Source organism: Zhongshania sp., assembly GCF_029212375.1.
Lineage (GTDB): Bacteria > Pseudomonadota > Gammaproteobacteria > Pseudomonadales > Spongiibacteraceae > Spongiibacter.
The window spans coordinates 18,535-133,877 of sequence record NZ_JARGNU010000006.1 but is presented as its reverse complement, the minus strand read 5'-3'; the positions used below and the strand labels follow the sequence as shown (position 1 = coordinate 133,877).

The 115,343-nt window shown below is 51.5% G+C and carries 107 protein-coding genes, 1 other RNA gene, 2 pseudogenes and 1 riboswitch (1 of these 111 running past the window's edge); of the genes and pseudogenes, 32 read left to right on the top strand and 78 right to left on the bottom strand.

Going from position 1 to position 115,343, the window contains the following annotated elements:
* On the top strand, window positions 1-526 hold the 3' end of the coding sequence (locus P1U47_RS08455; RefSeq protein ID WP_301028315.1) for a class I SAM-dependent rRNA methyltransferase. 665 nt of this gene lie to the left of the window's left edge; 526 of the gene's 1,191 nt are visible here — the last part of the coding sequence; the start codon falls outside the window, past its left edge; its stop codon occupies window positions 524-526.
* 21 nt (window positions 527-547) lie between these two features.
* Here P1U47_RS08455 and P1U47_RS08450 read toward each other — a convergent pair whose 3' ends face one another.
* Window positions 548-1,093 (bottom strand): transposase, encoded by a 546-nt coding sequence (locus tag P1U47_RS08450; protein ID WP_301028313.1) that lies wholly within the window; start codon window positions 1,091-1,093, stop codon window positions 548-550.
* Between the two features lie 70 nt (window positions 1,094-1,163).
* Complete coding sequence (locus tag P1U47_RS08445; protein ID WP_301028310.1) at window positions 1,164-2,195, bottom strand: NADP(H)-dependent aldo-keto reductase; 1,032 nt, start codon at window positions 2,193-2,195, stop codon at window positions 1,164-1,166.
* A 211-nt stretch (window positions 2,196-2,406) separates the two neighbouring features.
* Between P1U47_RS08445 and P1U47_RS08440 the strand changes: the two genes are divergently transcribed.
* Both P1U47_RS08440 and P1U47_RS08435 read left to right on the top strand, forming a co-directional pair.
* Window positions 2,407-2,844, top strand: a complete 438-nt coding sequence (locus tag P1U47_RS08440) for a MarR family transcriptional regulator (protein ID WP_301028307.1) — start codon at window positions 2,407-2,409, stop codon at window positions 2,842-2,844.
* A 13-nt stretch (window positions 2,845-2,857) separates the two neighbouring features.
* The gene (locus P1U47_RS08435) at window positions 2,858-3,697 is read left to right on the top strand and encodes a siderophore-interacting protein (RefSeq protein ID WP_301028305.1); all 840 of its coding nucleotides are present in this window, start codon (window positions 2,858-2,860) and stop codon (window positions 3,695-3,697) included.
* On the opposite strand, the gene P1U47_RS08430 is transcribed toward P1U47_RS08435, so the two are convergent.
* Together P1U47_RS08430 and arsS are read right to left on the bottom strand one after the other, a co-directional pair.
* Window positions 3,619-4,656, bottom strand: a complete 1,038-nt coding sequence (locus P1U47_RS08430; RefSeq protein ID WP_301028304.1) for a methyltransferase domain-containing protein — start codon at window positions 4,654-4,656, stop codon at window positions 3,619-3,621. The genes P1U47_RS08435 and P1U47_RS08430 overlap by 79 nt on opposite strands.
* Before the next feature lie 28 nt (window positions 4,657-4,684).
* The gene (gene arsS / locus P1U47_RS08425) at window positions 4,685-5,638 is read right to left on the bottom strand and encodes an arsenosugar biosynthesis radical SAM (seleno)protein ArsS (RefSeq protein ID WP_301028302.1); all 954 of its coding nucleotides are present in this window, start codon (window positions 5,636-5,638) and stop codon (window positions 4,685-4,687) included.
* Between the two features lie 345 nt (window positions 5,639-5,983).
* Here arsS and purE point away from each other — a divergent pair, with 345 nt between their 5' ends.
* Window positions 5,984-6,475, top strand: coding sequence for a 5-(carboxyamino)imidazole ribonucleotide mutase (purE, locus tag P1U47_RS08420; RefSeq protein WP_301028300.1), 492 nt, complete (start codon window positions 5,984-5,986; stop codon window positions 6,473-6,475).
* The gene (purK, locus tag P1U47_RS08415; RefSeq protein WP_301028298.1) at window positions 6,475-7,548 is read left to right on the top strand and encodes a 5-(carboxyamino)imidazole ribonucleotide synthase; all 1,074 of its coding nucleotides are present in this window, start codon (window positions 6,475-6,477) and stop codon (window positions 7,546-7,548) included. The genes purE and purK overlap by 1 nt, the downstream gene beginning before the upstream one ends.
* A gap of 75 nt (window positions 7,549-7,623) precedes the next feature.
* On the opposite strand, the gene P1U47_RS08410 is transcribed toward purK, so the two are convergent.
* The 16 genes and pseudogenes from P1U47_RS08410 to urtA form a co-directional block, all read right to left on the bottom strand.
* Entirely contained in the window at window positions 7,624-8,391 is a 768-nt protein-coding gene (locus P1U47_RS08410; protein ID WP_301028296.1) for a complement resistance protein TraT, read from the bottom strand.
* 61 nt (window positions 8,392-8,452) lie between these two features.
* Window positions 8,453-8,689, bottom strand: coding sequence for a hypothetical protein (locus P1U47_RS08405; RefSeq protein WP_301028294.1), 237 nt, complete (start codon window positions 8,687-8,689; stop codon window positions 8,453-8,455).
* Between the two features lie 961 nt (window positions 8,690-9,650).
* Window positions 9,651-10,175 (bottom strand): annotated as a pseudogene (locus P1U47_RS08400) (hemerythrin domain-containing protein); the annotation flags it as partial.
* A gap of 246 nt (window positions 10,176-10,421) precedes the next feature.
* Window positions 10,422-11,372, bottom strand: coding sequence for an AEC family transporter (locus P1U47_RS08395; RefSeq protein ID WP_301028292.1), 951 nt, complete (start codon window positions 11,370-11,372; stop codon window positions 10,422-10,424).
* A gap of 198 nt (window positions 11,373-11,570) precedes the next feature.
* Window positions 11,571-11,960 carry a zinc ribbon domain-containing protein gene (locus tag P1U47_RS08390; RefSeq protein ID WP_301028290.1) on the bottom strand — a complete coding sequence of 130 codons (390 nt, stop codon included), beginning with the start codon at window positions 11,958-11,960 and terminating at the stop codon, window positions 11,571-11,573.
* 110 nt (window positions 11,961-12,070) lie between these two features.
* Window positions 12,071-13,303: a formamidase gene (gene fmdA / locus P1U47_RS08385; protein WP_301028289.1), complete on the bottom strand. Its 1,233-nt coding sequence runs from the start codon at window positions 13,301-13,303 to the stop codon at window positions 12,071-12,073.
* Between the two features lie 319 nt (window positions 13,304-13,622).
* Window positions 13,623-14,651, bottom strand: a complete 1,029-nt coding sequence (locus tag P1U47_RS08380; protein ID WP_301028288.1) for a zinc-binding alcohol dehydrogenase family protein — start codon at window positions 14,649-14,651, stop codon at window positions 13,623-13,625.
* Window positions 14,652-14,792: 141 nt separating this feature from the next.
* Complete coding sequence (locus P1U47_RS08375) at window positions 14,793-15,236, bottom strand: adenylyltransferase/cytidyltransferase family protein (protein ID WP_301028286.1); 444 nt, start codon at window positions 15,234-15,236, stop codon at window positions 14,793-14,795.
* Window positions 15,237-15,308: 72 nt separating this feature from the next.
* Window positions 15,309-15,962, bottom strand: coding sequence for a CDP-alcohol phosphatidyltransferase family protein (locus tag P1U47_RS08370; protein WP_301028284.1), 654 nt, complete (start codon window positions 15,960-15,962; stop codon window positions 15,309-15,311).
* Between the two features lie 378 nt (window positions 15,963-16,340).
* Window positions 16,341-17,399 (bottom strand): AAA family ATPase, encoded by a 1,059-nt coding sequence (locus P1U47_RS08365; protein WP_301028282.1) that lies wholly within the window; start codon window positions 17,397-17,399, stop codon window positions 16,341-16,343.
* A 62-nt stretch (window positions 17,400-17,461) separates the two neighbouring features.
* A complete protein-coding gene (locus P1U47_RS08360) occupies window positions 17,462-18,508 on the bottom strand; it encodes an aliphatic amidase (protein ID WP_301028281.1) in 1,047 nt (348 codons plus the stop codon).
* Between the two features lie 59 nt (window positions 18,509-18,567).
* Window positions 18,568-19,257, bottom strand: coding sequence for an urea ABC transporter ATP-binding subunit UrtE (gene urtE, locus P1U47_RS08355; protein WP_301028280.1), 690 nt, complete (start codon window positions 19,255-19,257; stop codon window positions 18,568-18,570).
* Between the two features lie 63 nt (window positions 19,258-19,320).
* The gene (gene urtD, locus P1U47_RS08350) at window positions 19,321-20,067 is read right to left on the bottom strand and encodes an urea ABC transporter ATP-binding protein UrtD (RefSeq protein WP_301028398.1); all 747 of its coding nucleotides are present in this window, start codon (window positions 20,065-20,067) and stop codon (window positions 19,321-19,323) included.
* 2 nt (window positions 20,068-20,069) lie between these two features.
* Window positions 20,070-21,224, bottom strand: coding sequence for an urea ABC transporter permease subunit UrtC (gene urtC, locus P1U47_RS08345; RefSeq protein ID WP_301028279.1), 1,155 nt, complete (start codon window positions 21,222-21,224; stop codon window positions 20,070-20,072).
* A gap of 49 nt (window positions 21,225-21,273) precedes the next feature.
* The gene (urtB, locus tag P1U47_RS08340) at window positions 21,274-22,197 is read right to left on the bottom strand and encodes an urea ABC transporter permease subunit UrtB (protein ID WP_301028277.1); all 924 of its coding nucleotides are present in this window, start codon (window positions 22,195-22,197) and stop codon (window positions 21,274-21,276) included.
* Between the two features lie 132 nt (window positions 22,198-22,329).
* Window positions 22,330-23,577, bottom strand: coding sequence for an urea ABC transporter substrate-binding protein (urtA, locus tag P1U47_RS08335; RefSeq protein ID WP_301028275.1), 1,248 nt, complete (start codon window positions 23,575-23,577; stop codon window positions 22,330-22,332).
* 308 nt (window positions 23,578-23,885) lie between these two features.
* On the opposite strand from urtA, the gene P1U47_RS08330 reads away from it, so the two are divergent.
* Window positions 23,886-27,257: an ATP-binding protein gene (locus P1U47_RS08330; protein WP_301028273.1), complete on the top strand. Its 3,372-nt coding sequence runs from the start codon at window positions 23,886-23,888 to the stop codon at window positions 27,255-27,257.
* Window positions 27,254-28,162 (top strand): response regulator transcription factor, encoded by a 909-nt coding sequence (locus tag P1U47_RS08325; protein WP_301028271.1) that lies wholly within the window; start codon window positions 27,254-27,256, stop codon window positions 28,160-28,162. The genes P1U47_RS08330 and P1U47_RS08325 overlap by 4 nt, the downstream gene beginning before the upstream one ends.
* 31 nt (window positions 28,163-28,193) lie before the next feature.
* Here P1U47_RS08325 and P1U47_RS08320 read toward each other — a convergent pair whose 3' ends face one another.
* Window positions 28,194-29,282 carry an NADH:flavin oxidoreductase gene (locus P1U47_RS08320; RefSeq protein ID WP_301028270.1) on the bottom strand — a complete coding sequence of 363 codons (1,089 nt, stop codon included), beginning with the start codon at window positions 29,280-29,282 and terminating at the stop codon, window positions 28,194-28,196.
* Between the two features lie 99 nt (window positions 29,283-29,381).
* Window positions 29,382-30,227: a LysR family transcriptional regulator gene (locus tag P1U47_RS08315; protein ID WP_301028269.1), complete on the bottom strand. Its 846-nt coding sequence runs from the start codon at window positions 30,225-30,227 to the stop codon at window positions 29,382-29,384.
* A 180-nt stretch (window positions 30,228-30,407) separates the two neighbouring features.
* On the opposite strand from P1U47_RS08315, the gene P1U47_RS08310 reads away from it, so the two are divergent.
* Window positions 30,408-31,166: an HPP family protein gene (locus tag P1U47_RS08310; protein ID WP_301028268.1), complete on the top strand. Its 759-nt coding sequence runs from the start codon at window positions 30,408-30,410 to the stop codon at window positions 31,164-31,166.
* A gap of 62 nt (window positions 31,167-31,228) precedes the next feature.
* Here P1U47_RS08310 and P1U47_RS08305 read toward each other — a convergent pair whose 3' ends face one another.
* From P1U47_RS08305 to ftsY, 9 genes are all read right to left on the bottom strand, one after another.
* Window positions 31,229-33,949 carry a TonB-dependent receptor gene (locus P1U47_RS08305; RefSeq protein WP_301028267.1) on the bottom strand — a complete coding sequence of 907 codons (2,721 nt, stop codon included), beginning with the start codon at window positions 33,947-33,949 and terminating at the stop codon, window positions 31,229-31,231.
* Window positions 33,950-34,057: 108 nt separating this feature from the next.
* Window positions 34,058-35,119, bottom strand: a complete 1,062-nt coding sequence (locus P1U47_RS08300) for a FecR family protein (protein WP_301028266.1) — start codon at window positions 35,117-35,119, stop codon at window positions 34,058-34,060.
* Window positions 35,116-35,679 carry a sigma-70 family RNA polymerase sigma factor gene (locus P1U47_RS08295; protein WP_301028265.1) on the bottom strand — a complete coding sequence of 188 codons (564 nt, stop codon included), beginning with the start codon at window positions 35,677-35,679 and terminating at the stop codon, window positions 35,116-35,118. The genes P1U47_RS08300 and P1U47_RS08295 overlap by 4 nt, the downstream gene beginning before the upstream one ends.
* A gap of 121 nt (window positions 35,680-35,800) precedes the next feature.
* Window positions 35,801-36,496, bottom strand: coding sequence for a tRNA (guanosine(46)-N7)-methyltransferase TrmB (gene trmB / locus P1U47_RS08290; RefSeq protein WP_301028264.1), 696 nt, complete (start codon window positions 36,494-36,496; stop codon window positions 35,801-35,803).
* Complete coding sequence (locus P1U47_RS08285) at window positions 36,496-36,870, bottom strand: DUF423 domain-containing protein (protein WP_301028263.1); 375 nt, start codon at window positions 36,868-36,870, stop codon at window positions 36,496-36,498. Before P1U47_RS08285 ends, trmB begins: the two co-directional genes overlap by 1 nt.
* A gap of 159 nt (window positions 36,871-37,029) precedes the next feature.
* Window positions 37,030-37,878: an RNA polymerase sigma factor RpoH gene (gene rpoH, locus P1U47_RS08280; protein ID WP_301028261.1), complete on the bottom strand. Its 849-nt coding sequence runs from the start codon at window positions 37,876-37,878 to the stop codon at window positions 37,030-37,032.
* Window positions 37,879-38,002: 124 nt separating this feature from the next.
* Window positions 38,003-39,025, bottom strand: coding sequence for a permease-like cell division protein FtsX (gene ftsX, locus P1U47_RS08275; RefSeq protein WP_301028258.1), 1,023 nt, complete (start codon window positions 39,023-39,025; stop codon window positions 38,003-38,005).
* On the bottom strand, window positions 39,012-39,692 hold the full coding sequence (ftsE, locus tag P1U47_RS08270) for a cell division ATP-binding protein FtsE (protein WP_301028257.1): 681 nt from the start codon (window positions 39,690-39,692) through the stop codon (window positions 39,012-39,014). The genes ftsX and ftsE overlap by 14 nt, the downstream gene beginning before the upstream one ends.
* Window positions 39,689-40,807, bottom strand: a complete 1,119-nt coding sequence (gene ftsY, locus P1U47_RS08265) for a signal recognition particle-docking protein FtsY (RefSeq protein ID WP_301028255.1) — start codon at window positions 40,805-40,807, stop codon at window positions 39,689-39,691. The genes ftsE and ftsY overlap by 4 nt, the downstream gene beginning before the upstream one ends.
* An 86-nt stretch (window positions 40,808-40,893) precedes the next feature.
* Here ftsY and rsmD point away from each other — a divergent pair, with 86 nt between their 5' ends.
* From rsmD to P1U47_RS08250, 3 genes are all read left to right on the top strand, one after another.
* Window positions 40,894-41,523 (top strand): 16S rRNA (guanine(966)-N(2))-methyltransferase RsmD, encoded by a 630-nt coding sequence (gene rsmD, locus P1U47_RS08260; RefSeq protein WP_301028254.1) that lies wholly within the window; start codon window positions 40,894-40,896, stop codon window positions 41,521-41,523.
* A 77-nt stretch (window positions 41,524-41,600) separates the two neighbouring features.
* A complete protein-coding gene (locus P1U47_RS08255) occupies window positions 41,601-41,981 on the top strand; it encodes a hypothetical protein (protein WP_301028252.1) in 381 nt (126 codons plus the stop codon).
* Window positions 41,982-42,098: 117 nt separating this feature from the next.
* Window positions 42,099-42,602: a DUF411 domain-containing protein gene (locus P1U47_RS08250; protein ID WP_301028250.1), complete on the top strand. Its 504-nt coding sequence runs from the start codon at window positions 42,099-42,101 to the stop codon at window positions 42,600-42,602.
* On the opposite strand, the gene P1U47_RS08245 is transcribed toward P1U47_RS08250, so the two are convergent.
* The 13 genes from P1U47_RS08245 to P1U47_RS08185 all read right to left on the bottom strand — a co-directional run bounded on the left by P1U47_RS08245 (window position 42,580) and on the right by P1U47_RS08185 (window position 57,779).
* Window positions 42,580-44,181 (bottom strand): cellulase family glycosylhydrolase, encoded by a 1,602-nt coding sequence (locus P1U47_RS08245; protein ID WP_301028248.1) that lies wholly within the window; start codon window positions 44,179-44,181, stop codon window positions 42,580-42,582. The genes P1U47_RS08250 and P1U47_RS08245 overlap by 23 nt on opposite strands.
* A gap of 208 nt (window positions 44,182-44,389) precedes the next feature.
* A complete protein-coding gene (locus P1U47_RS08240) occupies window positions 44,390-47,752 on the bottom strand; it encodes a DUF2126 domain-containing protein (RefSeq protein ID WP_301028247.1) in 3,363 nt (1,120 codons plus the stop codon).
* 368 nt (window positions 47,753-48,120) lie between these two features.
* Window positions 48,121-49,176 (bottom strand): hypothetical protein, encoded by a 1,056-nt coding sequence (locus P1U47_RS08235; protein ID WP_301028246.1) that lies wholly within the window; start codon window positions 49,174-49,176, stop codon window positions 48,121-48,123.
* A 164-nt stretch (window positions 49,177-49,340) separates the two neighbouring features.
* Window positions 49,341-50,720 carry a tetratricopeptide repeat protein gene (locus P1U47_RS08230; protein ID WP_301028245.1) on the bottom strand — a complete coding sequence of 460 codons (1,380 nt, stop codon included), beginning with the start codon at window positions 50,718-50,720 and terminating at the stop codon, window positions 49,341-49,343.
* Window positions 50,720-51,319 (bottom strand): energy transducer TonB, encoded by a 600-nt coding sequence (locus tag P1U47_RS08225; RefSeq protein WP_301028244.1) that lies wholly within the window; start codon window positions 51,317-51,319, stop codon window positions 50,720-50,722. Before P1U47_RS08225 ends, P1U47_RS08230 begins: the two co-directional genes overlap by 1 nt.
* A gap of 5 nt (window positions 51,320-51,324) precedes the next feature.
* A complete protein-coding gene (locus P1U47_RS08220; RefSeq protein WP_301028243.1) occupies window positions 51,325-51,732 on the bottom strand; it encodes a biopolymer transporter ExbD in 408 nt (135 codons plus the stop codon).
* A 10-nt stretch (window positions 51,733-51,742) separates the two neighbouring features.
* Window positions 51,743-52,270, bottom strand: a complete 528-nt coding sequence (locus P1U47_RS08215) for a MotA/TolQ/ExbB proton channel family protein (protein ID WP_301028242.1) — start codon at window positions 52,268-52,270, stop codon at window positions 51,743-51,745.
* A gap of 3 nt (window positions 52,271-52,273) precedes the next feature.
* On the bottom strand, window positions 52,274-53,662 hold the full coding sequence (locus P1U47_RS08210) for a MotA/TolQ/ExbB proton channel family protein (RefSeq protein ID WP_301028241.1): 1,389 nt from the start codon (window positions 53,660-53,662) through the stop codon (window positions 52,274-52,276).
* A complete protein-coding gene (locus P1U47_RS08205; RefSeq protein ID WP_301028239.1) occupies window positions 53,662-54,501 on the bottom strand; it encodes a DUF3450 domain-containing protein in 840 nt (279 codons plus the stop codon). Before P1U47_RS08205 ends, P1U47_RS08210 begins: the two co-directional genes overlap by 1 nt.
* Before the next feature lie 303 nt (window positions 54,502-54,804).
* Window positions 54,805-55,323 carry a dihydrofolate reductase gene (locus tag P1U47_RS08200; RefSeq protein ID WP_301028237.1) on the bottom strand — a complete coding sequence of 173 codons (519 nt, stop codon included), beginning with the start codon at window positions 55,321-55,323 and terminating at the stop codon, window positions 54,805-54,807.
* Window positions 55,324-55,336: 13 nt separating this feature from the next.
* Complete coding sequence (locus tag P1U47_RS08195) at window positions 55,337-56,176, bottom strand: thymidylate synthase (RefSeq protein ID WP_301028236.1); 840 nt, start codon at window positions 56,174-56,176, stop codon at window positions 55,337-55,339.
* A 1-nt stretch (window position 56,177) separates the two neighbouring features.
* Complete coding sequence (lgt, locus tag P1U47_RS08190; RefSeq protein ID WP_301028234.1) at window positions 56,178-56,984, bottom strand: prolipoprotein diacylglyceryl transferase; 807 nt, start codon at window positions 56,982-56,984, stop codon at window positions 56,178-56,180.
* Window positions 56,985-56,987: 3 nt separating this feature from the next.
* The gene (locus P1U47_RS08185; RefSeq protein WP_301028232.1) at window positions 56,988-57,779 is read right to left on the bottom strand and encodes a sulfite exporter TauE/SafE family protein; all 792 of its coding nucleotides are present in this window, start codon (window positions 57,777-57,779) and stop codon (window positions 56,988-56,990) included.
* Window positions 57,780-57,848: 69 nt separating this feature from the next.
* On the opposite strand from P1U47_RS08185, the gene P1U47_RS08180 reads away from it, so the two are divergent.
* Window positions 57,849-58,610 (top strand): NRDE family protein, encoded by a 762-nt coding sequence (locus P1U47_RS08180; protein WP_301028231.1) that lies wholly within the window; start codon window positions 57,849-57,851, stop codon window positions 58,608-58,610.
* An 11-nt stretch (window positions 58,611-58,621) separates the two neighbouring features.
* Here P1U47_RS08180 and ptsP read toward each other — a convergent pair whose 3' ends face one another.
* Both ptsP and rppH read right to left on the bottom strand, forming a co-directional pair.
* Window positions 58,622-60,892, bottom strand: coding sequence for a phosphoenolpyruvate--protein phosphotransferase (ptsP, locus tag P1U47_RS08175; protein ID WP_301028397.1), 2,271 nt, complete (start codon window positions 60,890-60,892; stop codon window positions 58,622-58,624).
* Window positions 60,892-61,404: an RNA pyrophosphohydrolase gene (rppH, locus tag P1U47_RS08170; protein WP_301028230.1), complete on the bottom strand. Its 513-nt coding sequence runs from the start codon at window positions 61,402-61,404 to the stop codon at window positions 60,892-60,894. Before rppH ends, ptsP begins: the two co-directional genes overlap by 1 nt.
* Window positions 61,405-61,570: 166 nt before the next feature.
* Here rppH and P1U47_RS08165 point away from each other — a divergent pair, with 166 nt between their 5' ends.
* A complete protein-coding gene (locus tag P1U47_RS08165; RefSeq protein WP_301028228.1) occupies window positions 61,571-62,224 on the top strand; it encodes an HAD family phosphatase in 654 nt (217 codons plus the stop codon).
* Window positions 62,225-62,309: 85 nt separating this feature from the next.
* On the opposite strand, the gene gcvH is transcribed toward P1U47_RS08165, so the two are convergent.
* From gcvH to P1U47_RS08130, 7 genes are all read right to left on the bottom strand, one after another.
* Window positions 62,310-62,696 carry a glycine cleavage system protein GcvH gene (gene gcvH / locus P1U47_RS08160; protein ID WP_301028227.1) on the bottom strand — a complete coding sequence of 129 codons (387 nt, stop codon included), beginning with the start codon at window positions 62,694-62,696 and terminating at the stop codon, window positions 62,310-62,312.
* 72 nt (window positions 62,697-62,768) lie between these two features.
* Window positions 62,769-64,394 carry an iron ABC transporter permease gene (locus tag P1U47_RS08155; protein WP_301028225.1) on the bottom strand — a complete coding sequence of 542 codons (1,626 nt, stop codon included), beginning with the start codon at window positions 64,392-64,394 and terminating at the stop codon, window positions 62,769-62,771.
* Between the two features lie 21 nt (window positions 64,395-64,415).
* Window positions 64,416-65,435 (bottom strand): extracellular solute-binding protein, encoded by a 1,020-nt coding sequence (locus tag P1U47_RS08150; RefSeq protein ID WP_301028224.1) that lies wholly within the window; start codon window positions 65,433-65,435, stop codon window positions 64,416-64,418.
* Window positions 65,436-65,640: 205 nt separating this feature from the next.
* The gene (locus P1U47_RS08145) at window positions 65,641-66,870 is read right to left on the bottom strand and encodes a UbiH/UbiF/VisC/COQ6 family ubiquinone biosynthesis hydroxylase (protein ID WP_301028223.1); all 1,230 of its coding nucleotides are present in this window, start codon (window positions 66,868-66,870) and stop codon (window positions 65,641-65,643) included.
* Entirely contained in the window at window positions 66,870-68,126 is a 1,257-nt protein-coding gene (gene ubiH, locus P1U47_RS08140) for a 2-octaprenyl-6-methoxyphenyl hydroxylase (RefSeq protein ID WP_301028222.1), read from the bottom strand. The genes P1U47_RS08145 and ubiH overlap by 1 nt, the downstream gene beginning before the upstream one ends.
* Window positions 68,113-69,444 (bottom strand): Xaa-Pro aminopeptidase, encoded by a 1,332-nt coding sequence (gene pepP / locus P1U47_RS08135; RefSeq protein WP_301028220.1) that lies wholly within the window; start codon window positions 69,442-69,444, stop codon window positions 68,113-68,115. Before pepP ends, ubiH begins: the two co-directional genes overlap by 14 nt.
* Before the next feature lie 92 nt (window positions 69,445-69,536).
* Window positions 69,537-70,118, bottom strand: a complete 582-nt coding sequence (locus tag P1U47_RS08130; protein WP_301028219.1) for a UPF0149 family protein — start codon at window positions 70,116-70,118, stop codon at window positions 69,537-69,539.
* 233 nt (window positions 70,119-70,351) lie between these two features.
* Between P1U47_RS08130 and P1U47_RS08125 the strand changes: the two genes are divergently transcribed.
* From P1U47_RS08125 to P1U47_RS08110, 4 genes are all read left to right on the top strand, one after another.
* On the top strand, window positions 70,352-70,525 hold the full coding sequence (locus P1U47_RS08125; RefSeq protein WP_231856169.1) for a TIGR02449 family protein: 174 nt from the start codon (window positions 70,352-70,354) through the stop codon (window positions 70,523-70,525).
* Entirely contained in the window at window positions 70,522-70,830 is a 309-nt protein-coding gene (locus P1U47_RS08120; RefSeq protein ID WP_301028218.1) for a cell division protein ZapA, read from the top strand. Before P1U47_RS08125 ends, P1U47_RS08120 begins: the two co-directional genes overlap by 4 nt.
* A 52-nt stretch (window positions 70,831-70,882) precedes the next feature.
* Window positions 70,883-71,063: non-coding RNA, 6S RNA (ssrS, locus tag P1U47_RS08115), on the top strand.
* A 73-nt stretch (window positions 71,064-71,136) separates the two neighbouring features.
* Window positions 71,137-71,754: a 5-formyltetrahydrofolate cyclo-ligase gene (locus P1U47_RS08110; protein ID WP_301028217.1), complete on the top strand. Its 618-nt coding sequence runs from the start codon at window positions 71,137-71,139 to the stop codon at window positions 71,752-71,754.
* A 9-nt stretch (window positions 71,755-71,763) separates the two neighbouring features.
* Here the strand turns inward: P1U47_RS08110 and ilvA are convergent, their stop codons facing one another.
* The gene (gene ilvA / locus P1U47_RS08105) at window positions 71,764-73,281 is read right to left on the bottom strand and encodes a threonine ammonia-lyase, biosynthetic (RefSeq protein WP_301028215.1); all 1,518 of its coding nucleotides are present in this window, start codon (window positions 73,279-73,281) and stop codon (window positions 71,764-71,766) included.
* A gap of 93 nt (window positions 73,282-73,374) precedes the next feature.
* Entirely contained in the window at window positions 73,375-73,581 is a 207-nt protein-coding gene (locus P1U47_RS08100; protein ID WP_301028214.1) for a hypothetical protein, read from the bottom strand.
* Window positions 73,582-73,704: 123 nt separating this feature from the next.
* On the opposite strand from P1U47_RS08100, the gene rpiA reads away from it, so the two are divergent.
* Entirely contained in the window at window positions 73,705-74,376 is a 672-nt protein-coding gene (gene rpiA, locus P1U47_RS08095; protein WP_301028213.1) for a ribose-5-phosphate isomerase RpiA, read from the top strand.
* Between the two features lie 81 nt (window positions 74,377-74,457).
* Here the strand turns inward: rpiA and P1U47_RS08090 are convergent, their stop codons facing one another.
* Both P1U47_RS08090 and P1U47_RS08085 read right to left on the bottom strand, forming a co-directional pair.
* A complete protein-coding gene (locus tag P1U47_RS08090; RefSeq protein WP_301028212.1) occupies window positions 74,458-75,123 on the bottom strand; it encodes a fumarylacetoacetate hydrolase family protein in 666 nt (221 codons plus the stop codon).
* A 15-nt stretch (window positions 75,124-75,138) separates the two neighbouring features.
* Complete coding sequence (locus P1U47_RS08085) at window positions 75,139-76,548, bottom strand: FAD-binding oxidoreductase (RefSeq protein ID WP_301028211.1); 1,410 nt, start codon at window positions 76,546-76,548, stop codon at window positions 75,139-75,141.
* Window positions 76,549-76,640: 92 nt separating this feature from the next.
* Between P1U47_RS08085 and serA the strand changes: the two genes are divergently transcribed.
* Together serA and P1U47_RS08075 are read left to right on the top strand one after the other, a co-directional pair.
* Window positions 76,641-77,867 (top strand): phosphoglycerate dehydrogenase, encoded by a 1,227-nt coding sequence (gene serA / locus P1U47_RS08080; RefSeq protein WP_301028209.1) that lies wholly within the window; start codon window positions 76,641-76,643, stop codon window positions 77,865-77,867.
* Between the two features lie 47 nt (window positions 77,868-77,914).
* Window positions 77,915-78,286, top strand: a complete 372-nt coding sequence (locus tag P1U47_RS08075; protein WP_301028208.1) for a hypothetical protein — start codon at window positions 77,915-77,917, stop codon at window positions 78,284-78,286.
* Between the two features lie 148 nt (window positions 78,287-78,434).
* On the opposite strand, the gene P1U47_RS08070 is transcribed toward P1U47_RS08075, so the two are convergent.
* From P1U47_RS08070 to P1U47_RS08060, 3 genes are all read right to left on the bottom strand, one after another.
* On the bottom strand, window positions 78,435-79,379 hold the full coding sequence (locus P1U47_RS08070; protein ID WP_301028207.1) for an alpha/beta hydrolase: 945 nt from the start codon (window positions 79,377-79,379) through the stop codon (window positions 78,435-78,437).
* 130 nt (window positions 79,380-79,509) lie between these two features.
* Entirely contained in the window at window positions 79,510-80,238 is a 729-nt protein-coding gene (locus tag P1U47_RS08065) for a hypothetical protein (protein WP_301028206.1), read from the bottom strand.
* Window positions 80,239-80,374: 136 nt separating this feature from the next.
* Window positions 80,375-81,145 carry an SDR family NAD(P)-dependent oxidoreductase gene (locus P1U47_RS08060; protein WP_301028205.1) on the bottom strand — a complete coding sequence of 257 codons (771 nt, stop codon included), beginning with the start codon at window positions 81,143-81,145 and terminating at the stop codon, window positions 80,375-80,377.
* Between the two features lie 240 nt (window positions 81,146-81,385).
* On the opposite strand from P1U47_RS08060, the gene P1U47_RS08055 reads away from it, so the two are divergent.
* The gene (locus tag P1U47_RS08055; RefSeq protein ID WP_301028204.1) at window positions 81,386-81,775 is read left to right on the top strand and encodes a hypothetical protein; all 390 of its coding nucleotides are present in this window, start codon (window positions 81,386-81,388) and stop codon (window positions 81,773-81,775) included.
* 50 nt (window positions 81,776-81,825) lie between these two features.
* On the opposite strand, the gene P1U47_RS08050 is transcribed toward P1U47_RS08055, so the two are convergent.
* Window positions 81,826-82,635, bottom strand: a complete 810-nt coding sequence (locus P1U47_RS08050) for a hypothetical protein (protein WP_301028203.1) — start codon at window positions 82,633-82,635, stop codon at window positions 81,826-81,828.
* Window positions 82,636-82,972: 337 nt separating this feature from the next.
* Here P1U47_RS08050 and mscL point away from each other — a divergent pair, with 337 nt between their 5' ends.
* On the top strand, window positions 82,973-83,428 hold the full coding sequence (gene mscL / locus P1U47_RS08045) for a large-conductance mechanosensitive channel protein MscL (RefSeq protein WP_301028202.1): 456 nt from the start codon (window positions 82,973-82,975) through the stop codon (window positions 83,426-83,428).
* 288 nt (window positions 83,429-83,716) lie between these two features.
* Window positions 83,717-84,724 carry a hypothetical protein gene (locus tag P1U47_RS08040; RefSeq protein ID WP_301028201.1) on the top strand — a complete coding sequence of 336 codons (1,008 nt, stop codon included), beginning with the start codon at window positions 83,717-83,719 and terminating at the stop codon, window positions 84,722-84,724.
* A 14-nt stretch (window positions 84,725-84,738) separates the two neighbouring features.
* Here the strand turns inward: P1U47_RS08040 and dcm are convergent, their stop codons facing one another.
* A complete protein-coding gene (gene dcm / locus P1U47_RS08035) occupies window positions 84,739-86,034 on the bottom strand; it encodes a DNA (cytosine-5-)-methyltransferase (RefSeq protein ID WP_301028200.1) in 1,296 nt (431 codons plus the stop codon).
* 136 nt (window positions 86,035-86,170) lie between these two features.
* On the opposite strand from dcm, the gene P1U47_RS08030 reads away from it, so the two are divergent.
* Window positions 86,171-87,184 (top strand): hypothetical protein, encoded by a 1,014-nt coding sequence (locus P1U47_RS08030; RefSeq protein ID WP_301028199.1) that lies wholly within the window; start codon window positions 86,171-86,173, stop codon window positions 87,182-87,184.
* 226 nt (window positions 87,185-87,410) lie between these two features.
* On the opposite strand, the gene P1U47_RS08025 is transcribed toward P1U47_RS08030, so the two are convergent.
* The 3 genes and pseudogenes from P1U47_RS08025 to P1U47_RS08020 all read right to left on the bottom strand — a co-directional run.
* Complete coding sequence (locus P1U47_RS08025; protein ID WP_301028198.1) at window positions 87,411-87,956, bottom strand: hypothetical protein; 546 nt, start codon at window positions 87,954-87,956, stop codon at window positions 87,411-87,413.
* A 42-nt stretch (window positions 87,957-87,998) separates the two neighbouring features.
* Window positions 87,999-88,061, bottom strand: coding sequence for a hypothetical protein (locus P1U47_RS17580; protein WP_366943144.1), 63 nt, complete (start codon window positions 88,059-88,061; stop codon window positions 87,999-88,001).
* A gap of 80 nt (window positions 88,062-88,141) precedes the next feature.
* Window positions 88,142-88,540, bottom strand: a pseudogene (locus P1U47_RS08020) (DUF924 family protein); the annotation flags it as partial.
* Window positions 88,541-88,689: 149 nt separating this feature from the next.
* Between P1U47_RS08020 and P1U47_RS08015 the strand changes: the two are divergent.
* The 3 genes from P1U47_RS08015 to dxs all read left to right on the top strand — a co-directional run bounded on the left by P1U47_RS08015 (window position 88,690) and on the right by dxs (window position 91,852).
* Window positions 88,690-88,923, top strand: coding sequence for an exodeoxyribonuclease VII small subunit (locus P1U47_RS08015; RefSeq protein WP_301028197.1), 234 nt, complete (start codon window positions 88,690-88,692; stop codon window positions 88,921-88,923).
* Window positions 88,924-88,926: 3 nt separating this feature from the next.
* Window positions 88,927-89,844, top strand: a complete 918-nt coding sequence (locus P1U47_RS08010; protein WP_301028195.1) for a polyprenyl synthetase family protein — start codon at window positions 88,927-88,929, stop codon at window positions 89,842-89,844.
* 82 nt (window positions 89,845-89,926) lie between these two features.
* Window positions 89,927-91,852 (top strand): 1-deoxy-D-xylulose-5-phosphate synthase, encoded by a 1,926-nt coding sequence (gene dxs, locus P1U47_RS08005; protein ID WP_301028194.1) that lies wholly within the window; start codon window positions 89,927-89,929, stop codon window positions 91,850-91,852.
* 27 nt (window positions 91,853-91,879) lie between these two features.
* Here the strand turns inward: dxs and P1U47_RS08000 are convergent, their stop codons facing one another.
* The 4 genes from P1U47_RS08000 to thiD all read right to left on the bottom strand — a co-directional run bounded on the left by P1U47_RS08000 (window position 91,880) and on the right by thiD (window position 95,899).
* Complete coding sequence (locus P1U47_RS08000; protein ID WP_301028193.1) at window positions 91,880-92,965, bottom strand: ELM1/GtrOC1 family putative glycosyltransferase; 1,086 nt, start codon at window positions 92,963-92,965, stop codon at window positions 91,880-91,882.
* 147 nt (window positions 92,966-93,112) lie between these two features.
* The gene (ribA, locus tag P1U47_RS07995) at window positions 93,113-93,697 is read right to left on the bottom strand and encodes a GTP cyclohydrolase II (RefSeq protein WP_301028192.1); all 585 of its coding nucleotides are present in this window, start codon (window positions 93,695-93,697) and stop codon (window positions 93,113-93,115) included.
* Between the two features lie 73 nt (window positions 93,698-93,770).
* On the bottom strand, window positions 93,771-94,415 hold the full coding sequence (locus tag P1U47_RS07990; protein ID WP_301028190.1) for a TIGR02281 family clan AA aspartic protease: 645 nt from the start codon (window positions 94,413-94,415) through the stop codon (window positions 93,771-93,773).
* Window positions 94,415-95,899, bottom strand: a complete 1,485-nt coding sequence (thiD, locus tag P1U47_RS07985) for a bifunctional hydroxymethylpyrimidine kinase/phosphomethylpyrimidine kinase (protein WP_301028189.1) — start codon at window positions 95,897-95,899, stop codon at window positions 94,415-94,417. The genes P1U47_RS07990 and thiD overlap by 1 nt, the downstream gene beginning before the upstream one ends.
* A gap of 199 nt (window positions 95,900-96,098) precedes the next feature.
* Here thiD and P1U47_RS07980 point away from each other — a divergent pair, with 199 nt between their 5' ends.
* Window positions 96,099-96,509 (top strand): PaaI family thioesterase, encoded by a 411-nt coding sequence (locus P1U47_RS07980; RefSeq protein WP_301028188.1) that lies wholly within the window; start codon window positions 96,099-96,101, stop codon window positions 96,507-96,509.
* A gap of 11 nt (window positions 96,510-96,520) precedes the next feature.
* On the opposite strand, the gene P1U47_RS07975 is transcribed toward P1U47_RS07980, so the two are convergent.
* From P1U47_RS07975 to P1U47_RS07965, 3 genes are all read right to left on the bottom strand, one after another.
* Window positions 96,521-97,276 (bottom strand): sulfite exporter TauE/SafE family protein, encoded by a 756-nt coding sequence (locus P1U47_RS07975; protein ID WP_301028186.1) that lies wholly within the window; start codon window positions 97,274-97,276, stop codon window positions 96,521-96,523.
* Window positions 97,273-99,072, bottom strand: a complete 1,800-nt coding sequence (locus P1U47_RS07970; protein ID WP_301028185.1) for a monovalent cation:proton antiporter-2 (CPA2) family protein — start codon at window positions 99,070-99,072, stop codon at window positions 97,273-97,275. Before P1U47_RS07970 ends, P1U47_RS07975 begins: the two co-directional genes overlap by 4 nt.
* Before the next feature lie 91 nt (window positions 99,073-99,163).
* Window positions 99,164-100,099 carry a pirin family protein gene (locus tag P1U47_RS07965; RefSeq protein ID WP_301028184.1) on the bottom strand — a complete coding sequence of 312 codons (936 nt, stop codon included), beginning with the start codon at window positions 100,097-100,099 and terminating at the stop codon, window positions 99,164-99,166.
* 300 nt (window positions 100,100-100,399) lie between these two features.
* On the opposite strand from P1U47_RS07965, the gene P1U47_RS07960 reads away from it, so the two are divergent.
* From P1U47_RS07960 to P1U47_RS07945, 4 genes are all read left to right on the top strand, one after another.
* Window positions 100,400-101,266 (top strand): hypothetical protein, encoded by an 867-nt coding sequence (locus P1U47_RS07960; protein WP_301028183.1) that lies wholly within the window; start codon window positions 100,400-100,402, stop codon window positions 101,264-101,266.
* The gene (locus tag P1U47_RS07955; RefSeq protein ID WP_301028182.1) at window positions 101,263-102,492 is read left to right on the top strand and encodes a hypothetical protein; all 1,230 of its coding nucleotides are present in this window, start codon (window positions 101,263-101,265) and stop codon (window positions 102,490-102,492) included. The genes P1U47_RS07960 and P1U47_RS07955 overlap by 4 nt, the downstream gene beginning before the upstream one ends.
* Before the next feature lie 197 nt (window positions 102,493-102,689).
* Window positions 102,690-105,155, top strand: a complete 2,466-nt coding sequence (locus tag P1U47_RS07950) for a TonB-dependent receptor (protein ID WP_301028181.1) — start codon at window positions 102,690-102,692, stop codon at window positions 105,153-105,155.
* 81 nt (window positions 105,156-105,236) lie between these two features.
* Window positions 105,237-106,133, top strand: a complete 897-nt coding sequence (locus P1U47_RS07945) for a tyrosine-protein phosphatase (RefSeq protein WP_301028180.1) — start codon at window positions 105,237-105,239, stop codon at window positions 106,131-106,133.
* Window positions 106,134-106,155: 22 nt separating this feature from the next.
* On the opposite strand, the gene P1U47_RS07940 is transcribed toward P1U47_RS07945, so the two are convergent.
* From P1U47_RS07940 to P1U47_RS07915, 6 genes are all read right to left on the bottom strand, one after another.
* Entirely contained in the window at window positions 106,156-106,956 is an 801-nt protein-coding gene (locus P1U47_RS07940; protein ID WP_301028179.1) for a thiazole synthase, read from the bottom strand.
* 96 nt (window positions 106,957-107,052) lie between these two features.
* Complete coding sequence (thiS, locus tag P1U47_RS07935; RefSeq protein WP_301028178.1) at window positions 107,053-107,256, bottom strand: sulfur carrier protein ThiS; 204 nt, start codon at window positions 107,254-107,256, stop codon at window positions 107,053-107,055.
* A gap of 29 nt (window positions 107,257-107,285) precedes the next feature.
* Window positions 107,286-108,392 (bottom strand): glycine oxidase ThiO, encoded by a 1,107-nt coding sequence (gene thiO, locus P1U47_RS07930; protein WP_301028176.1) that lies wholly within the window; start codon window positions 108,390-108,392, stop codon window positions 107,286-107,288.
* 36 nt (window positions 108,393-108,428) lie between these two features.
* Window positions 108,429-110,324 carry a phosphomethylpyrimidine synthase ThiC gene (gene thiC, locus P1U47_RS07925; RefSeq protein ID WP_301028175.1) on the bottom strand — a complete coding sequence of 632 codons (1,896 nt, stop codon included), beginning with the start codon at window positions 110,322-110,324 and terminating at the stop codon, window positions 108,429-108,431.
* A gap of 112 nt (window positions 110,325-110,436) precedes the next feature.
* A riboswitch (TPP riboswitch) is annotated at window positions 110,437-110,547 on the bottom strand.
* A 128-nt stretch (window positions 110,548-110,675) separates the two neighbouring features.
* Window positions 110,676-110,879, bottom strand: a complete 204-nt coding sequence (locus tag P1U47_RS07920) for a DUF6447 family protein (protein ID WP_301028174.1) — start codon at window positions 110,877-110,879, stop codon at window positions 110,676-110,678.
* 106 nt (window positions 110,880-110,985) lie between these two features.
* Window positions 110,986-115,338: an S-layer family protein gene (locus tag P1U47_RS07915; RefSeq protein WP_301028173.1), complete on the bottom strand. Its 4,353-nt coding sequence runs from the start codon at window positions 115,336-115,338 to the stop codon at window positions 110,986-110,988.
* Window positions 115,339-115,343: the final 5 nt, after the last annotated feature.

The following is a 115,343-nucleotide window of genomic DNA, read 5'->3' as shown; positions in this document are numbered from 1 at the left end:
GGTGCTCGACGTCTTTAGTTATGTGGGTAGCTTTGGGGTGCAGGCCGCAGTGTTTGGCGCCGACGACGTGTGGTGCGCCGATATTTCTGAAAGCGCGCTAGACATGGTTCACAAAAATGCCGAGCTCAATGGTGTGGCCGACAAGCTCAGCACCGTACAGGGCGATGCCTTCACCACCTTAAAATCACTCAAAGAAGCCGACGAGCGCTTTGACGTGATCATTGTTGACCCACCGGCGTTTATCAAACGCAAAAAAGATCAAAAAGAGGGAATGCTCGCCTATCGGCGCATTAACGAGATGGCCATGCGCCTGCTCAATGATGGCGGCTTTCTCATCTCTGGCTCTTGCTCTATGCACATGCCCCGCGAAGAGCTGCTGGATTTAGTGCGCGCCTCGGCAAGACATATTGACCGTCACGCCCAAATTCTTGCCGAAGGCATGCAGGGTATGGATCACCCCGTTCATTCAGCTATTCCAGAAACCCGCTATCTTAAAGCCGTATTAAGCCGTATCTCTCGAGCGTAAACTCGCCCGTGGGGTAGCCAGCTAAGGCCGCCCCACTGGCTCAGCTCCCTCCAACACCAGTTCGTCCTCTGGACTTGCGCACCAGTCTTCGGCTAACAAGTGATTGCGCACATAGCGATGAAAGCTCGAATAGGGCCAATCCGCTACACGTTCAACCAGCCCGTGTTTGAGCGGGGCGTAGTGAATAAAATCAATATACCGAAGTAATTCCCGCTGACTTTGAATTTGAAATTCATGGTATTTTCGCGACCAAACGCTCTGCTTACGACGGTGCAATCTATTGCGACTGCGAACTTCGTCGGGAGATAGATTATTTAAAAACAAAGCCTTAAATTGCGTCCAGCGCTGAGAGCTACCCTCATCGCCCGGCGGCAAACTCCAAATGCAGTGCACTTGTTCGGGTAAAACCACCATCGCAATAATATCGAAAGGCTGCCTGTCACAAACGCCTTTAATGGCGGACCGTAGTGAATCGATATTACGGGTTAAGGTTTCGCGATGCTGGCCATGTAAACTTTGTGAAAAAAAATAAATTTGACCTTCAATTTGCGAGATCGATATAGGCATGGTTTGTCCTCCTTGACAGCACACGCTTTATTTTTCTTATCGTTTATTCCGCTAGGCCGGCACCATACTATTATGGCGCCGGATTCGCTATGCGCCGATGAATACCTGCTATACCCTTCAACACCTCTTCACTCAAACACAAATCAACACTGGCAATATTTTCTTTAAGCTGCGCCATGGTGGTCGCGCCAATAATAGTGCTGGTCACGAAGCGCTGCTGATTAACAAAAGCCAAGCTCATTTGCGCGGTTGATAAACCGTGTTGCTCGGCCAGTGCAATATACTCTTCAGTTGCTGCGTCAGTCAGGGCATTACTATAGCGCTGGAAGCGCTCAAATAAGGTAATACGGGCATCTGCCGGACGGGCGCCATGGCGATATTTGCCACTCAGCATACCAAACGCCAGTGGCGAATAAGCCAGCAGACCAACGTGTTCACGAATGGCCATTTCTGCCAAACCAATCTCAAAGGTGCGGTTCAGTAAGCTATAGGGGTTTTGAATACTGGCCACACGGGGCAGGCCGTACTGTTCAGCCAAGCGCAAATAACTCATTAGCCCCCATGGGGTTTCATTGCTGATACCCACCGCCCTCACCTGCCCACCATCAACCAGCTCGGCGAGGGTTTCTAAAATCTCGTGGATCGCCGGCTCAGCATCGCCATCAGTGTGCTGATACCCTAGCTTGCCAAAATAATTGGCCGAGCGATTAGGCCAGTGTATTTGATATAAATCGACATAATCGGTTTGCAGTCGCGCTAAATTGCCTTCAAACGCCGCCAAAATTCCCGCGCGATTTAACGGCTTGGCATCGCGAATATGAGCGTGGCCAGGACCAGCCGCCTTGGTCGCCAGCACTATATCGCTGCGCTTGCCGCCCTGTTTAAACCATTCGCCAATATATTGTTCTGTGCGTCCCTGAGTTTCGGCAATGGGCGGCACTGGGTACATTTCTGCGGTGTCAAAAAAGTTAATGCCTTGCGACACAGCATAGTCCATTTGCTCAAAGGCCTCGTCTTGGGTGTTTTGCTGCCCCCAAGTCATGGTGCCCAAGCAAATTTCGCTAACACTGATACCCGTTCGTCCCAATTCACGCATTTTCATATTCACCTCCAATTCGGCCCGCTATCTAATCATAGCTATTTATATTATTCCCCATAGTGTACGGCAATTACGATGGCGATAAACAAGCAAGATATTCTCTTGACCACCGACGCCCAGCAATAATAACTGCGCCTGCCACAACAGCAAACTAGTTGACACCGTCAACAAAACTAAATATAGTTGATTTTATCAACCAGATCGAGATTGCAGCATGCCCGTACAAGCACTCAACGAAATTTTGCACAGCCTTACCCATGCCTACAAGTTGGGGCTACGCTCAGGCATTAAAACCCAGCAAATTCCGCTGCCAGTCACGCATATTCGTGCACTAAAAGGCATTCGCCACAACCCACACTGCACTGCGCAATCGATTGCGCAACGCATGCAGCGCGACAAGGCGCAAATTACTCGGGTGCTAAACGAGCTACACCAAGAGGACTTCATTAGCAAAATAGACAATCCCGCCGACCGCAGAAGCCAGCTACTCCGACTGACCACAAAGGGCGAGAAGATCGTCTCACAGCTCGACACCGTAGAGCAGCAAACCCGTAAAACCATGACCGCCAATATTAGCGACGAAGAGATAGCCGTATTTATTCGTATCGCAAACACCATGATTAGCAATCTCAGCGAAAACACCGCGCAATGAGGGGAGCATAGCAATGAGCAAACCAGCACCGAGAACACTTGAAGTAATCCGCAGCTGCCAACTTAGCCCGCACATGCGCCGAGTGACCCTTGGTGGCGAGGGCATCGCGAGCTTTCCCGCCGACCAAGAGAGCGCGTATATAAAGCTGATTTTTCCGCGGCCTAATGCCGCGCGCCCCTTAATGCGAACCTACACGGTGCGCCATCAACGGGAACGGGAAATTGATGTGGATTTCGTTATTCACGAAGCCGCAGGCCCTGCCTCGGCATGGGCGCGCACTGCTCAAAAAGGAGATCAAATTTTAGTTGGCGGGCCTGGGCCAAAAAATATCATCGACACTGGGGCCGATTGGTTTCTGATGGTTGGCGATATGACCGCGCTGCCAGCGATAAGCGTCAATATGGCACTGCTGCCGCAAGATGCCCGTGGCTATGTTGTTATTGAAGTGCTCGACGAGCGCGACATTCCAACTCTAGCGCCAAGAGAGAACTTAGAAGTGCACTGGCTCATCAAGCCCCACGCAGATTCCAGCAGTGACGCGCTGCTAAATTACGTGGCAAGTTTAACGTGGTTACCTGGCAAGGTTTCAGCGTGGGTCGCCTGTGAATTCAGCTCTATGCGCCAGCTGCGCAAGTACCTGAAACAAACACGGCAACTAGGCAAATCTCAGCTGTATATTTCTAGCTATTGGAAAATCGGCAATGACGAAGATCAGCACAAAGTAGAAAAACGGCAGGATTCAGAACAGCTGGAAATGGCGAACGAATACTTGCCTCAACAGCAGGCAACACCGCCATCAAGCCCAGCCACATCAAAGGGTAATCCCACGCCGCAGCCCTCAAAAATACCGTAGTGGCGGCTAAAGTCGCCCACAAAATCAAAGTGCGATGAAAAACGAGTGTCGTGCAGCATTCGCCAAGTATTACCACAAACGGGGAAGACTTTGCCGATCTGAATATTGTGGTGTTTATCAAGTACAAAACGATGAGGACTTCCCGCAATGCTGCCTCGATATACAACCGCCTGCCCGTAATCCTCGCAATCACTTTCTAAGGCATCCAGATTAAAAAGACGATACGTTGCCGAAAAGAATTGAATATTTCCGCAGCGCGCGGCAAGCACAGGATCAGTAATATCTAAGGGACGGTCTTCTACCAAGCGCGAATCACTAAATCCCTGGCGTTTGGCTAATTGAATAAAATCATTCCAATACAAGGCGCCGCCCAAACATTCGCCGTACAGTACCGGATCATTTTTTACCGTTTCGGGTATACGCCGATCAGCATAAACATCAGAAAAATAAAATTCGCCACCGGGCTTTAATAGGCGTTTAACGCTTCGCAACACCGCATCTTTGTCTGGCGATAAATTTATAACGCAATTCGAAACCACCACATCGAAGCTGCCCGCGGCCAAATCCAGCTCGTCGAGTTTTTCAATAAAACCTTTTATAAAACGTACATTATCAAAACCGAATTTGTCGGCGTGGTAGCCTTGATATTGCGTGGCGATGGCGAGTTGTTCATCGGTCATATCCACCCCCACCACTTCGCCACTAGCGCCCACCATTTGCGCCAGCGCGTATACATCGCGGCCACTGCCGCAGCCTAAATCCAATACTCGGCAACCTTCCAAGAGTGGCGGACAAACCAAGCCACAGCCGTAATAGCGCGAGAGCACGTCGTCGTGAATATTACTTAATAAGGGCTTTAGCCAATCTGGCATCGCAGTAAAGTCGCAGCAGGCGGTGGTTTTTAAATCGGCAGAACTCTGTAATTGTTTGCCGTAATAATCTTGAACGAGATCGTGCATACGCCACCTATTATAATGTTAAGACTATTTACAGCGCGCCACCGCAGCTGCTGCCCTGACCCGCCGTGCAGCCAAAGCAGTGGTCTGCTATCGCAATTTCATCGCCATCTAAATTAGACACTAGCAAATCACGCAGATGCCGCACGGCCTGGTTCGGCAGCGGCAATTCCAGTTGCTGATTAAAATCGCAGTCGTATAAATTTCCCAGCCAATCCACACTCACTAAATTACGGCACATCACCGAGTCTAAATTAGCAGCGCTGTAATTGGTTTTTAATAAATCCATATACGGCGCGAATTGCCCCTTTGAAACAAGGGTAGAGCCAAAGCGCTTTATAGGCATATTGGCCAGCGCAAAGAGGTGATTAAATTCAATGCCAAAATGCGCCATTAGCTCGCGGCGGTAATCCGCTTCCAGCGCTTGTTGATTGGGCGGCAACGATGGCCCCTGGGGGTTGTATACCAAATTCAGCGTTAGGCCAGAGCCCGCTTTGCCATAACCCAGTGAATTGAGCAGTTGCAAGCCGGCAATACTCTTATCGAATACCCCTTCGCCGCGCTGGGCATCGACATTTTCTAGGGAGTAACACGGCAGCGAGGCCACAATTTCCACTTTGTGGGCCGCCAAAAATTCCGCCAAGCCATCTTGGCCGGGCTCAAATAAGATGGTGAGGTTGCAGCGATCAATCACCTTTACCCCCAATGCCGATGCCGCGCTTACCAGCTCGCGAAATTGCTCATGCAGCTCTGGGGCGCCGCCGGTTAGATCGAGGGTTTTGATTTGCCGCGCCGTTAACACCTTAGGGATTAACGCCAAGGTATCGGCCGCCATCATTTCGGTGCGCGTTGGCCCCGCATTTACATGGCAGTGCAGGCAGCGCTGATTGCACTTATAGCCTAAATTAACCTGCAAAATATCTAAGTGCCGGCGCGCTATCGCCGGAAAGTCGCTATGCGCCAATAAAGGCAAAGTGTCGTGCATATCTATCCTGTATTTTGCTAGTGGTATTATTAGGCGCTGCGAGCCGGTGTTTGTTACAAAAGTACTTCACTAATCACTCTACGCAGCAATAAGCACAGCAGACCATAAGACATATCGCTATGCCGGTGCAAAAATCCGCTTGCCGCGCAATTTCTTTGATTTGCCACCGCCACCCGCCGCATATTTATTTTTCTAATTAATACAATATGTTGGAAGCAACTCTTAATTTTACAGACAACTTTGAATCCCCCCAAAATTCCGCTTTTGCCAAGATTTGCGTCCAGATTCGGCCTCTGGCGATAATTCCCGTATAATACGCGGCTTTCACGCGAAGAGAGCCAAGCAATGACCGCAAAAGTTGCCCTGATCATGGGTTCAAAAAGTGACTGGGAGACCATGCGCCCAGCCACCGAGATCATGAGCGAACTCGGCGTTGAGCACCACGTCGAAGTGGTATCTGCCCACCGCACCCCCGATAAACTGATGGAATTTGCCGATCAGGCGATTGCACGTGGCTTCGAGGTCATTATTGCTGGCGCAGGCGGCGCAGCACACCTACCAGGTATGGTTGCCGCCAAAACGCGATTACCCGTATTAGGTGTGCCGGTACAAAGCCGCGCCCTTAGCGGTGTAGACAGCTTGCTCTCTATCGCCCAAATGCCAAAAGGTATTGCGGTTGGCACCTTGGCCATTGGCAGTGCAGGCGCTTTTAATGCCGGCCTACTGGCCTGCCAAATTTTGGCGCTGCATGACACCGCACTTGCGAGCAAATTAGAAGCCTTTCGCGCCAAGCAAACCCAGGATGTGCTCGACAATCCGGACCCGAGGGACGCGTAATGCCAACGGTATGGGTTCTCGGCGCAGGCCAATTAGGCGCCATGCTAAAACAGGCCGCTTATCCGCTAGCGCTCAACGTTGAGCCTATTGAGCCTGATAGTGAGTACTTACCTGAAATAGCCGCTCACGACGTTGTTACCGTTGAGCGCGAACAGTGGCCCGACACCCCTGTGACTCGCCACCTGAGCAGCCAAGCCGGCTTTATTAATGCCGACATCTTCGGCCGCATCGCCGACCGCTTTCATCAAAAAACCATGCTCGACGATTTGGCGATCAGCACCGCGCCATGGCGAGTGGTGAATACCGACTGCAGCGCCCAAGACCTGCACGCAGACCTTGGCCCCCACGTGTTGCTCAAGCGCCGCGAAGGCGGCTACGACGGCAAGGGCCAGCACTGGCTGCATCAAGATGACGGCGGCGCCATTCCCGCCGATTGGCTAGGCACCGGTATTGCCGAACAGAAAATCCCCTTTGACGAAGAATTGTCGCTGGTGGGCGCAAGGGATGCCGAGGGCAATAAAGTCTTTTACCCGCTGACCCTCAATTTGCACGTCAACGGTATTTTAATGGCATCGATCGCCCCGCTAAGCCGCGTGAGTCACCTTCAGCCACAGGCCGAAGCGATGCTAGGCAAAATTATGGACAGCAGCGGCTATGTCGGCGTGATGGCCATGGAATGCTTTAGAGTTGGCGATGCATTGATGGTAAATGAACTGGCACCACGAGTTCATAATAGCGGCCACTGGACTCAGGCCGGCGCCTGCGTTAGCCAGTTTGAAATGCATTTGCGGGCAGTGAGTGGCCTACCGCTAAAGGCGCCCGATGTGCGCGGGCAGAGCGTGATGATTAACGTCATTGGCGTAGAGCGCGACACCCGCTGGTTAAAAATCCCCGCCACTCAATGCTACTGGTATGGCAAAGACGTGCGCCCTGGCCGCAAGCTCGGCCACATCAACCTCAATCACCCGCAAAAGCGTGTTGTGCAAACCGCTTTAAACGAATTGCACACCTTGCTGCCCGCCAATTACGACGACGTGTTTGCTTGGGTTGAACGGGAATTGAGCCGCGCCTGAGTCGCTAGCGAAATTGAAGCACCCTTAGGTTTTAGGTTCTAAAACTAAAGGGCGCTTCCTCTTTATGACGAACAGTTAAAAGAATCCTGCCATAGCATAAGCTGTTTTCTGGAACATCGATTCCTGAGCTTCCACCAATTCAAGATTGGCCTTGTTGGCAGTCGTAACTATGCGTGTGCGGTAATCCTTTCGGTCCGTGACCTCTGACACCCGCGACATACTCGAGCCGCTGTCGGAAGCTTGGTTATTTAGTTGAGTATCTCTACGCACATAAACGCCGTCAGCTACCCGCTCGCGAATTGAAATATCGCAAACCAACATAAAGGTCACGTCTTTAACAAGGGCGTTGGCAACCATAGACAAACCTGATGCGGCAACTGCCCCCAGCGCGGCGCCACCCCAACCATGCCCCCGATTTGCACCAATCACCGCACCTACCGCACCGCCCGCAAGAGCCTCGCCGCCACCAACATAGCCTTCTTGTAATGCTGATTGGGCTGCGCTGAGGTTCCCTTCCTCGAGGTTCAATACATAAACCAGCATTTGGAAATGCGCCTGATCAGGGTCATCAACAATACGATAGCCCTTGTCACTTGCAGCAAACTGCTCGCGAATAACACGGGTAAAAGCGTTGCGATCAAACTCCATTACGCCACTGCGCACGTCGAGATATACCGTTCGCTTATCACGGCTAACGGGGTCGACAAATACCGAGGTACTGGTCTTAGTTTGAACCTCAAGGTCTTTTTTACCTAGGGCCACGCTGGTAGCAGCACAGCCGCTCAACAAGGACAGCGACAGCAAACCGGCAAGAATATAGGCATAGGACAAGATGTGTTTCACGATGATGAGCTCCCTGTGAATATGATGCAAAGTAGTTGCGCGTCCATGCGCAACTTAACTGTTACCAATAGCGGCCGTAATAGCGGTGGTGATAAATGCAGTTTCGGTAATGGTTGTACTGATAGCCGTGGTACCGCGTTAGCCGAGCACAGTTCCACCCAGGCTGCCAGTACGACGGCGGCGTCACTACCGGTTTAACTTTTTTCTTTAATGCCTCTTCAGCGTAGGCCTTAGCTTTATTAACATCACCAGGGTCGAAGGGGGCGGCAAACACTTCTGCATTCAAGGACTGTTGCATCGCGGCTCGCGCAGCATCGTCCGCCCATACTAAAGTAGGTAATAATATTACAGTAGAGAGACAGACAAGCCTAAGCCACCGTGGCGGTCGAAATTTGAAAACAACATTCCATGTCATTATCATTGCTCCGTGCATTTGATTTCCAAATGCTATCAGCCTTATTAAATTGAGTACACCTTTATAGCGCAATATTGCTTCGCCAAAATACCCCAACGAATTTCAGGAAACACCCAAAAACAACAATTTTTATAAGGTAAAAGCGTTTTTACGATTGTAAAAAATAACGCCAAAGTCCTTTCAGCACGAACAGAATTAATATGCGAGGACGCCGATCGTCACCAAAATATAAATGACATAAATAATGAACTGTGTGTAATAGCTATTTTTGTCCTAATATTGTGCAGCTCCGCACATACAGTAAAACCTGCAGAAAATGGCCACTTAGCATTAAGAGCCAACAAGGCCTACTCCTTGTATCTGCACAGCAGCGCCCACAAAAAATCACAGTTTTAAGCGTAAATGAGCGCAGTTTCATTGACTCACTTGGCCACGCACTCTGTAGACAATAGCCGGGAAATGAATGAGGAAAGGTTCAGCGGTTTCAAGCTACAGGACTAATCCTAGCCAGCTTTATAATATTGGCTAACCTTTTACTGAAGAGACATTAAATAAAAAATTTGATGAGCGAAGGCGCTTGAGCGGCAGGTAAATGGCTAGGCTCTAAATTGCGCAAGCCGTACATAGCAATAAAATTGTCATTTAGCAATTTACTTAAAGTCTGCGGTTCATTCAAACCGAACGCGGTTTGCTATGAAGCACTTATGAAATTAGGCAAGCCCGCAACAGATTCCAAATTAGCGCAAATAAACTAGCGGTAAGCAGCGAACTGATCGCCGTCAAAACAATATTATTGGCGCTCGCACACCACCTATTCAGATATCAGCTCGCCGCGGCGGGGCGCCTAACGTAACCCCAAGTGCTGACTTAACTCGCGATAACTTTCGACATAGTGGGGATGGAATAGCGGATCGTCGATGTATTTCACTTTACTCGCCACGCGCTGCCAGTCTTCGTCGCTCAGATATTGGTCAAAGAGAGGCATTATGTGCTTGTCTTCAGTCTCTAGATGGACAAACTGAAGGTCGTAATAGCGGGCGAGCTGTTCCTTAACGCGGGAAATCGGCACCGCATGATCGTTGTAAATCATGTCAAACAGTTTGACGAGCTCGCGGGTTTCTTTTTCAATTTCAATGTGTTGGTGGCGAATACGCTGAATCATATTGTTGTCGCCTAAATTTCGCTCTTCCAGAATATCCATCGCCGCTTCTTCGGTTGGATGATGGAAGACTTGTGGATATTCGCTAATATAATCCAGCGCCTCAAGAATATTGGTAAGATCAGTTTGCCGCAATGTATCATCGTAGAGAGTGACTTCGTCGCGCAAAAAACGCAGTAGAATTCTGAGGTGTCGGTGATCGCTAACGAGCTGTTTATAAGGCTGCTTCTAGGGAGTGGTACCAGAGTTCGTCCTAGTGTGTTTTTCTAACAGCAGTTGACGCAAGTGCTAATTAAGCACTTCATGATTCAGATCAAAATTACCTCAAAAAAAGCGCCCTACGCTAAACCTGTAGTGGCGCCCTTTATTGCCAGCAATTTACGATGACGTGCTTACCTAAAATGCCAAGAATTGAAGCGCGCCTAACTGCGCTCTACTCCCCTCGACTGTCACCATTCACACCAAACCTAAGCCACGCAGCAAAAACATAATTACACTGGTTGTTAGCAGCGAGCCGACTGTAGTCAATACAATAATATTAGCCGCGAGCGCCGAGTTTCCACCCATAGCCCGCACCATAATATAGCTCGCTGCTGCCGACGGTGCCGACGACATCAGCGCCAATACGCCCAGCTCCACACCTCGAAACCCGACCGTAACACCCACAGAAATTATCAAGAGAGGAACCAGCAGTAACTTACACACCGTACTGATAAGCGCGCTGCTAAAGTCGGCCCGCAATGCCTTAAAATTTAAACTCGCGCCCGTGCACAATAGCGCCAGTGGCAAGGTCAGCTGGGCAAAATACTCGCCGCTATGTCGTACCAAGGCGGGTAAACGCCATCCTAATCCCGCAAAGATCAGGGCGCCAACAATGCTGATAATAAGAGGATTACGGGCAATGCCTTTTAAGGTAGCCGACCAGCCGCCCGCGCGATTAAGCGAACGACTGAGGGTAATCACCGCCAAAATATTATATAAAATAGTTACCAAGCCCAAATACAGCGAGGCGGTAATCAAACCGGTGTCGCCATAGGCATTCACGCAGTAGGCTAGGCCAATAATCGCCAAATTTGAGCGAAAGCCGCCCTGCACCACCACCCCGCGATCTTCTCGCTTAGGCACGAGGTAATGCGCCATTAACTCCAGCAATAAATACACTATCACTGTGGCGATTAAACCGAAGGCCACCAAAGACACATTGGCAGTATCACTAATACTGGTCTGGCTAATACTTAGAAACAACAGCGCCGGTAAGGTGATATTAAATACCAGCTTAGTACCGACCTCGACGAAGTTGTCATTAATCAGGCGAATTTGATTGAGGTAGGCGCCCAGCGCCAACACCACAAAAATAGGGCCGGTAATTGAAAACGAAAACAACAGGGATTGGATAAAAGCGTGCATGAAAAAACTCGTTGGTATTCAAGGCAAGCAATAACGGCTCAGCGCCTAGTATCACACTGAACCACTACACACACGCCAAGAATACCACGAGCAAAACTATACACGGCACTACACTAGGAATTCAGCCAAAAAAAGAAGGAGCTACGCCACAGCGCGGCTCCTTCAATGTCCCTTCCCAAGGAGAATTTCAAAATCACCTCAGTGACTAATCATCCAGGGTCGCTGGGAGGGAAACACCTTGCTGCCGTCTGGCAGAAATATCGCTTGCTGACGCAAACTACTGCGGTCGGGGTTAATATCTTTGCTCCCGCAGCCACAGCCTTTTTTGGCGGCGGCGTGAGCGCGACGCTGACTCGCGTCTTCGCGGGAATCGGGTGTCGAAATAATCGGCTGATGCAGCGCTTTTTCATTGCGCGCCATCGCCTGACGCTTGGCCGGTGCCATCGCTAACACCTGCGGCGGTATCATAATCACCCGCGCACTGAGCTTGCCGCATTGCGGGCAGGCGCAGGGCAGGGCCGACTCGGCCATGCTGGCCAAGTCATGAAATAGGCCGTGGTCCTGACATTTATAATCATATACAGGCATTGCTTAGTCTCCTCTCGCCCGTTGTTACACGCACTGACCTATTCCCCAATAAGCCAGCGCGCAGTGCCTCATCAATTAACTGTTACGCATTGGGCGTCACAGCTCCGGTGTCACACATCGGGAGACAAGGGCACATCTGCACTACTGCCATCGACCTCGATTGTGGGTCCATTGGCATTGGGCTGCAGATCAAAATCAAAGATGTCGGTGGGTAGCCATAATGTGGCGCAGGCGTTTGGAATATCCACCACCCCACTGATATGCCCCTGCACTGGCGCCACCCCAAGAATGGTGTAAGCCTGCGCGCGGGTGTAACCGAACTTAGTCAGGTACTCAATGGCATTCAAACACGCCTGCCGATACGCAATATGCACATCGAGGTAGTGCTGCTTGCCACCCTCATCCACCGAGATACCTTCAAAAATTAGATAATCATCATACTTAGGCGTGATCGGGCTGGGTTTGAATATAGGGTTTTTAATACCGTATTTTTCAATACCGCCCTTGATTAAATTCACCCGCAAATGAATCCAACCGGCCATTTCTATTGCGCCGCAAAAAGTAATTTCGCCATCGCCCTGACTAAAGTGCAAATCGCCCACACTCAGACCAGCGTCTTTTACATACACGGGAAAATATACCTTCGCGCCCCGCGACAAATCCTTAATATCGCAGTTGCCGCCGTGCTCGCGCGGTGGCACCGTGCGCGCCCCTTCAGCGGCAGCTGCCTTGGCCGCCTCGCCAGTCATACGCCCCATATGGGCGGTTTCGGCATAGGGCAGGGTCGCTAATTCCGGAACCCGATGGGGATCGGTGTCGACCAGGGCTTTTTCACGGGTATTCCACTCGTTTAACATTTCCCTCGATGGCAGGCAGCCAATCAAACCTGGATGAATCAAACCCGCAAACTCCACCCGCGGCACATGGCGCGATTTGGTGAACATGCCGTTAAAATCCCAAATCGATTTCTGCGCTTCGGGAAAATGCTCGGTTAAAAAGCCACCGCCGTTCTGCTTAGAAAAGAAGCCGTTAAAACCCCACTGACTTTCTTCGAAGGTGCCAATATCTAAAATATCGACCACCAATAAATCGCCTGGCTCTGCACCCTCTACACCAACGGGGCCAGAGAGAAAATGCACCTTACTCAAATCAACATCGCGAACATCATCTGCGGAATCATTATTGCTAATCTGCCCGCCGGTCCAGTCTACGCACTCAATTTTAAAATCGTCGCCGGGCTTGACCATCGACACCATCGGAATATCAGGGTGCCAGCGGTTGTGGATCATATCGTTCTCATAAGCCGACTTGCTAAGGTCAACCTTGATGATTGTTTCAGCCATCGTTTCTCTCCGGATCAGTCTTAGAAAATTCTGGACGACACCACCACCGACTTATCGACACCAATCACCCGAGGCAAAATAGTAATAAGCGGCCTTCGCCATGCAGCTACTATCCGCAATCGCGGTTTGATCCGGTATTAGTCAATATGCCCTGAGGGCTACGTTAAATGACGTAGGGGTGATAAAAAGTGCCAACTGAAGCTGAGAAATGAGCTGAGAAAAAGCGCTTGGAAAGTGCCCAAATACGAAAAAGCCGCCGAGAGACTTGACCTAACTCGGCGGCAATACTGCAAGCAAAGACTAAATTGTTGCTGCTATATCAGAAACCTTCTAAAACGATTTTGCCAATCGCCGTACCCGACTCCAATTCGGCGTGGGCCGCTTTGAGATTGTTGGCATTGATAGTGCCAAGGTTTTTGCCACTAGTGGTTTTAATATACGCTTGGTCAACTAGGTCGGCCACGCGGCTTAGCAGCTTGCCCTGCTCGTCCATATCGGCCGCTTGGTACATTGAGCGGGCAAACATAAACTCGATATGCAGCGACTGACTCTTTGTTTTTAATTTCATTACATCTAGCGGCGTAGCCGGATCGTCAATCATCGCGATTTTGCCAAAGGTCGCCAGCATTTCTGGATAGCTGTCAAAGTAGCTGCCGGTGCCGTTCAGGCTGGCAATATGAGTGACCTGTTTAATTCCTAATGCCTCGAGTTGCGGCAGGAGTGGCTTGCTGTGATCTATAACATGATCTGCGCCCTGCGACTTCACCCACGTTTGAGTTCCTGCCCGTGACGCGGTGGCGATCACCGTGGCACCCGTAATGGCCTTAGCAAGCTGAATCAAAATAGAACCGACGCCACCTGCTGCGCCCACCACCAAAATTACCTCGTCGGATTTGTCCGTTGAATTCGCGCCTTGCTGCTTTATTGCAAGATGCTCAAACAACAACTCCCAAGCGGTGATGGTTGTCAGCGGTAGCGCAGCGGCTTCAGCAAATGACAAACTCTTGGGTTTACCACCCACAATACGCTCGTCGACCAGCTGATACTCGGCATTGCTACCTTGACGCGTAAGGTCGCCGGCATAATAAACCACATCACCAGGCTTAAATTTTGTTACTGCTTCACCTACCGCAATCACTTCGCCGGCGGCGTCCCAGCCAATCACCTTGTAGCTACCGTCTTCATTTACCGCCTTCTGGCGAATTTTGGAATCTACGGGGTTAACGGCAATTGCCTTGATCTTCACGAGTAAATCGCGCCCGTTGGCAATGGGCTGCGGGAGTTCGATGTCGATTAATGACTCTGGTTCATTAATCGCCAGTGATTTTTTATAAGCAATAGCTTTCATGGAATATGTCCCAGTGTTGAGTAAAGACCAGCAGTGTAGAGCGAGCGATGCCAAATATAAACAGCGAAGGGGCTACAGCTTTATCGCTGCCAAGCGCACAAGCAATATTAATAGCTTTGCGGCGCCAGCACAGTGATGTATCTAGGCTACGCTTTTCTCAAGATAATTATTTTTATCCGTTTGCGCGATGGTGTGCTTTTTAATTCTGCTAGATGAGGTGCGCGGATTATAAAGCACCTGAATAATTTGTTTGCCCTGGCTTTTTAAGTAGGCTTCCACTTCAAGATTGTGGCGCTTCTTGCCCCAGTCTTCACCCACCACAAAAATATCGGCGTCTACTGCTTTGCAGCCAGAAACATATTCTAACTCGTGGTAGGGCTGAACAATATCAACGCAGCGCAAGGCCTTTAACATTTCCAATCTTTGATCTAAGGGAATAACCGGTGTATTAGGCTTATAGGAGTTCACCACTTTATCAGAGGCAACACCAACCGCCACTACATCGCCCAACGTTTTACAGTACTCTAACAAGGCAAGATGCCCTACGTGCAATAAATCAAATGTACCTACAGTGTATACAACCATTATCCTTTTTTACTCCTCGTTTAAAATAGTGTTTTCTACTGCCGAGTCCAATCTCACTCCACCTTAAGTCAATTACAAAAGCTTCCAGCCATAAATACCGGTAATCGCCAGTGTATAAATTGCCAAGCGATAAACATTAGCCGGATTACCAGAGAGCTTTGGGGTTTTAATCTGCGATACATTCAGCACCGCAAGCCCCACACCGCTGATATAAAGCACAATTGAGAAAACGCCCTGACTTAAAAAACTTTCAAACAAAAATATAAATACCAGAATAATATTGTTGTTATCCAGCGCCAGCCCCGTGTATTTCGCCTCACCAGAAAGACCGAAGGTACTGAAATAACTCAGCCTTATTGCGCTCGCGGCGAGCATAATAAAAGCCCCTATCAGAAAGATTGGCGCAAAGCCGCCAAAACTCAACAGCAGCACCGCGGGTGTAACGCCATAACTTACAATGTCGATTAGCAAATCGAGCTGACCGCCAAAGATGCGGTCGCTGCCGGTGCGCCCTTTCATTCTTCGCGCAACCAAGCCGTCGGCCCAGTCAAAGGCAACAGCCCAGATCATGCCAATCATTGCCGCGTAAAAAACACCTAAAATGCTAAAGTAAATGGCCAGAATGGTGCAGGCTAGTCCCGCCAGTGAACAGATATTCGGCAGGTCTTTTACAAAAGAAAGTATGCTGGGTTGCTGCTCTTTAAATTCAGTATTGCCCGTAGTCATAACACTCCAATAAGTGGCGCTTGATGATCATTTCTGATATCAAGAAAATAGGAAAAATTCGCCAGCATAGCGCTAGAATGTGCGGGCAATATAGGATGTAGCTTTACAGGGTGGAGATGGAAAATCTATATTTTGAGAACCGCAGAGCCCAATATTGAGGTGACGGTGATGGAAATCGCGCGATTGATGCCACGCTAATAAAACGCAGAAAGAACAACAAGAGAGACAACATACCACACATAACATGATTTATCGCGGTATATCAACAAATGACGTGCTCTGGGTATGGGCATGGAGCTGGCGCTGAACCCGATTCCATTGAGAACCGGCTAGCGAAGCACCTCCTATCAAGCTTGAACTAGCACTATTATAAAAGTCCTACACCGCCTCAACCACCAAGCTACTATTCTGAATAAAGCCAATGAAGCGATTGCTCTCTGGCGCTGCCAATATGGCTCTGGCCACTACCGGTTCTAAGCTGGTTCGCAAACGGCGAGCAATATCGCGCGCGCCATAGCGGTCGTCGTAGTGTTTCAAAAGATAATCAAAACAGGGCTGATCCAAATCAAGTTCGACGCCCTGCTTACGCAAACGTCGCCCAAGATTCCCTAGCTCAATATTGAGCAAGGCACTCAGATCGCTGCGCAGCAAATGTTTAAAAACAAGAATAGCATCGATCCTATTAATAAATTCAGGATCAAACTTCTGCCTAAGTGCGCGATCAATCAGTTGTTGTTCGCCAGCCTTCCGTTCAGCAAATACGTATTTTTTATTGCGATGGCGCTCAAGCTCTGACGCGGCAATATTGCTGCTCATAAAGATTAAGCTATTACAAAAATCCAGCGCCTTCACCCCAGACGAAAGACGTAGTTTTCCGCTATCCAATACATTCAATAGCGAGCGGATGACTTCGTCACTGGCTTTTTCTATTTCATCAAACAAGATAACGGACGGCACACTATAGCTCCCCGCTATTTCATCTACAGGAAAGAGCGTATGCCCCTCCTTGCTACCAACATAGCCCGGCGGCGCACCGGTTAATGCAGCGGCATAGTGGTCTTGCGCGAGGGTATTCATATCGATGCGAACCAAGGCCTCGGCGCTACCGCAAATTGCCTCGGCAATAAGCCGAGCAGTCTGGGTTTTGCCAACCCCTGTTGGCCCCAGCAGCAACATCACGCACAGTGGCCGCTGCTTGCTACCAATATCGGCTTTTACCACATGTAACATGTCTTCTATTGCCGCCAGAGCGGCGTCCTGCCCAATAATACGACTGCGCAGCAAGGCCATTACCGCGTCAGGGTCAAAGCGAAAACGGGATTGACGTTTGGCGGTCACGATTTTATCCGGCATGCAGGCCGCTGAAAACAAGCCGGTATTCGCCTGACTGGCTAAACGCGCCTGATTGTCTGCCAATTGGTCGTTTATAAATGGCATGATAAGCCCTCACGTCTACACGTGTGTAACAGTACTGAGGCGCGGCTACGTACTGCATTGCGCTATTGGCCCGCCTGCTCTTCCTTGCCGACAAAGGGAAGCTCGCCCACGGGGCAGTCTGCCACACCAATCGTCGGTCTAGTCATTTTCTCAACATCGGCTTGGGCTTTTTCGGCGTCTAAAACCCAGGTTCGGTAAAAATCGAAGGGACAATCCGCCACACCTTTGTCGCCATCACCAGAGTTATAGACGCCGGTGTAGCCACGGTGGAGTAATTTGAATAGATGATTTTGCGATTGATCATTGGCGCGCGCATCGCGAATTTGACTCACCGACAACTGGGCATATTGCACCCCCATGTCTTCTTCACCACACTCGCCCAAAGTTCGGCCATCAAAGCCAATAATGGCAGAGTGACCAAAATAGGAATACACGCCGTCAAAGCCGCTGGCATTGGCAACCGCCACATAGCAGTTATTTGCCCACGCCATGCTTTTTGCCATCATCACTTGTTGTTCTTTAGCGGGATACATATAGCCTTGGCAGCGCACAATCAGTTCGGCGCCCTTCATGGCGCAGTCTCGCCAAATTTCAGGATAGTTGCCATCGTCACAAATAATCAGGCTGATTTTCATGCCCTTGGGGCCATCGCTAACATAGGTTTTATCGCCAGGATACCAACCCTCTATTGGGCACCAAGGAATACACTTGCGGTATTTTTGAACGATTTCGCCTTGATCATTAATGAGCACAAGCGTGTTGTATGGCGCTTTGTGCGGGTGTTCTTCATGGCGTTCGCCAGTAAGCGAGAATATTCCCCAAGTTTTGGCCTCGCGGCACGCAGCGCTAAAAATAGCGGTTTCATCGCCAGGAATAGTGGCAGCGGTGGCCATCATCTCATCGTTGTCATACATAATACCCATGGTGCTGTATTCGGGAAACACCACTAAGTCCATGCCCGGCAGGCCGATCTTCATACCTTTAATCATCTCGGCAATATTGCGGGCATTGTCCAATACTTGCTCGCGGCTGTGTAAGCGCGGCATTTTGTAGTTAACAACCGCCACGCCAACCGTGTCTGGGCTGCTAGAAATATCACCGTGTCGCATTGTAATCTCCGCCGTAATTCAATCGTTGTTCATTTGTCGCACTGAAATTAATCGCCGTATTACACCGATAGATAGGCTTTGATTTTATCGGTGTCGACATCTTCGCGTAGGTCTTCGTGAATAAAGCTGCCCTTGTCTATCACAATAATTCGGTCGGCTATCGCCATGGTAAAGCTCAGCACTTGTTCAGAAACAATAATGGTGATGTCGCGCAGTTTTTTAATTTCATTAAGCACATTGGCAATGTCTTTGATAATAGAGGGCTGAATACCTTCCGTTGGCTCGTCAAGCAGTAGCACTTTGGGATTCGTCACCAGTGCCCGCGCAATCGCCAATTGCTGCTGCTGACCACCCGAGAGATTGCCGCCTTTACGCTTGCGCATTTCTGCCAGCACTGGGAAGAGCGCGTAGATATCATCGGGAATTTTTTTAAGTTTGGAGACTTCCATTCCCGTTTCAATATTCTCTTGCACGGTTAGCGAGGGAAATATCATTCGCCCCTGGGGAACATAGGCAATGCCATTTTCCACCCGCTGAAAACTTTCTTTACTACTAACATCAATTCCGTCAATTAAAATTTTGCCATCAGCGCTGGGCAAGATACCGATAAGTGATTTAAACAGCGTGGTTTTACCCATGCCATTGCGGCCCATAATCGCAAGGGTCTCATTTTTGGGCACCACAAAATCAAGGCCGTGAATAACTTCACTTTGCCCGTAACACACTTTTAAATTAGAGACTTCTAACATAATTTTCTTTCACCTCGCGTGAGTCACTCATACTTTTCGCCGCTAAAAAATACGCATACGGCGTTAATGACCGAGATAAACCTCAATCACCTTGGGGTCTTTTTGCACATCTTTCATTTCACCAGCGGCCAGAATCTTGCCTTGGTGCAAAACGGTGACCTTGTGGGCTATACGTGCGACAAATTCCATATCGTGTTCTATCACCAGCACCGATCTACCAGCGCTGATTTTGTTAAGTAACTCGGCGGTTTGCTCCCGCTCCTTGACGCTCATACCAGCAACCGGCTCGTCTAGCATGAGCAACTGGGGATCTTGAATCAGCAGCATGCCAATTTCTAACCACTGCTTTTGCCCGTGGCTTAGCAGGCCGGCCTCGGTGTGCAAGGATTTTTCCAGCATGATCTGCTTGGCCACTTCCATAATTTTATCGCGTACCACGGCGTCGTGTTTAAACATCAGCGAGCCAAATACGCCGCGCCCTTTGGGATAGGAAATTTCCAAATTTTCCATCACGCTCAAGTTTTCATAAATCGACGGGGTTTGAAATTTACGGCCCACCCCCGCCCGCACAATTTCGTGCTCAGAAAGATTGGTTAATTCCTTGTTCAAAAATTTTATGCTGCCAGAGGTTGATTTGGTTTTACCGCAAATCAAATCCAACACGGTGGTTTTACCGGCGCCATTTGGGCCAATAACCACATGCAACTCATTTCTGTCTAAGTAGAAGTTCAGGCTATCGACGGCTTTAAAGCCATCAAATGACACCGTGAGATCTTCTATCGCCAAGGTAAAGTCAGTATTGGTGGACATATTCATGAGTTTGACCCCTCCAGCTCAACGCTATCTGCGGTGTTTTCAGATTTATCAAAAAATTTATTGATAAAGCCAAAGCGTTTGGTGATGTGGTGGCCATAGTCTTCCCACAAGCCAGCTAGGCCGTTTGGAAAAAACATAACAACGGCGATGAACAAACCGCCCATGAGGAATAGCCATAGCTCAGGAAAGGATTCAGAGAACGCCGTTTTACCAAAGTTAATCAGCAAGGTGCCGTATACCGCACCGATCAGTGACATGCGGCCGCCAATCGCGGCAAAGATCACCATTTCAATGGAGGGCACAATACCGACGAAGGACGGTGACATAAAGCCGACCTGCAAGGTAAACATGGCGCCGCCTATCGCGGAGATCATCGCTGCAAAGCAGAAGATAAATATTTTAAAATTGGCCACATCGTAGCCCGAGAAACGCACCCGGTCTTCCTTGTCGCGCATGGCCAGCAGTAAGCGTCCAAACTTACTGGTTAAGATAAAGCGCGAGGCAATAATGACCGCGAGGAGCAGAAAACAGTTAATAAAGTAAAACAGATTCTTGGCACTGTCTGAGGTGATGTCCCAGCCATTTAGGGTGCGCAAATCGGTTATGCCATTAATCCCGCCCGTTAGCCCCTGCTGACCTACAATCAGTACCGTTAAGATTACGGAGATAACCTGAGTAATAATGGCGAAGTACACGCCACCGACTCTGCGTTTAAACATGGCGGCGCCAATGATGTACGCAAAGATGGTGGGCACCACTAAGATGGCGATTAAAGTTAAGGTGAAACTGTGAAATGGTATCCAGAAGGTCGGCAGTTCCGTTATTTGGTTCCAGTCCATAAAGTCGGGAATGCCCGGTGTTGACTGGATAGCGGTATTTTCCGGCGACGAGGCCTCTAGTTTTAAAAACATCGCCATGGCGTAGCCGCCAATACCAAAGAAGATGCCCTGCCCCAAACTCAAGGTGCCGCCATAACCCCACAGCAACACCAAGCTAACCGCCGCGAAAGCGTAGGTCAGGTATTTGCCCACCAGATTCAAACGAAAGGAATCGAGCATCACAGGAAACACAACCAGAATCAGCGCCGCTAAGATGCAAAACCCTATTAGCCCCTTTTTATCGCCAAATAATTTTTCGTATACAAAGCTCATCATTAACTCCCAATAATTTATAACCAGATCGCTTAGAGCGAGGCTCGTCTTAGCGACGAACCTTGCTGGCAAATAGGCCTTCTGGTTTGAACATCAAAATTATTACCAAGGTGAGCAAAGTAAAGACTTTGGCCATTGATCCGCTGATAAAGAATTCGAGAATGGATTGGGCTTGTGCGATTGAAAATGCCGAGGCGATTGTGCCAAACAAGCTCGCAGCACCACCAAAGACCACCACCATAAAGGTATCAACAATATAAAGCGTTCCCGTGGTTGGCCCAGTAGACGCAATCGTGGTAAACGCCGCACCGGCCATACCGGCTATGCCGCAACCCAGAGCAAAGGTGTAGCGGTCAATCTTTTTGGTGTTAATACCCACCGCGCCAGCCATAACCCGATTCTGAGTGGTGGCGCGCACCCGCAAACCCCAGCTGGATTTAAACATGAGGTAAAATACTGCCAAGGTGGTGAATATCGTTAAACCGAGCACGAACATGCCGTTAATGGGGATGTCGATCATGTCTGTCGCTGGATAAGCACCCATTAACCAATCAGGTAGCGTGGGGCTAACTTCCCGCGCGCCAAAGATCGAGCGGTAGGATTGCTGCATGATTAAGCTCAAGCCCCAAGTCGCTAACAAGGTGTCTAATGGGCGCTTGTAGAGATGCCTTATCAATATAAATTCTGCGAGATACCCGAGTGTGCCGGCAACGAGAAATGCCGCAGCAATCGAGAACACAAAATAGTACGGCATGAATGCCGGAATATAGGTTTCTGTGAGAGAAGAGATCAGATAGGTGGTATACGCCCCTGCGGCCATAAATTCGCCGTGAGCCATATTAATGACCCCCATCTGCCCAAATATAATTGCGAGCCCCAAGGCCATCAGCAACAGTACGCTGAACAAGCTGATGCCGGCGAAGCCCTGCATTGCGAATATCGCGCCTAACTCGTCGTAGCTATAACCGCCCATTACTTAGCCTCCGCTAAAAAGTACTTCAACATTCTGGTCACTGCTGCTTTCCACTACATCATTTCGCTAAAGAGTTTGGCGAGCATTGCTGCTCGCCGGTCTTGCTAGAATATTTCTGAGACGCCCTAGAGCTTATTGATAACCTTCTGGGAATGGATCTGGCTCAAGCAGTTCAGAGGTATACACCACCTCGGCCTGACCATCTTTCTTCCACATACCTACCCGTGCCTTACTCCAAAGGTGGTGATTGGGGTGAAGTTTCACATAGCCTTCTGGTGCGGTAGTCAGCTCGATATCGCCCTCTTCAGAGGCCTTAACAACGGCGTCTACGTCAAAGGTGCCGGCTTTCTCTACAGCCGCTTTCCACAACCAAGGCCCGAGGTAAGCAGCTTGGGTTACGTCACCAATCACACTGTCGTCGCCCCACATTTCTTTAAAGGCTTTAACAAAGGCCACGTTGTTGGCGTTATCTTGGCTCTGGAAGTACTTCATGATGGAGTAGAAGCCTTCGAGGTTTTCACCACCGATGCCCAATACTTCATCTTCGGTTACCGAGATCGTCAGCAGCGTCTGCTTCTTGGAGTTGATACCCGCCGCTTTAAGCTGCTTAAACCACGCTACGTTACTGCCACCCACTACCGCGGCGTAAATCACATCAGGCTTTTTAAGGCGGATTTTGTTGATGACCGAACCAAACTGGGTATCGCCCAGTGGCTTGTACTCTTCACCCACCACTTTGCCGCCCAGCACGTTTTCTATGTGTTTACGGGCAATTTTCATGGAAGTACGTGGCCAGATGTAATCGGAGCCAATCAGGTAGAAGGTCTTCGCGCCCTTCTCTTTTGCCACCCAGTTCAAACCATCTAGAATCTGCTGGGTCGCTTCCTGACCGGTGTAAATTACGTTCTTAGACTGCTCTAGCCCTTCGTAAAATGTGGGGTAATAAAGCAGGCCATTTTCTTTTTCAAACACCGGCAGCGCTGCTTTACGCGAGGCCGAGGTCCAGCAGCCAAATACGGCGGCTACCTTGTCGTTCACTAATAATTTACGGCTTTTTTCTGCAAAGGTTGGCCAGTCGCTGGCGCCATCTTCTTGAATGATTTTGATTTGCCGGCCGAGAATACCGCCAGATTCGTTAATTTGTTTAATGGCCAGCTTTTCGGCCTCTTGGGCGCCGGTTTCACTAATCGCCATGGTGCCGGTGAGCGAGTGCAAAATGCCCACCGTTACAGTATCTTCGGTAACCGCCTGCCCAGTGGTGGTGGCGGGTGCCGCCCAACTCAACTGCGATGCCAGAATAATACCCAGCGGCAGTGCGCCAAGGGCGCGAACTACCTTGCGGCGCCCCCACGAACGCTGATTATCGGATTTATCACTCATCGTTACTTCTCCTACCCTTGGGTTGCTTGATTCGACAGTGGACAGTCTCCTTAGAAGTTCCCCATCGCACCATGAGGCGAATGCTCCCCCCCAGTAAGTTAAATGACGTATACCGGCCTCGCCGCCAGCGCGGTACCTTCTGCAGGTAAACACCACTCGGGTGCCTTTCTATAAGCAGATATACTAGAGACGGGACAAAACCTTTATGACTGTATGCTGCGGGCTTCAAACAAGCTTAAGGCCTATAATGGCAAGTCCTAGCTAGTTCGTTCAGCCAATGAGCTGTTATCGGAGCGTCATTTGGCCATATGAGTGCGCAACAAAAAGTATTCCGGGTACGCCGGAAGTACAATCGTTGGGTAGCCAACGAAACCTTAGAAGATTACGCACTGCGATTCACCGCCAAGGCTGCGCGTAAGTGGTCAGTTAATCGGGTTTCGAACACCGCGCTGGGCGCTATTTCCTTCCTTGCCCTCGAGGCTATTGGCGGGGCGATTACCCTCAGCTACGGTTTTAACAATACCGTGGCTGCAGTTATGGCCGTGGGCATTATTATTTTTTTAACCGGCCTGCCGATTTGCTATCACGCCGCCCGCCAGGGCATTGATATTGACCTGCTCACCCGTGGTGCCGGTTTTGGTTATATTGGCTCGACCATCACCTCACTGATTTACGCCTCATTCACCTTTATTTTCTTTGCGCTTGAGTCGTCGATCATGGCGCTGGCGCTGGAGCTCAGCCTCGACATTCCACTCAAGTACGGCTATTTAATCAGCGCCGTTGTGGTGATTCCGCTGGTGACCCACGGCATTACCTGGATAAGCCGCTTTCAAGTGTGGACTCAACCGCTGTGGATTGTATTGCAGCTCGCGCCGCTGGCCTGTATTGCTTGGCAGTCGGACGAGGCCTTTAATAACTGGGTGGCCTTCACACCGCCAGACAGCGACCCAAATCTCAACATTTTGGCCTTTGGCGCCGCCTCGGCGGTGATCTTTTCACTGATTGCGCAAATAGGCGAACAGGTCGATTTTCTGCGCTTTTTGCCCCACCAAGATCGGCCTAATAAGCGCTGGTGGCTGGCGTTAATCGCGGCGGGGCCGGGCTGGATTATTAGCGGCTCGATTAAGATCTTGGTGGGTTCCTTTCTGGCGGTATTGGCGCTGAGCCACGGCATTCCGTTTAGTGATGCCGCCGATCCTAATCACATGTACCTCACTGCCTTCAGTTATTTAAGTTCGTCGCCCCAGCTAACATTGATTTTATGCAGCGTTTTTGTGATTTTGTCGCAGCTCAAAATCAATGTTACCAACGCCTACGCTGGCTCCATTGCTTGGTCTAATTTCTTTTCGCGGCTCACTCACAACCACCCTGGGCGGGTAGTGTGGCTGGTGTTTAATGTGGCCATTGCGCTGATGTTGATGGAACTGGGCATTTATCGAATTCTGGAAGAAATCCTCACCGCCTACGCGATTATTGCGCTGGCCTGGGTCGGCTCATTGGTCGCCGATTTGGTCATCAATCGGCCCCTTGGCTTGCGCCCCCAAGCAATAGAGTTTAAACGTGCCCACCTTTACGACATCAACCCCGTTGGGGTTGGCTCGATGATCATTGCGTCAACCGTGGGACTGTTTGCCCATATTGGCCAATTTGGCCCCACCGCCCAAGCATTGGCCTCGTTTATAGCGCTGGGTAGCACCTTTATTCTCGCACCGCTCATTTGCTGGCTAACCAAGGGCCGCTACTACTTAGCCCGCGAACCCGCCATCGCCAGCAGCAAAGTCTCTCTGCGCTGCTGTATTTGCTACCACCATTTTGAAGGCGAGGACATGAGTCACTGCCCCGCCTACGCCGGGCCAATTTGCTCGCTGTGCTGCTCACTCGACAGCCGCTGTCACGATATGTGTAAAACCAATTCGCGCATGGCCGAGCAGCTCACCAATGCCCTCAGCTTTCTGCTGCCGACCAGTTGGATACGCTCACTGAATACCCGCATTGGGCATTTTTTAGGCTTGTTCACGCTTATCAGCTTTATCATTGCCAGTGTGTTAGCGCTGGTCTATGTGCAAATCACCATCGACGAGGGCATGGAGCGCAGCCTCGCCGCCAGCGCTTTAACAAACGTATTTTGTATTTTGCTTATTGTCTGCGGCATATTGGCGTGGATGTTCGCGCTGGTCCACGACAGTCGCCGAGTTGCCCAAGAAGAATCCCAACGGCAGACCGAATTGCTCATGGCTGAAATTGCGGCCCACAAACAAACCGACCTGCAGTTACAGCGCGCCAAAGAGGTTGCCGAAGCCGCCAACCAAGCCAAAACTCGCTATTTAACCGGCATCAGCCACGAACTGCGCTCACCCCTAAATGCCATTCTCGGCTATGCCCAGCTACTGGAAAAAGACACATCCATCCCTGCTAGTCGCCTCGATGCCCTGCGGGTAATACGCCGGAGCAGCGAACACCTAGCCGACCTAATTGAAGGTTTATTGGATATATCCCGTATTGAAGCGGGCCGCTTAGAGCTCTCACCAAGCGACGTAAACTTGGGTAATTTATTAGACCAGATTGTGAGTATGTTTCAGGTTCAAGCCCAGGCCAAGGGCATTGGCTTTAGTTTTGACCGCCTCACACCGCTGCCAGAAACAGTAAAAACCGATGAAAAGCGCCTGCGCCAGATTCTCATTAATTTAATTTCCAACGCCATAAAATACACGCCAGAGGGACGGGTCAATTTCACCATTAGTTATCGCAACCAGGTCGCTGAGTTTATTATTAACGACACCGGCTTTGGCATTGCCGCCGAGGATATCGAACGTATTTTCAGGCCCTTTGAGCGCGTGCGCAAACCTGGCGCTCCGCATATTGCCGGCACCGGATTAGGTCTCACCATCACTCGCCTGCTCACCGATATTATGGGCGGCGACATTAGTATTCACAGCCAAGTTGGGGTTGGCAGTGAAGTGAAGCTAAACCTAATGCTGAGTAGCACCGACAGACTGGCCAGTGTGAGCCCCAGCGAGAAAAAGATCATTAGCTACGAGGGCGCCGAGCAAACCCTGTTTGTGGTCGATGACGAACCCACCCACCGCAGCCTGCTCAGCGACATGCTAAAACCGCTGGGTTTCAATGTGATCTCGGCTCCGGACGGCGGCACCTGTTTAGACATGCTCCGCTACTGCGCCTCAGAACCGCGGGTATTTCTCTTAGATATTGCCATGCCCGGCATGAGCGGCTGGGACTTAGCCAAAGCCATTCGCGCGCGCATCCACAGCGCCACCATTATTATGATTTCGGCCAATGCGACCGAGGTGACGCCAGAAAGCAGTGGCGTACCACCTCACGATGCCTATCTCTTTAAACCCATCCGCGTTGCGCAAGTGCTCGACTACTTAGCAAAATATGCGGGAATCGATTGGGTATATGAGTCAAAACAACAAAGTGAAGATCGGGTAGTGGCGAACGCCGCCAGCGCGGATACCATTTCGCTCACGCTGAGCATTGAGGCGCGTCGCGAGCTAATTCAACTCGCGAAGATTGGCTACGCCAAGGGTATTCGCCACTGCCTAGACAAACTGGCGCAAGACCAAAGCATCGACCCCAAAAGTCTTGCCAGCCTGCAGGAGCAGGCGGCAGGATTTCAATTCGCCGCACTCATCGCCGCCTTAGAAGACAAGCCAATATGAAGCCAACCAGCGCCAAGAAAGACGTCGTGCTAATCGTCGACGACTCACCCGATACCTTGAGCATGTTAAACGACACCTTAGATCAGGCGGGCATTACAGTACTGGTCGCACTGGAAGGCGCCCAAGCCCTAACCATTGCCGCCACAATTACCCCCGACGTTATTTTAATGGACGCCTTAATGCCAAATATGGACGGTTTTGAAGCCTGCCGACGCTTAAAGGAAAACCGCGAGCTAGCCCATATTCCCGTTATATTTATGACCGGTCTTAGCGACACCGAAAGTATTGTAAAAGGCTTTGCCGCCGGCGGTGTCGACTACATTACCAAACCGGTCAAAGGCGATGAGCTTATCGCGCGAATACGCGCCCATTTAAGCAATGCACGCTTAACCCTCAGCGCGCGCGTTGCACTAGACAATACCGGCAAATTTTTATTTTCTGCCACCACCGACGGCAACGTACTTTGGGCAACCCCTCAGGCTTACCACTTACTAGAAGACGCCGGCTTAAACAGTACGTGGCTAGACGAAAACCTACCCAGCCAGCTCAGCCAATTACTGGCGCCGCACTACAACAAGGAAAAAGGCCTGCTGGTAAAAGCCGCCAAGAAACCGCTAGAAATTCGCTATATAAGCCAAACTGGGGACGATGAATATTTACTGCAACTCATCGACATGGAGCGGCCCTCTGATCTAGAGCGCCTACGTGCCGCTCTGCCTATTACCGAGCGTGAGTCTGAGGTATTGCTGTGGATTGCCCACGGCAAAACCAATCGTGAAATTGGTACTATTCTCGACATGAGCCCGCGCACAGCCAACAAACACTTAGAGCAAATATTTCGCAAACTCAATGTTGAAAACCGCACGGCAGCGGCGGTGATCGCCTTAAAGCACTTACCAAGCTAAAGGTGCGCGGTGTTTTAAAGCGTTTCTTTAATTAAAGTTCGGGCTCTTTTATAAAGTCTGGCCACATGCCGTTGATGTAATCCAAGAACTTCTCGCTCAGGCCTTCGGCCAATAAATACTCACGGCTAACCGGTGTTCTGTTGGGCACAAAATTAGCGTTGTCGCGCAGTAATTGCGGGTAGTTGTGATGCAATATTCCTGCGCGGCCCAGCAGCGAAAAATCTAAACCTTGCTCAAAACAGTATTGAATATCTTCCGGCATATACACCTTACCCGCCGCGCCCAAACGCACATCACCGCGATCCAACGTAGTAAAATACGACAGCAAACTGCGACCTTGCAAGGCCGGCGCCACGGGTTCTTTAAACACATCCCAGGCAGAAATATCGAGAAAATCGATTTCTTGGGCCGCAAATAGGGCCTTTGCGGTATCGACCGCCTCCTCTAATAATATGCCATGCCGCTCTGGCGATAGGCGCACCCCCAACAAAAAGCCCACGCCACAGCGTTTGCGGATACCGCTAATAATATCGAATAGTACCTTGCTGCGATTTTTCAGTGAACCGCCGTACTCGTCGGTGCGACGATTAAACTCCGCACTTAAAAACTGACAGATAATATAACTGTGGGCGCCGTGAATTTCGACGCCGTCAAAGCCAGCTTGCTTAGCGCGCTCGGCACCGCGAATAAAATCCTCAATCAAGCTTTGCACTTCACCGTGACTTAAACCGCGGGCACCAAATTTTTCGGAGGGCGATGGTGCTACCGGAATATCGCCCGTTACCTCACGCGGGGCACGAAAGCCAGCGTGATGAAGCTGCACCACGGCAAGGCTGCCTTGCGACTTAATCTTATCTGCCAGTTTGCTCAAGCCCGGAAGATGCTTATCGCTAAAAATGCCCAACTGGCCAGCAAAGCCCTGACCCAGCGGATTCACATGCGCCGCTGCCGTCATAGTCAAACCAAAGCCACCCTTGGCACGCATACTCAGCCAATGGATTTCTTCTCCGCTCAAACGCCCATCAACCTCGCTCTGGGTGTTGGTTAGCGGCGCCAGCATCAGCCGATTGGTCATCGTTTTGCCGCAGGGGAAACTCAGTGCTTCAAAAACCTTTGTCATACCTTACATTCCTATCACAATCTTCATTTCTGGCACTTAACAATTACCAGCGAATACAAATACTTTAAAAAAAATAGCGCCGCTAATTCGAGGCCCACCTTACACTTGCCAATCTCCTCCTCCCGCAACACCGGCTCTTAAACCGGCCAATGCTTGGCTCAAATCATCAGCCAGCATACCGGCGCGAAACACCAAATAAATTGGATAGGTAAACTCTGGTGAGTCTATTACCCGCCGTAATTCGCCACTGCGAATATAGGGCTCAACAACACGCGTTCGGAAATAGCCATTGCCGCCACTACGCAATAAAATGTGCAGCGCCAGCGGGCCCAAGTTAAACGAGAATGCAGCCTGTCTCGGCTGGGGTAAAGCCGCATCGTACTGCGCTTTAAATTCAGCGCCCCAATCAACAAATAAATTGGGGCTAGGCTTAGCCACGGCCTCAACGTGCACCAATTTTTCTTCCAGCAATTGCTCTACGACAAAACCCGAAAAATAATTAGGCCGATGCACAATAATGGCATCCAGCAGGCCCTTCTCAAGTTTGTTCAGCAGGCTCTTGGGGTCAGACACATCTGTATGTAGCGCAACACTGGGCAGGTCTTGCTGTATCCACAACACCCAATTAGTGAGTACCGGATTCCACAAGCTGTTTTCTGCGCCAATCCGCAGCCGCGAAGCGCGCCCTCGGGGCAGCTTCATCTCTGCTCTGGCGCAGGCCCAGGTTTGCACCAAGGTGGTGGCATAGGCAACAAATCGCTCCCCTTCTAAGGTGAGGCGCGCACCCGCCCTGTTGCGCACAAACAATTGGCAGCCTAGGGTTTCTTCCAGTGATTGTACCCGTGCAGTTACTGCGGTCTGACTGACATGTAAACGCTCTGCAGCGCCAATAAAACTGCCCTCACCCATTACCTCGAGAAAGGTACGAGCTAATTCAATGTCCACCACCGCACTCCATTGGTATTTGGCCTTATCGATACTGGTCTTTATATCAATAAAACGGAATTAAAGCTGCACATATATTCATTATACGGAGCTCAACTCTAGCACTATGCTTTGCGCCTCATTTTAGGGCGGAGCGTGACTTCCCCTGATAACACAGTGATTTAAGGACTAGCTAAGCGGATGTTAAGAGTAGTTTTAAAGGAGTGCGGGCTTTTCCTCGGCATCGAACACAATACCACCACCCACCTTGAAAAATGGGTTTCGGCCTTCGGCGGCTTTTGCGGGATTGCTATGTGCTATTTCATCGCTAATGTATATTTTGCTAGCGATCAGCTTATTTTCCTGACCACGTCGATCGGCGCCTCGGCAGTACTCATTTTTGCAGCACCCCACAGCGCCCTGTCGCAGCCTTGGCCAGTAATGGGCGGCCATCTAATTTCTGCTCTTATTGGCGTGAGCTGTCAGCAATGGCTACCCATCCCGTTCTTAACTGCCCCCGCCGCTGTCGGCCTAGCAATTATTGCCATGTACTATTTGCGCTGCCTGCATCCCCCCGGCGGCGCCACCGCCTTGTTTGCCGTTATTGGCGGCCCAAACATCCATGCGATGGGCTTCGCCTATGTTTATGAAGGGGTACTTTTGAATTGCGTCGCGCTGCTAAGCTTGGGCGTACTCTTTAACGCGTGCTTTTGTTGGCGCCGCTACCCAGCCCACGCATTTTACGGTTCAGCAAATCACCAAACCAAACCAAAACCCCAGCAAGCATTACCGGACGAAATTCACCTTAGCCAAGAAGACCTCAACGCAGCACTGAACACAATGAACTCCTTCATCGACGTTAGTCCCGAGGATTTAAGTACCTTGTTTGAACTCGCCACGATTAACGCCAAGGGGCGAATGCTAGTAAGCACTGATACGTTAAGAAGACAAAACAAGTAGAAGCACGAAAGGGATGAGCAAATGCCCATCCCTTTTTTCATTACGCGAAACTTGCTCTCCTATTAAAAGTTTACCCGCCCACGTATGGCCACGGTTCGCGGACGCTGCACTAAGCCAAAGTGGGTTCCACTAAAGAGCGGCATGTCGTTGGCGTAACTAAAGGTCTTTTCATCCGTTAGGTTGCGCCCCACAAGTGCGAGATCCCATTTGCCATTGTTTGGGCCAATACTTACCGATGCGTTTATTTTGACGAATGCGTCTTGGATAATATTTGGATCTAAATCACCGGCCGCATAATACTCGTCTGAGTAGTTCACATCTATTTGGCTATTGAGTTCAAACACACCAAAGTCGTGAAGATGTATTGCTGAAATCGAGCCTGTAAACTCTGGCGTATCTTGGTTGGTTCGGCCACTTAGGTCGTTAGCTCCAGCCGCTGAACATGCGGCGCCATTGGCGAATCCACCATCGGCCACTTGCGCCGCCGTACAGCCTGCGGTGCGGTAGTCTTCAAACTCAAAGTCCACATAGCCCAAAGAGCCCTGCACTCTAAATTCTGGGCTTAGCTGCCAGCGGCCGTCAATTTCAATACCACGGGTGGTCGCCGAGGCGGCGTTGGTAACAATGTAGCTGGTACTGCCGGTAAACTGAGTGGTTTGTAAGTCGTCAAAATTCACCTGAAATAAGGCAACATTGATTTCGGCCGCACCGCTAAGGAAGCGGGTTTTACTGCCTAGTTCAAAGGCGAGCGCCTCTTCGTTCTCGTACTCTGCTTCGTCAGCATCTGCGCTCAAGGCAATGGAATTAAAACCACCGCCCTTAAAGCCCTTAGACACACTGGCGTAGAGCATAGATTGCTCGCTGGCATCCCACTGCACATTTAATGACGGCGACACGTCCTCTTCGGTACGATCCAAGGCAAACTCGTGGGGCACGGCTTCGAGTACGGCAACTGAGTAAAAATTTAAAACGTCTGGGTCTGTTATTGGCGCGCCAGTATCTGGGTCAAATAGGCTGGCAAGTTGGGTCGCGTCTTTTTCTTCTTTACCGTAACGCAGGCCCGCCGTCAGCCGCACCGTGTCACTTAATGTCCAAGTACCCTGAGCAAATATGGCGAATACATCCGACTGCTGATCTAAGTAGTTGCGCCGTGTTGTCCACGGTAAATCAATTGGCGCCCCCAGCGCAGCGCTAGCAAACGGCCCATTCAAGGTTAAATCTAGCCCCGTTTCCAAATCTGCCTGCTGCCAATACAGGCCCGATATATATTCAAAACGACCACCGGCTTCAGAGGCAAAACGCAGCTCGACACTTTTTTGCTCAAACTCCTCAGAATCACGCGCCCGCAAAACATCTAGCGGGTTGTAATCTACGTCTTGGTCGCGCACAAACTGGTAATTAGAATAACCAAACAAGGCCGTCCAAACCCCCGCGTTAACGGCGTAATCGGCGCGGAACATCAGCTCATCGCTGTCGCCATCCATTTTATGGTTGCTGCCAATATTTAACTGAGGCGAGCTATTGCCTATTTTGCTCTTGCCGTCGATATTGTCCTCTACACCTAACGCCCGCAGCGTGTCGGCAGAGGGGCCGCCAATATTAAACACTTCGTAAGGCGCGCCGGTAATATCAAATTCGCTGTGCTCAAATCTAAAATTGGTGCTTAAAACCTCATTAACATCCCAGTCCAGCGCGAGCCGTCCTGCCCATTCATCATTGTTGGGTGTGCTCTCTTTGTAGTAACTATTGTCAACCCAGCCTTCTTCCAGTTCACGCTTGAGCACCGCGATACGGCCGCGAACCGTGTCGCTAATGGGGCCGCTAATATAGGCCTGCAATTCAGTTTCTTTGTGCTCAAATTCCCGCATTAGCGCTACGCTTGCTTCGCGCTCTTCGGTCGGTTTAGCCGAGGTAATATTCAAGGCACCGCCAATGGTGTTTTTGCCAAAGAGTGTTCCCTGCGGCCCGCGCAGCACTTCAATTAAGCCTACGTCTAAAAAGGCAAAGCGCGACTGCACGCCGCGGCCACGATAAATGCCGTCAACGTAAATACCCACCGACTGCTCGCCACCGGCTTGACTGTCTGAGTTAATACCACGGATCGAAATAGTGTCGCCAATGGTGTTTTCCGACACGCTGAAATTGGGAATATAGGATGATAATTCTTCGAAATCGGGAATGCCCGCGTCTTTGATTTTGTCGCCGCTAAACGCCGAAATAGAGATTGGCACGTCTTGTAATCCCTGTGCGCGCTTTTGGGCCGTAACGATGACTTCCTCGAGCACGGTAGGCCTATTAGCCGCTTGCATATCTGCTGATTGCGCACCCGCCGACACTGAAAACGTTGCCATTATAGCGGCTGCCAAGCGTGTTAATAATGGAGTGTTATTTGAATTGTTCGCCATATCGCATTCCTCTTGTGACGAGTTATCGTCATTTTCTACTGGCTTATTAGTGGTTACAGCCAGCACGCCATCCACGCGAAAAACAGGGTATAAGCCGGTACCATCAAGTAAGCTTGTTACCGCTTGGCGGCGGCTAAACTCACCCCTAAGGGCATTAGCCGTTTTGCCTTGAGTGGCTTCAAATGCAAATATGAAGGTAAGCTCTGCCTGCTCCGCAAATTGGATAAGTGCTTGGTCTGCACTTTGGCGAGGAATATTGAAGGGTATTTTTATACACGGCTCTGCTCGTGCATAAACAGCGCTGCTAAACAGGATTAACAACGCTATTATTTGTACTAGCAAGTGCCGCAAATGGCTTGCTTCGCCTTCCTCACCCACACTTAAATCATGTGTGCAGCAAGAAGACGATTGAGGCTTTAGTTTCCACCAGTGCTTATGAAAAATAAATGGCACAATTAAATCGCTATCCCTGTCTTATGTACCATTCTACCTCCTAGTTAAAATGACTTTTTCTGCGCTAACACGCTGCGAGGAAACGTTAAAATTCTCTTTTAAGCTTGCCAGCAAGCCCTCTACATCGCCCGTGCGGAACATACCAGCAACGCGCAGCTGCTTGAGATCGTCATCCTGAATAACAAACTCAACCGGCGTATAGCGCTCAATCTCGGCTATGGCCTCCTCTAGGGATTCACCACGAAACACTAAGCTACCACTCTGCCACGCCAATTGAACACGGATATCTTCGGGCTTAATTGCCTGCACTTGCTCTAGCGCATCACCTAGCAGCATACGCTGTCCGGCCGCGACGGGTGCAGCCTCCGCAGAGTTAAATGCCGGTTCGTCGCGCATTTGTGTAACTGAGTGACTGCCGCCAGCGGTCTTATGGGAACCAACCAGCACCTTGCCTTCGGTAACAATCAACTCTACCCGCTGATCTGCTCTTATTTTTAAATTAAATGCCGTGCCCACTGCCCGCACCATTTTATCTTCGACGTATACAATAAATGGTCGTTGGCGATTATGAGCAACTTCAATACTGACCTCGCCCCGCTCTAGATAAATTTGCCTTTCGGATTGGGTATACACTGCGCGAATTAGGGTATTGGTATTCAACGTCAATTGGGAGCCGTCGAGCAGTGTTACCGTAGACTGCTCACCACGGCTCGTCTCAAAACGGTTTTCTACTTGTTTAATAGCCACGGCCATCGCCGGCACCGAATTGACGTGGCTCGCAAACCAAACGCCCAAGGCAATTGCCACCAAAAATACAAAGCTCAGCGACAATATTGCCGGATGCCGCCGCCAGCGACCTTGTTCACGGCGATACTCCGGCTCAGGAAATATCTCAGCCAAGCGCCCTAATTCATCCATCGCATCCCATTGGTCAGACAGCGCCAAGAGTGCTTGCCGATTTTCTGGCCGCGCGCTTAACCAAATATGTAAGCGCTGCTCTTCGTCTGGGCTAAGACCGCGATCTATTTTTGCCAACCATTCACTGGCGCGGTGCTGCGCGTGCTGATGATCAGACAAATCAACTACATTGCTCATCGACGCTCCCCCGTTGTCCCCTTAGGCGACTCTCTCTGCGTCAATGTGGTGTTTGGCGCTACTGATTCCAAATATCGCGCACACAAGAGGACTCCCCTCGCGATATGCTTTTCGACTGTGCTCTCTTTAAGCCCCAATTTTTGCGCAATCTCACGCTGGGAATGGCCATACACTTTTTTAAGCACAAATACCCGCCGGCACTGCAAAGGCAATTGCCGCACCGCTTCACAAAATCGTGAAAACTCCTGATTGGAAACACTTTGGCGGTAGGGATCACTGTCATCACGGGCGACACACTCCCAGTCTAACTGCGAATCCATAGAACAAGTCAGACGCTGTTCGGCACGCTTAATATGGTCCAGCGCCAAGTTGCGGGCGGTTTTTACCATAAAAGCGCGAGGCTCACGAAGATCGCCCTTGGCCTTGCTCTGGCAGACCCGAACGTAGGTTTCCTGCACAATATCTTCAATTTCGTGGGGTGGGACAATGCGTGACACGACCGCCGCCAGCAAAGACTTGCAGGATAAAAATACGGTATTGATCACTTCTTCTGCGGACAAAGCCCTACTCCTAGGCTAAATAAGTTCACATAAGACGAACCACAAGCGATTTTCCACCTAGGCTCAGCGCAATTATTTTTACGGCGCCCTGCGCTGCTCGTTCACACCGCTAATCGCTGCATTAACTCACCTTAGAAAACAACAAATCCCACACCCCGTGTCCGAGCCGCTCGCCGCGTTTTTCAAACTTGGTATTAGGCCGGTAGTCGGGTTTAGGCGAATACTGCTGAGCGCCAGCATTATTTTGATAGCCTTCAGCGGCGCTCATGACTTCCATCATGTGTTCGGCGTAGTTTTCCCAGTCGGTGGCTAGGTGGAGTACGCCGCCAATTTTTAATTTACTGCGTAGTACTTGCACAAATTCTGGCTGAATTAAGCGCCGCTTTTGATGGCGGGCTTTGTGCCACGGGTCGGGAAAATATACTTGGACACGGCTCAGGCTATTGTCGGGGATACAGTGGGCGAGAACTTCTACCGCGTCGTCGCTGTAGGCGCGCAGATTACTCAGCCCCGCTTGCTCTGTGAGGTACAACAGGCGACCAACGCCTGGGGTGTGCACCTCAATGCCAACAAAATTCAGTTCTGGCGCTTGAGTGGCCATTTCGGCAAGGGAGTCGCCCATGCCAAAGCCAATTTCAAGGACCGTTGGCGCTTGGCGGCCAAAGACCTCAGCAAAATCCACTGGCCCATTGGCGCGCTTTAAGCCCCAATTATTAAAATTAATCTCATATGCACGTTTTTGACCGTCGGTCATCCGGCCAGTACGTATTACAAAGCTTTTAATCCGCCGGCGCAACGGAGCCGCATGTTCAGTCATTACATCGCTTTCCAAGCAGAATAAGCCAAGCAGGCCCAAGCCACTAAAAACATCAGGCCACCAATGGGGGTGATGGCGCCAAGAATTCGAATTTCGGTAAGCGCCAGTGCGTACAAACTACCGCTAAACACGAGTACCCCAAGAAAAAATAGTACCGCAGCAATCCGCAGGGACAGCAGTTGAACACCGCTGTGCATCAGCAGACCTACCACTAAGAGCGCAAAACAGTGGTAAAAGTGATACTGCACGGCGGTTTGATAGACTGCCATCATCTCTGCCGATAAGCTCGCCTTTAGACCATGAGCGCCAAAGGCGCCCAGCGCGACGGCCAAAAACCCGAGTACTGCTGCCAGAAAAAGCGTTAACGAAGCCATTGCCCAGTCCTGCCTGCATTTAAAGGCGCTATTGTACGGATGTCGGCGGGTTTGCAAAAGTACAGGGCCAGCGATACGGGCAAAAACCCCGGCTAGATACAAAAAAACCCCGCGAGGCGGGGCTTTTAACAGTATTTAAGCTAATTGGTCGCTAAGCGCTTAGGCTTCCATCGCCGCGCGCAATTTTTTCATTGCGGCTTGTTCAAGCTGGCGAATACGCTCAGCAGATACCCCGTAGCGATCAGCCAAATCGTGCAGGGTAGCTTTGGTGTCGCTCAACCAGCGACTTTGCAGAATGTCGCGACTGCGATCATCGAGGTCGCCCAGCGCTAAACTCAGGTGCTGGTGGTTACTCTCTTCCAAGTTGTCAGATTCTAATAACTTGGCTGGATCGGTGCTGTGGTCTTCTAAATAGTGTACTGGAGCAACGGGGCCGCGCTCGTCGTCGGCGTCGGCGTCAAAACCGATATCAACCGAACTTAAGCGACCTTCCATGCGGCGCACTTCGGCAACATCAACGCCTAAATCAGCGGCAACATCGTTCACTTCGTCGTTACTCAACCAAGACAGTTCTTTTTTTGCACTGCGCAAATTGAAGAACAGCTTACGCTGGGCCTTGGTGGTGGCGATTTTAACAATACGCCAGTTGCGCAACACGTATTCGTGAATTTCGGCCTTGATCCAATGCACGGCAAAAGACACCAAACGCACACCTTTTTCAGGATCAAAACGCTTAACCGCCTTCATCAGGCCAACATTGCCTTCTTGAATTAGGTCAGCTTGGGGCAAACCATAGCCTTTATAACTTTTGGCGATATGCACCACAAAGCGCAGATGAGACATAACCAACTGGCGGGCAGCCTCTACACTCTCGTGGTAGAAGAGATCTTCGGCTAATTCGCGCTCGCGCTCTGCGCTAAGCACCGGAATACGACCAACCGACTGAATATATGCAGAGAGGTCGCCACCCGGTACAAGCTGCTGTATCGGCTGCAGATGGGTACTCATTGCACTCCTCCTAGATATTGATGAAAAACACTGGCACTTATTAGAGTCTCAAACCATTAAAAGTTCAAGCCCCTTTAAGACCTAATCGCGCACCCCACTGTCTATAACGAGAAAAATAAGGGGATCAACTTGGTTCTATCGCTCGCAATTCTCGCCCGACTACCAGCCAAGCGCCTAGCAGGCCTAGGTTTCCGGCAAATAGCCACAACATCAGGCTGTCGATCACGCCTAAGCCTAGCAGGTGAAAATCACTTTGATAAGACACCGACAATTCGGCAATCGGCTCTCGCAACCACCACAGCCCACACTGCACCAATAGCCATGCCGCCAGCCCACCACACAAGCCATACCAAAAACCGGTATAAAGGAAGGGCCGGCGCACAAAGGCGTTGGTGCCACCCACCAGTTTTACGACCAAAATTTCACTGCGTCGGCTTTCGATGGCCAATTTGATGGTATTGCCAATAATCAGCAATACGCCCACCGCCAGCATCCCACCCAAGGCTAAGGTCAGGCGCCGCCCCAATTCCGTGATTTGATTCAGGCGCTGCAACCACGCCATATCCAATTTGGCCAAGTCGACCTCGGGCAGCTTCGCCAAAAGCTGTTGCAAGGCCGTGACCGCCTCCGCCGAACTATTGGCCTCTCGGGGAGTGACCACAATCAGGCCGGGTAGCGGGTTGCTGTCTAATTGATCGAGTACATCACCAAACCCAGAGCTGGCACGAAACTCCACCAAGGCGGCATCTGGCGAAATATATTCGGCGCTTTGCACACCATCGCGGCCGGCAATACTGCGGCGCAGACTCTCGGCCTGAGCAGTAGAAACATTAGGCTTTAAAAACAAAGAGATACGCGCAGCGCCTTCCCAGCCACTACTCACCGCCTCAATATTATTCAAGCCAATATACAGACTCACCGGCAACGCGAGGGCAATGGCGATAACCAAACTGGTCAGCAATGTGGCCGCTGGCCGCTGCAATAGACGGCGCAGACTGTCGAGGGCAACTTGGCGATGATGGCTGCGATAACTGGCAAGACGATCGCGTAAACCGGTTTTATGGCGGCGCGCGCCTTGCACATCTTTACGCGCAGCAGGTGCCTGAAGCTGACCTAAACGGCGTTTATTGAGTTTATTCTGGGCCATTATCAGCCCCTCCCGCCGTAATAAGGCGGCCTTTGCGCAAAGTAAGCAAACGGTAGGGCATACGGGCGATCAACGCTAAATCGTGACTGGCAATAAGCACGGTGACGCCAACCTGCTTAAACTGCTCAAACAGATGCATGATCTCGGCAGAGAGCTGAGGGTCAAGGTTACCGGTTGGCTCATCGGCCAGTAATAACGCGGGCTTATTTACCACAGCGCGGGCAATGCCCACTCGCTGCTGCTCACCACCAGACAGGGTAATGGGGTTTTTACGCTCTTTGTCGAGTAAGCCGACTTTATCTAGCGCGGCTCGAACTCGGCGACCCACATCCCGATGGCCATAACCGGCAATAATCAGTGGCAGCGCAACATTGTCGTAAACGCTGCGATCAAACAGGAGCTGATGGTTTTGAAACACCACACCCACTTCGCGGCGCACCTCAGGAATATGGCGCACCGCTAATTTAGACAAATTGCGACCACCAACAATCACTTGGCCGCTACTCGCGCGCTCCATCACCATGATCAGTTTCAGCAAGGTACTTTTTCCGGCGCCGCTATGGCCGGTTAAAAAGCGCATTTCGCCGCGTGGGATATGAAAGCTCACATCGCTGAGTGCCTCATAGCCGCCTTCGTAGCGTTTGCTGACCTGATCGAATTGAATCATTTTTGTTTCTGCGTCCAACCAAATAGCGCGCCAACAAACTCAGTAGCGCGGAAGGGGCGCAGATCTAAAATACCCTCACCCACGCCAATAAAGCGAATAGGAATTCCCAGCTGTTTGCTAATGGCAAACACAATGCCGCCCTTGGCCGTGCCGTCGAGCTTGGTCAGGGTTAGGCCGGTCACGCCTACAGCCGCTTGGAAATGCTTGGCCTGCGACAGGGCGTTTTGGCCGGTGCCTGCATCCAGCACCAACATCACTTCGTGGGGCGCCTCAGGGTCGAGTTTTTTGAGCACCCGCACCACTTTTTTCAGCTCTTCCATTAAATTGTCTTTATTGTGCAAGCGACCGGCGGTATCTGCGATAAGAATATCAACCTTGCGCGCCTTGGCGGCTTGCAGCGCGTCGAATAATACCGAGGCGCTGTCGGCTCCGGTGTGCTGGGCAATTACCGGCACCTCATTGCGCTCGCCCCACACTTGTAACTGTTCTACCGCTGCGGCGCGAAAGGTGTCACCCGCCGCTAGCATTACCGAGCGGCCACCGGCCTGAAACTGCTTGGCCAGTTTACCAATGGTGGTGGTTTTACCCACGCCGTTAACTCCAACCATAAGGATTACATAGGGGCCTGGCCCCTCGGGAATTACCAGTTCTTCTTCGGCGGCGGCTAATAACGTACTCAACTCTTCCTGTAGTGCCACGTACAGGGTTTCAGGGTTGTCTAGCTCTTTGCGCGACACCCGACGAGTGAGATTACCGATAATTTCTTGGGTGGCATCCACCCCAACATCGGCCATGAGCAGATGGGTTTCGATCTCTTCGAGGAGCTCGTCGTCAATTTCTTTGCGGCCAAGAAAGAGGTTGGCCATGCCCTCGCCCAATTGGGCGCCGGTCTTACTCAGGCCTTCACGAAAGCGGACCAGTAGGGAGGCCTGTTCTTCTGGGGTTAATTCCAGATGCTGCCAAGGGGCTATTTCTTTGTCGTCGATAAAGCCTTCGGCCGCAGCCAATGCCGCCAAATCTTCTTCCGAACCGACAAAAGACTCTTTAAAACGGGCGAATAAACCCTTTTTTTTGGTTTCAGGCTCGATCTCAGGCGGATTTGAATTCTCTGTCATGCGGGTATTTATATTCCGTTAAGGTTTACAGCATAAATAAAAGCCGTATCCTACCATTTCTCTGAGTAACTGGCACCGGAAACACCATGCCCAAAGCCCCTCGCAATTCAAGCAATTCAGCGCCCAAAGCAAGCACAAGTACCCGCCAACAGGGTAGCCTGCGGATTATTGGCGGCCAGTGGCGCAGCCGCAAGCTGGATTTTGAGGGCGCTGCTGGCCTGCGCCCAACCAGCGACCGCATTCGCGAAACCCTGTTCAACTGGCTAAACCCAACGATTCACGGCGCGCGCTGCCTCGATTTATTTGCTGGCTCTGGAGCCTTGGGGCTAGAGGCGCTGTCGCGCTATGCCGCGCACTGTGATTTTGTCGACACCGATCGCAATAGCTGCCAGCAAATCCGCCAACAACTGGAAAACCTGCGCTGCCCACACGCCACTGTACACAGCAAAGAAGCCTTGGCTTTTTTGGGGAAAAGCGCACAAAGCTACAATATTATTTTTCTCGACCCACCATTTCACTTGGACTTGCTAGCCCCCGTTATCGCCAACTTAGCCAAGCAGGCGCTAAAGCCCCACACCCAAATCTATGTAGAAACCGCCAGCGACGAGGCCCTGCCCGCCCTACCCGCCAATTGGCAGATTGATAAAGAAAAGAAAGCCGGACAGGTGGTATACCGGCTAATCTCAGTAATAGAAGACCTCGAACAGCCAGCTTGACCTATTGACCAAGCCGGTCGAGAATAGCAAACCATCTGCGCACTAAGTGGTACACCACTATTTATGGCACCCGTTTAATGGCAAATAAGCAAACTAGGCATCTCCATATTGTTTTGCTATTACTGAGCTTACTTGCTCAGTCGTTTGCCTATGCCTACGCCCCCTGCCCAGAGCAAATGAATATGGGCGGCTCAGCCATGGGGGCAATGCCTATTGATCACAGCGCCATGAACATGGCCGAGTCGGCGGCAAAGGATTTAATGCAAGACAGCAGCGACAACTGCTGCAACACCCAGCAAAACGAATGCCCTAAAAGCAGTTGCGCGACCGCCGCATTACTGAGCAGCAGCACTATCATCAAGCTACACCCAGCACCGCAAATGCGCGCTATACCTACTATTAAACACCCCAAACCCGCCCCGCTCATCAGCCTTTACCGCCCTCCCATCCATAGCTAGCGCAGGATAATTGCGCCTACATTTTGGGCCAATTGCTGTAAACAAACTCAATACACGGCTACTTGTATGCCGACCTTGTTTTATTGACTTAAAAGCTATGTTTATCGCGGAGCGATCATGTCTATTTCTAAACTAAAGACCAGTCTATTTCTTTTGGTAATGGCTGCAGTAGTAAGTGCCAATAGCTACGGCGAAAATGCCGCTGCACCATTCCAACGTGCAGCAAGCACAGAGTTATCAGTACACAAAAACCCTAACTGCGGATGCTGCGGCGCATGGATTGAACACGCCCAGCAGCAAGGCTTTACGACCACGGTGCAAAACCACGTCAACCTAAATGCGCTAAAAGCTGAGCTGGGCATTCCCGCCAACCTTCAAGCCTGCCACACCTCAGTATCTAGCGACGGCTTTGTATTTGAAGGCCATATACCCGCACGCTATATCACCCAATTTTTAGCGGAGAAACCCAGTGGCGCCCGCGGCTTAATCGTCGCGAACATGCCAATGGGTAGTCCCGGCATGGATATGGGCAGAGGTTTTCAAGCCTACGATATTTTGCTGCTATTAAACGACGGCAGCACCGAGATTTACGCCACTATTAATAGTCCAAAGCAGCAGTAGACCGGCGAACAACAACTTCGACTTCACCTTCGCAGCTACTATTGTGCAGCATCAACAAATTGGCGCCGGTGGCAGAGACCACGCTCGCGCCACTAACCTCCACCTCGTAACCATTGGGGTAGTGTATTTGCGGCAGGTAAATTTGAGTGTCGGCGCCTGCGGGACGAATTTGATAGCGATAGTGGAAGTCGCCGCTAATACTGTCGAAGGACAATTCCAGTGGAATACCCGCTGTGGCTTGGGGGTAGCTACGCTCTAATTCTTTGAGTTTATCCAGTTTCACACTATTCAAGTTGCTGTCGTCGCTGAACAAGCCTTGCGCGCCAGTTTCTTGGGATTGAGTGGTAGGGTCACTCCAATTTTTATAGGCCCAGTACTGCCAGCCTGTTAAATGGCTATCTGCCAAGCTCGCCACCCTATTTAGGAGCACCGGATCGTCGCTTGCACCAAATTCGGTCACAAGCTCCACCGCGCCAATGCGTTCGCTGGTAATTCGCGCCTGCTCAAAGACCTTACCCTCGAATCCTTGGCAGGTGTCTGGCAGTACATCGGGAATCGGCAAGCCGAGTTCTGCTGCTTGCAACAAGGCCGTTAGAGGGCAGTAGTTATGCACCGAATAGCCAAGCTGCAATTCGCCGGCTATGGGGGTAAATCCGGTAGGCGTACCCGTGCCACCGGCCAGTAGCTGCGGTTCGATCCAAACCATATTATTGGCGTCAACGCCGCGGATAGCGGTGATCGCTCGTTCGAAGAATGGCTGTATTTCGCGGTCAGATGCAGGGCAGCCTAAACCTGGTAAAATACATGTTGCCCACTCAAGACCTGCCCAAGGTTCGTTGAGCAAATCGTAGCCCATGCTATAGGGTTGATCCGCCCAACGGCTGGCGAGCGCCTGCCACGCATCGCTATATCCCTGCCAGATTGGACCTCGTTCGGCCCATAGCTTATCGAAACTTTCAGAGACCTGGGGAGTGAAGTAATTGAAGGGGAAACCCAGCGCTGGCGAACCCAATAAACGGGTCATTAAACCTTGCGGAATGCCCCATTCTGGCACCCCCTCGCCCTGATATATCTCACCGAGCATATCTTGATGAAAATCGAAGAGTATCCAGATACCTCGCTCGGCTAATAACTGCACAACACGATCCCACTGCTCGAGGTAATTCTGGTCGATTTCCCCCGGCGCGGTCGGCGAGACACCTATCCATAAGGTGCCAATACGCGCGGTATTAAAACCGTGTTCAAGCAACCAATCGGCATCTGCTGCGGTAAACCCTTCGGGGCTGTTTGGCGGAAAATACGGCGCCAACTTCCACACCAAGTTAACCCCGTGACTGATAACCACACGCTGATGCTGATCCACCAACCAGCGACCATCACGTTGCAAACGCGGTATGGCTGAACCTGAAGGCTCGGCATTGCACATCGCCGCGCTGCCATTATCACTAGCAGTAATCGACGGCTCGGCAAGACTAGCAGCGGGTGTAGACGATTTGCTCTGATTGCAGCCCAGTAACGCCGAGCCAAGCAGTATCATACTCAACAGCCCACGCCAGTGAGCCTTTGGGAAAACAGTCATGGTTTCAATCCGCTTTGTTAAATATCGCCCTAATGCGGCCGACGTCATTGAAAAAAATAATATTACAATACATCCCCCAATCGTAGAGATGCCATTGTGTAAACTGTGAACTAAAGCCTGCACCCTAAATACAAAAATGGCCATGTACTCAATACACGGCCATTTGTTTAACGGGGCAGACCCGCTTTAGAAGTACTAGTTACATTTTTTAACCTATCCAGTTGGGCTGCCGACGGAGGTCGAGAGTATGGGGATACTCACCTGGCGACTCCTCCGGTGGCGGCGCCAACGGCCGCGGCGGCTCGGGAAAGAACTCCCTTACTGCGTCGAGGTCTGGCCGTGGCGTATACGGCCCTGGGGTATGCTCTAGCGTACCAAAACGATTGCCGCGCCTCGCCTCTGCCTCCATTGCATTAACAGGGAAGGTTTCATAGCTACGACCGCCTGGATGCGATACATGATAGCTACAGCCACCCATAGAGCGTCCGGTCCAGGTGTCAATTAGATCGAAGATAAGCGGGGTATGTACCCCAATAGTGGGATGCAGGGCCGATGGTGGCGCCCAAGCGCGGTAGCGCACCCCTGCCACGTACTCGCCATGGGTAGCGGTGTTGCGCAGCGGCACGCGACGGCCATTACAGGCGAGAATATAGCGGCCATCCGTTAAGCCACTTACCTTCACTTGCAAGCGCTCTACCGAGGAGTCCACGTAACGCGCGGTGCCAAAACTGCCGACCTCTTCACCCAATACATTCCACGGTTCTACCGCCCAGCGCAGTTCAATTTCAATCTCGTCGAGCTTCACTCGACCGTAATGAGGGAAACGGAATTCCTCAAATGGTAGCAGCCATTCTGCTTTGAAGGGGTAGCCATGAGCCTGTAAATCGGCGACCACTTCGTTCATATCCTGCCACAGGTAGTGAGGCATCATAAACTTATCGTGCAATGCCGTACCCCAACGCACCAACGGCTTTTTATAGGGTTCAGCCCAAAACCGCGCTACCAAGGTTCTAATCAGCAGTGCTTGGACCAAGGCCATACGGCTGTGGGGGGGCATTTCAAAACCGCGAAACTCCAACAAGCCCAAGCGCCCCGTTGCACTGTTTGGCGCATACAGTTTATCGATACAGAATTCGGCGCGATGGGTATTGCCGGTAATATCTATGAGCAAGTTGCGCATGAGCCGGTCGACCAACCACGGCTGGTCAGCCAAACCTTCGGGCATTTGCTGAAATGCAATTTCCATCTCGTAGAGCATTTCATCCCGCCCCTCATCAGCGCGGGGCGCCTGACTGGTGGGGCCAACAAAGGCGCCAGAGAAGATATAAGACAAGCTGGGGTGGTGCTGCCAAAAAGTCACTAAGCTGCGCAGCAGGTCAGGCCTACGTAGCACTGGGCTGTCGGCCGGTGTCGCCCCACCAAGGGTGATATGGTTACCGCCTCCAGTGCCGGTGTGGCGCCCGTCGAGCATGAATTTCTCGGCGCCCAAGCGACACTCCCGCGCCGCTGCATATAGCTCGGTCGTGTTAGCGACCAGCTCCTGCCAGTTAGACGTGGGGTGCACATTCACTTCGATAACACCAGGGTCTGGCGTTACCAATAGTTTTTGAATACGCGGATCTCGCGGTGGCTCGTAGCCTTCGATGATTACCGGTACTGCCAGCTCATCGGCGGTTTCTTCAATAGCGGCCACCAGCTCAATATAATGCTCGAGACTGTGCAAAGGCGGCATAAAAATATGCACTTTACCGCCGCGAGCCTCAATGCACATCGCCGTGCGTACCAGTGGTAGAGTACCATCAAGGGCATCGGCAATCGCCTTACTCGCACCCTGTAATTTCTGCGGCGTGGGCGGGTTAGACTCCAGCGGGAAATGAATAGCCTCCCGCGCCTGTAAATCGCCGCGGGGGTCAAAGGGGTCACGGTCTGCGGGTATTTCGGGGGTCATAGACTCCGGCAAATCACCCAGTGGCAAACGTAAGCCCATCGGCGAATCGCCCGGCGTGAGAATAAGGCGCTCGCGTTTCACATTCCAAATACTACTGCTCCACTCGCCAGTGGCAGGGTCGCAGGCCAGCGGTACAATATAGCCACTGGGGTCTTTAAAACCACGCTCCAGCAGGCGCGCCAAGCGGCGGCGACCTAAATCGTCGCTGATTTTAGCGGCGAGAATATCAATATTTTGGGGTATTTTTTGCTCTTGCAATAAATAGTGCAAAGCGTCTTCATAGGCCGGCTGCACATAGTCTTTGGCTAGGCTCAGGAGGCCAGCTAGCTTAACTGCAAACTTTTCGGCATTTTTAACTGTGTGGCCGTAGTCTTGATCAATTCGGGCTAGCAGCTCGGGCTTAGTCCACAGCGGTTCACCATCTTTGCGCCAGAACAAACCCAGCGCCCAGCGGGGCACTTCTTCACCGGGATACCACTTGCCCTGTCCGTAATGCAGCAAGCCAGTATTGGCAAAATGGTTGCGCAACTTCAGCAGCAAGGTTTTTGCCAAGCGCAATTTATCGGCGCCTAAGGCCTCAATATTCCACTGCGCAGATTCCATGTCGTCTACCGATACAAAGGTCGGCTCGCCACCCATTGTCAGGCGGACATCTTTAGCCACTAAATCGCGATCAACCGCATCGCCCAGTAACAAAATATCTGCCCATTGGTCATCGCTATAGGGTTTGGTTACGCGCGGGTCTTCGTGAGCTCGCACAACTTCATTGGTGTAGTCAAACTCAACTTCACACTCATCGGTGTAGCCCTCTATGGGCGCCGCCGAAACAGGGTCTGGCGTGCAGGCTAGGGGAATGTGACCTTCGCTCGCAAATAAACCCGAAGTTGGATCTAGGCCTATCCAGCCAGCGCCGGGAATATACACCTCGCACCAAGCGTGTAGGTCGGTAAAATCTTTCTCTGGTCCGCTGGGGCCATCGAGGGATTTCTCGTCTGAACTCAGTTGCACCAGATAGCCAGAGGCAAAGCGTGCAGCCAAGCCCAAGTGACGGAAAAGTTGAACCAATAGCCACGCGGAATCACGGCAGGAGCCTTTGGCAAGAGTAAGCGTTTCTTCCGGCGTTTGAACGCCGGGCTCAAAGCGTATGCAATACTCAATTTTCTTTTCAAGAATCTGGTTCACTTCCACCAAAAAGTCATTCATTGCCCTTGGGGCTTTAGAAATCGACTTTAAGAGCTTATTGAAATTCTTGCCCTGCTTTTCCTTTTCTAAATACGGAGTAAGCTCTTTCTTAAGCTGCTTTTTGTAGTAAAACGGGAATTTTTCAGCGTATTCTTCTAGAAAAAAATCAAAGGGATTTATCACCGTCATATCGGCGATAACTTCTACCTCAATCGAAAACTTATCGGTTTTCTCTGGAAATACTAAACGACCTAGATAGTTGCCAAACGCGTCCTGTTGCCAATTTAGAAAGTGAGCTTCTGGAACTACTTTCATGCTATAGCTATGGATAGGAGTACGACTATGAGGCGCGGGCCGTAAACGAATGATGTGGGGCGACAAATTGACCAGTCGGTCAAACTTGTAATAGGTTTTGTGGTGAATAGCCACGCGAATTGTCATTACATCTCCTGCGGAAGCCGCATTTTAATCAAGCCCGATCATTGATTCATTGGTATTACAAGTCTGCGGCCAATGATTCCCTATTCGAAAATATCCTTTACTTTCAAAACTTACGTTTCGATTTGCCACATACAATGCCTATAAACGGCAGACTAGTGAATTAACTCACCTGCATATATCGCGCCAAATTGAAATATTAGGTCTAACGACTAACTAATTAGCTGGATTCAGCGTGCGCCAAATTACACAGCCTTTAGCGCACTAGCTGAACAGTAATTACTTGAAATAGCCGCTGTTGTCGCAGCCTATTATTATGAGACAACGACGTTACAAGTTACTACTCAAACTTGCGCTATAACTCGCTCGGGCTATCGGGAAAAGTATACATCTAGCTTTATTGTGAAACTGGCCTCTGCATTCCAGTTGTTATTCCGAGGAAAAAACACCTCAGGACTAGCCGTTACAAAGACCCACTCTTCATAGAGCTTGTAGGTGTAACTTGTACCAATAAAATAGGCGGATAACTGTGCTTGAAATTCAGTTGAAAACACCAATCCTGCTCGGTAATCCACTGAACTCCGATCAGACAATCTCTGGCTTAACGAAAAGACATGTACATTTTGGAAATAATCATATTGATCCTCGTACTCGAGCACCGTCCAATAACGCAAGCCCAGCAGGTCTCCCAAGGGGCGTCGCAACTCAAACTCCGACGTCTCACCCCAGCCACGATCACTAAAATACCACACTTCCTGCAGGAACTCGGGCGTCCATGCGCCCCAATTATTGAACGGCCTGCGCAGCCGATAACGCCCGAAGCCCACTAACGGCGCCTTTAATTTAATACCTAATCGCGCCGAGCGCTTCCATTTATGCCACTCGCTATCGGGAGTTATTTCTATACCCGAAACAGACTCCTTTCGACTAAAGCGCTCTCCAGTTGAATTGCTACGCACTCGCTCTTCTAAAGAATTCTCACTCGCTTCATCACTACTAAAAAACAGCTTCATTTTGCGCTGCGTATTGGGTAGGTCAAACTTAGCCTTTACGCGAACGTCGGTTTGGATCTCGCCATGCTCTTCCCATGTCTGCTTAAGTTGAATCTTAACGTAGCTTTCGTTTTTATAATCTGGCGGCGCATCTTCTTTACTAAAATAACGGTCTACACCTTCGGCAAAATCTACCCACGATTCAGACCATTCATCTCGGGTTTCTTCTGCGCTTAAGATTGAACGTTTGAAAAATCCTTCTTGGGGCTGATCTGAATCTATTGAATTGCCCAATGCCGCAGACGAAAAAGCCAAAATAGCAGCGCAACTCAGTGGCCAAATATTGATGCCGGTGATAGCGACTGGCGTTAAAGACCGACACAAACCATATAGAGCCCGAACGCCAACGTCTACTGCGCAATCAGAGGGTAACATTCGCTTACTCATTGTTTTTATACATTACTCTGGTAAAACAACGCCTCAAATAATTGTAGTCGAATATCATATTATCACCACACGTACACGCCACTTTTGATCAAACATTACCGCCCACAAAAAAAGGCACCCGAAGGTGCCTTTAATCAAAAGTTCAAAGCTATTTATTCGGCCAGTGCAGCCTGACGTTCTAGCTCTTTAGCCATAAACGCCATCCACTGTGTGGCGTAGTCTTTAGACTTCTCACTTTTAGCCGCTTCTTTAAAGGCCTTTTTAGCACCTTCATATTCTTGTAGATTAAAGCGTGCCATGCCCAGCACCAAGTAAGCGGTATCTGGACGCTTGAGATCACCCTTCTTAAACGCGTTTTCAATCGCCTTTTCGGCTTTATCAAACTCGTCATTATCTAGGTAAATATTTCCCAAACGCGACCACAGCTCGCCCTTATCAGACTTCGCCGCCGCTTTTTCCATTTCTGGAATCGCGCGCTTTAACTCCTGAGCCTGACGCCAAGCATTACCTAGCAATTCAAGGTTCTTAGAGGTAGCAGGTATATCGCCTTTCTTAATACCTTTATCAAGCACCTTAGCTGCTTTGTACGGCACTTCCTGAGACAGGAAGAGATACGCCATATTAATCAGCTCTTTATCATTATCTAGAACGCCCTCAGTGTAAGCCGTCTCCATCGCTGCAGTCGCTTTACTGTCCATTTTCAGTTCGTTATACATAGATGAAAGCTGGAGCCAGTAGGCTTTCTTCTGGTAATGCTTTAAGGTTTCTTCAAGAATCGCTGTTACGCGCTTGATATCATTCTTTTCATAGTACAAAAAGCGCTGCAAACCCCACCACTGCTCTTTAGGAATCTTGCCACGGCTGGTGTAGTCATCAATAGCAACTTCGATGTACTTCAACGCCCGATCTAGATCCTTGAGCTGGTAGTAACCCTGCGACAGCAGTGCATAAGCACCGGCACCAGGATCTTCTTGCATATCTTTTTTCGCTTTAAACCATTCCTGCAGAGTTTTTACGCCGTTCTTGTAATCCTCTTTCACGAAGTAAAGCTGAGCGATGGTGTACTTGGTGTTTAACTCCATCGCCTCCGGAATATCCGGCTGCTTCACCACGTTGCGGTATGCGTCCAAAGCTAAATCGTACTTTTCCTGCGTAAAGTAAATAAACGCATACATATTGTACAAATTAGCAAGCTCATAGCTATTGAGTGAATTCCGCCCTTCTTTATCGCGAAGTTCATTCAGCAGATTAATCGCTTGGCTATACTTTTTCTCGTCCGCAGCAATCTGCGCTTCATTTAATTTCTCATAAATTTTAGCGCGGATTGCTGGCGTTCTACGTGTGCTCTTTTTGGGCTTCTCTTTTTTATCAGCGGCGTGGGCAATGCCCACGCTTTGCTCACCAATCAGTGGCTGCAATGCGGTACTTACTACCGGCATTGCAAACACTGTGGCGACACCTAAGACCAGAGAACAACCCAGCTTGACCAACACCGGACGCATCGCTTTAGTGCTCGAGTGATAATCAGACATTATTTCTCCAACTCATAAGTGAACCGGTTTTGTATGCCCGGCACCTCAATAGGCTCGCCGTCGGACACACGCGGTTTGTACTTAAACTTCTCTGCTGCCTTTACGGAGGCTCGCTCAAAATAGCCGGACGGCTCGCAATCTACGGCGACGATATCACGGGTGGTACCCGCTTTTGTTACCGTGTACTCAACCGTACAATAACCCGTAACACCCCGACTTTGCGCACGACGCGGATAAATTGGCGCAACTTTGACGATTGGCAAATACTCACCATCGGAAGCTGAAAGCCCCCCAGCAGTATTTGTCAAATCGACACTCTGAGTTGGAGTCATGTTGACAACTTCCATATTTGGATTGATGTCTTCCATCTCAGGTTGATCCATATCCGGTGGTGGCTCGTCTGGCTCCTTCGGCTTATCAGGCTTGCTGTCCTTCATTGTTTCAATTTTGGTGTCCGGCATTTGAATATCGGCCAGCTTCGTACGCGGTTTTTCATCCAGCGTTTTATCAGCCATCTCGATAAGCGAAGGCATTATGATGAACAGCGCTGCTGTCACCAAAAATGCCAATGCGGCACCATATAAAAGTCGAATATTCATATTGATCAGCTGTCTTCAGTGGCCAATGAAACATCGTATACACCAGCCGACCGGCTAGCGTCGATAACCGCAGTAACCGTCTCGGTATTCGAAGCTTTATCAGCCTGAATAACCACGGCACCTTTTGGATTTTCAGCGTGCATCCGCTCTACAATCGAGCGAACTGCGCGCTTGTCTACCCGGCGCTTATCAATCCAGATTTCATTGGTTGCCGTTACAGCAATCAGAATATTAACATTCTCTTTTTTACTTGATGTTGATGCGTCAGGGCGGTTCACCTCGACGCCAGCTTCCTTAATAAAGGACGCTGTTACAATAAAGAAGATCAACATGATAAACACAACGTCGAGCATCGGCGTTAAGTCTATTTCAGAGGGATTATCCTCTTGTCCGCCTCTTTTATTCCTTCTCATGTTAGCTCTCTTAGTGATCTGTTGTCAGATGGTCTTCCAAAAGCTCGCTCTCACGTTCTGCAATACTTTTAACATAAGTATTGATGAAAACGCCTGACAAGGCTGCAACCATACCCGCCATTGTCGGGATTGTTGCTTTTGAAACACCGCCGGCCATCGATTTAGCATCGCCGCCACCTGTTACCGCCATGATGTTAAACACTTCAATCATACCGGTAACAGTACCCAACAATCCCAATAGTGGACACAGTGCCACCATTGTTTGGATCATTGGCAAACTCGCATTAATTTTAAGTGATACTTGCGATATCAACTTTTCGCGAATTCGCTTGGCATTCCAAGATTTACGCTCTGCGCGCTTCTCCCAGCTACCAATGGCACCATTGACGTCTTTCGACAGCTCAAATTTGTAATACCAAAGTCGTTCAAGAGCGAGAGTCCACATCAGAAATGTCAGGCCGGCGATGGCCCAAAGTACGTCGCCGCCTGCATCCATGAATCGTCGAATTATCTCCGCCCATTCATTCAGTAGGTACATCGCTTAATTCCCCGCGTGACCTTCCGTGTGTTCGGCAATGATGCCCGTAGTTTGCTGGTCAAGAACATGGATAATCTTCTTGGCCCGACCGCTCACAAATGTGTGCAGCAGAACTGTTGGGATCGCTACCACCAGACCGAGTACAGTAGTTACCAGTGCACCAGAGATACCGCCAGCCATTGCTTTTGGATCACCAGCACCAAAGATGGTGATGGCCTGGAAGGTGATAATCATACCGGTTACGGTACCCAGCAGACCCAAGAGAGGGGCAACTGCGGCAATAATCTTCAGCAGGTTTAGCGAGTTTTCAAGACGTGGCGTTTCTTTCAGAATTGCTTCTGACAGTTTCAGTTCCAGAGTCTCAGGATCCATGCTTGGATTATCTTCATGGACTTTCAACACGCGACCAAGGCTGTTATTTGGGTTAGCCTTTTTGCTTTTCAGCTGACTGTTAACTTTCATGTCTTCCATAGAAAGTACAATCAAGCGCCAAATTGCAATCAGCATAGCCAGAGCACCGACGGCGCTGATAACGTAACCAACCACACCACCTTGGTGCCAGCGTTCAGTTAACGTTGGGCTGTCAATCAGAGCGGCCAAGTACGAGCCACCAGTAGGACCAGTAGGGTCAATACCGAATGCGCTCATGCCAGAGGTAGAGCTAGCAAGATCTTCTGCCCAGCTCATGTATGGACCACTAGGCTGACGAGACAATACGGCCAGTGTGCCATTCTCTGCAATGTACTGCAGGTATTCGCCATCGCTATTTACAGCGTTGAAGGTACCAACACGGATAACGTCCTGCTCGCTCTTCTCGCCGCCAGCACTGGTTACAGTGGTGCGGAATTTAACAACGCGACCAGACTCAGTCATTTCACGCTGAAGCTCGAACCAAACACGCTCAATCTCTTCGATGCTAGGCAACTCTTCTGCGCCAGACATCTTGCCAATCAAATCATCGATAAACTGTTCGCGCTGAGGGAACTGAATACTGATAAGTGATGACTGGAAGTTAGAACGCAAATCACCAGCGGTAGATGTCAGGTGACCAAACAGCTCGGTCAACGTACCCAGACGCTCTTTCAGCTGACGCTGCTTCTCAACAATAACGGTTTCATTTTCTTCAAAGCTTTTTTCCAGATCGGAAGAACGCTTTTCTTCTGAAGCCAAAGTGCGCTTTGCTTCGTCCAGTGTTTTCTGCTGGTCGTAGCGAGCAGCAGCAAAACGCTGTTCGCGCTCTTTGTGTTCGCGGATTTCTGAAACACGGCCTTGTTCAACCATTTTCAGAAGTTCATCTAGTGACTTGGCGTCTTCGGCCATAGCCGGCATAGCTGCAACGGCAATCAAACCGCTAAACGCAAGCACTGCGGCGTTAAATAGATTACGTTTCATTATTTCGCAGCCTCCGGAGCAGGAATCGGGAGTTTCATAATATCGATAGAAGCCTGCTTATTCGAAATACGCAGACCCTTTTGGATCGCGCCGCGATAGTCGCCAGCATCCAATTCAACCCAGCTACGCTTGTCTTGATCCCAAGCGCCAGACTGCTCGCCATCGGTAGTTTGATACATCAAACCAATGCGACCAATACGCAGGAAGTTAACATCACGCTCAGAACCTTCAACGAGCGCTACGCCTTTGTAGCTATCAATTTTACGACCGTATTCGTTCTCAATTTTGTATGCTTCAAGAACCTGACGGAATTTTTCAGCGATAGAAATATCTGAGCGATCCATATTGTTGCGCAGAAATTCAACACGCTCTTTACGCTCATCGATATGGAAAGGCACGTCTAGAGCAACAAACTGCTCAAGACCGTCAATCATACGAATCAATAAAGGCGTAATTTGACGCTGAATAACCGTTGCATCGTCAACAGACTTTTCTAGACCAGAGATACGACGTAACTGGCCAGTGATTTGCTTTTCAAGACGGCCATTGTAGATGCGCAAACCATCTACTTGCTTCATTACCGTTTTATAGTCTTGTAGCAAATCACCTGTGTCTGCTGCCAGACGGTCGATTTTTACTTGTGACTGTTTCGCTGCTTTAGTTCTTTTTTGACCTACCTCAAGAACTTTGCTAACAGGAATCAGTGGCTTAGGGGGTGGCAGTTGTGCTGCCGCAGGATCTTGCCCAGCAGTTGTAGCTGAGTAGGCCGGCGACACAGCCAGCATACCAACAGCCATACCGACCGCCAGCGCGATTGTTTTCAATCGTTGCGTTTTCATGGGAATTGCTTTTCCTATTTGGGACGTTTAGTGAAAGCAGAGCTTATTATCTAGTTCAGCCGTACGGCCAGTCGTAAGACCGTGCTTTCATACAGCGGAGCTTATTTTAATCATGAGCAAACGTAAGAATCAACGAGAAAACTAAATGTTTCGTAATATAAAAATTATTGCCTTCTCGCTGGGTTGATGCGTTACAAAATCGAGAACTAAGGTAACAACAACTCCTTTCTGAGTAACGTTCAATACGCGCCCTCATCTCGCCGAGATCCCAGAGTGCTGTTTGTTAATTGTACAAATTACTTGCTACTCAACGGAAATCCGCTGCAAAGTGACAAAGCTGTAAGCCAAGCTCTCGGTATTTGTTACGGGGTAACACTCTCTAGCCGTCTCCCGCCACTCATTTTCTGGCAATTCGGGAAACCAAGCGTCGCCATCTAGACTGACATCGACCTCGGTTAAATAGATTTTTTGGGCTTTAGCCAGCGCGCTGCGGTATATCGTCTCGCCGCCAATAACCACAATTTCCAACAAACCCTCCGCCACTGCGTGCGCGGTCGCCAAGGAAATACCGGCATCCACACTGGCGACCACCTCTGCCCCTTCTGCGACATAATCCGCTTGCCGACTCACCACAATATTGCGCCGCCCAGGCAGAGGCCTGCCAATAGACTCCCAAGTCTTGCGCCCCATCACAATGGGCTTAGCCATGGTCGTCGTTTTAAAATGCTTGAGATCTGCCGGCAAGTGCCAAGGCAACTCATTGTTCACACCTATCACGCGGTTATTCGCCATCGCGACAATCATCGAAATACTTACAGACATGAAATCCCCAACATCAAACAGCGATAGGTGCTTTTATACTCGGATAAGGCTCGTAGCCCGCAAACTCAAAATCTTCAAAGTCGTAGTTAAACACCGACTCAGGCCGCCGCTTAATAACGAGCTTCGGCAGCGGCTTTGGTGTGCGCCGGAGCTGCTCTTCAACGATTTCGTCGGTGAGATGGTTTTGATACAAGTGACAATCACCAAAGGTATGCACGAAATCGCCAACATCCAAATCACACTGCTGGGCAATCATGTGCGTTAGCAGAGCATAGCTGGCGATATTGAAAGGCACCCCCAGAAAAAGATCCGCACTGCGCTGATAGAGCTGGCACGACAACCGGCCGTTAGCGACATAAAACTGAAATAAAGTGTGGCAGGGCGGCAGCGCGGCGCGACCACGACGCGCATTCTCCTGCGGGCTTAGCGATTCATCGGGAAGATCTGCTGGGTTCCACGCATTCACCAACAAGCGCCGCGAATCGGGCTTGCGACGAATCATGTCGATAACTTCGCTAATTTGATCGATGGTGCTACCGTCAGGACAGGCCCAACTGCGCCACTGCTTGCCGTAAATAGGCCCTAAATCGCCATTTTCTAGGGCCCATTCATTCCAAATAGATACGCCCCGCTCGCGCAGCCAGTTATTGTCGCAACTGCCCTGCAAAAACCAAATTAACTCGCAAATAATACTGCGCAAATGCACTTTTTTGGTGGTCATCAGCGGGAAACCCTGCTGCAGATCAAAGCGCAGCTGGCGACCAAACACCGAACGCGTACCCACCCCAGTGCGATCACCTTTGTCGGTGCCGTTGTCACGAACATCTCGCAACAAATCGAGATACTGCTGCATATTATTTCCCCACCTTGCCATTGGCTGCGCTGCGTTTATACGCCAACGCCAGTAAAAACCCGCCAATTATAATCATAGGCAGCGATAATTCCTGCCCCCGCGTAAGCCAACCCAGCGCATCGAAGCCAATATGGCGATCGGGCTCACGAACAAACTCCACCACAAAGCGGAAACTTCCGTAGCACAGCAAAAACAAGGCTCCCGCCGCTAGGGGCGGTCGCTGCTTACGGGTAAAGAAAAATAGAATCACAAATAACAACACGCCCTCTAGCGCAAACTGGTAAAGCTGCGACGGATGCCGAGGTAAATGCGATGGGTCGCGCGGGAACAGCATTCCCCACGGGCCATCGGTCGGTCGGCCCCATAACTCCTGACCAATGAAATTACCAATGCGCCCCAGCCCCAAACCAATGGGCGCCAGCGGCGCAATAAAATCCCAGAGCGCCACCACCGGCACTTTGATTTTTCGAGCATATAGCGCCACCGCAATAATCACGCCCAGCAAGCCGCCGTGAAAGGCCATACCGCCTTCCCAGACCCGAAACAGCCACAGCGGATCCTGCAAAAATTGAGGGAAATTATAAAATATGACGTAGCCGAAACGACCACCCAAGATCACCCCAACGGCGCCGTAAAAAATCAAATCCTCCACTTGCGCTTCATTGAGGGGACTCCATGGCTGGTGACTGCGACGCTTTGCCAAAAACCACGCAGCGGCAAAACCTGCCAAATACATCAGCCCGTACCAATGTATCGAAAGTGGCCCAAGCTGCAACGCAACCGGATCGATATCAGGATGTCTCAACATGCCCTACAGTGCTCCCCAAATAAATTGACTGCCAACCACCAATAAAAACCCAGCAAATGCGCGGCGTAGATACACCGCCGACAGGCGCTGCGCCAACTGCGCCCCCCATCTTGCGCAGGGCGCACTTAGTAACACCAAACCCAATAACGCCGGCCAATACACAAAACCAATACTATAGGCTGGTAAGCTCGCGTGACCATAACCGGCAACCATATTGCTCATTGCACCCACAACCGCAATTGGCACCCCGCAGGCTGCTGACGTAGCCACCGCCTTTTGCATTCGCATATTGCACCAAGTCAAGTAGGGCACGCTCAAGGAGCCGCCACCCACACCAAACAGCGCCGAGAAAAAACCGATACCCACACCCACTGGCAACAGCCCCCCCGGCCCAGGCAACTGCCTTGTGGCTGGCGGCTGCATAGCTAAACCCATATACAAAGCAATCACTAAGCAAAAAATTCCGAAGGCAAGCTTAAGCGACTCCGCCGACAGCACGCTCGCGGTGGCAACCCCCAACATCACACCTGCCGCAATACCTGGTGCCAAACCACGCCAGCGCAACCAGTCGATATTGCCCATTTTGTGATGCGTTCGCACCGAACTGAGGGAGCTCACCACAATGGCCGCTAGCGAGGTTCCCACCGCCAGTTGCATCGCAATATTTTCCGGCACCGCTAGGGCCGCAAAGCAAACCACCAGCGCAGGGACAATTACCATGCCACCGCCCACACCAAACAAACCCGCGACAAACCCCGCAATGGCGCCGACCCCAAGATATATCAGCACCACCATAGACCACCTCGACTTCGCGCAAAGCTGCTATTATGACCAGCTCTACTTACAAACAACAGCGTAGTGTCCATGTGCCTGATTTTATTGTCTTGGCAACAGTTGCCAGACCAGCCACTCATTATTGCCGCTAATCGTGACGAATTTTATTCACGCCCCACCCTCGCCGCCGACTTCTGGCCAGATTACCCACAAATTTTAGCTGGCCGCGACCTTGAATACGGCGGCAGCTGGCTGGGCGTTAGCCGCAACGGCCGCTTTGCCGCGGTCACCAATCTTCGCGACGCTGAGGGTTTGGGCGACCGCAGTCGTGGCGATCTCGTCAAAAACTTTCTACTCAGCAGCGACGACACCCCCAGATACCTCACACAACTAGAACTAGAAAAATCTGAATACCGACCATTTAACTTTATCGCCTTCGATGGTGTAGAGCTCGGCTACAGCAATAATATTGAGCCAAGCTGGGCGCTACTGCCGCCAGGCACTCACGCCATAGGCAATATCCCGCGCAGTAGTCGCAATGAAAAAACGATGAAAGGGGAGCGTGATTTGAATTCCGTGCTGACGACAGCCACAGATCACCACCAGCTGCTGGCCATGCTCCAAGACCCTAGCAGCAGCGGCCATCACGAGGAGGCAATCAACCTTGCCTTATCCAGCCGCTTTGTGAACGCCAAAGACCTCTGCTACGGCACCCGTTCTAGCAGTATTGTTAGCCTCGGCCTAGACGGCCACTGGGACTTTTGGGAGCAAATTTATAATACCGACCCACAACAAGCCGAGTTTTTAAAACCGCAGTCCCTAAAGCACTTTTGCACTAAACCCACAGCTTAGCGCCAACGGCACTATACGCCGCCTGACGTCTGCTGCAGTAAGCGCTCCATGCCAATATTAATCATAGCTTTGCGCAGCTGGGCCTTAACCTCGTCGGCAGTATCTACCAACATCACCCCATCGAGCAGACTCTGTAAATCCTCAAAACGACAGCTGCGAATAACCGCCTTAACCCGCAACAAACTATTGTCGTTCATCGACAGCATATCGTAGCCCATCGCCATCAAGATCAAAGCTGCCGCAGGATCTCCGGCCAACTCTCCGCAAATCCCTACCGGTTTACCCTCGGCATGCGCGGCGTCGACGACCTGCTGCAAACTGTTCAACACCGCCGGATGATAAGCGTGATAAAGATCGGCAACTCGGGTGTTATTGCGATCAACTGCCAGCAAATACTGGGTTAAATCATTTGAGCCCACCGACAAAAAATCGACCCGCCGCGCCAATTGCCGCGCCTGATAAACCGCTGCGGGCACTTCAACCATGACCCCAATCGGTGGCAGATTAATATCCCAGCCATCTTCCAGCAACTCTTCGTAAGCCCTGCGCACCAACTCTAGGGCCTCATCCACTTCCTGCACATTGCTGATCATCGGCAACATAATGCGCAAATTATTTAAGCCTTCACTGGCCTTAAGCATCGCGCGGACCTGCACGAGAAATATTTCTGGGTGATCCAAGGTCACCCTGATTCCTCGCCACCCCAAAAAGGGATTTTCTTCTTCAATCGGGAAATACGGTAAGGCTTTGTCGCCGCCAATATCCAAAGTCCGCATAGTGACCGGCAGTGGCGCAAACGCCAGCAGCTGCTCGCGGTAAATTACGCGCTGCTCCTCTTCGCTGGGAAAACGCTCACGCAGTAAAAAAGGAATCTCGGTGCGGTATAGACCCACCCCTTCGGCGCCTCGATCCAGCGAGCGGGCAACATCTGCCATCAAACCGGTATTAACCCACAGCGGCATGCGGTGACCATCTAAGGTTTCGCTGGGCAAATCGCGCAGCGCTTCCAAGCCCTGGTTCAGGGCGTGATCTTCCTCAGAGACTGAGCGAAAATGCTCATACACTTCGGGCGTTGGATTATAGTGAACGTAACCCGAATAGCCGTCGACAATCAGATTGGCATTTTCGATTTGGGTATAAGGTAAATCACTCGCGCCCATTACCGTGGGAATACCCATGGCTCTAGCCAATATCGCCACATGAGAGTTACTTGAACCCCGCACCGACACCATGCCAACCAGCTTTTCGCGGGGAACTTCACCCAGCATCGACGCAGTGAGTTCTTCACCGACTAAGATTGTTCTTTCAGGATAATCTGGCGGCTCGATATCATTAGCCTGCAGATAGGACAAAACCCGCCGACCCAAATCCTTTATATCGGTGGCGCGCTCTTTAAAATAGGTGTCTTCCATCATCTCAAAAGCGCGAATATGGCTAGACATCACCTGGCTCAAGGCACCCTGCGCCCACTCGCCGCCCTCGATTTTTGCAACAACCTCGGCCACCCACGCGCCATCGTCCATTATCCGTAAATAGACATCGAATAAGGCGTGTTCATCTGCCGGCAATTGGGTGAGCAATTTATCACTGAGCGCGCGAATATCGCTGCGCACCGCATCTAGTGCAGCGGTAAAAGCACCTAACTCTGCCGCCACATCGTCACATTGACGGCGCGGTACCGAATGTAACTCGGCCATTGGCACCACTACCGCCGCTTGACCAATCGCCACACCAGTGGCACCGGCAATACCTTTGAAGGATGCGGTAGCGCCCACTGTGTTTTGGGCGGTATTAATAGAACCCGTCGCGCGGGCGTGGGCAATTACCCCAGCTAACTGCGCCGACATGGTCACTAGAAAGGCTTCTTCATCTTCATCAAAGCGGCGGCTATCTTTTTGCTGAACAACCAACACCCCCATAACCGAGCGCTGATGAATAATTGGCGCCCCCAGAAAAGAGTGATAATGCTCTTCACCGATGCCGGGTAAAAACAGAAAGTTGGGGTGTTTCTCGGCGTGATCGAGGTTTACCGGCTCTTCCCTGCGCGCCACCAAACCCACCAAGCCCTCGTCGGGCCCCAAGCTGACTTTGCCGATAAGCTCTGGGTTCAGGCCTTGGTTGGCCATAAAAATTAAACGCTTGGTATCGGGGTCGCGCAAATAAACAGTGCACACCTCGGTGTCCATCACCTCGGCAATACGGCTTACGATAATATCCAATGCCGATTGCAGATCGCCGGCGGCATTTACGGCCTGAACTATGCTGCGTAGCGCTTCGAGCATCATCGCAAGTCACCAATAACAAGGCCGCTGTCTTTAACTAAACGGGCATGACGCGGCGCCAACTCTTTCATGGCGCGGCGGTAAACTTCTCGCTTAAATGCCACCACTTGCCCCAGCGGATACCAGTAGCTCACCCACTGCCAGTGATCAAACTCAGCCTTATCGCCGCAATCAAAGCTCACTTTGGCATCGTCGGTTTTCATTTGCAGCAGAAACCACTTTTGTTTTTGGCCAATACAGAGGGGTTTGTTTTCGCGACGAATCAAGCGCTGCGGCAGGCGATAGCGCAACCAGCCCCGCGTGCAGGCCAGCATATCGACGTCGTCTTCGCGCAGCCCTACCTCTTCATACAACTCGCGATACAGCGCTGCCTCAGGCGACTCACCCTCGTGAATGCCACCCTGGGGAAATTGCCACGCGCTTTGACCTACTCGGCGCGCCCACAAAACTTGGCCACGCTCATTCGCAAGCACGATGCCAACATTTGGGCGAAATCCATCCGAATCAATCACAACTCACCTACAGGTTTGATTTTATGTCTGTTTTCTATTGTTCCACAAATTGACCACACTGGGAATTCACCAAACGAAGTCTCGCGTGGAAAGGTGAAATAAGCGCCAGCAGACGCTATGCTAGCGGGCTGCGTAGCTCCCCCCACTCATTGGAAAACAATTTACTATGGCACTGGCAATTTTTGACCTCGACAACACCCTGCTCGGCGGCGATAGCGACCACGCTTGGGGGGAGTTCTTAACCAGCGAGGGCATTGTCGACAGCGCTGAGTTTCAACAACAGAACGACGAGTTTTACCGCCAATACCAACAGGGCGGCTTAGATATACACGCCTACCTAAGTTTTGCGCTAGCTCCCTTGAGCCGCTTTTCCAGCGCCGAGCTAAATAAGCTACACCAAACCTTCATGGCCAAATACATTGCGCCGCTGCGTCTGCCCAAAGCCGACGCACTGATCAAGCAACATCGCGATGCCGACGACTTCCTTATGATTATTACCGCGACCAATAGTTTCGTCACGGGGCCCATTGCCGCCGCGCTCGGGATTGACACCCTGCTCGCCAGCGAAGCCGAAATCATCCACGGTCGCTATACCGGCAAGCCGACTGGCACACCCTGTTTTCAAAGCGGTAAAGTTCAGCGTTTAGAAGAATGGCTAGCAGCCAACAATAAAAACTTGGACGGCAGTTACTTTTACAGCGACTCTCACAATGATTTACCGCTGCTCAAGGTAGTGGACAAACCCGTTGCTGTCGACCCCGACGACAAACTGCGCGCTTACGCCGTTGAGGCCGGCTGGCCAGTGATTAGCTTGCGGTAAAAACGCGGCGATCCTAGCAAATTATTATATTTGTAACTAAGCGGCCAATGGCCGCTTAGTTACTGCAACACAACCGCCGGCTAGATTACTCGTCGCACTGCTCGTCGTAGGCTTCGGCGTCGAGCAAATTATCCAGCTCGCTAAGATCCGAAGGCTGAATGCGGAAAAACCAACCGTCGCTATACGGATATTCGTTTACCGTCTCGGGGCTTTCATCAAGGGCTTCGTTCACTTCGATTATTTCGCCAGACACCGGCGCGTATATATCCGACGCCGCCTTCACCGACTCAGCTACCGCGGCTTCATCGCCGGCAGAGTATTCAGCGCCCACTTCCGGCAGGTCGATAAACACGACATCACCTAGTGCGTTCTGAGCGTGGTGACTAATGCCCACAGTAACCGTGCCGTCTGACTCAAGACGGGCCCACTCGTGGGTGCTAGCGTATTTCAATTCGCTGGGGGTATTGCTCATTTAAGGCCGTCCTCTAAAACGTAGGCGTAAGATGGGCGCATTTTAACGCCGCTGCCGATAAATACAAAGTGCTCAGTGACGACTTTGACGGATACTGATTATCACTGGGATTAATCCCGCCGCTACCAGCGCCAATGCGGGCAGTGCCGCAAGCTGCCACTGGCCCTCAGACGTCATTTCATATATCCGCACCGCCAAGGTATCCCAACCGTAGGGCCGCAATAATAGCGTAGCAGGCATTTCTTTCATTACATCAACAAATACCAGCACGGCTGCAGTTAACAAACCTGGCCGCAACATCGGCAAATAAATTCGCCACACTAGCGCGCCACCACTCGCGCCCAAGGTGCGCGCCGCCTCGGGCAGGCTCGGTCGAATACGCTCCAAACCCGACTCCAGCGGGCCGCTCGCCACCGCCAAAAAGCGGATCCAATACGCGGCCAACAGCGTTAGCAATGAGCCCACCAACACCGGTGCCGGCGTCATTCCAAATAGCCGCTGCAGAGGAATCAGAAACTGATTATCAATATAGGTGAAAGACAACATAATACCCACCGCCAGAACCGAGCCCGGCAGGGCATAGCCCAATTGCGCCGAGCCAAAGATTGCACTAAGGCGGCTCTTTTGCCGACGATTAAAGGCCAGCACGAGCGCCAGCGCCACCGTAATTAGGGCCGCAAGGCCAGCCAGCGAAAGGGAGTGCTCTAACAATTCAAAAAACCGGCGATCCAGCTGCGCCGATCCCGCGGCGACGGCCCACGACACTAATTGCACTACTGGCAAAAGGAACGCTAGCAATAAAACCAGTGAACACACCAAGGTCATTAACCACGCGGTAAATGGCGCGACGGTAAAGCGAAAACGATGTTGCAGCCGAGCGCCCTGCACAAAGCGGCGGCCGCCCCGCGAACGGCGCTCTGCAAACAGGGTCAGCGCCACAAACAGCAACAAAATAGAGGCCAACTGGGCCGCAGCCTGCAAATTAAAAAAGCCAAACCACGATTTATAAATGGCGGTGGTAAAGGTGTCGTAATTAAAAATGGCCACCGTGCCGAAATCGGCAAGAGTTTCCATCAAGGCCAAACTCACCCCCGCGATAATCGCGGGCCGCGCCATGGGCAGAGCAACGCGAAAAAATGCCTGCCAGCCGTTACAGCCTAAAACCCGCGCGGCTTCGATGGTATCGCTGCTCTGGGACAAAAATGCGCTGCGCGCCAACATATACACATAGGGGTAGAGCACCAGCGAAAACACCACAATCACTGTGAGCTCGCTGCGCACATCCACACTGCCGTAGGCTTGGCCAATATTGGCCCGCAAAAAACTCTGCAGGGGGCCGCCAAAGTCAAAGAAACCGAGAGTAACAAAGGCCATAACATAAGCCGGCACCGCCATGGGCAGCATCAACAGCCACTCAAACCACGCTCGCCCAGGAAAGTCACACATCACCGTAAACCACGCCAAGGCGATGCCCAGCACGCTTACCGAGATGCCCACCCCCACCAACAAAGTCAGCGTATTGGCGAGCAGCCCGCCCAATTGGGTGGCAATTAAATGCTGCCAAATATCGGTTTGCTCAGACGACCAGCTCAGCACAATCACCAAAATCGGCGCGAGCACGCCCAACACAGCCAGCAGACCGACGCCGCGCAATAGCCACACCGCCGCACCCACACCGCGCTGCGGTGTGGGCGTCATTGCCAGCCCTAAGCTCTGCACTTAGCGATAACCCACGCGGTCCATCATTTTGATCGCCTCGCCCTGCAAGCGACCGGCCTCGCCAATTGGCATGGTGTCAGCGCTAAAACTACCCCACTGCTGAATCAGGGCCGATGGCTCGGTCGCATCATTAACAGGGTATTCTTGGTTTAAACTCGCAAAATCAAATTGCGCCGCCGGCCCAGACATCCACTCCAGCAGACGCTGTGCCTCGGCCTTATGCTTGCTAGCCTTGGTTACACCCGCCCCCGAAATATTGACGTGCACACCTCGTCCAGCAGCACCTTCACCCTGCTGATTCGCCCAAAACAAACCAATGGCTAAACTGGGGTCATCGGCCAGCATTCTGGCCAAATAATAGGTATTCACCAAACCGACGTCGCACTGGCCGGCATCAATCGCCTCAATAACTTTATTGTCACTTGAAAACGGCGCCACCGCTAAATTGTCCACCCAGCCGCTAACAACCTCTTCGGCCCTTTCTTTACCTAGGGCGACAATCAAACTAGCCACTAAGGATTGGTTGTAGACCTTTTTTGCGGTGCGCAAACACAGGCGACCAGACCACTGCTCGCTGGCAAGATCTTCATAAGTCGACAGCTCTTCCGGCTTAACCCGATCAGAGGCGTATACAATGGTGCGCGCCCGTATGGAAACGCCATACCAACGCCCCTGCTCATCGCGCAGCGCTGGGGGCACATTGGCCTTGAGGGTTGCCGACTCAATTGGCGCTAACACACCTAACTCCGCCGCCTGCCATAAGTTGCCGGCGTCGACGGTAATCAGCATATCAGCGGGAGAGTTTTCGCCCTCAGCGCGCATCCGCGCCAACAGTGGACCGGCTTCATCGGTGACATAGCGAATACGAATGCCAGTTTCTTTGGTAAAGTCGTCAAAAATAGGTTTGATAAGCTGTTCAATGCGCGAGCTGTACACGACGAGTTCGGGACCTGTCGCACTGTCGGCGGGAGGCGTATTGCGACCGCAGGCGGCTAAACCCACTGCTATCAAAATTGTCACTAGCCGTGCCGCGATTCTAAACATCATCAACGCCTCTCATATCAAACTCGGGCGTAGATGATAATTATTATCATTAAAATTCTCAATGACTTCCGCGGATAATTCAAAATCAACAAGGCATAGCGATACCAATTTAGGCGTAACACCCACGCCCGGCTTCCGACACCTCTTTGCGTCTACCGCCCTCGTCAAGCCTACTGCAACATCACAGTGGCCCAGAAATGCCCATCGCTTTTGCGATAATCTGTCGCTTTAAAGGCAGCGCCTTATTCAGCCAAGTCATGCCGGTGTTACGCAGCAAACGCAGGGGCATAACTGGGGTCTCAAATAAATGCTGAAAGCCTTCCATCATGGCCATCATCGCCAAATTACCGCCTTTGCGACGGCGCTGATAACGCGACAAAGCGCCGGAGTCGGTGAGGCTTAGGCCCCGTTCGCAGGCGCGACGACACTCCTCGGCCAAGACCATGGCATCTTGAAAACCGAGGTTTATTCCTTGGCCGGCAAGGGGGTGAATGGTATGCGCAGCATCGCCAAGCAACACAACCCCTCCGCTCACATAATCGGCGGCATGGCGCTGGCGCAGCGGAAAACTTACTCGCCGACTACAAGCCACAATATTCCCCAAGCGGTGCTCAAACTTGGCGCCCAGCTCCCGACAAAAGGCGTCGTCATCCATGGCCATTAATTGCTCGGCCTGCTCGGGCAGCGCCGACCACACAATGGAGCAATAGCGCTGCTCGCCCGCCGTGTCAGGCAAGGGCAGGAATGCCAGCGGCCCCTCAGGCTGAAAACGCTGCCACGCGGTATTCTTATGGGCCTCTGCGGTTTCAATGGTCGCCACAATCGCGTGATGATGATAATCCCACTCGCGGGTTACAAAGCCGGCCCAGTCGCGAATTCGCGAATTGGCGCCATCGGCGGCAACCACCACGGAACTGCGCAGCACGCGGCCATCGGCCAAGCTTAGCGCCACGCCGCCGCTTTGCTGCTCCATCGCCGCCACCGGGCAGGCAAAATAGCATTTCACCCCCGCCAATTCTCGCAGATGATTAATCAGCGCTGCATTGAGCAGGCGGTTTTCAACAATATGCCCCAGCGCAGCGCGCTTCACTTCGCTGGCGGCAAAGTGAATACGCCCTGTGCCCTCGCCGTCCCACACCTCCATATCGGTGTAGGCGCAGACTCGGCGATCACTAATCTCAGACCACACCCCAAGCTGCTCGAGAAACTCCCGCGAACCTTCGGTGAGCGCGCTCACCCGGGCGTCGTAATCGACTACGCTCTCTTCCAACGGCGGCCAGCCGTCGCGCACAGCCTGCCCCTCAACCAGTGCAATTTTGAGCGGCAAATCGGCCAGCGCCACGGCCAGTGCAGCCCCCGCCAAACCGGCGCCAACAATAATTAGATCAAATTCAGCTATGCTTGCCGACATTACCAAGACTCCGCTGACGAACCGGGCATAATGCCCGCAGCTCGGGCCACAAACCGCGACTTAGCCGCTGGCGTGACATCTAATAACAATAAACCCAAATTGCGCACCACACTCAACACCGGCTGCCGGTTGCTGAAAATACCCGTGAGCTGATCGGAAAACGCCGTGGTCACGCGCTGGTCCACTTCCTGACTCGCGACATAGCCCTGCAATAAACCCAAGCTGCCCAACTCGCGGCCCTCGCGCTGCGCCGTTGCCAGCATGCGACTCAGGCAATCCACATCGCGCAGCGCTAAGTTAAAGCCCTGCCCTGCCACGGGGTGCAATGAGTGCGCAGCGTTGCCCAACACCACTACTTGGCGCCGCACCTGCTCGTCGGCCTGCATTAATTGCAGCGGGAAGGAGGCCCGCTGCCCGACTTTTTGCAATCGCCCCAAACGGTAGCCAAAATTGCGCTGTAATTCGGCCAAAAATTCCGACTCCGACCAAGCCATGACCTCCTCTGCCATATTCTCGGGGAAGGTCCACACGAGGGCCGAGCGCGATTGGCCACTGCCATCATTAACCAACGGTAGCAATGCCAGTGGGCCACGCTCGGTAAAGCGCTCAAAGGCGCAGCCATTGTGGGGCCGCTCAGTGGCCACATTGGCAATGACCGCGACCTGGTGATAGTCAGCAATTGTTGCGGAAATCCCCAACTGAGCGCGCAAACCTGACTCTGCGCCATCGGCTACCGCCACCAACTGGCTCGTAATATCGCGAGACGCTTCACCGTCGAGTATCGTCAAGTTTGCATAGCCGTCGGCGATCTGAATACCACTAACCTTGGCAGGCGATAAAAATTCAATATTAGTATGTTGCCGCAAATGGTTGAGCAAGACATTGCCCAGCCACATATTTTCGACCACATAACCCAAGGCTTCCCAGCCTTGGCTTTCTGCGGTCATTAGCACACTGCCAAAATGGCCACGGTCGGAGACATGCACTTGGGAAATGGTGCCCAAGTGCTCGCTAAGCAAGGACCAAACCCCAAGCTCTTGATAGATCTGCCGACTACCAAAAGACAATGCTGAGGACCGAGCGTCAAAACTCGGCCGATAGGCTGGCACACCAGACTCCGCCAAGGGTGGCAAAGCAAAACTCTCAACCACCAACACCCGCAGCTTGCCGCCACTATGAACATAGAGACTCAAGGCCAGGCTGGCGCCAACCATGCCGCCGCCAGCAATAACCACATCGTAATCAGTGTGCGGCAAGTCGGGCCTCCGCCATCAGCGCTTCAATTTCATCCGCTTCCTTAGGCACCGCCGAGGTTAATATCTCGCAGCCGGTTTTGGTAACAACAACATCGTCTTCAATGCGAATGCCAATGCCTCGCCACTTGGCGTCAACACTGAGATTATCTGGCGCCACATAAATACCTGGCTCGACCGTCATCACCATGCCCTCTTCCAGCACCCGCCACTCACCGCCAATTTTGTAGTCGCCCACATCGTGCACATCCATTCCCAGCCAGTGGCCAGCACGATGCATATAAAAGGGGCGGTAGGCCTCACTGGCAATTAAGGCATCGACCTCGCCACTGAGCAGGCCTAGCTTAACTAGGCCCGCAGTAATCACGCGCACGGTGGCATCGTGAGCCTGATTCCAGTGATTACCGGCTTTGATCGTGGCAATCGCGGCTTTTTGCGAATCCAGCACTACCTCGTAGAGGGCGCGCTGCTCTGGCGAAAAACGGCCATTGGCTGGGAAGGTGCGGGTAATATCCGCCGCGTAGTAATGCAGCTCGCAACCGGCATCAATCAAAACCAAGTCGCCGTCGCGAATCTCGCAGCTATTTTCCACATAATGCAGAATACAGCCGTTTTTACCGGCACCAACAATCGTACTGTAGGCGGGATAACGGGCGCCATTGCGGCCAAATTCGTGGAGTATTTCGGCCTCTAACTGATATTCAAATACGCCAGGACGACACAGGCGCATTGCTCGGCAATGGGCCTCTGCCGAAATTTCACCGGCGCGGCGCATCACTTTTTGCTCAGCGGCAGATTTATACAAACGTAAATCGTGCAGATGGTGATCTAGGTCCAGAAACTCACCAGGAGGCTGGGCGCCGGTGCGCACCTTAGAGCGAATCACATTCACCCACTGCATCACTTGCTGATCAAATTCGGTGTGGCGGCCCATGGCGTAATAGACCCGCTGGCGCCCTTCTAATAGCCCCGGCAGAATGTCGTCAATATCCGCCACAGGGAAAGCGTCATCGGCACCGTACTTGGCACAAGCGCCTTCTGGGCCGGCGCGATAGCCCGTCCACAATTCCATGGCCGGATCGCGGTCGCGGCAAAACAACACCACTTCGCCATTGGCCCGACCAGGCAGCAACACCAGCACTGCATCGGGCTCATCAAAGCCGCTGAGGTAATAAAAATCACTGTCTTGACGAAAGGGGTATTCGGTGTCGCTATTGCGGCTCACCATTTTGGCAGCAGGAACAATGGCTATGCTGCCCGGCTCCATCAAAGCCATTAAATTTTTTCGGCGGCGGGCAAATTCCTGCATGCTTATCGTCATGGGGTTCTCATCATTAGTTAAAACACGGCGGCTATATTGTACTGCCGAGCTTATCACAACCGCTGGCAGCGCCATGGCTGTGACCGAGGAATTTAGTGCATGCGGCCGTCGGCATTTTCCGCAGCATGGCCAACTGAGGGCGCATTGCACTCAACAAAAATCGTCATTGCGGCAATGCGCACGTATTCGCTCACCGCAAAATAATCCTGCTCGCCCTGTTCGTCATCGCCTTCATCGGCGGACACTTGGGCAATGGCGGCAATATCGCTAATCGCCTCGGTAAGGTCCTCGGAATAATTTTTATCATCTCCGGTCTGCTGCTTGCCGGCCATGGCAAAACCGGTCAAAAAGCCCTGACACCACTGACCAAGGCTGGCAATGCGCTGATCCAAATCAAACTCGTCGTCGGGCAACAGCAGTTCCAAGTCCATTTCACCGGACTCCAAGCTCAATAAAGCCGTGCAATACACGGTATAGAGCGCATCGCTCTGCTCGGGGTTTGGCGCTTCACAATCCAATAAGTCCACGCAGTGTTGCAGCCAGCCGTCCTGTTCTAAACGACCGCCAACCGAAATAAAACCTGCGGCATAGCCGTGCAGTTCAGCGGGCGGTTGCAAGGCACCGAGGCTGAGAAAAAGATTAGCGAGATCGTCGTGCTCTAAACTGGCGGCCATGAGAATAAATCCATCAATACATATAAGCCCGCAATGGTAGCGCTGCGCCGCCATAAAATCGACTTTCTAATGCGATGAGCAATAATGCCTTGTGGCGCGCCATCATCAATTCCGGCGCAACGTAATTGCATTGACCCACATACGAGCCACACTCTACTATAATCCGATCTTTTTCTGAGTACGGACGCGGTCTAAGTATGGATGAGCGACAGTTGCAACTTGTGGAACGAAAAGTGGACGAGCTTGTCCAGTTGTGTGAACAATTAGACAAAGAAAACCGCGCACTTAAAGCCGATGCAAGACACTGGCGTACCGAGCGCGAACAACTGATCGAAAAAACCGATATTGCCCGCGCCAAGATTGAATCCATGATTCAGCGGCTGCGTGCGCTGGAGAAAGAATCGTGAGCACCCCGACCGTCATCATAAAAATTCTCGACAAAGAATACCAAGTTGCCTGCCCACTAGAAGAGCAGGGCGCGCTAATGCAAGCGGGCCAATTTCTTGACCAAAAAATGCGCGGTATTCGCACCTCTGGCAAGGTCGTTGGCCTAGAGCGCATCGCCGTTATGGCCGCGCTGAACATCAGCTATGAAATGCTGCAAGCCAAGAAAAATGCCACCCCCAGCGAAGCCGAAACTAGCGCGGTAAATCGCATCAACAATAAAGTAGACGAAACCCTGCACCGCTGCCGGCAATTGGATATTAGTTAATTCCCTTACGCTCCTGCCCTATTATTGGGCCAAAGCTGGCGTTATACTGACCGCCACCCTGGGATATTTGCTAGGCCGTCTAGACCCCTGAGCCGATGCTTTTATACCCGGAGTGTTCCAGCCGAGATCCGTGTGCATGTCCGCTTGTCGGAAAGCCTAAAGATCTCGCGGAGTACTCCACCTTGAACCGCTGGGTTCAAGGGCCACGCGGCCAGCGGTATCTTGGGGCTTTTCTACCACACTTAGTTCTACTCTGTATTCCCAAACGCTTATCCAGACTGCGCATTCAGGCGCTATAATGCGGCTATGAACTCAGCGCTTAAAAACCAACTTCGCCAAAGCCTTAGAGCGCGCCGACGACAAATCAGCGCCGCCCAGCAGCAATTGGCCGCCCAGCAATTAATGCAGCGCATTATCAAGCTCCGCGCTTATCGCCGCGCCCGTCATATCGCCGCCTACCAAGCCAGTGACGGCGAAATTTCGCCCGCTTTGTTATTGCGCCACGCCACTTTACAACACAAAACTTGTTACTTACCCCGCATCCACGTTGGCGGCGCGGGCCAAAAATACATGAGTTTCCAGCGCTACCACCCTCGCCAAGCGCTGCGCTTAAATCGCTATGGTATTGGCGAACCCGCGGGGCTGCGCTATGGCGCAAGGTCGCCCAAAGAATTAGATATTGTACTGGTGCCCCTGGCGGGCTTTGACAAACACGGTGGGCGACTAGGCATGGGCGGCGGTTTTTACGATCGCTGTTTTGCCTTTAAAAACCGTAAGCCACAGCGCAAACCGCTGCTGATCGGCATCGCCCATCACAGCCAAGAGGTTTCTGCGCTGCCGATCGATGCTTGGGATATTGGCCTAGATGTGATTGTTACCGACCGCACCATGATCCTTCCTCGGCGCGGTCGGGGTAAGCGCTAACCGCCGTACTTAGCTCAAAAACAGCTTGTAGGCGGGGTTATTACTTTCTTCATGATAGGGATAGGCCAGCTGATCAAGGAAGGCTTCAATTTCCTTGCGCTCGCCGTTAACCGCCTGCAATCCTACCAACACTCGACCATAAGCCGCACCGTGATTGCGGTAGTGGAACAGGGAGATATTCCAGCGATTGCCCAGCTTGGTCAGAAAATTCATCAGCGCGCCGGGCCGCTCGGGAAACTCAAAGCGATACAGCAACTCATTTTCTACCGCTGCGGGGCGATGACCGCCGACCATGTGCCGAATATGGAGCTTGGCCATTTCATTATCGGTAAAATCCGCCACCGGATAATCTAATTGCTGTAGCGCCGCAACCAATTCATTGCGATCGCCGCCGCCCGCCGCCACCGACACCCCAACAAAAATCTGGGCATCGCGATCATCGCTATAGCGGTAGTTAAACTCAGTAATATTGCGCCGCCCCAGCGCCGCACAGAATTTTTTAAAGCTACCCGCCCGCTCAGGAATGGTGACGCTGAGAATAGCCTCGCGCTGCTCGCCAATCTCGGTGCGCTCGGCAATATAGCGCAGACGATCAAAATTGGTATTGGCACCACTGTCGATGGCCAGTAGCGTTTGACCAGTGCAGTCATTTTCTTCGACGTATTTCTTTAAACCGGCAAGGGCGAGTGCGCCAGCAGGCTCCGCAATTGAACGAGTGTCATCAAAGATATCTTTGATTGCAGCACAAATTTCGTCGGTCGTTGCGGTCATGCAGCCGTCGATGGTTTTACGCAATACCCGAAAAGTTTCCTTGCCAATCTGCGCCACCGCAACGCCGTCGGCAAATATGCCCACCTCTGGCAGTATCGCCCGCCGACCTTTTTCCATCGCCAATTTCAAGCAGGCGGCATCTTCTGGCTCGACGGCAATCACTTTCACTTCGGGACGTACATATTTGATGTAAGCCGCCACCCCCGCCGCCAAACCGCCGCCACCAACGGGCACAAACACCGCATCTAAGGGGCCAGTGACTTGACGCAAAATTTCCATGCCCACGGTGCCCTGACCCGCAATAACTTCTGGATCGTCGTAAGGGTGAACGTAAACCATGCCTTTTTCTTCGACCAGCTTTTTGGCGAAGACCGAGGCTTCATCGTAGGTGTCGCCAACTAAAACCACTTTGCCGCCGCGAGAGCGAACCGCATCGACTTTAATTTGCGGGGTGGTTTTGGGCATAACGATAGTGGCCTTTACACCAAGCTTGAGCGCCGCCAGCGCCAAACCTTGCGCGTGATTACCCGCCGAAGCGGCCACCACGCCCTTGCGCCGATCCTCCTCGCTGAGGCTAATCATCTTGTTATAGGCGCCGCGCAATTTAAAAGAGAATACCGGCTGTAAGTCTTCGCGCTTAAGCAATACATTATTGGCCAAGCGCTTGCTCAGCAGTGGCATTTCATCCACTGGGGATTCAATCGCCACATCGTAGACACGGGCTTTGAGGATTTTCTTTATATAGCTTTGGGGCATCGCTTTACGCAGTCTCCATTAACACGCCAGCCGTGGCTGTAACGCAAAAATCACAGCGGGCAAGTCTACCGCGTCTCAAGCCAAAGCGCAGCATTAGCCGCCACCGCCGCCACATCCACAGCCCCGCCACTCTGCCATATCAGCCAATACCTGCAATTCCTCGGCAGGCCCCACCCCCGCACGATAGGCATCGAGATGCGCATCCACCGCGGAAGAAACTAACCATCCTAACTCGTCAGCCTCAGCCACACGCCGAAATTCCGCCAGCCAAGCCTCGTAAGATGGGTATTCAAGGTCCATACTCTTTGCTCCTATCGCTGTGCTCGTAAAGCCGATCCGAAATCCACCTCGCAATTGAGCGCTGCAAATTTTATAATTGCGGGTTCAGCACCTCCCGCAGCAAAGCCAAAACAAGGGCCAACCATGACACAAGATGAGCTAAAACTCGCGGTAGCTCAAGCCGCGATCGACCACATCAAGCCCGCTATTCTGAATGGCGAAATCATCGGTGTTGGCACCGGCTCTACCGCCAATTTCTTTATCGACCTTCTGGCCGAATTTAAAGATGACATTAAAGGCACCGTCGCCAGCTCCGAAGCCTCGGCCCAGCGCCTGCGCAAGCACAATATTGAAGTACTGGAACTGAACAGCTGCGGCACCATTGCGGTGTATGTTGACGGCGCAGATGAAGCTAATGAACGTTTAGAATTGATCAAAGGCGGCGGCGCCGCCCTGACCCGCGAGAAAATCGTCGCCGCGGCCAGCAAGCAATTTATTTGTATTGCCGACGGCAGCAAACTCGTTGACCGCCTCGGCGCCTTCCCCCTACCCGTAGAAGTCATCCCCATGGCCCGCAGCTACGTGGCGCGGGAACTGGTTAAACTCGGCGGCAATCCCGTCTACCGTGAAGGCGTGGTCACCGACAACGGCAATATCATTTTGGATGTTTACGACTTTATGATTGCCACCCCGCAAAAAACCGAAGAGCAGATCAATAATATTACCGGCGTGGTGACTAATGGCTTGTTTGCCTGCCGGCCTGCGGATGTGTTGTTGCTGGGAACGGCAGAAGGCGTGAAAACCCTTACCGCTTAATGCTGGACGGGAGACGGAAAACGCAAAGGCAGCGTACTGCTTTTATCTTAGCGTTTACCATCTCCCGTCAAGCGTCTCCCGCTAAAGCACTACCGTCTCCACCTTCAGCAAGCCTTCCAACTCACACAGCAAATGATCGCCACTGCACAGCGGCCCGACCCCTGCGGGGGTGCCGGTTAGCACGACATCGCCGGGCATTAAGCTAAAGTTGTGGCTGATTTCGCTGAGCAGGGTTTCGACTGAAAACAGCATATCGGCGCAGCTGCCTTGTTGTTGCACGCCGCCATTGCGCGTTAAGCGCAGCGTTAACGAGGCGAAATCCAAGTTTGGATCAAAGGGAATAAAGGCCGACAGGGGGCTGGCGCCATCGAAGGCTTTGGCGCGCTCCCAGGGTTGGCCTTTCTTTTTTAACTCGCTCTGCAAATCCCGTAGAGTGAGATCCAGAGCCAAACCAATGCCCGCAATCGCAGCGCGGCACTCGCTGGGCGCGGCCTTGCTTAAAGGCTGAGCAATGAGCAAAGCTAATTCCAATTCATGATGGCAGCTGCCATCGCCAGCGGGTAATTCCAATGGCTCGGCCATGGCCACCATGGCGGTGGCGGGCTTCATGAACAGCAGCGGCGTATCGGGAATGTCATTGCCCAACTCTTTGGCGTGCTCAGCGTAGTTGCGGCCAACACAGACCTGCTTACCCGGCGCGGCGGCAAATTCACTGCCGTCGATAAAGTGGTGACGATACAAATTCATTGGGGCCGCTCCGCCTTAATCGAATATTTTGCCAGGGTTCATCAAGCCTTTGGGGTCGAATATCTGCTTCACTTGGCGCATCAGGGCAATCTCCGTCTCTGAGCGCGAGTAAGTCAGATAGTCTTTTTTAAGTAGACCCACACCGTGCTCCGCCGATACGCTGCCGCCAAATTTCTCGACAATTTCAAACACCCCAATACTGACCGTGGCGCACTGAGCAAAGAAGGCCTCTTTATCTAGGTCATCGGGCTTGAGGATATTGAGGTGCAAATTGCCGTCGCCGATATGACCGAACCAAATAATTTCAAAATCTGGGTATTGCGCGTTGACCAAGGCCTCGACGGCTTCGAGAAAATCCGGCACCTTTGAAATCACGGTAGAGATGTCATTTTTATAGGGCGTCCACTTAGAGATCGTCTCGGAAATATCCTCGCGCAACCGCCAGAGGTTTTTCAGTTGCTCTAAGCTCTGGCTCATCACCCCGTCGCTAACCCAGCCCTCTTCCACGCAGGCTTCAAACAGGGCCATAGCCTGTGCCTCAACCTCATCGTTAAGGCACTCAAATTCCAGCAGCGCGTAATACGGGCAGACCGACTCAAAGGGCCGAGGCACTTTGCTGTGGGCCACCACTTTTTGCAGCGCCTGCTCAGAGAAGAACTCAAAGGCGGTCAGGTCCATCTCAGCCTGAAAGCGATTAAACAAATTCATAATGCCGTTAAAATCTTCCACACCCAAGACAAAGGCAGTGAGATTTTTGGGCTGACGGGTCAGCTGCATGGTGGCTTCAACAATCAACCCCAAAGTGCCCTCTGCACCAATAAAGAGTTGCCGTAAATCGTAACCCGCATTGTTTTTCAGCAGACCGCGATTCAATTCCAACAAATCGCCATTGCCGGTAACCACTTTTAAACCCGCTACCCAGTCGCGGGTCATGCCGTAGCGAATAACCTTAATACCGCCGGCATTGGTGGCGATGTTGCCGCCAATCTGCGAAGAACCCGCCGAGGCGAAGTCTACTGGGTAAAACAGGCCGCGATCTTCCGCGAAGCCCTGTAACTGCTCGGTGATCACGCCTGCTTGGCAAACCACGGTGCGATCAATGGGATCGAAGTCGCTGATATGACTCATATAATCGAATGACACCACCACTTCGCCGTTAGCGGCAACAGCGCCACCACTCAAACCGGTGCGGCCGCCCGAGGGCACAATGGCAAACTCTAGGGTATTAGCCAGTTTAACAATGGCCTGCACCTCGGCCACCGTGCGAGGGAAAACCACCGCCAAGGGGGCTGGAGTGTGGACTTTGGTCCAGTCGCGACCGTGGCTGAGCAGGATTTCAGCATCGCTGCGGACCTTGTCCTCGCCCACAATGGCTTGTAAGTCTTTAATTACGCTAGCAGAGGACGGTATTTGGCTCGCCGACATGGTAAAAATGCCTCTCAGAATCGCACTTGGGAAAGTGTAATATGATAACATACTGCGCTTTCACTTTACCTCAGAGTGGGGCTAGCAAATTCATGGCAAAAACATCCCTCGACAAAGCCAAAATCAAATTCCTGCTATTGGAAGGACTTCACCAGTCCGCTGTCGATGCCCTACACGCGGCCGGCTATACCAATATCGACTACTACCAAAAGGCCCTGCCCGACGAAGAGCTGAAGCAAAAAATTGCTGACGCCCATTTTGTTGGCATTCGCTCGCGCACCCAGCTCACCGCTGAAGTGCTAGATGAAGCGAAAAAACTGATTGCGGTAGGTTGTTTTTGCATAGGCACCAACCAAGTTGACCTGCAAGCCGCCACCGAGCGCGGGATTGCGGTATTTAATGCGCCGTTCTCCAACACTCGCTCAGTTGCCGAGCTGGTTATTGCCGAAGCGATTCTGCTAATGCGTGGGCTAGCCGAGAAAAACGCCGCCGCCCACCGCGGCGAGTGGATGAAAACCGCCGTTGGCTCCTACGAAATCCGTGGCAAGCGCCTTGGTATTATCGGCTACGGCTCAATTGGCATGCAGCTGTCGGTTATCGCTGAAAGCCTAGGCATGGAAGTGTGCTTTACCGACGTGGTGAATAAACTGCCACTGGGTAATGCCAGCCAAGTCAGCATGGGCGAACTGCTGGCAACTTCTGACATCGTCACCCTGCACGTGCCAGAAACCGTATCTACCCAGATGATGATGGGCGCAGATCAGTTTGCCCAAATGAAAACTGGCGCGATTTTGATCAATGCCGCCCGCGGCACCGTAGTCGACATCGACGCGCTCGTTAACGCCCTGCGCGACAACAAGCTCGCTGGCGCCGCCATTGACGTATTCCCCGAAGAGCCACGCAGCAATAATGACGAGTTTATCTCGCCGCTGCGCGAGTTCGACAATGTGTTCTTAACACCCCATGTCGGCGGCTCGACTGTAGAAGCCCAGCTCAATATCGGCATGGAAGTCGCCGATAAACTGGTCAAATACTCAGACAACGGCACCAGCACCTCGTCAGTCAATTTCCCTGAAGTTGCGCTACCGGCACACCCTGGCAAGCACCGTATTCTGCACATTCACCACAATGTGCCTGGCATACTCAGCGCGATTAACCTGATCTTTTCGGAGAACAACATCAATATCTCCAGCCAATACCTGCAAACCAGCGAGAAGGTTGGCTATGTGGTTATTGATATTGACGAAGCCTCTAGCGAATTTGCGGTAGAAAAACTGCTCGACGTGAAAGGCACTATTCGCTGCCGCGTCTTGTTCTAAACCACCTGCCGCGCTAAGCGACAGAAACTGCAAAGGCAACGCCATTTATGTCTGATATTTTAAACGCCGAACTCGCCGCCTTGCTCGATAAACGCGCACTGGTCGGCATCAGCTATTACGATATCAATGGCGACACCCTTCAGCAGCGCATGCTCGCTGGCACCGTGGTGCGGGTAACCGCCAAAGACGGCATTACCCTGCGCCAGAGTGACGAACAAGAATTCACCATTCCCTCCTCAACCGCGCCCTGGTTTATTGCCCCCGCGGGTAATTACAAAACTGGCGACGGCGAAGCGCTTAGCAACCCAGACTACCTAGTAACTTGGGATGTGCATCGCTGCCAAGACATGGACAAGCCGGAAGGCGAGCACCAGTGGTGGGAGTGGGTGGCAAATACCACGCCACCGTCGGTGGGTTGAGTTGCGGGAGGCGCTAGACGGGAGATGGGAGACGCTTAATAGCATTCGCTGCGCTCACATGGATACCTGCCTTCGCAGGTATGACTCCGAATTTTCGTAACGCGTCGCTATTTTTTGCGTTTACCGTCTCCCGTCAAGCATTCAGCGCCTACAAGTAATCATCACAGGCCTGCCACAGCTGCTCCCGATACACTTCGCTCTCTTTTGCTAAATGGTGATGGGCGCCAGGCACAAACACCACTTTGGCATTCGGAAACTTCTGCTTTATGCGCGGCAGATTATAGCGCCACTCGACGGTTTCATCGGCATCACCCTGCAAAACCAAAATTGAGCTATTCACCGGCGCTTGCTTAAGAAACCACGGCTGCCACTTTTTGAGCGCGCCAACCCAACTCAGCGGCAGGGTTCTGGCTTGCAGCGGGTCACGCTCGCGAAGGAACTCCAAAAAGGCTTGATCGTCGGAGTTATCGGCAAATTTTCGGGGTAAGCTATGAATAAAGTGCTTTAACACGCTGTGCGCCGGCTTGCCCCACCACCAATCACAGGGCTTTAATAAGGGCGCTAATAACACCACCCGCTCAAATTCAGCTTCGCCGCCACTGAGCAGATACGACATTAGCACCGCACAGCCAGTGCTTTGCGCTAGGGCAACTCTTCGGCTCGGCAGCCCAAAATCGGCAACAACCTTAAAGGCATCGCTCAATACTTGTTGATAGCACCTAAAATTATCGATGGCCGCTCGCTCACCACTCGACAGGCCGTGACCAGGCAAGTCATAAGCCACCACCGAGTAACCGTGCTTTAAAAAATAATTGACCACATTATTGAACAGTCCAACGTGATCGTAATAGCCGTGGTAAACAAAAGCCGTGCTGTGGGCGTTTGGCAGGCAAAAAACCTGCATGGCGATCCGCTCTCCCGCGCTATCAAAGCCGCCAAAGAGGTGTTTTAAACTGGGGTAATCCTGCTCGTAGGCAATGTCGTAATAGGCACTGTAAGACGCGGCCCAGGGCAACTGAGTAATTTCAGCGGTGACACTAATATCAGGAAGCGGGGGAATCGTTTTGGGGTCCAGCTCGGGCGACCAAATCATGGCTAGCAACACTCTATTTATTAACAGCGCAGCCAATATAAGCCAAGTGGCCAAAAATGTATCGCCAAAACGCAAAGACCCAGCAAACGCTGGGTCTCATCAATCACACTTAATTATTAAGCAGAAAGGCTTACTTTTTAAGCCAAAATTTATTTGGCTGGGGCATTACACCCAATTGAATCGCGCAATCGCGGAAGTTCCAGTAAGTGTACTCGCGCACCACTTTGCGATCTTTATAGCAGTGGAAGGTGATACCACGCGTGTGAGTGGTTTTGCCTTTAGCGGGCAGACCTAGGAAATCGACATTGTGCTGCGCTTTCCACACCCAGTTCATTACGCACCACTCGTCATAGGAGTGATCTGAACCCATTAAGGTATCTTTAGACCACATTGCCCACTCGTCAGGCGTATAGCCCTCTGGGGTATCTAGGCGAATTTGCGCGGCGCGATCACCGGCCATACCGCCGTCGTAGCGAATCACGTCAAACTGGTGAATGCCAACTGGCGAATCTTTACCAAAGGGCAAAAATGCTTGATAAAGCTCTTCTTTGTCCTGAATTGCTTGGAACAGGGTGATATCTTCAAACACGAAATCATCGGCGTAATAATCGACAATCGCCTCTGCGCCGCCAGTAAAGAATGTATCAATCCAATCTTCGCCGCTAGACATACCCATACGGCCAGTGCCTTTAAAGCCTTTCTCTGCCGCCTTGGCAGAGCTCATGCCAAATGCAGCAGAAGGTGCAACACCACCTACTAACAATGCGGCACCCGCTTTTTTCAGGAATGAACGACGCGCTTTAGTGTCGTTCTCTTGCGTTGCTAATTCACGGCCTTCTTCTAAATACCCCAGATGCATATTGCTTCTCCACCTATCATTATTTGTTGGCAAACCTGTCTTCACACTTATTGATTTATAGCTCAATAGATATTCTGCTATTAAGACAAGCTTGTCAATACAGCCTAGCAGGCCGAGGCGATTCTTCCTGCTCAGGTTATATAAATCTCTCAGCTTGAGACCTGAGACGATCGCGCAGTATCTGCCGGCTAGCCTGATCCGGCACGCAAATCACCTCGTCGCTGTCACTGTCGAGTTGCGCTAGGCTCGCGGCAACGACATCAGCGGGCGTCCACCACGCGGTGTCAGGCACCACACTGAGATTAAATCCGGACGCTGCCGCGCGGTGGTGAAAATCACTGCGGGTATAACTGGGGCATAAGCACTGTATTTTAATGCCATCGCCAGCCACCTCTAACTGCAATGCTTCGGAATAAGCATTGAGAAAAGCCTTGCTCGCGCCGTACACCGCGGCATTTTTTAAGGGCAAATAGCTGCCCACTGATGAAACATTAACAATGCGGCCACCACCTTGCGTTTTCATATACGGCAGCGCCGCGCGACACAGCGCCAAAGTAGCGTTGCAATGCAAATTCACCATAGCCTGCTGCTCGTCTAAATCTGCGTCGGCAAACCGGCCATGCGCGCCAACGCCCGCATTATTTATCAAAATGGTAACAGGACCCTGCTGACGAATCGCTTCCATCACCCTTGTCACGCCGATGTTGGTCACTAAATCAACAGCGAGGGTATAAATCGTCAGGCCCGCTTGGCTTAAGCTCTCCCGCAACGTCGTCAATTTACCCACGTCGCGCCCCACCAGTACCATCACCTTACAGCGCGACGCCAATTGCTCGGCAAATGCCTTGCCGATACCCGCCGACGCACCTGTTATTAAGGCAATCTCTGTTCGTAATTCAGTCGTCATATTGCAGCTAACCTTGTCTGAGCTCGGTAATAACAACGCAAGCAGGTCTCGCCCTCAGCGCTGTCGGAAAAATTATAATAAAGACCGTCATTCTGCCTTTTATCCCCCTAGACCGATACTGACAAGCCAGTAGTCAATGATAAGACCAGCGATTAGCAAAAATCTGCCATTTATTCACAAAATGTCAGTTACTATGGTCATCAATTTAAACGCGGAAGCCGCCCTAAGCAGAGAGCCAACATGAAGAAATTACTCGTCTTTTTTGCCGCAGGCTGTGTCGGCGCACTCGCCAATAGCCTAGCCATTTGGCTGCTGGGCGACCAAGGTATAACTGCGCGGTTTGGTATTGCGATTGCGCCGAACCTAAGCCCAAACTGGCTTTATCCGCGTATTGTGTGGGGCGGGATTTGGGGATTGCTCTTTATACTGCCGATGCTAGCGTCACGCCCCTTGAGCAAAGGCCTGTTGCTAAGTTTAGCGCCAACAGCCGTGCAGCTATTGGTGATTTTTCCACAAGCGCACAAAGGGCTTGGCGGCGTAGAGCTGGGGACATACACCCCCATTCTGGTCTTAATCGCTAATGGCGTGTGGGGCGCAGTGACCGCGCTGACTATTCGCTACGCTCGTTAAGCCATCGCGTCGTCAAGTATGGCGGCCCCAGCACGCAATTTGCCTCGGTTTTATTTAGCAGATTTCTTTTTGGTCGCGCCGCTAATGCCATCCGGCTCCGTGCCATCCAAACCAGCCATAATCGCGTCAGCGCGCAACACAGCCAGTTTGCTAATCGACAGCAACAACTCAACCTCATCAAGTATGGCGGCTTGGTAACTCGCCATAATCGACCGACCTTGCGCAGTGGTGGCCGCTCCGCCCTCTGCGGTTGCCGCAACGCGAGAATCGGCCGTCATCACTACGCCAAAGCGCTTTTTCTTCCAATCGTCAAACATCGCGTTCCAACCGCGAATTTCTGTTTTCAACTCTTGATCGCGTGCCCGAGTAAGCGGCTCGTTAGCGGCCAGAATCGCCTCATCTGTGCAGGGTGTCGCACAGGTTGTCATCTTCTCACTAATACTCATTTGGGTTCGGCCAAAGGCGGCCTGTATCCAGCGCTTACGTTTACCTAGCACGGCTTGCGGCGCTTTATCGTCTTCATTCATCGCCAAATAATCTGAGTAACTCGCCGCAGCGGCCTGCACCACAGCACTGTCGGCAAGACTCGCGGGGACCGCGATTCGCGCTGGCGGTGTTTCACCGCCGTTAAGCTCTGCAATTTTGGCCCGCAGCGCCGCTATGGCAGTATCGATCTCAACAAAATCCGGCTGCACAATTTTTCCGTCCTGCACCCAAGTCAAAGCCGTCGCCGCATCAGAAGGCGGCCGCGGCACGCTGTTATATAAATCAGATAACGTGGCGCTGTACGCAGACAAGGCACTGAAGGTAAGGGCTAAAGCTAAGATTCGGCGTTTATTAATAGAAGATATACACATCATTATCATCTGTTCCAAGGTTAACAAGGGCGTCTTAGCTCCATACAAGCAAAAATAACGCCGAGTTTACCTAAGCCGCCAAACCCTTCCGTCACAAGCAGCACTACCAACAGTAGGCCCCGTATTTTGGGCCATACGAGCACAACACGCACCATAATTGCCCCGCCTCCATTGCGCGCTCGTCGACATGCGCCCCAAAAAAATCCACTAGCTCTGCCACAAACAGCGAACCTTAGGCAGTAGCTGGCAAAAGCGAAATATGGCAACTATACCTATGCTAGCCCCAACGTGGTGGCCACATCCCATTCAATAGTTCCCCCAATTAAAGAGAGGACAAACTATGCTGACTGAATTTAAAAAATTTGCCATGCGTGGCAATGTTGTTGATATGGCCGTCGGTATTATTATTGGTGGCGCCTTTGGCACCATTGTGAAAAGCCTCGTTTCAGACGTCATCATGCCGCCGATCGGCTTGCTGCTCGGCGGCGTCGACTTTGCGGATTTATTTTTCACTTTAAAAGAAGGGGCGCTAGCGGGACCGTATGCTAATTTAGCCGCCGCCCAAGCGGCCGGCGCGGTCACCGTTAATTACGGGGTATTCTTCAATGCGGTGTTCAGCTTTATTATTGTCGCCTTCGCGGTGTTTATGCTGATCAAAAGCATTAACAATATGCAAAAGGCTGAGGAAGCGGCGCCAGCGGCCCCAACCACTAAAGACTGCCCCATGTGTTTTTCAAAAATTGCACTAAAAGCTAGTCGTTGCCCACACTGCACTTCTGAGCTGTCGGATGCTTAATTAGCTGCGTTCGCGACTTTTAGCCCGTAATTTACGACCGGCCTAATAAATTAAGGTATGCCGCTAACACGCAAATTACCTTAATTTATTTTAGTCGCCCGCCGACCATGAATAACTTATCGCACTGAACACTGCTCAGTATCAGCTAAGTTACGGCGCTTGAGCATGTAACTGCCTTAATGGTTTACTAAACAATATCGCTAGCGGTATATTTTTAGCATTAAACCTTAAATAGCAGGCTTCGCCGACAAGGAAAAGCAGCGAGTTAAACAGGACGCTCAACGCCTCATGGATGACCAAACTCACGTAGTTAAGCAAAAAACATATCTACTAAACTGCTTAGATGAATTACTGAGCCACAATGTGCTCGGCGACCGCCAATACAAAAACAGGTACAACGGCTTTACTGCAGAATTGGCCTTCTGTCGCTGGCATGCCGAAAACAGAGATACCGCACTGCTTGATGGCGGCATGTTTCTGCCAATTCAAAAATCAGACAATTCGTTTCAAAGAGCAATTTATTACACCGTCACCGAGCGGCCGCCAGCGGATTTCCAAGAAGTTTACCGCGCTGCCAAAAACCTCGCCTCTGAAGGTCAATTTCTCATTCAGATACAAGTAAATGCTGATCCCTTCACATGGGAAAAGAACGTGTTCTTTAAGACTGTGGGCACAGAATTATCGATTGCATTCCCTGTGCCGCCCTTTCAAGCGTATCGATTCCATCCTGAATCAGGCACGTTTAAGACGATACAAATAGATGAAATACGCCGCTTATTCAAACAAGAAAAACCGGCACTTAAAAAGAAAGTTATACCTGATGAAATGAAATTAAACTTCATCAATAAGTTTAGCGCGTATGATCTCGCACATATAAAAAAGCTTTATGCCGACCGCTTATTTTTCGATGGGTTCTTCAATTTAACATTGGCGCGCGGTGCGCCCCTCGACATTGATACTTTTGTGCTAGGCAGAGACGGCCGCCATCTCATATTAGAAATAAAGGAAAAAGATCAGAGTAAAAATTCGCCAATTGGCTTTGGCATGGACACCCGCCGAATTGACAGCCTTCAAAAATTAGCTGGCGTGTTTGATACCAAGGCCTTTTATCTTGTGAGCCACATTAATAATCAAATTGAGCGACGACATATCGACTGGCGTATTATTGATATGAATAAGTTTCAGAAAAAAACACAACACAGCCCCGTGGTAGAGGGCGGAACCGGTATGCGCAGCACCAGTTCACACAACCCTACCAAGGTGTGTGCCTTTGCAGAATTCACTCAGTTAACGTGAAGCAAAGTAAAATACTATGCCGCCCTTTTGCGTTTAAGTGACTGCATGAGAAAGCTCACAATTGAATTAGCCACTGGCCTAACAACGTTTAAGCACACCGAATTACCAAACTGCCTATAGATCTGCGCTTGGGAAACGCCATCAACAATAAACGTGTCGGGAAAACCCTGAAGTCTGGCACATTCACGGGGGGTTAACTTTCTCGGGTTTTTACCTAGCGCAGTTTGATCAATCAGAATTTCTGAACCATCTTTGTAATATCGGGCGCTTATTGTATTGGCGTAGGGGCTGTTCTCATCGAATAAGGAGTAGCCAAAACCATTGCCTTTTTCCTTATGCCCGAGCTTGCGCTTTTGATGCCCTTCCCAGAGTCGATCAGAAATGGTGTATTTATCGTCTGCCGCGGCAATGCCCGACAAATCCTCAAGTATATCCCCTAGCCGAGTTGGCGACTTGGGTGGCACTGGCCACGCAAATCTGCTCTCAATTTCAGCCTCGGTAAAATAGTCTTTATCAAAACCAACAATAAAAACACGCTCGCGATTTTGCGGTGCGCCAAAGTCGGCGGCGCGAAGCACTCTAACATCTACCCAATAGTTTAATTTTGCCGACAAAGCCTGCCTGGTCTCAGCGCCCAAGGGAATGTCTTGGGGCACGGCTTGCTCGTGCTCGCCGCGTAATATCGACAAGATAGTTTCAAGGGTTCTACCCTTGTCATGCCCCCGCAACTGCTTAACATTCTCTAACAAAAACACCTTTGGGCGTTTTTCTGCCAATATTCTTTGCACCTCAAAAAACATGGTGCCACGGGTGTCGCTAAAGCCTTTTTTTAAGCCCGCTTGGCTAAAGGCCTGACAAGGAAAGCCGCCAACCAAAACATCGTGATCTGGAATTTCTTCTGCCATAATGTTGGTGATATCGCCTTTAGGCATTTCACCAAAATTGGCGAGATAGGTCTTTTGCGAAAATTTATCCCACTCAGAGGAAAAAACGCACTCGCCACCCAGCTCCTGAAACGGTAGCCTAATGCCACCGATGCCCGCAAAAAGATCAATGAAGGTGAATTTGGCCTTTCCTTTACGCTTAAAAGGCGCGCTTTTATAGCTCGCCGTCATTTCATCATTAAGCCGTAGAATCGCCAACCACTTTGCTTTGGTAGGCGAATGCTCGCCTTTTTCCCAGCCCCTCACGGTGCGCTCACCCTGATTACCTAAACCAAGCAAATTGGCAAACTCCCGCACGCCCAAGCCCAGCCCTTCTCGTATACTTTTGATTTTATTGGCATTAATATCTGCCGTATCGAATGCCATGAATCCAAGCCTCTACTTATCCTGTTTTGTACCGGGAAAATACCACTGTATATACACTCAGTCAATAGAAAAATAGCTGTATATGCCCGCACCGCCCTAGAAAAAAATCGGCACACCTAACGAAAAAGGATATCCATTGAAAATCAAGGATTTAGTTATACCAAGCCACAATTTGGCGTTAATTAATACGGCCAGCTGTACACCCTCTCAAAATCTCTTCAACGCTTTTTTTGTTCCTTTTCGACAGCTCGTTTTCAGCAATATCAATATCCACGCGCCCGATTACCCGCACATCGATTTTGATCTTATACGACCCCAACTTAGCCCGATCTTAGCCACGCTGAGCGACAAGCAAACCGCTGAATTGCGTGCGCTCGGCGTTGGCAGCGGCAGCATCTCAGCCGCAGCGTGGAACAAAGACCCCGAGCGCAACGCGCTAATGTCACTGCTGTGGCACTACCCCCACTTTGGGAATCTCATTTGCAATGTGCATCCACTCGCCAAAATCGCGGTTCTCTCAGCAGAGATTCATCTTGGCCAGCGCATTAGTACTGCAAACTTCGTACACGCCAAACAGTTCATTGACGAAATAAGCCGAAAGCGCTGGACGAGAGAACAGGAGAAAAATGAACAGCAAAGCGGTGTCTCAAACTTGGGGGGAATCTCTGAGCTGCTACTAGCACTAGCCTTAGAAGAACTCATTGATGAGACCAATTTTTTCAGAACTGGCAACCCCAAAGTGCAATCCTATGGCGACTTTGTATTAATGTGCCTACCAAACAATCTCTGGCTGTCGGTGAAATCAAATTTTGCTAGGGAGCGGCTATTAGCGTCCGGCTATACCACCGACATTCTCGGCGTGGGGTTTTTTACCAGTTTTGAAGAATTCGTAAGCCCCGCCAAAATCAGAAATTTTCAACGCGTCGGCTTTTTGGCCATGTACCTGCCAGAGATACCTATTTCAGAAAGCCAAGTTCGCGACAATACCAATACCTACCAGCAGATTGTGGACCACTACAGCGGCCAAGATAAAATACCCTGCAATATCAACGGTAGCCCATTCCTCAGGCCATTATCGCAATTACACGAAGACTTACAGAAATTACTCGCGGTCGAAAAACTAGCAAACCGCAACACCTTCGATCTTTAGCTTTTCAATTAAGACCAGCCATGCTGAACTTAATCCCGTATCGGGCGGGGTGACCGCAGGCCCATTCAGCGGCAATGGAATCCGAATCAAACTCGGGGTAGCTTGATACAGCAGATGACGGCGCGGCAGGGAGCAGTAACTGTGTGAACGTTTTAGACCAAGAACATACTATCTTTTGGCAAAACGCTATGGCCTGTTATTGAGTGAGTCGCTTGGCTATTCGCCTTTATGGCGTTTCAGCCATTGGCTTATCGATGGCTGCGGTTAATTTACGCCAGCCATCCTGCCCAATAGCCGCCAGTATTAGCGATTTATTCTCTTTTAAAATTTCAGTCCGCGCGGTGTGAATCATATGCGCTTGCAGCTCTGGCGCCACCCCCGCCAGCACATAGAGGTGGCGCTGGGGACTACCCACTCGATCCAGCACTTTAATACCCTTAAACCGCGCCACCTGCGACCAAACAACACGATCAGTGACCTTCAAAATTAAGTCCGCCGGCAGCTCGGCCTGTAATTGGGCGGCAGCAAAAGCCCGAATTTTAGCTACCACAGCGGTCATCGCAGCCTTTCCCGCTATTCGATTCTGTAAAGAGATAGAGGGCAGCCGACTTTTATCGCCCACCGCCAAAAAGCCTGCGCCTTCAAACTCGTCTACGCCACACAGCCAGTCGGGGGCATTGCCGCGCTCACTATCGGGGTAGGCGCACTCGGCGTGTGCTGATGCACTTATAAAAAAACAAAATACAAAACTAAGCGGCAATAAAGCGCGCATTGAAATCTCCACGTATTAGCGCAAATCTAAATTGGCTAAGACCTAAAAAGAGGAACCCGCTGCTGCTAAAAATTCAAGTTCGGCGGCGGTCGATTCGCGCCCCAAAATAGCATTGCGATGGGGGGGTAGCGGCCAAACTCTTTTATAATTTGCTGATGCCTTAGCGCAAAGCGGTAGTTATCGGCAAGCCCCAGCGCCTCGTATAAGCGTAGCGAAGCATTCTGGATCGCCTCCGACTCGCTGTGCATATAGGGCATATACACAAATACTCGCTGCTCGGGGCTCAGCTCGTCGTCGGCACGCACGCGAATTGCTTCTTGCGCTAAAACAATAGCCTGCCCATCTGCAGCAAAGGCGCGCGCTTGATCGCGGTAAATATTGCGGGAGAACTGATCCAGCACAATAATTTCTGCCAGCCGCCCCAAGCCTCGGTGCCGCCAAGAATACAGTTCACCGGCAAGTGCTGCCTGATGAACCGCGCCAAATTGATTGGCAATGTAGCGATCAAGCTCAGGATCTTTCTTAAATTGCGCCGCCGAGGGCAGCTCACTAAACCAGAAATCGATTATTTTTTGAAAATGCATTCAAACCTGCGTCCATCTCAACAGCGAAGTAGCATACCTTATCGCTGTTTGAGCAACCACGGTAAGTTCGCAATTACCCTCATTAGGCCAGACACTGCTAGAATAGCCGGTCGCAAACCCCATCATCGCAACACCTAGGGAGCAAGCCCATGGCCAAGGCAAAAGCAGTGAATTTTGAAACCGCGCTCACAGAGCTCGAAAAACTCGTGCAAAACATGGAATCGGGCGAACTTAGCCTCGAAAGCTCCCTAAAAGCCTTTGAAGACGGCATGCAATTAAGCCGCGACTGCCAGCAAGCACTGGCCGATGCCGAGCAAAAAGTGCAATTACTCATGGCCAAAGACGGCGAGATTGTCAGTAAAACTCTGGTAGCGGAAGACTAATAAATGACTCGGGACTTCGCTGACTTCCTCGCCCACTGCCAGCAACGCGTTCAAAATGCGCTACCCGCACTACTTGGTAATACCGGCAGCGAATACGCCGAAGCCGAGGCCGGCCCCGCGCTGCAACGGCTCAGCGACGCCAGCAGTTACAGCGTATTAAACGGCGGCAAGCGGGTGCGCGCCAGCCTCGTTTACGCCACTGCGCAGGCCCTTGGCCAAGCCGACAAAGCCGGTTTAGACGGCATAGCCGGCGCCATCGAAATGATTCACGCCTACTCTCTCGTCCACGACGATCTACCCGCCATGGACGACGACGATTTGCGCCGCGGTAAAGCCACCTGCCACATCGCCTATGATGAGGCCACCGCCATTTTAGTTGGCGATGCCCTGCAAGCCCGCGCCTTTGAAATACTCGCCACCCTGCCAAGTGACAATGCCGACGCCAAACTGGCCTTAATTCAGCAATTGAGCGCAGCGGCTGGCCCTCGCGGCATGGTCGGCGGGCAGGCCATCGACCTCGCGGGTGTAAATCAACAACTCGACCTCCGCGCCCTGCAAACCATGCATCAGCTCAAAACCGGCGCCTTAATTAGGGTCGCAATTAGCATGGCCGCCATTTGGTGTGGTGCAGATCACCGTCAGCGCGATCAGCTCGACAATTACGGCAAAGCCATTGGCCTGTCTTTCCAAGTACAAGACGATATTATCGACATTGAAAGCAATACCGAGACTTTGGGCAAAACTCAGGGTGCCGACCAGGCCTTGAACAAGCCAACCTTCCCCGCCCTGCTGGGTATGGCGGGCGCCAAGCAACTGGCCGCCGAACTCCACGCTAAAGCCCTAGAGGCGCTGAGCGCCTTTGACCACCGCGCGTCTCCCCTGCGGGACTTATCCCACTACATCATCGACCGGCAGCACTGACACCACAGCTGCTTTAAATAGGTAAAACGACTGAAATTCGTTTACAATCTCGACCTTTCATCGGTTCAGGGTTCCGTGTTTAATGTTTCAAGAAATTCCCCGCACACGACCAGCCACACCACTGCTGGACAGCATCGACAGCCCAGCAGACCTGCGCCGCCTAGACGAAGCTGAGCTACCGGCGCTGGCATTGCAACTGCGTGAATTTCTACTGTATACGGTAGGCCAAACCGGCGGCCACTTTGGCGCGGGGCTAGGTGTGGTCGAATTAACCGTCGCCCTTCACTATGTATACAACACCCCCGACGACCGATTGGTGTGGGACGTGGGTCACCAGTGCTATCCCCACAAAATATTAACTGGGCGTCGCGAGCGCATGAGCGGTATGCGCAAAGCCAAGGGCTTGGCGGGTTTCCCCAAGCGTGAAGAAAGCCCCTACGACACCTTTGGCGTAGGCCACTCCAGCACCAGTATTAGCGCGGCACTGGGCATGGCGATTGCCGCCCGTCAGCAAAATATTGACCGCCACACCATTGCCGTCATTGGCGACGGCGCAATGACCGCCGGCATGGCCTTTGAAGCGATCACCCACGCCGCCCACACCGGCGCCAATATGCTGGTGATACTCAACGACAATCAAATGTCGATTTCCAAGAGTACTGGCGGCTTAAATACCTATTTTTCTAAAATGTGGGCCTCAAAAACCTATAACCAACTGCGCAGCGGCGGCAAAACCGTGCTCAAGAAATTTCCGCGCTCCGCCACAGAGCTCGCCGCTCGCCTTGAAGAATACATGAAGGGCATGGTCTCACCCGCGACCTTATTTGAAGAGTTGGGTTTTAATTATATTGGCGCCATTGATGGCCACGATCTTGATATGCTGGTGCCCACCCTGCGCAATTTACGCGAGCTGCCCGGCCCGCAAATGCTGCATATTCGCACCCAAAAAGGCAAAGGCTTTGGTCCCGCAGAAAAAGACCCTGTGGGCTTTCACGCCATATCCAAAATAGAGCCCAAGCCCAGCAATGGCCAAGCCATTGCGGCCAAAACCTCACTGCCAAAATATCAGGATATTTTTGGTAGCTGGCTCTGCGATCAAGCCGAGCTGAACCCTGAGCTGGTCGCAATTACCCCAGCGATGTGTGAAGGCTCGGGCATGCTGGACTTCTCCGAACAATACGCCGACCGCTTTTACGATGTTGCCATTGCCGAACAACACGCCCTGACCCTGGCGGCAGGTATGGCCTGCGACGGCCTAAAACCGGTAGTGGCAATTTACTCAACATTCTTGCAGCGCGCCTATGACCAGCTCATTCACGATATTGCCCTGCAAAACCTTGATGTGACCTTTGGTATTGATCGCGCTGGACTGGTTGGCGAAGACGGCCCCACCCACGCTGGCGCCTTCGACCTGAGTTATTTGCGCTGCATCCCCAATATGGTGGTTATGGCCCCCGCCGACGAAAATGAAACTCGGCAGATGCTGCACACCGCCTACCACTACCCAGGCCCAGCAGCGGTGCGCTATCCCCGCGGCACCGGCCCCGGCGTGACGATTGAAAAAGACATGCAGCTCTTGGCCATTGGCAAGGGCCGAATTCAGCGCGAGGGCCAAAAAATTGCCATTCTGAGCTTTGGCACCTTGCTGGCCCCAGCCCTGATCGCCGCCGAAGCCCTCAATGCCACCGTTGCCGATATGCGCTTTGTTAAGCCCCTCGACACCGACTTAATTGACGCCCTAGCCGACGACCACGAGCTATTAGTGACGATAGAAGAAAATACCATTGCCGGTGGCGCCGGCAGTGCGGTAACCGAATACCTCAACCAGCAAAATCGCTGGCTGCCGGTACTGCAACTGGGCCTGCCCGATATGTTTATTGACCACGGCAAACATCCCCAGTTACTCAGCGAAATCGGTCTTGATGCCGACGGTATTGCCGCCAGCATTCGCCAGCGCATGACGCAGCTTGAGCAATACAAAAACCCCAAACCGTCGGTCCAAGCCTAAGGCCAAAGCCTTACTAAGCTGCCGCACTCACAGCTGTGGCACTTGGATTTCGGTATTTAAATTTAGATAGTGGCTGCGCTGGGCCTGCACCGACGACGCCACCGCTCCCAGGGCGATAAAGCGCTGAAAAATCTCATCCAGATGCGCCGCATACGACTTCACCGGCTCATAATAATGGGGGCGATACTGCGCCAAGGCGCTGAACTCTAACTGCAACAGTAATTCCATACTGGCCATATACGCCAAGGCTTCGCGGTGGGTTTTACTCGGTGAGGCATCGGTTGGCCGCAGGCTAATCACCGGTTTGGCCATCGCCAGCGACTCTGCCAACATACTCAGACTGTCTTCGGTGCAAAACAAGCGCGAGGCGGCGCCAATAAATGCATCCAGCGGCTCACTAGACTCATCTTCGTACCAGATACTCGCCTCGCATACAGATGCATCTAAATAGCTGCGCAATATAGCATTGCCTTGCCGACCGGTGCGCCGCGAAGTACTCACCAGCCAGCGCACCCCATACTGAGCACTCAAGGCCTGCAACGCAGCCCCCAAGCGATGCCAGTCGGCGTCGTGATAGCGGTAGCCACTGCCATCGCCGCCAACAAAGATCGCCCATAAGCGCTGGCCACTGGCCCGCAGAGCGCGGCCCGCCCGATGACAGCGCCGTGGCTCGGTGCGACACACCACCAGTCGCGACGCCACCGCGTTGCTGTCGCCCATATCGCCCTTCAAGCTCACATGGGCGCTAATCATCGACTCCGGAATAGTATAACTACTCCCCACCAACACATTGGGAATATTCCAGTACTGACTCAGCGCAATATTCAAGGCCACCACATTGCCGCCAAAGGAAATCACTAAATCTATTTTTTCGCTGGGCAGGGGCGTGTGGCAGTAAAACAGTAGGATTAACCTCTGTAAAAAGGCGTTTTGTGAAGCTGCCGCATAGCGCAACAGGCGATTCAATAATTTCAGCCTAGGTTTAGCGCGCAGGCTGCTAATCTCACAATCGCAGCGGGTGCAGCGCGAGGCAATCAGTCTCGCCAAACCATAGGACTGGCTAAAATGCCCCGGCTTGCCGTCGTGAATCACCAAAATTCGAAATTTTTTCACCTAGCCACTCCCGCCGCCACAATCGATAACAGCAGACGAGCTTAGCCACAAGAAATGACAGGCGAGTAACAGCTAGGTGAAGATCCTGAGTCAAGACACGCAGAGGCAGTCACTAGCGCTGTTGCGCTAGTGGCTCGTTATATAAGCTTAAAACAAATGCCCGAGTTTACCCGACTTAGTCGCAAGGTATTTGGCATTGTGGGGGTTTTGACCGGTTTGCAGCGGCAGCCGCTCAACCACGTCAACACCTTGATCGGTAAGGGCTTTTACTTTGCGAGGATTATTGGTCATGAGGCGGACTTTACTGATTTTTAGATGTTCGCACATCACGGTCAGCAGGCTGTAATCGCGCATATCTGCGCCAAAGCCCAATTGCTCATTGGCCTCGACGGTGTCGGCACCGGCATCTTGCAATTTGTAGGCGCGAATTTTATTCATCAGGCCAATGCCACGCCCCTCTTGGCGCAGGTAAAACAAAACACCGCGCCCTTCGGTGGCAATCGCCTCTAGCGCCGCGCGCAATTGCGAGCCGCAATCGCAGCGCATACTGAATAAAGCATCGCCGGTTAAGCACTCGGAGTGCACCCGCGCCAGCACAGGCTCGCCGTCGCCAACATCACCGAGGGTGAGTACGACATGCTCTTTGCTGTTCTCTGTGTCCTCAAAGCCGTGTATATCAAACACCCCCCAAGGGGTGGGAAGCTTAGAGGATTCTATGAAACTAACCGCCACGGGTATCTCCACGAGCAAAACCGGTCGCGCATTTTACCAGCAGGATGGCCTTGAGGCGACCATTGTTGTGTATTCAGTGGTGGCGAGGGCTCAGCGTAAGGATATTATTGTGTTCTTGCAGATTAACATGCTCTAAAAAGCTCATACCCAGCAATACCACATTGGGGTAATCGCCCTGAATCACCACCGCGTTAACGTGGGACACCGCAATGCCACCCACCTCGACTTTATTTAGGGAAATCGTATAGCCGCTGCTCACCCCACCCGCCGTGACGATTGCGGTAGGCTCACCCAGCGCATAGGCAATACCAAGGCGCGCGGCCTCTTGCGAGCTCATTGCCATGCTGCTTGCGCCGGTATCAACTACCGCATCAACCGAGCGGCCATTAATACTGATTTTCAGGCGGTATTCATTGCGATGATTTTTGCGTAACACCACCGTCGTAATCGGCGCCACGTCATACACAGCGCCCACTTGCTTATTTAAGGTCAAGACCCGGCGTTTGCCATTAATATTCACCACCGCTTGCATTGGCGTAGCCGAAATTAGCTCGATACCCGAACTATCGCGTTGGCCGTTGCGCAATAATTTCTGACGGCCGTCTATCTCAAACAAAGCCGCTTTATCAAACAAGCCGCGCACCACAATTTTAGCCGGCTCAGACCACCCAAGGCTGGCCACCAACAGCAGGTACATAGCAACAAAGGCGATTTTCATCACGTTGCTTGGGCAACGTGCAAAGCCATCAATTCCGCCACCACCGCCTCTGGGTCGTTTGCTTGCGTAATCGCGCTGATCATCGCAACGCTCCGCACCCCAGTGCGCAACACCTCTTTAGCTCGCTTAAGGTCGATGCCACCAATGGCGGTAAGCGTATAATCGCCCCCCAAAATACCCACCCAGCGGCGTAGCTGCGGAACACCTTGGGGGCTAAACGGCATTTGCTTGCTGGTAGTGGAATATACTGGGCCAATCGCAATATAGCTGGGCCGCAGGCCGTGGGCTCTAGCCACTTCGTAGTAGGTGTGGGTGCTCACCCCAAGCCGCAAGCCGGCCTTGGCAATGGCGGCGATATCGGCCATATCGAGATCTTCTTGACCTAAATGCACGCCGTAGGCCTCTTCTTCTATCGCCATTTTCCAGAAGTCATTAATGAACACTCGGGCGTCATACTCACGCCCCAAGGCCACTGCGCGCCGTATCTCCTTGCGCAAGGCCTCGCCCTGCAAATTCTTCGCCCGCAGCTGAATTGTCTTCACACCGCAGGCCAATAAGCGGGCAATCCAATCTGCGCTGTCCACAACCGGATACAAGCCAAGTTCACCATCACAAGACCGAAACACCGGACGCGGCCCCAGCGCCGGCAAACGGCGACTAAAACTGGGGAAGTCGGCTAAGCGCTGGGGCCAACCCACATGGGCGACCGGCCCGGGCCCACTGCCCAATTGCACTCCCATTCGCAAACCCTGGCTAACATAAGCCTTGGCAATCACCAGCGCATCCCGCAATTCATAGCCACGGGCAATCGCCGCCGCAATAGCAGAAGAAAACGTACAGCCAGTACCGTGGGTGTTCAGGGTGTCGATGTTGGCACCACTGAGCCAGAAGCCTTCCATGCCATCGGTCCAGTAATCGTGACGCTCGTTATTACGCGCGGTTAGGTGGCCACCGGTAATTATTACCGAGCGCGCACCCAAGGCCACAATATCGGCAGCGGCGCGTTCGATCTCACCCAAACCGCGGATCTCTCGGTTTAGAATGGCTTCCGCCTCACTGAGATTTGGGGTGAGTAAATCACAGCGCGGCAGCAGCTTTTCAATTAAACATTCACAAACGCCGGTTTCCATTAACTCGCCGCCGCTGGTCGATACCATCACCGGATCGCACACCACAAAGCCGGTATAGGTCTCTAGGTATTTAGCTACCATCGAGACCACACTCTCGTCGGCAAGCATACCGAGCTTGATCACATCGGCGGGCAAATCACTGTCTAGGGCGTTGATCTGCGCGGCGAGGGTACGCCGCGGTGTGACCGATACATGCCCTACCGCAAAACTATTTTGTGCGGTAATCGCCGTGATAACGGTGCAGCCGTGAACGCCAAAATTATGAAAGGTGGCTAGATCGGCTTGAATGCCCGCGCCGCCGCCAGAATCTGAACCAGCAATACTCCAAACTATCGGTTTTTTACGGCTGGCCATAGATCCTCAATATCCGTGAGCTTATTAGCTGCTAAGTATAGCTGCCACAGGAATAAGGCAACACCAGAAACACCTAATTTACATTGCGAACACAGCCACTTTGAAAGCAGCTAGCACATCAGCCATACTCAGCAGCTATTTAAGCTCGAAACTATAAAACAAAAACAATTAAATAATGGCGCAGCTCGGCGAGGAAAATATGTCTATTAAGCAGCAAATTAGTGAATTTCTAGCCGCTGAATTCCCCCAGAGTCCGTGCTTGGTAGACGATATTGGCCCGCAGTCTGCCGTGGTTCGCTACCGAGTAGACCAGCGTGCGCTGCGCCCTGGCGGCACGGTTTCTGGCCCCGTACTCATGACCACTGCCGACCTTGGTTTGTACGCTGCGATTCTCGGCGAAATTGGTATTGTGCCGCTGGCCGTCACTACCAACCTCAACATTAACTTTCTGCGTAAACCCTCGGCAGGAAAAGATATTATTGGAGTTTGCAAATTAATTAAAATTGGCCGCTTGTTGATTATTGGCGAAGTTTCGCTCTATTCCGAAGGCGATGATCGGCCCGTTGCCCACGCCGTAGGCACGTACGCTATTCCCCCTAAACAGGCGTAACGAAAACCTCATCACCCCAGCGCGCCCAAGCCACCATCGATTAACAACTTAACCCCAACCACAAACAAGAAGAAATAACAGATCCGGTAGATCAGCTGTTCACTAACCTTATGCAGTAAATAAAAGCCCAAACGCACCCCCACTGGCGCGACCGGCATCAGTATTGCGGCGGTAAGTAAATTGGTGTGATCAAAACTACCTTGCAGGCTGTAAGGTACCAGCTTCACCACATTTACCACGGCAAAGAAAATGGCCATGGTGCCCATTAGCAGCGACTTTTCCATAAGCTGGGGCAGCAAGTAGATATTGATTGGCGGGCCACCGGCATGAATACCAAAACTGGTAAATCCGGCGACGGCGCCCCAAAAACTACCGCGCAATTTGTTTGGCCCACGCTGGGGTGAGGACTTGGGTTTAAACCAATAATTTAGGCAAAACGCCACGGCGATAAAACCAATTAGGATGCGGATCATGTCCTCAGACAAATACCGAAAGCCGATACTGCCAAGGGCGATACCAATCATTGCTCCTGGCAAAATAATCCGTAAATTTGGTTTACTCCACTGCCCGCGAAAACTCCACAGCGCCACGGCGTCCATCACCAGCAAAATCGGCAGCAAGATCGCCGCCGCCTGCACCGGCGAAATTGCCAAACTCATTAACGGTACTGACACCACGGCGATACCGCCGCCAAAACCACCCTTGGCCATACCAAAAATTAAAATCGCCGGAATCGCGCACAGATAAAAGAATGGATCTTCTATCACAGGCCGCGTTCCTCAATCACATCGGCATCGAACAGTGCTTGCAATTCATCGTGAGCCTCTCGCGCACTTTGCATCAACGCTTCTCGGTCGTTAAAGACCTGATGCTGCGCCGTCAATAGCTCTTCATCATGCTGCTGGAAACGGCTAATGCGCGCCTGCGCCCGCTCCTCGCTCAGGCCCAAACCCATCAAGGTCATGCGACTCATTTCTAGGCTGGAGTAAAAGGTTTCTCGAATTGGCGTTGCACCCAGTTCCAATAACCGGTGCACATGAAATCGACTTCGGGCGCGGGCAATAAATTTAATATGTGGATACAAACGACCAACCAGCTCGGTAATTTTAACATTGGTTTCAGGGTCATCCGCGGCCAACACAAAATACTCGGCCTTGTCGGCATCCACCGCCCGCAATATTTCCGGCCGCAGCGGGTCGCCGTAAAACACCGGCATGCTGTCGATGCTGCGCGACAATTCAATGGTGTCTACCGACAAATCCAGCGCCACAAAGGGCACTCTTTGCGCGCGCAAAATACGCGCGACAATTTGGCCCATTCGACCCATACCAATAATCACCACCCGCGGCGCATCGCTGTCGATTTCCTCGTACTCCGGCGGCACCGGCTTGGTCTGTACCTTGGGTTTTAGTAATTTGGCAATCACAATAATCAACAGCGGCGTCATCGCCATCGACAAGGTAATCGCCAAAATTAACAGGCTGTGCAGCTCTGGGCTAAATAGCTGTTGCTCGCGGGCGATTTGAAAAATCACAAAGGCAAATTCGCCACCGGCGGCCAGCACCACACCTAATTTTAAGGCGCTGCTGCGATTTAATCCGCCCAATAACTTGCCCACCACCATTAGTACCGGCAGCTTTAAGGCCATTAACAACACACTTAAACCCAGCACCGTTAACGGTTCTGCTATTAATAAACCAACATCGGCGCTCATGCCCACGCTAATAAAGAACAAACCTAAGAGCAGGCCTTTAAAGGGCTCCAGCTGAGACTCCAACTCATGGCGATATTCCGAATCGGCCAGCAGCAAGCCCGCCAAGAATGCCCCAAGCGCCATCGACACCCCCGCCAACTCCATTAGCCATGCGGTGCCAATAACCACCAGCAGGGCAGTTGCCGTGGAAACATCCTGCAAGCCCGTTCGCGCCACCATACGAAAAATTGGCCGCAACAAATAGCGCCCGCCAACCACAACTGCCGCAATACTCAATAAGATTTTTACGACCGAGGTACTGGTCTCGCCGCCATCGCCGCCCACATTGCCCGCGAGTAAGGGTATTAAGGCAATTAAGGGTATTGCCGCAATATCCTGAAACAATAATATGGCAAATGCCAAGCGGCCATGGGGGCTGCCCAGCTGTTTGCGCTCGGCGAGAATCTGCAAGCCAAAGGCCGTCGAAGACAAGGCCAAACCCAGACCTAAAACCGTTGCGGTGCGAATTGGCTGACCGAAGCCATAGTAAGCGACCCCACCAATTAGCAAACCGCTGAGCACCACCTGCGCCAAACCCACGCCAAATACCGCTCGGCGCATTAGCCACAGGCGCTTGGGCGACAATTCCAAACCAATAATAAACAGCAGCAACACCACCCCAAACTCCGAGAAGTGGGCGACGTTTTCGGGGTTGTGAATCATCTGCAGCGCAGCGGGGCCAATAACCACCCCCGCAATTAAATAGCCCAGCACCGCGCCAAGTTGTAAGCGTTTGGCCAGCGGCACCACCAGCACGGCGGCCAGCAATAACACAACGGTGGCCTGTAATAGGCTGCTTTCATGGGGCATTAAAAACTCCAGAGAATAGTGCGCCCGCTCTAGATTTCAGGCGCAAGGACCCGCTATATAAGGGAATTGAGCAATAAACTTGGCGAGCGAATTAACTTGTCCACGGCAGCGGCGGCGCGGTTAAGGGGCCACCGTCAAAACCACTAATTCGGCCAAACCGCGGCGCGGCTTCCTCCCAATCGAGCTGCGCTTGAATAATTTCGGCGCGGCTGTGGCCAACATAATTCCACCACAAGATTATCTCATCGGCAAAAGGCTCGCCGCCAAGGAAAATAACCTGGCTGCTCGGGCTTAAACTAATCCTTAACTGCGACTCGCCCGGCCGAAAATACGCCAATTCATTCTCAACAAACTGTTCACCACAGACCTCGACCTCGCCCTGCAAGACCAGAATACCGTATTCAAAATCCGGTTTAAGAGCCAGATCTAGCTCACCACCATCAGCGCTGAGCACATCAATGGCCAACAGCCGCGTGTATATTTTTGCTGGCGACGTCCACTCATTGTAGGCGCCAGCCAACAGTGTGAGCTGGCAATTGCCATCCGCCCACACAGGTAAATTTGGGTAGTGATCAAACGCGGGGCTACACTCGCGCTCGGCGTGGGGCAGCGCTATCCACAATTGTGCTGCGTGCAATTGCTCGCTGCTGGCCAGCGATTCCTCGGTGTGACTAATGCCCCGCCCCGCGGTCATCAAATTCACTTCGCCGGGTCGCACCTCGGCCACATTGCCAAGACTATCGCGGTGCAATACTTCGCCGGCCACCATCCATGTAAACGTTTGCAAACCTATATGGGGGTGGGGCCCCACTTTCATGCCGCCGCCGCGCCGAAACACCGCGGGGCCAGCGTGATCTAGAAAACACCACGCCCCAATCATCCGCCGCTGCCGCGAGGGCAACACCCGATTGACCGTGATTCCCCCGCCAATCTCTGCGCTCCGCGCGCTCACTTTTTGAATTGCGTTTGCATGGACTGGGCAATCTGATGAAAGCGACTCATCTGAATCCTGCTGCTGATTAGTCATTTCAACGACCTCCGTGTACAAGAAAATTTCTACGAGAATAGCAGCACCGAACAAAGCCTGCCTAGCGACAATTGTCCGCGCCAGAATGAAAACCGCCACTGTCACGATACTGTCAACAAAGTGTCTTATTGTTAATTAGATCTTAGTAGCAACCGCCCACTTATTCTCTGCGCCAGCAAAACCACACAGAATGCGCGTGTTACCCCTTACCGCTAAACGATGTCCAACATTGTCAATTGACCTGCGAGCAAAAGGAATCATCATGCAAGCACCCACAGACTTTTACCACGTTGCGGCGCCATGCTGTCATATCGTGTTGTAAGTGCTAATCGCGCCGTTTACCTTATCTGCTTGGGCCTTGCCCTAAGCTTGCCCATCGCCCTTAGTGTATGGATGGCAAGCCGCCCCCTACAAGCGCTTAGTTTGAGTGACTACCGCAGCTACCAGTGCAGCAGCCAAGGCGCGAGCACAAAGCCAACATTTAAAATTCTCACCTTGTTTTACAATTACGCCACCGACTTTGCCGACTATTTATGCGCCAGCGCACTGTTTGCCAAATCCTATTCTGGCGTTGAGATACGCTGGCGACCGCGGGCCTACCTAAGCCCGCAACATATTCTGGACGAAGAGTTCGATATCTTTTGGAATCGCCACCATATCGTGGCGGGCTTGGTGCCGGAGTTCAGCAATTACTACCGTGTTTTACAGCAAACGCCTAACTACGCTCTGTACTGGATTAGCCAAGACAGCACACCTCAGCTAAGCAGCAACTACCTCCAAGGCAAGGTGATCGGCTTCTCCCGCGACAGCCAAAGCCAAACCCATTTCCTGCAACCCATGGCGGCCTTAAAGCAGGCGGGTATTAATCTTAATGCCGACCAAAAAAAGTTTTATACCGACCCCAGCGCCCTTTACGCCGCGTTTAAAAATCGCGAAGTCGACATGATCAGCACGGCTATTTCGCAGGCAGACAACTTAAATTTAAGCACTTATTACACATTGCTCATTAATCCCGAGGTGCCGTCGGGGGCGTGGTTTATCAAAAACCAACTCCACCACAGCCACCATCGCGCATTAGAATGCGAAATCATCCGCGGCCTTCAGGTTTACGCGCCCTTGCTCGCCCCCCTGCAGCAACTAAGCGCCCAAACCGTGGACTGCCCATGAAATCACGGGGGCTGTCTAAGCCGAAATGGCATATCAAGTTAGCGGTCGTGGCTGCTGCCAGCGTCTTCCTTATCGCCTTTAATCACTGGCTTAGCCTTAATTACCTCAGCCGCTCACTGGCACAGCAACTGCGAGAAACCCTGCCAAATAAGATCATTGAAGCGGGTATTAACGAGTCTTTTCACGACAGCCTTAACGACTATTTAGTCAAACGCCTCAACGACGATTTTGCTCAACTTCACGTTAACAGCGCATTTAGCGCGGTACAGCAATGCCAAGCCCAAGTGCTGCGCATTCATAACAAAACATACGCCGACTCTGCCAATACAGCGCGAATAATTAGCCTGCACTGGCCAATTAACGACCATATTCAAGAGTTGAAACTGGGCCTCGCCTGCCAGTGGCAGTGGCCAAAACTGATTGCCAGCCAATTATTCCTGAGCCTACTGGGCTTGCTGATGTGGACCGCTGTCGCCCCGCCACTGTCGCCGCGCAGAAAGCAGCTGTTTCGCGCCCTGACCGAACAAGGTGTAAATCGGCGCCAAGCTGAACAGCTCAGCAGCAAAGCCGACGACTACTCGCCGAGGCAGGAGCAGGCCTTAACACTGTTTTTACGCAGCAATTATCCCTACCCTAGCCACTACCTTGCGCATTTAAACACCGGCGGCTTTAAACACTCCTCTCCCAGCGCGCTGGCGTGGTTGGAATTTGCACTACGACAGCGCCCCAAGGACATCGCCGACGCCATCGCCATCGCCGAATCCCCAGCAGAGCTTAGCCTCTGCCCCGCCACCAGCACCGTCATCGTTCATGGCTATGCGCTTAAGATGTCGTCTACACCATTTATGTACTACCTCTGGTATGCCTACCGCCGGCGCCAAAACCCGGTCGATGGCTGGTTTACCAACCCCCCGTCCAATCGCCCCGATCGCCGTGCCGATCAAGAAATCATTGCCTTAATGCAGCGCTACGGTGGGCACGCCAAAGCCATTAAAGATTTAAGTGAAAAAGGCCTGCGCGCCAAAACCTTGGATCAGAATCGCAGCAAAATTAAAGATGAACTCTGCCAATTATTCGGCGAAGAACTGGCCGCGCCCTTTTTATTTGAATCTGCGCGGGACCCGCAAACCGCACGTTCGCAATACCGTTTAGCACTGCCCGCTACGGCGATAAGCATTCATACCCCCAAGAGCACATCAACGCGTATAGCAACGCCAAGCAACTAAATAATCCCCACGCAAAGCGCCCGTAAATAGCGAGCTGCGAGCGAGCAGGCGCGTTTAGAGACATCTCTAAACCCCTGTAGATGTCTTTGTCACAAAGCCGACACACACAGCCACGACAATCCCCCTGACTTATTTCCGTGGCCATTTTGACGCGCCGTTCACCAACACCGTAATTACATCATCAACAGGAGACTCCAATGAATTCCCTCGGCAGCAAACGCCTATCGTATTACCTCATGACGGGACTAGCGGCAGGCATGCCCAGCCTCGGTTTGGCGCAAAACAAACTTGAGATGATTACCGTCACCGCCGCGCCTATCCGCGACAGCCAGCAAGCGGCTTTTGACGCTAAGAAATTTGCCGACAATTATGTAGAGATTATCTCTGCCGATACCATCGGTCGCTTTCCCGACCAAAACCTCGCCGACTCCCTTGGCCGCCTACCCGGCTTGGCAATAGAGCGCGACCAAGGCCAAGCCCGCTACATTAATTTACGCGGCGCCCCCTTTCGCTATACCAGTATCGCCTTTGACGGCATTGATGTGCCCGGTGCTGAAAATGGCCGCATTCCGCGCTTCGATAGCATCCCTTCAGTTATTACCCGCACCGTAGAAGTGAATAAAGCCATTCTGCCAAGTATGCCAGGGGAGGCGGTGGCGGGTTTTATTAATATTAAAACCTTTAGCCCCTTTGCGAATGAGGGCTGGTCTTTCGCCGCCGATGTCGGCTTGGGTGAACAAAAGCTCGGCGGCGGTGATATAGAGAAATACGGCTTGCGTACCTCGTGGTCGAATGAAAATTTTGGTTTTGTCGCCTTTGTCTCAGAGAACAGCCGCGAACAAATTACCGACAACCGCGAATACGATTTAGAACGCGATGCCACCACCGGTGAGCTGATTGTGAATGAACTCGATTTTCGCAGTTATAAAGTGACCCGCGAAGATTCGGCCTACGGCGGCACCTTAGAATATCGCGGCGACGACACCGTGCAACGCCTGTTTATTTCCACGCTCTACAGCGAGTTCATCGACAAAGAGCAGCGCAACCAATTTGTGTTTGCGTTTAACACTCCCGCAACCGGCGTCAGCGGCAGCAATCAAGACGTGAGCGTGCAACGCTTGTTGGAATACGGCCAATACGAAAACTCAACCGAGTCGAATACCCTTGGCGCAGATTTCCAATTGGGCGAATGGCTGCTTGAAACGCGGGTAAATGGCACCGACACCGAATTTAAAATGAACCTGCCGATTCCCCGCAGCGTTGGTGGTAGCGCGGTGGCAAGCTATGACTTGAGCGATATCGAAGATCCAAAACTCTATCTCGACCGCGACCTTGCCACAATTAACTACGCCAGCACCATTGGCATTCACTACGGCCAATTGCTCGAAATTAATGGCTTAAAAATAAAAGCCGACGCCGAACGCGAACTGAGTTGGCTTGGTAAGAACATGGTGCTAAGAACTGGCGTGCAGCGCGATACCCGCGATGCCGATGGCTTTGTTGCTACCCCCGCTATTAAATCCTTCCCAGCCTCAGTAAACATCGACGATTACAATACCGGAAATCCCTGGGACAGTAATACCACTAACACTATTGGCGCCACCTATTACAATAATATCGGCCTGCGCGGCGCTTGGGCCAGCACCGGCGGGCTCGGCCCAGTCACCCCTAGCGAAGACGGCCAGATTGCCATTAATGAGGAAATACTCGCCGCCTATGTTATGACCACCACTGAGCTCGACTGGGGTAATGTTGTGGTCGGCGCCCGAATTGAGCAAACCGACTACCGCAGCAAAGGCAGTGTTAATGGCGACCCCATCTCGGTCAGCGACGACTTCATTAATGTACTACCCAGTGTGCACTTCAATATTAATTTGCAAGAAGACCTCAAGCTGCGCGTCTCGGCCACAACCGGCTTAAACCGCCCCACCTACGATGAATGGCGCGCCGCCGCTAAAGTGGATGTAATCAACAAAGAAGTCATCGGTGGCAACCCAACCCTCGAGGCCGAAGAAGCTACTGGCATCGACACCTCCTTAGAGTGGTATTTTGCACCGGCCAGTATCCTCTCTGCTGGCGCCTTTTATCGCACTGTCGACAACGTGATTTACGCCGACACGAGTACCATTGATGGCGGCGTTTACCTGCCTAGCGCGGCAGGCGAAAGCTGGACATACAAAGGTTCGGTAAATGGCGACAATGGCAAAATGCACGGTGTAGAATTGAACTTTGTCGGGCACGCCAGCGACCTGTTCACCGCCGCTCACGGCTTTGGTATTAGCGCCAACCTAACCGTGCTCAACAGCGAATTCCAAGCCCTAAATGGCGACCGCCACGACCTGCCGGGCACCTCGGACCTCCTCTACAATTTCTCGGTATTTTACGAGGACTACGGGCTATCGACCCGAATCAACTACCAGTATCGCGACGAGTGGATTTCACCCATCGAAGACCCAAATGAAAAATGGGGCGAGCAACAGCGGGTAGATTTATCGCTGAGCTATGAACTGCCCTTCGACTTTGACGGCGCCACCATGTCGGTCTACGCCAACGCCAATAACGTAAGCAATGAAACCGATGTGCGCTACGCCAGCAATGGCACCATCAACCAGTCAGAAAGCTATGGCCGCCGTTATTTGCTCGGTGTGCGCCTGCATTTTTAAGTGCGGTTCAAACGGTGGTGCAGAACCGCACCACCGTAAAATTGATTTTCCAAGCCATTAATTAATTCAGGAGTTCAACCCATGAAAATCCAATCTCGCGGTATTGCTCTCGCCATTAGCGCACTACTCACATTCAGCACAGCGCCATATTTACAGGCTGAAACCCAAACGGCGCCACAAACTAAAATAGACGATTCCTCGCGCTTACTCGCCCTCGAAGGCGGTTCCAATTTTAGAGACCTCGGCGGCTATACCACCGCCGACAATAAAACCGTGCGCAGCGGCGTATTATTTCGCTCTGGCACCATGAGCAGCCTTACGTCCGCCGACGAAAAAACCTTAAACAAACGCCATTTTAAAACCGTGGTTGATCTGCGTTCGCAAGAAGAGCTAGCGCTTTACCCCAACCGCTGGGTGAGTCACAACCCGTCAATTAGCTATATTAACCACCCTTATAGCGTCGCCGAGATGAAGTTAAATGCACCCGAAGGCAAAAACAAACCTATCGGAATAGAAGGCTTTTACGGCAATATTTCTGAGCTATACCAGCCGCAAATGAAAATGTATTTCCAAGAATTGCTAAACAACAACACGCCATTGGTGGTGAATTGTTCGGCAGGACAAGACCGCACTGGCTTTGCCTCTGCCCTCTTGCTTAGCGCGCTGGGCGTGCCACGAGAGACAATTGCTCAGGACTATTTACTGTCTACCCAATACCGCCGGCCAGCCGTAGAGCGGGGCGATGTCGATTTAGAAGCCGCCGCCAAAACCAATGCCTTCGCTAAAATGATGCTGCATTACAATAAAAAAGAGAGCAAAGGCCCGATGCCACTCATCACCGCCGACGGCACACCGTTTATCAACATCGCCTTTGCACATATTGAACAGAAATACGGCTCGGTGGAAAACTATCTAGACCAAGCACTGGCCGTAGATGCCACCGAGATTAACAAGCTCAAAGCGCTGTATTTGCAGTAATCACAGCCTTACCGCTACGATATTATTGCTGATGCCAGAAGGGCATACCCAAGGTTGGGGTGGATGGCGAAGTGGTTTGTCGCTCCGGCATCGCCCCCGCCAAGGTAGCTTGACGGCCAGCCGCAACGGCGTCGCGAAAGGCCCGCGCCATCAATACCGGATTCCCCGCCTGGGCAATGGCGGTATTCAGCAGAATACCGTCGTAGCCCAATTCCAAGGCCTGCACGGCGTGAGAGGGTTTACCAATACCGGCATCAACAATGAGTGGCAACTCGGGAATCCGCTCGCGAATGGTTTGTAAATTATAGGGGTTCATCAAACCCCGCCCAGTGCCAATTGGCGAACCCCAGGGCATCAACACCTGACAACCCACATCGCGCAAGCGCTGGCAGATCACCAAATCATCGGTGCAATAGGGAAACACCTTGAAGCCGAGTTTAATTAACTGCTCGGCGGCCTCCACCGTGCCCAGTGGGTCGGGCTGCAAATTATAATCATCGCCCACCACTTCCAATTTTAACCAATCGGTTTCAAACAACTCCCGCGACATCTGCGCCAAGGTCACCGCTTCTTTCACACTGTGGCAACCCGCCGTATTCGGCAATAAGGTTTTATTCAAACTTTTTAACTGCTGCCAAAAACCCTCGCCACCGGCTTCGCTCGGCGACTGCCTGCGCAGCGACACGGTAATAATCTCCGAACCCGACGCGGTAATCGCTTCGCGCATTACTGCTGGCGACGGATACAGCGCGCTGCCAATTAAGAGGCGGCTGTGGAAGGTTTGGCCGTAGAGGGTCCAGTGGTCTGGCTGTGATATTGTCATTTTATAGCTCTGTGTTTTTTAGTCGGACGTCTGAGGTCGGACGCGCTGGCAGAGTGTGCTTCGTCAGACATCCGACCTCAGACGTCCGACTTGCCATCAGCCGCCCTGCACTGGCGCCAATACATCCACTAGATCACCGGCATTTAAACGCAAATCGCCATACTGCGATCGCGGAACAAAGTCGCCATTTATCGCTATCGCAATTTTCTCGCACTCAAAACCCCATAGCGGAAGCAGCTCAGCTAGCGCTAAATTCGCATCGCATTCACGGCGTTTGTTATTCACACTAATTGAAATCATTTGGGTACTCTATCCATCAATTTTTCCATTTATACCGTAACGCTATTTTCGGTTTGTTCCGCCAGCATCGCCAAAGCATTCTCCACTAACTGGGGGCTGAGTAAGTAGCCGTGGCGGTATAAGCCATTCACCGTTAGCAAGCCTGCCTCGCAATTCAGCACTGGCAAATTATCGGGCATCGCCGGCCGACAGTGGGCAAAGGCGTGAAGCAAACTCGCCTCGGCAAAACCGCTGTGCACACTGTAGAGCGCCGACATCAATTCCAAGGTCGAGCGCACGGTAACGGGCTGCATAGCTTCACTTTCAATTTCCGTCGCGCCAATCACGTAGCGATTATTTGGGCGCGGCGAAATATACAATTTATAACGCGGGTGCATCAGCCGCACCGGCCGCTGTAAATTCACTTCTGGCGCATGGACCCACAACACTTCGCCGCGCACACCGCGCAAGTCTGGCAACTGCGCTTTAGCACCAAGACCACGGCTGTCCACCACCCAATCAAACGCCAAGGTTTCATTGCTCAAAATAATACGCTTGGGGGCAAGGCTGACGACCTCGCTATATTCAAACCACTTGCCCCCCAGCTTAGTAATCGCCGCCTCCAATGCCGACAACAAAGCCTCGTTATCAAGATAGCCTTCGTCGGCAAGAAACAGACCCGAGCTATAACGCTCGGCCAATTCCGGTTCTAGATCCCGCAAACGCATGCGATCGATGCGTTCGACTCTGTCGCAATGGTCAGAGACTTTCGCCTGTAACTGCTGCTCAAAATGTCGCAAGTTGGATTTATCCAAATCGTGGGCCACCACCACACTGCCGTCCATGCCGTAACTTATGCTTTGCCCAGTTTGCTGTTCTAATAATGCAATCTGCTCCGGCCACCAGCGCAGCGCCATCAAACCCCAGTCAAACACCTGACGCTCGGCACTGGCCACCTCGCTATAAGGCGCCAACATCGACGCAGCCACCCGCGCAGCACTTAACTCGCCAGCGCGACTACCACGATCAAATAAACTCACGCGGTGGCCAAGCTGAAGTAATTTCCACGCGAGGAGGCGACCGAGGAGGCCTGCACCGGCGATGCCAATGTGAATCGGGTCGAACGCCTGATGTCTGATGTCTGATGCGGCGCTCATACCTCAGACTCCAGACACCCGACGCCCGACTCGCCCTTACACCTTCTGATATATCTCACTACCCAGCTCTTTAAACTCTGCAGATTTTTTCTGCATCTCGGCTTCCAGTTCATCCTCTTCTAGTTTGGCGGCGTAGTCGCGAACATCTTGGGTGATCTTCATGGAGCAGAATTTGGGGCCGCACATGGAGCAAAAATGCGCGACCTTGGCCGATTCTTTGGGCAGGGTTTCGTCGTGGTACGAGCGTGCAGTATCGGGGTCTAGGCCAAGGTTGAATTGATCTTCCCAGCGGAATTCAAAGCGGGCTTTGCTCAGGGCATTGTCGCGCAACTGGGAGCCGGGGTGGCCTTTGGCCAAGTCTGCGGCGTGGGCGGCAATTTTATAGGTGATGATGCCGGTTTTTACGTCATCTTTATTGGGCAGCCCCAAGTGTTCTTTGGGGGTGACGTAACACAGCATCGCGCAGCCATACCAGCCGATTTGGGCAGCGCCAATACCCGAAGTGATGTGATCGTAGCCAGGGGCAATATCCGTGGTCAGCGGCCCCAGGGTGTAAAAAGGCGCTTCGTCGCAGTGCTTGAGCTGCTCGGTCATATTCTCATGAATCATCTGCATGGGCACATGACCGGGGCCTTCGATCATCACCTGCACATCGTGCTGCCAAGCGCGCTTGGTGAGTTCACCTAGGGTGCGCAGCTCGCCGAATTGGGCTTCGTCATTGGCGTCTGCCACCGAGCCAGGACGCAGGCCATCCCCCAAAGAGAAGGACACATCATAGGCCTTCATAATCTCGCAGATGTCGTCAAAATGGGTGTAGAGAAAATTCTCTTTGTGGTGGGACAAACACCACTTCGCCATGATCGAACCGCCTCGGGACACAATGCCGGTCACGCGTTTCGCGGTCAGCGGCACATAGCGTAGTAACACGCCCGCGTGAATAGTAAAATAATCCACGCCCTGCTCTGCTTGCTCAATTAAGGTGTCGCGGAAAATTTCCCAAGTTAAATCTTCGGCTACGCCATCGACTTTTTCCAGCGCCTGATAAATCGGTACGGTACCCACGGGCACCGGCGAATTGCGCACAATCCACTCACGGGTTTCGTGAATATTTTTACCGGTAGACAAGTCCATCATGGTATCTGCGCCCCAGCGAATACCCCAAGTGAGCTTGGCCACTTCCTCTTCAATGGACGAACCCAGCGCCGAGTTGCCGATATTGCCGTTCACCTTCACCAAGAAGTTACGACCAATAATCATCGGTTCTAATTCGGGGTGATTGATATTGGCGGGAATAATCGCACGGCCACGCGCCACTTCCTCGCGGACAAACTCCGGCGTAATTTCCTTTGGAATACTGGCGCCAAAGGCATTGCCGGGATGCTGAAAACCCAGTTCCCCTGGCAGCTCGCCCGCCTCTTTGGCGGCGGCTAAAGCCATGTTTTCGCGGATGGCGATATATTCCATTTCCGGCGTAATAATGCCCCGCCGCGCGTAGTGCATCTGGCTAACATTCTTACCCGGTAAAGCCCGGCGGGGATTGCGTTTTAAATCAAAACGCAATTGCTGCAAGCTCAAATCGGCTGCACGTTTACGGCTGTACTCGGAACTATCGCCGGCAAGTAATTCGGTATCATTGCGATCAAAAATCCATTGATCGCGAATCGGCTCCAAGCCTTTGCGAATATCAATATTGGTCCTGGGGTCGGTATAAGCGCCCGAGGTATCGTAAACTCGCACTGGTGGATTTGGCTCTAAACGCGTGCTGCCATCTCGGGTCTGCACCGGGGTCGCTGTTAACTTGATCTCGCGCATCGGCACTTGAATATCGGCGCGACTACCCTGCACATAAATCTTTGACGAACCCGGTAATGGCTCAACTGAGGCAGCATCTACTTGGGCGGTATCGCGAAGCAGTGGATAATCAGAACTCATGTTTTCCCCTTTTTGCGCACAGCACAGCGCACGTCTTTGATTCAATGTTTAAAAATAAAACCAAAGAAGGAAATTTAGATCGGCTCAGTTTGCCACAACGCAGAGGGACCTCTGCTGAGAAGATCTTGTTTCCTACGCTGGCATTATCCAGATCAGGTCTACGGGATTCGAAAACGATCTCAGCCATTGCGTATTTCATACGCGGGCACCCCGACAAGAACAGGTAGTGTAGGCTGCAAGAATGAGTTTGGCAAGGGAGGTAGTTAGTCGCTGCGCAAAGCAGGTCGAGCGGAAATTAATAAGTATGGCGCCGCTTAATTGTAGCAGCACCATGATAATTGCAAAACGGAATTACTGAGTTAACTTTGGCAAACATTCACTTAAGGCTTTTGCATAGGCATTTCTCGCCGTTTGCAACATCGCTAAATCTTGTTGCAAGGCTGCTACCTTTTGATCCGCAACCCGAAGATTCATCAATTGACTTTTTGCTTCATTACTCAGGCTATCTAATGGGTAATCCTTACCGTCGATTTTAATCATTTGTTCTTGGCTCATAAACCGTCCTTATTACACGTTAATAAAAAAGCCTCCAGAACTTTCGCAAAGGAGGCTGAGGGGAGATTATGGAAAAAAGGCCATCCAAATTAGATGGCTCTTAGTCTTAAACTGCGAAGACGTCAGTTGCATGCATTTCATTGTTAGCCAAATTGAGCATTGTAATATTCAAATCTGAGCCATTCAAAATGCCATTATTGTCAACGTCTACCCACAAAGTGTTGTTGTCTGTCTCGAAAACAAACTCTATAGCGCCGCCGGCTTGGATACTGTTTTGCGCCGTTGCGAAATCTTTTGCATTGCCGCCAAACGCTAATACATCTCCACCAGCAACATTGAGAAGTGCTGAAATGTCTATCCGATCCGCGCCCGGTACCGATCCGCTTAAGAAATCCATAATTGTATCAATAGACACCGTGCCAGAAGAATCCGTAACATTTGTGTACACAAACGTATCAGCACCGGTGCCGCCAGTTAAGGTATCTGCACCAGCACCACCAGTGATTGTGTCATCTCCCGAGCCACCATCAATAGTATCGTTGCCAGCGCCACCCAGTACCGTATCATTTCCAGCACCGCTGAAAATAATGTCAGCTGCGCCAGTACCAGTGATCTTGTCTGCTCCTGCGGCCGTTGTAATTTCAATATTGTGGTTACCAGTTAGCGAACTTGCGTCTAGAATTAGACTGTCATTACCTAAACCAGTACCGTCTAGGATCAGATCATCTTGAGCGCCTGGAGCATTATTTAACGCATTATCGAATAAGCTATCGACTAGCTTAATGTTTAAGGTATTAACACCGGCACCATCTAAGAAATTAATAGTTTCCATCTCAGTGATACTGCTGATACCGCTTAACACCTGCTGTACAGCACCAGCACCATTACCAGTAATATTCAATACGTCGCCAGCAGTTGTACCACCTTGAACTAAAAACAGGCTTCCCGCTGTTTCTGAATTGACAAATACATTTAACGCCGCATTATGGGTAGTATTATTGCCTTGCACATTAAAGAACGCAGCCGCCGCATTACCTGTAGCAGCAATACTATCCTGAGCTGCATTGCCTACATTTACCGTCAGCGCGCCAACAAATCCGTCGCCGATGGATACATCTGCAAAGCCACCACCGACCTTAGTTACAGTGTCAATACCAGCCGCATTCGCTATCGTGTTAAAGGTAAGCTGACTGGAGTTACCGTACCGAACTTCGTTGACGCTTGTAACTTTGTTAAATACACCATCATCCTTATTGAATAAAGATCCGCTTATCAGAATGGCGTCTTGACCAGCTCCGCCATCAATTTTATCGGCATTATTGAAATCTACTGGGTCATTGAAGATAAATAGATCATCTCCTTCGCCACCTTTAAGATCACTAAGACCGCTTCCGACGGAGATAATGTCATCACCAGCGCCACCGTCGATAATGTCATCACCCGCACCGCCGTTGATGGTGTCATTGCCCCCGTTACCAAATAAGAATTCAGTAGTATTTTGCGCATCATGACCAGTAATAATATCTGCTGCACCGGTCCCTTTGATTGTTTGGCTGGCATCGCCAGAAACAAACTGGTTTAGGCCTGGGGCTATTTCGGTTCTCGTTGTTAAACCAGAGGCATCTAAGATCGCACCAACACCGTCGAAGTTTAGCACTTCGATATGGTTTGAGGCTGTGCCGAGCAGGTTAACCATGCCATTCGCTGCAGTTTGAACATTAACAAATGTTGCAGTGCTGCCACCAACAGTGACATTTGCAGGTACTGATTTGCCACCTAGCACAAGAGACTGAACGCTTATATCAGTTGTTATGCCCTGTTGCGCGCCCGATATTGCAGAAGCGGAGCCAGTAAACTTAAGGTCAAGCGATGTAGCTGCAGTTGCCGCATTAACATTTACAGTAGCAAAATCATTCGCGGCAAAAATGTAGCTGAACGCTTCGCTGGCATTGTTAATAGTTACCGCACCCAGTATGTCTGCATCAACCTTGCCAGCATCGTTTGGACCATTGGTATCAAGGAAGGTATCTTGCAGTATCACATTGGCTGCACCAACGGGTAGTAAGCTACTATCTAATACAATGCTTTCTAAGCTGTTATTCCAAACATCAATTACGATGTTTTCGAAACCAGACACACTCGGGAAAACATTAGCAAACCCACCGGCAGTGTAACTAATAGTGCCAGCGCCATTATGGTGCACTTCCCAAATATCGTTGCTACCGCCAGTGTCTGTCGCGGTGTCATTAACGGTGAGGTTAGTTGATGACTGAACTAAACGGTCGTTGTTGTTTGTTCCGAAAGTAACATTGTTATTCACAGCTGCGCTGCTAACAGTCAAGGTGGTTTTACCATTACCACCCATAAAGGTCATGCCGGTAGCTGCGCTCAATTGATCCATTGTTAATGAACCGGTCAAGCCTGTTGCATTAACGCTGGTTAAATCATTGAAGCCAGCAGCGCTGTTCGCACGCACACTAGTCACGTTATCGCTACCGGACAAGCTTAGTGTAGACAGTGCATTGCTGCCATTGATACCAATCAAGGTATCACCACCACCCGCACCATCAACGTCGATCGCAAAAGTACCGTTGTTAAGAACAGTCAAATCAACGGTAGTTAGCGCATTACCATCACTGCCATTGTAGCCAATTTGTGCGTTAGCAGAATTATTGAACACCGCCGTCAACTTCGCAGGCGTTTGGCCTGGAGCGTAGTCCAAGTTCACGGTTGAGCCAGTGCTCATAAATTGAATGTTTTGATTTGTTGCTGCGGCGTTAGCTGCTGTTGGATCGAATTCCAAGTTAGTAGCTGCCGATGCTTGATTAATCTTAATATCCAAGGGTTCTTGAATGTTATTTACATTCAGCACGCTGTTAGAACGATTATTAGCAAGGGTCAATACGTCTGTCGCATTAAGAAAATCAACAGCATTCGGCTTATCATTAACAGGCAATGTTGCTGCGTCGTCCAAGGCTTGGATAGAAACCGTCTCTATACCCTTAATATTGGGATTAATAGAGTTTTCTAGCAAAGTAATATTTAAAGTATCTAGACCACCTTTACCATCCGCAGTATCACCCGTTCCTATTGAGTGCTGACCGCCAGCCACAACAGAGCCACCGGTGAAGGTGTCACTCCCAGCTGAACCGGTGAAATTATCCTGTAGCTCACCATATGTAAACGTATCGTTAGTGCCATTGATAGTAATTGTTACTGTTTGCGGAGTACCGTCTTCTGTTTTGATTACAAAATTATCGATTAAAGTTTCGCCAGCGCTAAGGTTATTGACATCAGTGTTGCCATTATTTAGAACATAAGTCCAACCGCCATCTGCAGTGACTGAATAGGATCCATAACCCTTAGCAGATGTTAGGTTGTTGATTACCGCCCAAGCATCATCAGTGTTGTCAATATCAGTATTATCTGCATTCCCTGCGACTTGGTTTGTAACGCCGTCCTCTGTTACGGAACCTGTAATCACGCCTGGGTTAGTTGTAACATCTGCAGCATCATTAACGGGTGTAATCGTAACAGCAACAAGCTGCTCAACTACCCCACCATTTCCATCATTCACTATAACAGAGAACGAATCGCTACCATTTGCGTCCGCATTTGGCACATAGCTATAACTACCATCTGAATCGACTGTTACAGCTCCTTTACTCGGCACTGTAGAACCAGCCGAATAGCTCAGCACATCATTAACATCAACATCGGTTGCAGCTACAGTACCAACGATAGATGCATCATCTTCAGCCCCCGTAACAGCCAATGAACTTGCAGTGAATGCTGGTACATCGTTCGTACCGGTAACTGTGATGGTTAGTGTACTGCTAGCCGTCTTGCTTCCATCGCTTACTACATAATCAAAGCTAAGCGCTTTGCTCTCGCCTGCAGCTAACTGCTGGTAAGCCGCATTGCTAGCATCAAAGGAATAAGAGCCGTCTGAGTTGAAAGTTAAGCCTGCCAAGGGTGCTTGAGTTGGGGCTTTACTGAACGTCAGCGCGGTACTGTCTACATCGCTAGCAGCCGGTGCAACGGTGTTGAAAACTACGCCATCTTCTGCCACGGCAACACTGTTTGCAGAATTTTGTGCGTCAACAACTGGCGCGTCATTAACAGGCGTAACGGTTACGCTTACCGTTTGAGTAGTTGTACCACCTTTGCCATCGGCAACAGTAACCACTACGGAGTCTGTGCCATTAAAATTGGCGTTTGGCGTGTAGGTTAAAACGCCATTTGCACCAGCAGCAACGGTGCCGTTCTGCGCGGTTGCTGAGTACGTTAGTGCGTCGCCATCAACATCGCTTGCGACAACAGTAATCGTGGCAGGCGTATCTTCGGCAGTAGTCACTGGAGCGATTGCGGCTGCAACTGGCGCGTCATTAACAGCAGTTACCGTTACACTTACCGTTTGAGTAGTTGTACCACCTTTGCCATCGGCAACAGTAACCACTACGG

What these genes read in the sequence shown, in the direction of transcription:
- P1U47_RS08375 (WP_301028286.1), bottom strand. Translation starts at nt 15,236, where the DNA reads ATGGTTGTATACACTGTAGGTACATTTGATTTATTGCACGTAGGGCAT.
- P1U47_RS08145 (WP_301028223.1), bottom strand. Translation starts at nt 66,870, where the DNA reads ATGTCGGCAAGCATAGCTGAATTTGATCTAATTATTGTTGGCGCCGGT.
- P1U47_RS08430 (WP_301028304.1), bottom strand. Translation starts at nt 4,656, where the DNA reads ATGCACGATCTCGTTCAAGATTATTACGGCAAACAATTACAGAGTTCT.
- P1U47_RS08435 (WP_301028305.1), top strand. Translation starts at nt 2,858, where the DNA reads ATGAGCAAACCAGCACCGAGAACACTTGAAGTAATCCGCAGCTGCCAA.
- trmB (WP_301028264.1), bottom strand. Translation starts at nt 36,496, where the DNA reads ATGACTGAACATGCGGCTCCGTTGCGCCGGCGGATTAAAAGCTTTGTA.
- P1U47_RS08225 (WP_301028244.1), bottom strand. Translation starts at nt 51,319, where the DNA reads ATGAATATTCGACTTTTATATGGTGCCGCATTGGCATTTTTGGTGACA.
- rpoH (WP_301028261.1), bottom strand. Translation starts at nt 37,878, where the DNA reads ATGAGTACCCATCTGCAGCCGATACAGCAGCTTGTACCGGGTGGCGAC.
- P1U47_RS08200 (WP_301028237.1), bottom strand. Translation starts at nt 55,323, where the DNA reads ATGTCTGTAAGTATTTCGATGATTGTCGCGATGGCGAATAACCGCGTG.
- P1U47_RS08405 (WP_301028294.1), bottom strand. Translation starts at nt 8,689, where the DNA reads ATGCAACAGTCCTTGAATGCAGAAGTGTTTGCCGCCCCCTTCGACCCT.
- P1U47_RS08220 (WP_301028243.1), bottom strand. Translation starts at nt 51,732, where the DNA reads ATGAGAAGGAATAAAAGAGGCGGACAAGAGGATAATCCCTCTGAAATA.
- thiS (WP_301028178.1), bottom strand. Translation starts at nt 107,256, where the DNA reads ATGATTTCAATTAGTGTGAATAACAAACGCCGTGAATGCGATGCGAAT.
- P1U47_RS08055 (WP_301028204.1), top strand. Translation starts at nt 81,386, where the DNA reads ATGAAGAAATTACTCGTCTTTTTTGCCGCAGGCTGTGTCGGCGCACTC.
- thiC (WP_301028175.1), bottom strand. Translation starts at nt 110,324, where the DNA reads ATGAGTTCTGATTATCCACTGCTTCGCGATACCGCCCAAGTAGATGCT.
- P1U47_RS08325 (WP_301028271.1), top strand. Translation starts at nt 27,254, where the DNA reads ATGAAGCCAACCAGCGCCAAGAAAGACGTCGTGCTAATCGTCGACGAC.
- P1U47_RS08365 (WP_301028282.1), bottom strand. Translation starts at nt 17,399, where the DNA reads ATGCCATTTATAAACGACCAATTGGCAGACAATCAGGCGCGTTTAGCC.
- lgt (WP_301028234.1), bottom strand. Translation starts at nt 56,984, where the DNA reads ATGTTGAGACATCCTGATATCGATCCGGTTGCGTTGCAGCTTGGGCCA.
- rsmD (WP_301028254.1), top strand. Translation starts at nt 40,894, where the DNA reads ATGCCCAAAGCCCCTCGCAATTCAAGCAATTCAGCGCCCAAAGCAAGC.
- P1U47_RS08085 (WP_301028211.1), bottom strand. Translation starts at nt 76,548, where the DNA reads ATGTCGGCGAGCCAAATACCGTCCTCTGCTAGCGTAATTAAAGACTTA.
- urtD (WP_301028398.1), bottom strand. Translation starts at nt 20,067, where the DNA reads ATGTCCACCAATACTGACTTTACCTTGGCGATAGAAGATCTCACGGTG.
- P1U47_RS08090 (WP_301028212.1), bottom strand. Translation starts at nt 75,123, where the DNA reads ATGAATTTGTATCGTCACCACTTTATCGACGGCAGTGAATTTGCCGCC.
- dxs (WP_301028194.1), top strand. Translation starts at nt 89,927, where the DNA reads ATGTTTCAAGAAATTCCCCGCACACGACCAGCCACACCACTGCTGGAC.
- P1U47_RS08230 (WP_301028245.1), bottom strand. Translation starts at nt 50,720, where the DNA reads ATGTCTGATTATCACTCGAGCACTAAAGCGATGCGTCCGGTGTTGGTC.
- P1U47_RS08215 (WP_301028242.1), bottom strand. Translation starts at nt 52,270, where the DNA reads ATGTACCTACTGAATGAATGGGCGGAGATAATTCGACGATTCATGGAT.
- P1U47_RS08440 (WP_301028307.1), top strand. Translation starts at nt 2,407, where the DNA reads ATGCCCGTACAAGCACTCAACGAAATTTTGCACAGCCTTACCCATGCC.
- P1U47_RS08015 (WP_301028197.1), top strand. Translation starts at nt 88,690, where the DNA reads ATGGCCAAGGCAAAAGCAGTGAATTTTGAAACCGCGCTCACAGAGCTC.
- P1U47_RS08050 (WP_301028203.1), bottom strand. Translation starts at nt 82,635, where the DNA reads ATGATGTGTATATCTTCTATTAATAAACGCCGAATCTTAGCTTTAGCC.
- P1U47_RS08390 (WP_301028290.1), bottom strand. Translation starts at nt 11,960, where the DNA reads ATGCCTGTATATGATTATAAATGTCAGGACCACGGCCTATTTCATGAC.
- P1U47_RS08110 (WP_301028217.1), top strand. Translation starts at nt 71,137, where the DNA reads ATGAACTCAGCGCTTAAAAACCAACTTCGCCAAAGCCTTAGAGCGCGC.
- P1U47_RS07970 (WP_301028185.1), bottom strand. Translation starts at nt 99,072, where the DNA reads ATGCCCCATGAAAGCAGCCTATTACAGGCCACCGTTGTGTTATTGCTG.
- P1U47_RS08010 (WP_301028195.1), top strand. Translation starts at nt 88,927, where the DNA reads ATGACTCGGGACTTCGCTGACTTCCTCGCCCACTGCCAGCAACGCGTT.
- P1U47_RS07955 (WP_301028182.1), top strand. Translation starts at nt 101,263, where the DNA reads ATGAAATCACGGGGGCTGTCTAAGCCGAAATGGCATATCAAGTTAGCG.
- urtA (WP_301028275.1), bottom strand. Translation starts at nt 23,577, where the DNA reads ATGAGTGATAAATCCGATAATCAGCGTTCGTGGGGGCGCCGCAAGGTA.
- ilvA (WP_301028215.1), bottom strand. Translation starts at nt 73,281, where the DNA reads ATGCCCCAAAGCTATATAAAGAAAATCCTCAAAGCCCGTGTCTACGAT.
- rpiA (WP_301028213.1), top strand. Translation starts at nt 73,705, where the DNA reads ATGACACAAGATGAGCTAAAACTCGCGGTAGCTCAAGCCGCGATCGAC.
- P1U47_RS08065 (WP_301028206.1), bottom strand. Translation starts at nt 80,238, where the DNA reads ATGCATCTGGGGTATTTAGAAGAAGGCCGTGAATTAGCAACGCAAGAG.
- purE (WP_301028300.1), top strand. Translation starts at nt 5,984, where the DNA reads ATGACCGCAAAAGTTGCCCTGATCATGGGTTCAAAAAGTGACTGGGAG.
- thiO (WP_301028176.1), bottom strand. Translation starts at nt 108,392, where the DNA reads ATGAGCGCCGCATCAGACATCAGACATCAGGCGTTCGACCCGATTCAC.
- P1U47_RS08370 (WP_301028284.1), bottom strand. Translation starts at nt 15,962, where the DNA reads ATGACTACGGGCAATACTGAATTTAAAGAGCAGCAACCCAGCATACTT.
- P1U47_RS08185 (WP_301028232.1), bottom strand. Translation starts at nt 57,779, where the DNA reads ATGGTGGTGCTGATATATCTTGGGGTCGGCGCCATTGCGGGGTTTGTC.
- dcm (WP_301028200.1), bottom strand. Translation starts at nt 86,034, where the DNA reads ATGGCATTCGATACGGCAGATATTAATGCCAATAAAATCAAAAGTATA.
- fmdA (WP_301028289.1), bottom strand. Translation starts at nt 13,303, where the DNA reads ATGGCTGAAACAATCATCAAGGTTGACCTTAGCAAGTCGGCTTATGAG.
- P1U47_RS08210 (WP_301028241.1), bottom strand. Translation starts at nt 53,662, where the DNA reads ATGAAACGTAATCTATTTAACGCCGCAGTGCTTGCGTTTAGCGGTTTG.
- P1U47_RS08195 (WP_301028236.1), bottom strand. Translation starts at nt 56,176, where the DNA reads ATGCAGCAGTATCTCGATTTGTTGCGAGATGTTCGTGACAACGGCACC.
- P1U47_RS08025 (WP_301028198.1), bottom strand. Translation starts at nt 87,956, where the DNA reads ATGCGCGCTTTATTGCCGCTTAGTTTTGTATTTTGTTTTTTTATAAGT.
- urtE (WP_301028280.1), bottom strand. Translation starts at nt 19,257, where the DNA reads ATGTTAGAAGTCTCTAATTTAAAAGTGTGTTACGGGCAAAGTGAAGTT.
- P1U47_RS08040 (WP_301028201.1), top strand. Translation starts at nt 83,717, where the DNA reads ATGGATGACCAAACTCACGTAGTTAAGCAAAAAACATATCTACTAAAC.
- P1U47_RS08245 (WP_301028248.1), bottom strand. Translation starts at nt 44,181, where the DNA reads ATGACTGTTTTCCCAAAGGCTCACTGGCGTGGGCTGTTGAGTATGATA.
- P1U47_RS07960 (WP_301028183.1), top strand. Translation starts at nt 100,400, where the DNA reads ATGCTGTCATATCGTGTTGTAAGTGCTAATCGCGCCGTTTACCTTATC.
- pepP (WP_301028220.1), bottom strand. Translation starts at nt 69,444, where the DNA reads ATGACGATAAGCATGCAGGAATTTGCCCGCCGCCGAAAAAATTTAATG.
- urtB (WP_301028277.1), bottom strand. Translation starts at nt 22,197, where the DNA reads ATGGGCGGTTATAGCTACGACGAGTTAGGCGCGATATTCGCAATGCAG.
- P1U47_RS07920 (WP_301028174.1), bottom strand. Translation starts at nt 110,879, where the DNA reads ATGAGCCAAGAACAAATGATTAAAATCGACGGTAAGGATTACCCATTA.
- serA (WP_301028209.1), top strand. Translation starts at nt 76,641, where the DNA reads ATGGCAAAAACATCCCTCGACAAAGCCAAAATCAAATTCCTGCTATTG.
- P1U47_RS08285 (WP_301028263.1), bottom strand. Translation starts at nt 36,870, where the DNA reads ATGGCTTCGTTAACGCTTTTTCTGGCAGCAGTACTCGGGTTTTTGGCC.
- P1U47_RS08155 (WP_301028225.1), bottom strand. Translation starts at nt 64,394, where the DNA reads ATGACGCCCACACCGCAGCGCGGTGTGGGTGCGGCGGTGTGGCTATTG.
- P1U47_RS08060 (WP_301028205.1), bottom strand. Translation starts at nt 81,145, where the DNA reads ATGACGACTGAATTACGAACAGAGATTGCCTTAATAACAGGTGCGTCG.
- P1U47_RS07945 (WP_301028180.1), top strand. Translation starts at nt 105,237, where the DNA reads ATGAAAATCCAATCTCGCGGTATTGCTCTCGCCATTAGCGCACTACTC.
- P1U47_RS08070 (WP_301028207.1), bottom strand. Translation starts at nt 79,379, where the DNA reads ATGATTTGGTCGCCCGAGCTGGACCCCAAAACGATTCCCCCGCTTCCT.
- P1U47_RS07950 (WP_301028181.1), top strand. Translation starts at nt 102,690, where the DNA reads ATGAATTCCCTCGGCAGCAAACGCCTATCGTATTACCTCATGACGGGA.
- P1U47_RS08165 (WP_301028228.1), top strand. Translation starts at nt 61,571, where the DNA reads ATGGCACTGGCAATTTTTGACCTCGACAACACCCTGCTCGGCGGCGAT.
- P1U47_RS08240 (WP_301028247.1), bottom strand. Translation starts at nt 47,752, where the DNA reads ATGACAATTCGCGTGGCTATTCACCACAAAACCTATTACAAGTTTGAC.
- urtC (WP_301028279.1), bottom strand. Translation starts at nt 21,224, where the DNA reads ATGAGCTTTGTATACGAAAAATTATTTGGCGATAAAAAGGGGCTAATA.
- P1U47_RS08330 (WP_301028273.1), top strand. Translation starts at nt 23,886, where the DNA reads ATGAGTGCGCAACAAAAAGTATTCCGGGTACGCCGGAAGTACAATCGT.
- gcvH (WP_301028227.1), bottom strand. Translation starts at nt 62,696, where the DNA reads ATGAGCAATACCCCCAGCGAATTGAAATACGCTAGCACCCACGAGTGG.
- thiD (WP_301028189.1), bottom strand. Translation starts at nt 95,899, where the DNA reads ATGGCCAGCCGTAAAAAACCGATAGTTTGGAGTATTGCTGGTTCAGAT.
- purK (WP_301028298.1), top strand. Translation starts at nt 6,475, where the DNA reads ATGCCAACGGTATGGGTTCTCGGCGCAGGCCAATTAGGCGCCATGCTA.
- P1U47_RS07940 (WP_301028179.1), bottom strand. Translation starts at nt 106,956, where the DNA reads ATGACAATATCACAGCCAGACCACTGGACCCTCTACGGCCAAACCTTC.
- P1U47_RS08380 (WP_301028288.1), bottom strand. Translation starts at nt 14,651, where the DNA reads ATGAAAGCTATTGCTTATAAAAAATCACTGGCGATTAATGAACCAGAG.
- arsS (WP_301028302.1), bottom strand. Translation starts at nt 5,638, where the DNA reads ATGCACGACACTTTGCCTTTATTGGCGCATAGCGACTTTCCGGCGATA.
- P1U47_RS08205 (WP_301028239.1), bottom strand. Translation starts at nt 54,501, where the DNA reads ATGAAAACGCAACGATTGAAAACAATCGCGCTGGCGGTCGGTATGGCT.
- ptsP (WP_301028397.1), bottom strand. Translation starts at nt 60,892, where the DNA reads ATGCTCGAAGCGCTACGCAGCATAGTTCAGGCCGTAAATGCCGCCGGC.
- P1U47_RS08320 (WP_301028270.1), bottom strand. Translation starts at nt 29,282, where the DNA reads ATGACAAAGGTTTTTGAAGCACTGAGTTTCCCCTGCGGCAAAACGATG.
- P1U47_RS07980 (WP_301028188.1), top strand. Translation starts at nt 96,099, where the DNA reads ATGTCTATTAAGCAGCAAATTAGTGAATTTCTAGCCGCTGAATTCCCC.
- P1U47_RS08450 (WP_301028313.1), bottom strand. Translation starts at nt 1,093, where the DNA reads ATGCCTATATCGATCTCGCAAATTGAAGGTCAAATTTATTTTTTTTCA.
- P1U47_RS08235 (WP_301028246.1), bottom strand. Translation starts at nt 49,176, where the DNA reads ATGTTACCCTCTGATTGCGCAGTAGACGTTGGCGTTCGGGCTCTATAT.
- P1U47_RS08445 (WP_301028310.1), bottom strand. Translation starts at nt 2,195, where the DNA reads ATGAAAATGCGTGAATTGGGACGAACGGGTATCAGTGTTAGCGAAATT.
- ftsY (WP_301028255.1), bottom strand. Translation starts at nt 40,807, where the DNA reads ATGACAGAGAATTCAAATCCGCCTGAGATCGAGCCTGAAACCAAAAAA.
- P1U47_RS08100 (WP_301028214.1), bottom strand. Translation starts at nt 73,581, where the DNA reads ATGGACCTTGAATACCCATCTTACGAGGCTTGGCTGGCGGAATTTCGG.
- P1U47_RS08075 (WP_301028208.1), top strand. Translation starts at nt 77,915, where the DNA reads ATGTCTGATATTTTAAACGCCGAACTCGCCGCCTTGCTCGATAAACGC.
- ftsE (WP_301028257.1), bottom strand. Translation starts at nt 39,692, where the DNA reads ATGATTCAATTCGATCAGGTCAGCAAACGCTACGAAGGCGGCTATGAG.
- P1U47_RS07990 (WP_301028190.1), bottom strand. Translation starts at nt 94,415, where the DNA reads ATGAAAATCGCCTTTGTTGCTATGTACCTGCTGTTGGTGGCCAGCCTT.
- P1U47_RS08250 (WP_301028250.1), top strand. Translation starts at nt 42,099, where the DNA reads ATGTCTATTTCTAAACTAAAGACCAGTCTATTTCTTTTGGTAATGGCT.
- ftsX (WP_301028258.1), bottom strand. Translation starts at nt 39,025, where the DNA reads ATGGCCCAGAATAAACTCAATAAACGCCGTTTAGGTCAGCTTCAGGCA.
- P1U47_RS08255 (WP_301028252.1), top strand. Translation starts at nt 41,601, where the DNA reads ATGGCAAATAAGCAAACTAGGCATCTCCATATTGTTTTGCTATTACTG.
- P1U47_RS08180 (WP_301028231.1), top strand. Translation starts at nt 57,849, where the DNA reads ATGTGCCTGATTTTATTGTCTTGGCAACAGTTGCCAGACCAGCCACTC.
- mscL (WP_301028202.1), top strand. Translation starts at nt 82,973, where the DNA reads ATGCTGACTGAATTTAAAAAATTTGCCATGCGTGGCAATGTTGTTGAT.
- P1U47_RS08395 (WP_301028292.1), bottom strand. Translation starts at nt 11,372, where the DNA reads ATGCACGCTTTTATCCAATCCCTGTTGTTTTCGTTTTCAATTACCGGC.
- P1U47_RS07965 (WP_301028184.1), bottom strand. Translation starts at nt 100,099, where the DNA reads ATGACTAATCAGCAGCAGGATTCAGATGAGTCGCTTTCATCAGATTGC.
- P1U47_RS08300 (WP_301028266.1), bottom strand. Translation starts at nt 35,119, where the DNA reads ATGAGCAATGTAGTTGATTTGTCTGATCATCAGCACGCGCAGCACCGC.
- P1U47_RS08360 (WP_301028281.1), bottom strand. Translation starts at nt 18,508, where the DNA reads ATGCGACACGGTGATATTTCTAGCAGCCCAGACACGGTTGGCGTGGCG.
- P1U47_RS08130 (WP_301028219.1), bottom strand. Translation starts at nt 70,118, where the DNA reads ATGGCCGCCAGTTTAGAGCACGACGATCTCGCTAATCTTTTTCTCAGC.
- P1U47_RS08310 (WP_301028268.1), top strand. Translation starts at nt 30,408, where the DNA reads ATGTTAAGAGTAGTTTTAAAGGAGTGCGGGCTTTTCCTCGGCATCGAA.